The sequence below is a fragment of the Paenibacillus sp. R14(2021) genome, from assembly GCF_019431355.1.
GTDB lineage: Bacteria > Bacillota > Bacilli > Paenibacillales > Paenibacillaceae > Paenibacillus_Z.
Genome location: NZ_CP080269.1, coordinates 5,256,520 through 5,371,862, shown reverse-complemented (window position 1 = coordinate 5,371,862; position 115,343 = coordinate 5,256,520). Strand labels below are relative to the sequence as shown.

Here is a 115,343-nt window from a genome sequence, read left to right as displayed (position 1 = left end):
GAACGGCCAAAACACGGCCATTGTCCATACCTGTCATCCATACCCGAGGGCCATTGTCCATCCGAGACAGTCATACAGACAACTTCCTCCTCTGCTACATAAACTGTAGAGAACTGAATGAGAGAAAGGAGTGAACACAAATGAGCGACTCCTATTTCTGTCCTGACTGCCCTACACAAAACGTCTATGATCCTCCGATCACCCTCTATGAAAACTACTATCATCCGCAGCTGGTCAACGTCATCCAACAAGTCGAAGTCGTTAAACAACATCACTGCTGCCCTGTATACCAGCACTCTTATGTGTATAGCGAGAAAGACGTTATGTGCCGCGTCTCCAGCAAACAAAGAGCTAAAACATCCGCTAAAAAATCCACTTCCAAAAAACGCACAACGAAACGTTAATCCGCTGCACCTGCGCTCCCGCTATAGAAGAAGCCGGCAAGCCTCTTGGCTGCCGGCTTCTTCCTGCGTGATGTTCGTCCCTGGCCATTCCCGTCTTATCGTTTGATCCACATGAACTGATACGGAAGCAGCTCGATCGATTGGCCGACCGCCTTGCCTGTAATGAGCTCTTGTCCCGCGTAATCGATGCGGAGCTGCACGTTCTCGTCAGATACGTTGACAAGCGCCAGAATCGAATCTCCGGACTCCGCATTTTCCCTTACCACCGAGAATATGCGTTCATCGAACGTTACCACCTTCTGAGCTGCTTGCGGACTGAAAGCATTCTGACGGCGTCGCAGTTGAATTAATGCCGAGAAACGGGCGAACACTGCGCTTCGTAACGATTCGGATTCCAGCTCCTCGCATACGTCCGCCTTACTCAGCTTCTCGCGATTGATACGCCGGTTGATGCCGCTTTGTTCCAGTCCCGCGTAGTCGTTCCTCGAACCGAACAAGCTGTGGATGTAGATTCCGGGTACGCCGGCCATGGATAGCAGGATGGCATGCGCCGCTAGAAACTTCTTAATCCGGACATCGTCGGGATCATTCGGATGGGATAGGGCATCCAGGTAATTCACATTCAATTCGTATGCGCTGGTCGTGCCGTCCCCGTTATCCTTATAGGAGACTCGGCCGCCGTGCTCTACGGCCTTATCGACCATTAATTGCTTCTCGGCGGAAGTCAGTCGATCCTCGACCGGCCTCATGCCGATCCCGTCATGTGAAGATAAGAAGTTAAAGAAAGTCGTACCTGCCGACGTCGGCTCTAGCTGCTCCGCCCACTGCATAAGCTTGACGGCGCTCTTCGTATGAAAGGAAAACAAGGTCAACGGCGGCAAGGGAAACTGGTAAACCATCTGCGCTTCGTCAAAGCCGTTGCCGAAATAACTGATATTATCTTTATGAGGCACATTCGTCTCGGTAATAAGGATTGTACCCGGAGCCGTGATATCCAGGACTTCCCGAATCAGCTTGACCAACGTGTGCAATTCGTCAAGATGCATGCATGTGGTGCCCAGCCTTTTCCATGAGAACCCGATGGCATCCAGGCGAATGAAGCGTGCCCCGTTGTTAACATAGAGAAGCAGCACCTTCAGAATATCCAGCAGCACCTTCGGATTCTGAAAGTTGATGTCAATCTGATCCTCGCTGAACGTCGTCCAAATATATTTCTCCCCGTTCTTGGTCGTAAAGCGGGTCAGCAGCGGCAAATTCCTTGGACGGGTCACCTTGCTGTAATCCAAGCTCGGATCCGCCTCCGTGAAATAATCGGCGTACCTGGCATCCCCGTTTAAGTAGCCTTGAAACCATTCGCTGCTCTTGGAAATATGGTTTATGACCCCATCGAACATGAGATCGAAATCTTCGGACAAGCGCTGAACGTCTTCCCAATCCCCAAGCTCCGGATTGACCTTCGCATAATCGACCACCGAGAAACCGTCGTCGGATGTATAAGGATAGAAAGGTAAGATGTGCACGCCCGTAATCGTATCTTTCGCATATTGCCGTAAAAATTCCTTCAAGGTAGCAAGCGGCGCAAGCCCGTCTTCTTTAATGGAATCGCCATAAGTAATGAGTAACACGTCATTTTCGGACACCCATGGTTTAGCCGGCAACCGGCCGAACTCATGAAGCAGGCTTTCGATTTCCGCCAGCGTTGCCGCGCTTTGGGTTCCGTATAATACATGGAGTTTATCTAACAGGCTGCCCTTCGCGGCTTGCGGGATCATCGGCATCGTATTCATCATGCAAGTCCCTTCTCTACAAAATGACGTTTCATGAATGCTAGACTCGGTGCGAACTCGCCGATTTCGTTGACCGTACACTCGGCCGAGATCATGCCGTCATATCCGGTTTTGCGCAAATCGGCAGCGAATTCCGCGTAGGGGTACCGGCCGGTTCCCGGCGACAGGCGTCCCGTATCCGCTAGATGAATATGGGCGAGCCACGCTTTATGATCAATTAACGTCTGGAAGGGCTCGTTTTCTTCGTCCATATGGTAGAAATCCGCCAGCGCCCGAATCGGGGCGCGATTAATCGATTGGACGAACCGGCATGCATCTTCGACGCTGTTGACTAAATTGCATTCTCTGCGATTTAACGGCTCCAGAGCCAGAACGACTCCCGTACCCGTGAACTCGTCCGCTATCCGCTCTAGCAATCTAGCGAACTGCTCTTCTGCCCTCGCCTTCTCCCACTCTTCCGGAACTCTCCTGGAACGGCCGCTTCCGAGAACGGAGATCCTGGCGCCGACAAGGTGAAGCGCCTCTGCGGCTTTGGCTACATAACGGTGAATGCGTTGCTCATCGACGTCCGGACCGACCACCTTCAGGTCGGAAGGAAAAAACAAATTAAACGCGCTTGCCGGCAGCGGGCTGTCCAGATAACGGGGCAGCAATTCCCGATAAGCTAGATCATCTTCTAGCTTTAATGCCGTCAGGGCGCATTCGATATAATCGAAGCCGGCAGACCGCAGAATCTCGGCTTCTTCGATGCCTCTACACCAACCGAATGTATACATAAACAAGATTCAGCTCCTTAATCTCTAATCCCACTGGATAAGCGTTCCAATCATAGCTGCGTTCGAGGTCAGCATTTCACGGTAGAGTTTCTCAGCTTCCTGCCAGTGAACCCGATCCGTAATCAGATGCTCAAGCGACAATCTTCCGTATTTCAAGAGATTCAGAAACGCGGCCGCATCATCCCGCCACGACCAGAAGCCCGGTCTGGAATCCGCGATCGGATTGCCCGAAATATGAGCTCCTATGACCGTTAACGCCTTCTTGTGAACGTCCCGGTAGAAGTTAATCGTGCTGTTGCCGCGGGTGCTGCTTAGAATAACAACGCGTCCGAAATCCCTGGCTGTCTCGAAAGCGGTGCTGATGACTTCAGGGACTCCCGTCCCTTCAATGACGACATGGGGGCCTTTGCCTTCGGTTTCCTTAAGCAGCCGCTCCCTCCAATCGGCTTCGGCATTGTTAAGGGTCAGATCTGCGCCGGAGCGCTTGGCAAGCTCGATTCGGTTGTCCGCGCGGTCAACGCCGATTACCGGTATGGCTCCGTTAAGCTTCGCCAATTGAACCGCCAGCTGTCCGATAATTCCGAGTCCGATAACCATCGCTGATTCTCCCAGCTCGATTCTCGCTTTGCGAATGCCTTGCGTTGCAATAACGCCAAGCGAAGTAAAGGCAGCCATCTCGAACGATACCCCGTCCGGTATTCTCGCTGCGCGCGCTTGACGGATGTTGCCGTAAGAGCGATGGGTAATTCCGTGACAAGCGATACGGTCGCCGATCTTGAAATCGGTGACCGCTTTTCCGATTTTTGTAACGACGCCTGCCGAGCTGTAGCCGGGATACATCGGGTACTCCCCCGACGTATTCTCCATATTCAGCACGAAGGCTCTTTCCGTTCCGGGGCTGATTAAGGAGGCATGAATTTTCACTTGTATTTCACTATCTCCGGGCTCCGCAAGTTCGAGCTCCTTAAGTGCGATCGCTCCTGGTTCTTCACTCGTCAGCACATGATATTTCATCAGCCTTCACCTGTCCTTATTTGATTTGAATCGGCTTACCCGTTCTAGCCGACTCATAGAGGGATAATACGATTTGCAGCGTCTTCCTGCCTTCCAATCCGTTCACCAATGGCTCTTGACGGGTTCTGATGGCCTTCATAAAGTCGGCGATCTGCAGCTTATGGGAATGATGCGAGATGTCCGCGCGGGATGCCCCGACTATCGATTCCACCTTCGTCTTCGGAGGCTCGTACAAGCCTTCGTTTCGCAGCTTCCACTCTTTTACTTCATCGTTCTCAATAATGACACCGCCGTCGCTGCCGTAAATATCCAACCGCGTTGAGAACCCTGGGTAGGCTGACGTGTTCCCTTCTATCAGCCCGATGGCGCCGGATTTGAATTTAACCGTGGCCGCTCCGACATCTTCCACTTCAATTCCCGCATGCGCTCTTGTTGCGCAGTACGCAAAAACTTCGTCCACGGGACCCATGATATATTGAAGCAAGTCAATATAATGAACCGACTGGTTCATTAATGCGCCGCCGCCGTCCAATGCCCATGTGCCGCGCCATTCGTTATTGTCATAATACGCTTGGGTGCGGTACCACTTCGTATGCGACGCGCCGAAGTTCAATTGCCCTAGCTGTCCCGAATCTACCGCATTCTTTAATGCGATAATGGCATGATCGTAACGATGCTGGGAAATGCAGCACAGCTTTACGTTGTTAACCTTACAGCTCTCGATCAACCGGTCGGCGCTTTCCAGGGTAATCGCGATCGGTTTCTCGACGATGACGTGTTTGCCGGCCTTGGCCGCCGCGATACCGAGTTCCGCATGGCTCCCGCTAGGCGTAAGGATGCAGACGATATCGATATCCGCGTTTTCCAGCATCCGCTCATAATCGTCGTAAGCGGCCGCTCCATAATTAGCGGCGAAGGCCTGCGCTCTTTCCCTGTTATGCCCATAGACCGCGATTAAATTGGCTCCAGGCAGCTCTTGAATACTCCTCGCGTGAATAGCGGAGATCATGCCGTACCCGACGATCGCGAAGTTCATGGTCGTTGTCATGATGGCTGTCCTCCTCCGCTACCCTTTTAACCCCGTAGTCGATATCCCTTCTACGAAATGCTTTTGGGCGAAGAAGAAAATAAGCAAAAGCGGCAGAATGGAGAGGAAGGACATGGAGAACATCGCACCCCAGTTCGTTTTGCCCGTATTGTCCAAAAACATGTTCAAAGCAAGTGTTACCGGATATTTACTCACGGAATTGATATACAGCAGGTGGGAGAAGAAATCGTCCCAGGACCACATAAAGGCAAAGATCGAGATCGTAAACAGCGCCGGTTTAAGCAGCGGCAGTAGAATAAGAAAGAAAAACCTGACTCTCCCGGAACCGTCAACGATGGCCGCCTCATCGAGCTCCAGCGGAATCCCGCGAATGAATTGGATTAACAGGAAAATAAAAAACGCGCCGTTAAATTCGCCTAGCCAAGCCGGAATCGTCATCGGCAAATAAGAATTGAGCCAGCCCAGATTAGCGAACATAAGAAATTGCGGAATGATAATGATTTGTTTCGGAAACATGATCGTAATCATCAGAACGCCGAACCATACTTTCTTGAGCGGAAAGCTGATTCTGGCAAATCCGTATGCCGCGAACGAACAGGAAAAGATAGAGCCGAACAAAATCGTAAACGAGAGGATGAACGAATTGGCGAAGAATACATGAAAGGGCGTTTCATTGATGGCAAACCAACCGTCATGATAATTCGACCATTGCAGCCCTTTGGGAAATAGAGATACATTCCCGAAGATCTCGTCGTTATTTTTGAAGCTTCCGAAGAAGAGCCATAAGATCGGATATACCATCATCAGGCCGAATACGGAGAGCAGAATATGCTTGGGTATTTGCTTTACTCGTGAAATCATAGCGTTATCCTTTCTTTCCGCCGGAATCTTCGTAGTGCACCCAATAACGGGAAGCAGCGAAATTAATGATCGTCGCAACTCCGATAATGCCGAGCAGCACCCACGATATGGCCTGCGCGTAGCCCATGTTCAGCGAACTGAAGGCTTGCTGATAAATGTAGATCACCATGAACAGCGTTTCATCCACCGGACCGCCCTTAGTAATCACATAACCCTGCGTGAACGTTTGGAAGGTTTGAATCGTCTGCATGACCAGGTTGAAGAAAATGACGGGTGAGATTAACGGCAGGGTAATGCGCAAAAAGGTTTTCCATCGTCCCGCCCCATCGATCGAGACGGCCTCATACATTTCTTTGGGCACCTGTTTCAATCCGGCCAAGAAAATAAGCATAGAAGAACCGAACTGCCAGACCATTAAGATAACAATCGTATACAATGCAGAATCCGGATTGAATATCCAGTCTTTTCCCTTAATACCGAATAACTGAAGGAATACGTTAATCAATCCTTCCCGCCCGAATATTTGCATCCACATGATCGCTACGGCTACGCTGCCGCCGATGATGGATGGCAAATAATATACGGTGAATTGCTTAATCTGTTTCTCCGAAATCTCCTTCGACTCGAGTTCATTCATGATTTCCGACAGCTGTTCCTCCACTCTGCCGGGATTCAGCGCGTTCAGGCGATTGGACAAGAGGATGATTTTCTTGAGAATATCGGATAGTACCTGCCATTCGTTTCCTTCCCCGGAATGCTCGTCATAATGAAATATCCGTTCGTCGGGCGACAGGAATTTGTGCTGTAAGGCTTTATTCGCTTCTATGAAGGCACCGGAAATCTCGCCGTTATTGGTTTTGAGCGAACTGATCCCGATGCTGATCGAGTGCTCGCGTTCGGTCAACGTTTGCAAGATGGATTCGATGGCTTCCTGCGGGCTTAAGGACACCCATTCTCTCTTGCTGATTCGTACGAAATTCCAATGACCGAACCATTCATGAGCGCTCAAGCTGGAGCTCTCCTCTACCAGGCAAGCTAAGAGGAGCCGGAAAGGCTGCTCTTGCCGCAGCGAAAGCTGCCGCTGAACAAGCTGCCAGGTTTCATCGGACAAATGCGTTTCGTCCTGTTGACGGCTTAATAAGAAATGATGGGAAAGGACATGGAGAAGCTCCTTGCTTCTTTCCCTTTCCCGCAGCGCTTCAGTGCACTTGGCCAGCACGTTCTCGAATTCGGAGTCTTCCGCCGGCTTCAGTAAATAATCGAACACGCCCGATTTAATCGCACGCTGGGCATACGAGAATTCGTTATAGCCGGTTAATAAGACGACAAGAATATCGGGGTATCTTTCCTGAATATGACCGCTCAGCTCAACCCCGTCGATTCCCGGCATCTTGATATCCGTCAGCACGACATCTACCGCATTGCAGTTCAACCACTCCAGCGCTTCTCTGCCGTTGCCGCATGCGCCGACGCACTCGAATCCAAAGGTTTCCCAAGCGAAGTTGACCAAGCCGTTCCGAACGATCGGTTCATCATCTACGATTAGGATATGATACGTCATCCGTAGGTGCCTCCCTTAGCATATGTTTCTTCAGCCACACTTCCACGATGGTGCCTTCTCCTTCTATACTGTCGATCTTCAGGCCCCATTGTTGGCCGTAAAGGAGCTTTATTCTTTCATCCACGTTCGATAAGCCCAAATGGTTATGGTCCTTCCCGTTCATCGATAGAAGCGTTTTCAATTTCGGTTCGGGGATGCCTACGCCGTTATCCTGGATAATGAAAAAGAGTTTATCCCCATTTTCCGCGCCTTTAATATGCACCTGCCCTTGTCCTTCTTTGCGTTCCAGCCCATGGACGATCGAATTCTCGACCAAAGGCTGCAAAATAAACCGGGGAATCCGATACTGCATGACCGAGTCGGGCACATCCACGATGATGCTGATTCTGTCCGAGAACCGGGTCTCTTGAATTTGAGAGTAATACCTGATGTACGACAGCTCCTCCGCCACCGTAATCAGTTTATCCGTTTTCGACAGCGAAAGTTTGAAGAGCTTGGATAAAGCGGTAACCATCTTCACGATTTCGGTTATTTTATGCGATCTTGCAATCCAATTGATAGAGTCGAGCGTATTATATAGAAAATGGGGATTAATCTGCGTCTGCAGCGCGTTCCATTCCGCTTCGTTCTTTAGGATTTGCTGCTCGTAGACCTCTTTGATCAAGCTGTCTACGCGCTGCGCCATCCTATTGTAGCTGACAGCCAGCTGACCGATTTCATCTTTTGTCGTGACTTCCATCCTCGACTTGAAATTGTTTTTCTCTACGTCCTTCATTAACCGGATAAATTGCTTGAACGGTCTGGTAAATCGCTGGGTTGTCCATATTGCGATCGTGATCGTAACTAGTAAAATGATAATGACCGTATTGAGAAAATACTGGCGTATTTGCGCTGTGCCCTGCAAAATATCGTTCATGGGAACGGCGGATACGAACATCCAATCGGTTTTATCCACCTCATATCGCGTAATAAGCATCCGATTGCCGCGGAATGCGAGATACCCATTCTTCTCCGAATCCTCGAAAGTCAGCGAACGCGTCAGCTCCTTCGCATCTTGGCTTCTCCCGATGATCGGGTTCAGGTGATGGTCGATTAATAACAAGAAGCCCTTGTCCATCGCTTGAAACTTATTCAATACGGACTCCAGCCGGTAACTGGGTACGATAATACGGACAAAGCCCAACGTTTCGTTGAATTTATTGCTTGTGATCAGCCTGGAATAGACCATAAACTCACCATCGTTGATTGCATACCAGTAGGGCTTCCCGTTTCGTTTGGTCACTTCCTTCACCCAGGTCTCCGACAGATCGAGGCGCTTATTGGAATACCCGCCTGCATAGCTGAAACCGTTGAAGCCCAGGATTTCCATTCTTTCTATATCCGACCGCGTTTTTAAGTATTGCTTCATTTCGTTGCTTACTTCATTCGCGTCTGCAACCTTTTCGTAGGTGGAAGCAAACTTGTCCTTTTTTAATATGCTCACGATTTGGTCGTTCGTCGAAGCGAAGATGCCGATTTGCTCGATTTCCGAGAAGTACATGCTCAGATAGCCCTCGCTTTGCTGCAAGGCCTTGCGTGTAATTTCATGCGCTTGGTTTTCCAGAAGATGATTAAATTTGATGCTTGCCAATAGTCCGGTTACCGAGATGGGCACAACTCCAATGAATAAGATAATCAGCAGAATTTTGTTGCGAAAGCTAAACAAAAAAGTTCTGAACATCGCGTCCACCCTTTTATGAAGCATAGGCGAGCAAGGCTGTCTCTGCTCCTTAATACCCGTGAGTATAACATGCCGCCGTCCTGGCTGTCCTTCATGACATCCGATATATCATTACCGATGATGGAATTATTGCGAGCGAGCAGAAACGTCCAATGATCGTCCCACGTTACCTCCGTCCCGTAATAGGACGGCTCCATCGCCTTGGAACGCAAGCCCTTGAGCGAAATGCCGTAGCGCGGCATGCCGCTGATGACGTTGCGCGAGACGGTGCACACCCCGCTCTGATAGAGCTGGATACCCGTGCCATGGCCGATGAGCTCTCCCCCTAAGCGCACGGTATTGCCCGCGATAACATGGCCGCAATTGACGTCGGATTCCGCCGTGCTGCCGATTGGCCCCTCTCCCGGCACATAGCCGATGGCGTAGATGCCGTTAAAGCCGAGCTGCTCGATGACATTGTTCTCGATACGAATCTCCTTGCAGCGGCCGTTCAAGACGATGCCGCTCAGTCCGGAATGGCGCAGGGTGCAATCCGCGATCGTGATCCCTTCCGCATTTTCGATCCTGATCAAGCCTTCGCGCGCCTCGTCGCATTCCCGATTGGAGACCGGCATCCGGTAAGACGGCAGCATATCCGACATCTCTACGGTTAGTCCGCGAAACTCGAGATGACGTACGATGCCTTCCGCCGCCTCGTGCCCGTCGGCCCCCGGCTCCGAGCCTGCGATGTCAATCACCCGCAGCATATGCGGCAGAACGATGGTCTGCGCTTCGACGGGCAGCGACCTCGGGATATAGTACAGATAACCCTCCCGCTCGTCCCGGTAAAGCCAACGAAACGTTAATCCGCTGCACCTGCGCTCCCGCTATAGAAGAAGCCGGCAAGCCTCTTGGCTGCCGGCTTCTTCCTGCGTGATGACTGTCACTTCTTGACCGCTGAAGGCGAGACGCCGAAGCGCTCCTTGAACACCTTGGAGAAATGTGCGACGTTCTCGAAGCCCGTGGTAAAGCATACATCCGTGACTGACATGGACGTATGCGTCAGCATATCCCTTGCCATGTCCAGTCGTTTGCCGCGAATCCACTGCAAGGGCGAGGTGTTGTAGAGCGCTTGAAATTCCCGTTTGAACGTGGACAAGCTTCTTCCCGAGAGATAAGCCAAATCCTGCAGCGTCACCGGGCTCGTCACGTTCTCCTCCATCACTTCCGCGATGCTTCGGCGCTCCTTATGCTTAAGCTGGAAAAACTGAAGCAGGAATTACTCGTTCGCATCCGCCACGTCAAATAATAGCTCCAGCAGCTTCATCTTCATCAAGTTGTCGCCAATCCGGTCCGATTCCTTGAAATACGGCTTAAGCGATTCGATAAAGCTGATCAGCCGGTCGTTCACCGCATTCACCGAAATCGGCACAAGCGCGGCAGGCCGGGATGACTTCAGGTCCGCCATCTGAATAAATGCGGCAAGCAGCTCGTCCTTCAAGAAGAACATCATATAATCGAGTAAATTGCCGGCAGCGGGCTCGCCCGATTTCTCGTAATCGACGACGATGGCTTTCTGCAGCAGCACCATCTCGTTCTTATGAATGACATGCTCCTCGGCGCCGAAACGCACCGTATAGTTGCCCTCAAGGACAAACAGCAGCATATGGTCCTCCAAATACATCGAGCCGCGAAGCGTATCCGCATGCGAGCAGGATTCCACCACATTTATGCCGTTCATTTGTAAAATGCCGTGATGATAAGGCGCATGAATTAGATCATTCGGCACTTTAGCCAGCTTCTCCGTTCGAACAGCCACGCCCGCACGCTCCTTTATGGATGCCGGCTGTTCAGCCGCATTCCCAATGTGCCTCTAGATTACTCCGTTCGGATGGCGTCTGCAAGTCCTACGCAAGTCCAGTGCTCCGTTCACAAGCTTTCTATCGCCAGAGACGCAAAAATCCGCCCTCGCGGACGGGCTTGCCGGCCGAGAAAGCGGAGCTTTGTCCTGCGTTTCCTTAATCAGACTGCCCGGGCGCCCCAAGCGGCTGCCAACCAAGCAGCCACACCGGCGATTCCGGCCCAAACCGGAATTGCCCGCGCTCCCTTTCTTCCATGAGCGGCGGCGCGGATAAGGTATGGGCATCGAACCGTCCTCCGAGAAATGCGCGCCACGCCTCCCACGGAATCGGAATTTTCCCGTAGGTGTCCCCGCCGTAAAAGCCGCTGACCGTGGGTACACCGCCGTCCGAACGATAAAACAGATTGTAGTCCGCCTCCGCCAGCCGGGCGTCACTCCAATTGATGAAATGATAGAGCTGTTCGCCCGAATCGATCACGACATTGCGCAGCACCGTCAGATTATGATTCGGCTCGCCGGCCATCTCCTGCGTGCCGATCGCCGCTTTGGCTGCGTTGCGCACAAGCAGATTGTTTTCGATGACGTTGTCGATTCCTTTCGCAAAGATCACAAACCACAAGGAGCCCGAGCCGGCGCTGTACAAATCATGAATGACGTTGCGCGCGACGAGAAAACCGTCCGCGGCGTCGTCCAAGTAAACGCAGTAGCCCACCGAGAAATAGATCCCGCTGTCGTGGAAGCGATTGCCCACGATCCGATTGCCGAGTCCAGCCCCCCAAGCTTCGAACATGCCGCCGTCCTGGCTGTCCTTCATGACATCCGATATATCATTGCCGATGATGGTATTATTGCGAGCGTGCAGAAACGTCCAATGATTGTCCCACGTTACCTCCGTCCCGTAATAGGACGGCTCCATCGCCTTGGAACGCAAGCCCTTGAGCGAAATGCCGTAGCGCGGCATGCCGCTGATGACGTTGCGCGAGACGGTGCACACCCCGCTCTGATAGAGTTGGATACCTGTGCCATGACCAATGAGCTCTCCCCCCGAACGCACGGTATTGCCCGCGATAACTTGGCCGCAATTGACATCCGATTCTGCCGCGCTGCCGAACGGCCCCTCTCCCGGTGCATAGCCGATGGCGTAAATACCGTTATAGCCAACGTGCTCAATGACGTTATTCTCGATCCGTATTTCCTTGCAGCAGCCGTTCAAGACGATGCCGCTCAGCCCGGCATGGCGCAGAGTGCAATCCGCGATCGTGATCTCTTCCGCATTTTCGATCCTGACCAAGCCTTCGCGCGCCTCGTCGCGTTCCCGATTGGAAACCGGCATCCGGTAAGACGGCAGCATATCCGACATTTCCACGGTGAGCCCGCGAAATTCGAGATGACGCACGATGCCGTCCGATGCATCGCGCCCGCCGACAGCCGGCCCGGCTCCCGCAATGTCGATCACCCGCATCATCTGCGGAAGCACGATATCCTGCGCTTCAATAGGAAGCGCCCTCGGGATATAGTACAGATAACCCTCCCGCTCGTCCCGGTAAAATTCACCTGGCTCCGTGAGCAGCTCCCGCGCACCTTGCAGCCGATAGCGCGAGCCCTTATCAATTCCCCACGGCGCCGGATCCCGGAAGGTAATGATGTCCTGCTCCCAATCCACGGAGGCGACGGGCTTCGTCTCCGAAAACCAGTTCCACTCACCCTCGCCCGGCCAGATAAACACCTTGAGTCCGTCCTGATCGCCATCCGCAATAGGAGGCACATCGCCCCGCTTGAAACGAAACCCCAGGCCGCTGCCGCCGTCCCGCTTTCCCTCGACGACATGGTAGCCCTGCTTGGGACTGCGGGCTTCTACCGCTCTTACGCCGTTCTCGAACAACGTATGCCCGAATTGCCGCAGTGCATCGCAGCCGATCAAACAGCGGTAGACGCCGTCGCCGGCATCTTCCCAGCCGGTAAGCGCGCGTCCACCGGAAATGACGGGACGAGCGCCGGGCGCTGCCCGGTAGCTAACCTTGCAGGATGTCCCAGTGCCGGAATCTCCCGCATCGAAGCGCAGCGGCTTCTCCAGCCGGTACGTGCCCGCTCCGATCCAGACATTCACAGGCCCGGTGAAACCCGCTGCCAGTTTCTCGCGGACGGCTTCTTGCGCCTGTGTCAATTCAAGCCATGGCCGCTGCACTGAGCCGTCACCTTGTTCATGTCGATGGACAGCGTCTACATAATAATCAAGCGCATTCGTCGTTTGTCCCATCCTACATCCATCCCCTTTCACATAGGCTAAGCATGACAAACGCGGTGTTTCGCGCCAACTGCGCTTTTTGCTCGCTGCTGCGCGTGCGGCTGTGAATTTAATCATTCGCTGCGCGGAGCGATTCGCAAAATTCATAGTGGCAATACGCCTCCGCGTATGCAATGCTGAAAGCATATGAGGCTTGCCGTCAAAGGAGGTCATTTCCGGATGCGAATGCTCCAATCTTATAAGTCCAAGCGCTACCTGCTGCGCATGCTGCTCTCCATCACGATCCTGCTGGTGATTCTGCTGTCGCTGTCGTCGGCGGTGCTTCATTACAGCGCGGAGCGCCGCGTCCTGCAGATGCAGGAGGAAGCAAACCGAAAGGTCATGAACCAGATCAACCACAACCTTACCTTCATGCAGGAGATCGTCAACAATATTGCCCTGTCGCTCTATAATGACGAGCGGTTTTATTTCCCGCTGATGTCAAACTCCGAGCAGGAAGATATCGATATCATCTATTCCGTTAATCAATTGAATAAAGCAATGGATTCGCAGTCCTTCCTGCACTCCATATTCGTATACAACGGACATAACAATAAGAGCTACGCGCTTGGACCGCTTGCGGACCAGATGGAAGCTCACTATATGGCGGACCGGCTCGCCGAACGAATCAAGCGTCCGGAGAAGCTGCCGCAGCTGCAGCTCATACCGATGAATTTCAGCGGACGACCGAATGCCGTCGACTTCTTCTCCGTCATTATCTATGAATCGTTCACGAGCATGAACAACCGCGAAAGCGCGCTCGTGCTTAACGTCAAGCCGGAGTGGGTGTTCGATAACCTGAAGGTCGTCAACGGCTTCTCGGCCCCCGACGAATCCAGCGTCTTCCTCATGGATAAAGACGGCAGCTTCATCCTCTCCGGCGAAGAGCAGAATCTGCCGGAATTGAACGATCTGCGTTATGCGCTCGGTAAAGACCAGACGAACCGGGCAGAAACCTTCGGCTTCTTCTCGCATAACTTTCAGGAGCAAGGCAAATCGATCGTCAGCTATCTGCAGATGGGCGTGGCCGGATGGAAGGTGATCAGCGTGCAGCCTTACAATGCCGTGCTTGGCGGCGTGTCCCAAATGCGGGAAACCTTCGTCATCGTCATTATCAGCTTCCTGCTGCTTGCGATCATCGTATCCTTCGCGCTCGCCCATAAGCTCTACCGTCCGATTGAAGCGCTGCTCTCCCGCGTCACCAGACACGGCGGCGTTACTGAAACTTCACCTCAGCCGATTCGCGACGAGCTTGCCTACGTCGGCAATGTTTACGGGGAAATGGCAGAGAAGCTCCTTGTCGTCACCGATGAGAAGGAGAAGCAGAAGACGATCGTGCGCCACTCGTATTTGCGCAGCATCCTAACCGGAAGCGCCTCGTTCAGTCGCCATCAATTGGAGTCCTGCATCGACAAATACGGCCTTAATCTGGATCCAGCCGGGCCGTTCGTCGTGGTCGTCCTGAAGATCGACGATTATACGGCCGTGCTCGCCCGCACGACCGAAACCGAGCGGCAGCTGTACGCTTTCGCCATCGCGAATATTGCCGGGGAAATAATGGCGCCCCTTCGGATTGCCTGCGAAATGGTCGATGCGCGAAGCGACCACCTCGTTCTGCTGCTGAGCGGCGGAGCGCTGGGCTCGGAGCTGCCGGATTTGCCGGAGCTGCTGGCCCGCCTGCAGGAGATTGTCATGGACTACTACAAGCTGTCTCTGTCGGCTGCTTACAGCGACATCTCCCGTTCCCATGAATCCATTACCGATCTGTACGCCGAGGCGCTTCACTTCTCGATGTATAAGCTGCTATTCGGCAGACGTTCCTTAATTGCGCCGGATCTTGTGAGGGCTAATGTATCCCGCACCGAGTACGCCATGTCCGCCGACCAGGAGAAGAAGCTCGCCGAAGCAGTCAAAACAAACGACCTTGCCGGCATGGAAGCAGCTGTCATACAGCTTCTCAGCCCGCTGCACGGCTACCATTACGATCATATCGTCCACGGCGTGCTTCATATCGTCGACGTCATCAAGACGACCATTCGGGAAATCAACGGAAACCGGATATCCTCGCTGCCGATCGATCTCAGTGCCCTAAGTCGACAAGTATTGGAGAAAGAAACATTATCCGACATTACCGACCTGCTTCGGCTTACTTTGCACGACATTCACGAGAAGCGCCGTGGGTCGGAGCAGGATACGAATGCCGCGCTCATCGAAGCCATCAAGGATGTTGTCGCCAATCATTATGCCGACATGAACCTCAGCCTGCAGGGCATCTCCTCCATGCTCCGGATGACCTCCGCGTATGTAGGCCGGATCTTCAAGCAAAGCGAGCTGGTCTCCGTCGGCGAATACATCAATGAAATCAGGCTGACACGCGCACGCGAGTACCTGGAGACGAAGAACTTCAGCATCAAGGAAATTATGGAATTGGTCGGCTACGTCAACGAAAGCACCTTCTTCAAGCTGTTCAAGAAGAAGTACGGCGTAACGCCGAAGGAATACCGCTTGAAGAGCAACATCGGCTGAAGCGAATAACGCGGACAAGTCGAATCAAGATAATAGGGGCTGCCCTCCGGTCATCTTAATGACTTGCAGGCAGCCCCTTTTCATGTTTTAAACCCTATTTGAAACCACGCTCATGTCCTCATAGTCACTGCGCAGGCGAATGTTCTTCCGATCGCTGTTGTTTCCAGATGCCTTGAACAATGGGTTAAGGTTGGCATCTGGAAACAAAGGCGAACGCTGACGCTTCTCCAGAATCATTCGCCCTGCTCCGTTTTTGGTATCATGGCTTGTTAACAAACCAAACTGCATCTGCCAATTTCCGGCCCTTGCCCGTTTCATAGAGAAAACATCTCCGAACGCCTCGATATACCCTCGCCTTCCCCCGCTCTATCCCATACATTTCCGATGACATCCCGCAATTTACGGCCTTTTCCCCTTATGCACAGCAGTCAATCGCAAAAAACATAGTCCTCGGCAAATGAAATGAACGATTGCACAGTTTCGCTCCCCTGGTTCGAATGCCATGATGGGGAAGCGGATCAGTTCATCATTTTCCCGGAGGTAACGGCATGATCAAATCAAGCAAACGATCGGAATGGCACTACTTGAAGAAGAACTCGGAGCTGCTCCTCCTGCTGCTGCCCGGCGCGCTGCTCATCCTCGTCTTCGCATACCTGCCGATGTTCGGGGTCGTCCTGGCGTTCAAGGACTTTCATTACGACCTGGGATTCTGGAAGAGCCCTTGGGTCGGCCTTCAGAACTTCAAGTTCTTCTTCGTCTCGGACACCGCCGCCTTAATTACGCGCAATACGGTCGGCTACGGACTCACGTACATGATTCTGACGACGGTGATCTCGCTCGGCCTCGCCATCCTCATGAACGAGATGGGCAAACGCTGGCTGCGCATTCATCAAACAGCCATGTTCATCCCTTACTGCCTCTCCTGGGTCGTCGTCAGCTACTTGGCGCTCGCGCTGCTGGATACCCAGAACGGCTACCTGAACAAAGTGCTTGAAACGCTGGGGCTGCCCACGCACATGTGGTACCTCGAGACGGCGCCTTGGCCGTACATTCTCATCTCGGCCTACTTATGGAAGAACGTCGGCTTCTCCACCCTCGTCTACTTCGCCGGCATCATGGGCATTAACCAGGAATATTACGAAGCGGCCAAAATCGACGGCGCATCGCGCTGGCAGACGGCGACCCGCATTACGCTTCCTATGCTCTCCACCCTGATTACGGTGCTGCTCATCCTCTCCATCGGCCATATTTTCGTCGGAGACTTCGGGCTGCATTACTTCATCCCGAACGATGCCGGCATGACCTATCCAACGACCGACATCATCGACACGTACGTCTACCGGGCACTGCGAGTGAATGGCGACATCGGCATGTCCACCGCCATCGGCCTATATCAATCCATCGTTGGTCTCGTGCTCGTCGTTACGGCGAATTTCGTTGTACGCAAGATCAATGATGAGAATTCGCTTTTCTAGAAAGGAGCCGTCTGCCTCATGAATACGTCGCCGCAAGCGGTCGCAGCCAAATCCGTGACCGTCCGGGAAACCGGCGCCCGTAAGGAACCCTTCTCTATCGTAATTCTGTTGTCGCATCTGCTCTTCATTGCCATTACGCTTGCGATGATCGTCCCGTTCATCCTCGTGATTTCCATCTCCTTCACCGAGGAGACGGCGATTGTGGAGCACGGATACCAATTTATTCCTAGCGACTTTACGGCCAAAGCGTACCGGTACATCTTCGAGGCGCCGCTCGTCCTGTTCCGCGCGTACGGCATAACCATTCTGACGACGGTCATCGGAACTGCCTTGTCCTTGCTGATCACGGCCATGCTGGGCTATGTCACCTCGCGCAGGGATTTCCGGTACCGGACGCCGGCCTCGTTCTTCATTTATTTCACGATGCTGTTCGGCGGCGGACTCGTCCCTTCCTATATTCTGATCAAACAATACCTGCATTTGGACAACACGATCTGGGCGCTGATCCTGCCTTCGCTCGTGTCCCCCTTCTACATCATGGTCATGAAGGGCTTCCTGTCCAAAATGCCGTTTGAAATTATCGAATCCGCCAAAATCGACGGTGCACGGGAGCTGCGCATCTTCTTCACCATCGTCATCCCGCTGTCGACGCCCGCGCTGGCCACCTTGGGCTTGTTTCTCTCCTTCGGCTTCTGGAACTCCTGGTTCTCGGCCTTGCTCTATATCGATAACGAGAAGCTCATTCCTATTCAGCTGCTGCTTGTCCGCATGATGCAGAAGCTCGAATTCCTGACGAGCAACAGCGACTTCATCAACCAGTTCGGGGTGGATACGAGCAAGTTCCCGACGCTGTCCGCTCGTATGGCGATGGCGATTCTGGCCGGCGGGCCTATGGTCTGCATCTTCCCGTTCTTCCAGAAATATTTCGTCAAAGGGCTGACCGTCGGTTCATTGAAAGGCTGATTATCAGCGAATCAAACCGTTTTCATACCTAATGCCGGCTGATAGAATAAAGGGGGGGGTAATCGGAAGGATTACGAGGCCGGCAGCAGCGTTGAAATAATAGATAACCATTATACCAAGGAGGTCTACCTATGAAAGTCTGGAAACGTTCTATGGCCCATCTCGCGCTCGCCAGCCTGATTCTTGTTCTCATGTTAAGCGCTTGCAGCAGCAACAATAACACGAGTTCAAATGCCGACAAAAACACGGATACGCCCGCAGCGACGAACAATAAAGCGGCGAACGACAAGACGGCGAATGCAGCGACGACAGACGATACGACGAAGAACGAGCCGGCGCCTGCCGAAGAGCCCGTCGAGCTGACCTACTATTACATCGTCTATGATATGCCTGCAGACCAACAGGAAGTCGAAGATGCGATCAATGCGTACATCAAGCCGAAAATCAACGCCACGATTAAGCTGAAGCCTGTTATGGAAGCCGGCTACAAAGACAAAATCAATACGATGCTGGCAGCGAACGAGAGCTTCGACCTCTTGTGGACATCCAACTGGGGCGGCGGGGACTACGACAATAAAGTTGCGAAAGGCGCGCTTCTGCCGCTTGACGACCTGCTGGCCAAAACGCCTGATCTGAAAGCAGCAATCCCGGATGTTGCTTGGGACGACACGCGTGTAGACGGCAAAATCTACGGTGTGCCGAACATGCAAATCGCGGCGAAAGCCGAAGGCTTCGCGATTCAAAAACGTTTTATCGACAAATACGGCATCGACGTCAATTCCATTAAAACGCAATTGGATATCGAGCCTGTCCTGAAAACCATTCATGAGAACGAGCCCGACATCATTCCGATTGCTTCCACGAGCAACTTGTTCGACTTCGGCCGCCAATACGGCTATGCGGCGCAAGGCTACAAGCTCGGCGATCCGAACTTCAAAATCGTCGATACGATCGACAAACCGGAATACAAAACGTTCCTCGATACGATGCGTAGATGGTACACGTCCGGTTACATTTACAAAGATGCAGCGACCATGAAGGACGACCAGCTCGTTGCCCTGCTCAATACAGGTAAAGTGGCTGTTGAGTGGAACACGACGATGAAACCGGGCGGCGAAGCCGACGACAAGAAACGCTTTGGCAACAACGATGTCGTCTACGTCCGCGTATCCGAGCCTGAATTCACGGGTGTCCGCCCGACGATGAACTCCGTCAGCCACACCTCCAAGCACCCGGAGAAAGCGCTGGAATTCCTGCAGCTTACTTCGACAGACCCAACCCTCTTCAACCTGCTGACATTCGGTATCAAAGATAAACACTACACGGTGATCGGTGACAACACAATCAAGATTAACCAAGACGGCGGCTATAAAACCGACCAAGGCTGGGTCTTTGGAAACGTGCTCATCGGCTACTTGAAGGAAGGCCAAGCGCCGGATACGTGGGAACGCACAAAGCAGCTGAACGAAACAGCCAAACGTCCGGAAGTGTCCGGCTTCAACTTCAACACGGAGCCTTACAAAACAGAATCCGTCAACATCGCGGCCGTCGGCGAGCAGTACGCCAAGGCGCTGAATAATGGCGCGGTCGATCCCGCCAAGGTGCTGCCGAAATACCAATCGGCGCTTAAGAAAGCCGGCGTTGACAAGCAAACGGCGGAAATGCAGAAGCAGCTCGACGAGTGGCTGAAAGCAAACGGCAAGAAATAAAGAAGCTTAGCGAAATAGAAACAAGAAAAAGACGCCGTTCAGATGGCGTCTTTTTCTTCGTATTCGGTCTGTATCCGTCACGTATCAGAACCATTTCCGGTGGATTGCGGCTCGTGATGTTCCTTCAGCCGATAGCTGACAAAAGCCAGCTGACGGCTGTCCGGCGACCACGAATTGACGTTAATCGTGCCTTGACCGCCGAAAAGCTGTACCAGCGTCCGCGCCTCCCCGCCTTCGCTTGCCATCAGCCGAATTTCGACATGCTTGTTTGCCGGGTGATCTTCCGGCGCCACATCCTCCTTGCGGTACGCAAGAAACGCGACTGCGCTCCCGTCGGGCGATACATGCGGAAACCAATTATTGCTGCCGTCGAACGTCATCTGCTGCTGCTCGCTGCCGTCCGCGTTCATGCGCCAAACCTGCATCAGCCCGCTCCGCGTCGAATTGAACCAGATATGACGGCCGTCCGGCGAATATTCTGGTCCGTCGTCAAGCCCCGGCGTATCGGTCAGCTGCGCTTCGATTCCGCCGGCTACCGGTATCGTATAGATGTCATATTGACCGTTCCGTTCTGCGCAATAAGCCAGCGTCAGCCCGTCCGGCGACCAGCCGTGGAGATAGCTTGGAGCCATGGCCGTAATGAGCGTCGGCGCGCCGCCTGCAAGCGGGAAGATATAGATACGGGACTGTGCATCCTCTCTCGTATGATGACTGACCGCGACAAGCGAATTGTCCGGCGACAGCACATGGTCGTTATTACAGTGATCGGCATAGCCCGAATCGATCACGGTTGACTCGCACGCGGCGAGATCGAAGGCATAGAGGCGTCCGCCGCTGTTATAGATCAGCCGTTTGCCGTCGCTTGTCCAATTCGGCGCTTCGATCAGCCGATCGAACTCGGCCAGCGTTCTGCGTTCGCCGGTCGCTGTGTCGACCGTCTCTAGGATACTGATGACATTCCTTGTTTCCGGCTTGCCTGCTTCTTTAATCGTATTCATAAGTGCCTCCCGCGAATATAGATTTGAGGTGCGTGACAAGTGAAGCATGGATAACAACTCTATTCGATTCTTGCCTTCCTATTCCTCTCGCGATTAACCATATCTTAGCCGTCTGAACTGCTCCGGCGTGATCTTCTCCGCAAGCCGGAAGCGCTGGATGAAATACGCGCTGCTCGCAAAGCCGACTTGCTCGGCTACTTCCTTAACGGGCAGCTTCGTCGTCACGAGCAAATACTTAGCCTGCACGATCCGGCATTCCGTCAGGAATTGCACCGGTGTTTTCCCGATGAGGCCGTGGAACTGCCTGCTGAAATGCGACACGCTGTAGTCCGCTGCTGCAGCCATCTCCTCAAGCGTCAGCGGCTGGCTGCTGTGCGAGCGGATCCATTCGGCAGCCTCGATGATTTTGCCGCGCTGCTCCAAGGCGGTTATGCCCTCCAGCCCCTCCGCGTTCTGGACGAGCTCGGCCAGCATTTCATACAGTACAGCCGACAGCCGCGCCTCGCCGCCTTGCAGCGAAGGAATGCCGAACGTCAGCAGCTTCCCCCAGAGCTTATCCAGCCGTTCGCAGCCGACCCACGAGAACAGCCAGGGCTCTCCCATTCCCCTGTCCTGCAGCAGCCCGCCGATGCCCGGTCCGTTGAAATGCACCCACCGCACATCCCACGGATCCTTGTCGTCGGCGTAATAGGACTGTTTCGTGCCCGGACCGTAAAGAAACCCGGACCCCGCCTGCAGCTCTACGTTCTCGCCGCCGATTCTCACGCAGCCCTTGCCGCTTCGAACGATATGCCAATTGTAGGCCGTCAGCTGCCCGGCGGCACGGTTCTCCCGATGCGCAGGGTCCTCATAATAGTGGCCGAACGATTCCGGATAGCAAACGAATCGGTCGAAGCGAGGCGCCGCCAGAAAATGGTTGATTCTCATTCCATCCACCCTTGCTAAAATAGCATAATTTTAATATAAGGCTCAAAATAATCTCATTTACCGCTTACATGACAATAACTATACTGAACTCAAAGCGATATTTACAGCAAAATAATTATACACTTTGACTTGTAGAGGAGGCAGTCCGATGTATTTCGGAGTCGATTATTATCCAGAGCACTGGCCGGAGGAACGATGGCCAATCGATGCGGAAATGATGAAGCAGGCGAATATCAATATCGTCAGACTGGCGGAGTTCGCCTGGGCGAAGATGGAACCGGAAGAAGGCGTGTACGACTTCGCATGGCTGGACAGAGCCATCGAGGTTCTCGCTGGCGCAGGCATTAAGATCGTCCTCGGCACCCCGACCGCGACGGCCCCCAAGTGGCTGATGGATAAATATCCGGATATGTATCCCGTGGACGTATACGGCCTAAGCAAGGGCTTCGGCACCCGAAGACATTACTGCGTCAACCACCCCGTATACCGTGATTACTCCAAGCAAATCGCCCGCGTCATGGCCGAGCATTACCGGGATCATCCGCATGTCGTCGCATGGCAAATCGACAATGAATTCGGCGGCGCCTGCTACTGCCAAAGCGACCTGCATGCCTTCCGCATCTGGCTTCGCAAGAAGTATGGAACGATCGACCGGCTTAACGCGGAGTGGGGCACGGTTTTCTGGAGCCAGACGTACCGGAGCTGGGAAGAAATCATACTGCCCGTCTATTCGGCAAGCGACGGCTTCAGTCAGAACGGCGGCGCCAGCAGCCTGCTGTCCACGCCTTACAACCACAATCCGGGCCTGCTGCTGGATTATCAGCGGTTCTTCTCCGACGCTACGGCGGAGTACCAGCGCTTGCAAATCGAAGAGATCCGCGCCTGCAGCGAGCTGCCGATCACCCATAATCTAATGGGGCATTTCAGCGAGCTGGATTATTTCGATCTGGGCAAGGATCTGGATTTCGTCTGCTGGGATAACTACCCGAACACGATGTGGGGCAAATCCTCGCCGGCCAGCGTCTCCATGGCGCATGATCTCATGCGCGGGATCAAGAACCAAAACTTCTGGATGATGGAGCAGCAGAGCGGCCCTTGCGGCTGGCACTCCATGGGCGACACGCCCGAACCGGGACAAATCCGGCTCTGGACATACCAAGCGATCGCGCACGGCGCGGAGGGCATGGTCTATTTCCGCTGGCGCGCCTGTACCGTCGGCATCGAGCAGTATTGGCACGGCATCTTGGATCATGACGGCATCGGACGCCGGCGCTACCGGGAAATTACGGCCATCGGCAGCGAGATTGCCAAGCTGTCGCCGCTCTATCTCCATGCGAAGAACGACAATGCCGTCGCGCTCGTCAAAAGCTACGATAACGTGTGGAGCCATCGCGCGCAGCCGCATAATCTGAAATTCAGCTACGATACCTTGCTTAAAGGCTATTACACCGCTGTCGCAGGCCATCATGTCGGCGTAGACGTCACGAGCGCGGAGACCGATTTCTCCCCCTACAAACTCGTGCTCATGCCGGCGTTCAACCTGATGACCGAAGTCATCGCCGCGAAATGCGAAGCTTACGTTGCGAGCGGCGGCGCCCTGCTGGTTACGTTCCGCTCGGGAACGCGCACTTGGAACAACCAAATGACGACGCTGACCTTCCCGGGTCTATTCCGGGAACTTGCGGGCGTCGAGCTTGAAGAATTCGATTCCGTTAATTTCGGCCGCACCGTCGGCGTGAACGGCTCGTTCGGCGAAGGGACCGCCTCTATCTGGTGCGACGTCTTGAAGAGCAACGGCGCGGAAACGCTCGCGGAATACAGCAGCCATTACTACAATGGAACGCCTGCCGTAACGGTCAATACGTACGGCAAAGGCCGCGTATACTACGTCGGCTGCGATCTGGATGCCGACGCGCTGGCGCGGCTCGCCGGAATTATCTTGGAGCGAGAAGGCATTGCCGCCAGTCTGCCCAAGGCATACGAAGGCGTTGAAGCCATCGAACGCATCGCCGAAGACGGCCGTGCCTACCTCATGCTGCTCAACCATAACAGCGAGCCGGTCGAGGTCGAGCTGAACGGCGTGTACACAGATGCTTTAAGCGGGGAAGCCGTTGAGGGAGAGCTATCCTTGGAGCCTTATGCCGTTCATGTGTTACTGAACTCGTAATACGTAACTGAATCCGTACAGCAAGAAAAGGGCATGCCGGCGATAAGCCTGCATGCCCTTCTTGCTTGTCCTCCTGAAGTCAAGCCTGAAGGAGGCTCTCCCAATTGTTGTCGAGCGCCTCGGCCTCGTGCATGCTTACTTGGAACTGCAGCTTGCTGAGCTGCTGCCGTCCGATGACGCCCTGCCGGTACTGCTGCTGAAGCGCTTCTCGTTCTGCCTGGATGGAGAGCAGCTTCAGCACGTGCACCTTTTCTTCTACAACTTCTTCGGCATCCGGCGCTTCCAGCTGATGATTAAGCACACTAATGATGTGCCTATAATGTCCGCATACCCGGCTGACAGAAGAATTGGAGCAGGTTTCGTTCGCCTTCAGCTCCTCGAGTGCGTAAGTGGCCGTTGCAATGCGCAGCCGAATGAACGTTTTACGGTCTTTCAGCTTCAAACCGGCGTGCGCTTTGCGCCTGTCCGGCATAAACGCCGAGAACACTTTATAGACAAGCGAATAGAGCAGCAGGTACACAATATGAAACCGGTTGGAGACGGCCATCTCAATGCGCCGGAATATGTTCTGGAGCACAACCGCCTCCTGCGGTTTGATCTCTCCTTTCCTCGCGAGCAGCATCATGCACTTCTTCTCCTCCGCGATGCCGAGCTGCCGAAGAAACATTTCCTCTTCCCTTGCTTTCCTGGGCAGGATCTCGTAATTGGTTCGTCTCAGGTCCGACAGCCGCTGGTCATTGTCCGAGATGACGATCGCCGCAGCGAAATGGTTCGTCTCGTCCGTCGCCAATCGCACGGCTTGATTCGCCGCTTTGATGGATTCCAGCTGCGCTTTAACCTCCGCCTTCCGATTATGCGAATCACCTGCCGTGCCTTCGGCCCGGTCGGCGAGCAGCGGCAGCGCGATGCTCGCCAGCACCATCGAGAACAGGATGACACCGCCGGACAAGAAGAGCATCAAATCCCGCTCCGGGAACGGACTCCCGTTCCCAATAAAGAGCGGAATCGTGAACGCGCCCGCCAGCGTGACAGCACCGCGGATGCCGGACAGCGCGGTAAGCACCAGCACCCGCCATTCGGTCCCGTGCCGGCCAAGAAAGCCGGAGAGACGCCCGTAAACGATCAGCCATATGAATCGCAGCGCGATGAGCAGCATGTAGATCAGCAGCACATACCCGACGGCTTTGAAATTACTGTAGGCCGCGTTATTGAAGATGTCTGCCGCAATATCGGGAAGCTGAAGACCAAGCAGCACGAACACAAGCCCGTTCATGATGAACAGAATGACGTTCCATGTAATCTCCGACACGAATTTCTGCTCGATCGTCGTGAACCCGGAGCGATCCTGCTCGATCGCATGAAGAATGCCCCCGGCGACTGCGGCGAGAATGCCGGACAACCCGAGATGCTCCGCCGTATAGAACAGAATGAACGGCGTCACTATCCGAATGAGCACATGGACCGAGACGTCTTCGATACCGAATCGGCGCATGGCCATCCTTGCCCAGATGACCCCAAGCGAAATAACGCCGCCGACAAGCAGGCCCCCTAGTGAAATGACGACGAAGCTCCACGACGCGTGCCAGAACGAGAACGTGCCTGTCACAGCCGCTGCAACCGCGAACTTGAAGGCGACGAGGCCGGAAGCATCATTCATGAGCGACTCGCCTTCCAGCAGGCGATGAATATTCGCCGGCAGCAGCACCCTGGATGCAATCGCCGATACGGCCACCGCATCGGTAGGCGATAGAATCGCGGCGAGCGCGAATGCCGCCGCAAGCGGGATCGACGGAATCAAGTTGTGTATGAACAAGCCGCCTACGAGAACGGTTAAGAACACGAGTCCGACCGCCATGAGCAGGATCGGCGTTCTCAGCTTCCACAGCTCGTCCCGCGGCGTTCGTTTGCCGTCGTTGAACAGCAGCGGCGCGATGAACAGCATGAAGAACAGATCCGGCTCCAAGGAGATATGGACATGCCAAGGCAAGTATACGATGGCGCTCCCCAGCGCGATTTGGATAATCGGCAGCGGAATAAACGGCAAGAGCCGCTGGCCGATCTGCGAAACCGCGAGCAGCAATAATAGGACAAGTACGACGCGAAATAAATCCATGACCTTCACTCCGACGTTCTAGTTTTGGGTGCTGCGTCAGCGGCAGCGGCAGCTTTCCGTTTACAGGATACCCCGTTATTGGAAACTCATAACGTAGACATGCGTCTTTCTCTCCAAGTCAACGCGGACGGCACTTCGCCCTAACGAGCCGCGAAGCGCAAAAAACCTCCATTGCGGCATGTCGTCGAATGCCATCGCAATGGAGGTTTGTCTACACGAACAAGGATTATTATACGCTGCTTGCCGCTTCGGCGTATTTCGCCCGGGCCAGTTCGGTCGCCTCGACCATGTTGCGAAGCGCGGCGATGGTCTCCTCGTACTTACGCGTCTTCAAGCCGCAGTCGGGGTTGATCCAGAATTGATCGGGAGCCAGCACCCGAAGGGCGCGGTCGATCATGGCGGTCATCTCCGAGACGAGCGGCACACGCGGACTATGGATGTCGTAGACGCCGAGGCCAATGCCCTTGTCGTAGGTTTTGTCTTCGAAGCTCGCAATCAGCTCGCCGTGGCTGCGGGACGTCTCGATCGAGATGACGTCGGCGTCCAAATCACTGATCGCGTCGATGATTTCGTTAAATTCGCTGTAGCACATATGCGTATGGATTTGCGTCTCGTCCTGCACGGTCGCCGTGGACAGGCGGAAGGCGCGCACGGCCCAGTTCAGGTAATGCGGCCACTGCTCGCGCTTGAGCGGAAGGCCTTCGCGGATGGCAGGCTCGTCGACCTGGATCATGCCGATGCCGGATGACTCCAGCGCCTCCACTTCCTTGCGCAGCGCAAGCGCGATCTGGTACGCAACCTCCTCGCGGGAGAGATCGTCCCGGACGAACGACCAGTTGAGAATCGTAATCGGTCCCGTCAGCATGCCCTTGACCGGTACGTCCGTCAGCGACTGCGCATAGACGGTTTCCGCGACGGTCATCGGCGCCTCAAGCGCCACGTCGCCGTAGATGATCGGCGGCTTCACGCAGCGGGAGCCGTACGATTGCACCCAGCCGTTCGCCGTGAACGCGAAGCCGGCCAGCTTCTCGCCGAAGAACTCGACCATGTCGTTGCGCTCGAACTCGCCGTGCACGAAGACGTCCAGCCCGAGCTCCGTTTGCACGTCGATCCAGATCTTGATCTGCTCCTGCACGAACGATTCGTACCGTTCCGCGCTCCACTCGCCCTTGCGCCATTTGGAACGGGCGCTCCGGACCTCCGGCGTCTGCGGGAAGCTGCCGATCGTCGTCGTCGGCATCAGGGGCAGCTGCCAGCGCTGCCGCTGCGTTTCGCGGCGCGCCGCGAAACGGCTTGGCCGCTCGAACGGTTCCGACGCCAGCCCCGCGATCTGCCGGTGCACGTCGCTGCGGGCGCGGGAAGGCGACTGCTGCAGCGCGGCACGGTTCTGAATCGCCAGCGCAAGCTCGTCCTTAACTGCCTGCAGGCCAAGCTGGTTTGCTTTCACGAGGAGCACGATCTCTTCGAGCTTCTCGTCCGCGAAAGCCAGCGCGCCGCGCAGCACGGCATCGAGACCGGTCTCCTGCTTGGCGCTGACCGGCACATGCAGCAGGCTGCTTGAAGGCTGGACGAGAATGCGGTTCTCGGATACGGCGCCGCGAATCGCGTTCAGCTTATCCAGCTTGCCCTGCAGGTCGGCGCGCCATATGCCGCGTCCGTCGATCAGACCGGCGCCCAGCACTTTGTCCGCCGGGAAGCCTTGATCGAGAACGGCCCGCAGGTTCTTGCCGCCGTCATGGACGAAGTCCAGTCCGATACCGTGAACCGGCAGCTCGGTGACGGCTTTATACGCATCTACGGCTTCGAAATACGTCTGCAGCAGGATGCGAATGCCCGGCGCCGACTGCCGCAGCTCCGCGTAGATACGGGCGATAAGGGCAAGATCGCTTTCGCCGAGCGTCGTTGCGAGAATCGGCTCGTCGATCTGAACCCACGCCGCTCCTGCTTCGGCGAGCTCGCGAAGCACCTGTCCGTAGAGCGGCAGCAGCGCGTCGATCCAGCCGCCGAGCTCCTCTTGCCGGTATCCCTTGGACAGCTTTAGGAAGGTGAACAAGCCAAGCAGCACGGGCCTTCCGTCAATGCCGAGCTCCTGCTTCGCTTCCCGGTATGTATCGACCAGCCGGTTGCGGGTCAGCTTCGGCGTCAGTCCGTTCAGCTCAGGAACGATATAATGATAGTTCGTATTGAACCATTTCGTCATCTCCAGCGCCGTGGCGTCCTTATTGCCTCGGGCCATCGCATAGTAAAGGCCGAGATCCGGCGTGCCGCCCTCATAGGCGAACCGCTCCGGAATAAGGCCGAACATGCAGGCCGTATCCAGGACATGATCGTAATACGTGAAATCGCCAACCGGGATGATGTCGACTCCGAGCGTTTGCTGCACCTTCAAGCGATCAAGGCGAATCGCCTTCAATTCCTCGTGCAGCTGCTCTTCGGGCAGCTTTCCCGCCCAGTGCTGCTCCAACGCTTTCTTCCATTCCCGATCCCGTCCGATGCGGGGATAACCCAGGTTCGCGCTCTTCATCGTGTCTCTCTCCTCTTCCTACCCTGTAGGTGATAAGGAAAAGATACCACGGCCCCGGCGATATAACGTAACTCCCATTTTCTATTACCGGATATAGTTTCAAGCTATAGCAATTGATATTATTCGGCGATCGTCAGCCGCAAAGCCTCCACGTATTCAAGCGCCAGCTTGGAGAGAGCCGCGTTGCGGTGGCAGATCCAGCCGACGTGAATCGTCTCGTCGCTGGCCAGCGGAACGGGTATGATCTCGTTGCCGTTCAGATCTGCGCTCAGCACGCCGGTCGAGATCGTATAGCCGTTCAAGCCGATGAGCAGGTTGAACAAGGTGGCGCGGTCATTCACTCGGATGCTCTTCTGATGCGACAAGGTGCTCAAGATTTCCTCGGCAAAATGAAACGAGTTAAATTCCCCCTGCTCGAAATGCAGGTACGGATATTGCTGCAGCTCGTCAAGCGTCACCATGTCCTGCTTGGCGAGCGGATTGCGGATACTGACGAAGACATGCGCCTTCGCCGTGAACAGGCTCGTGAACATAAGATTCGCGTTATTCAGCAGCCGGTTAATCACCTGCTTGTTGAACTCGTTCACATACAGGATGCCGATCTCGCTGCGCTGGTTTTTGACGTCCTCGATAATTTCGTGCGTCTTCGTCTCCCGCAGCGCGAACTCGTATTCCTCCTGCCCGAACTGCTGCACCAGCTTGACGAATGCATTCACCGCGAACGCGTAATGCTGCGTCGATACCGAAAAATGCTGCGGGGCGGGCTTCGTGTTCATGTACCGGCTCTCCAGCAGCTCTGCCTGTTCGACGACCTGGCGCGCATAGCCGAGAAACTCCGCGCCTTCCTTGGAGAGCAGGATGCCCTTGTTCGTCCGTTCGAAGATCGTAATCCCGAGCTCCGCTTCCAGTTCCTTGATCGCATTGGACAAGCTCGGCTGCGAGATGAACAACCGTTTGGCGGCCTCGTTGATGGAGTTCCGGTTCGCCACCTCGATTACATATCGTAATTGCTGCAGAGTCAGTTAGACCCCTCCTTCGATGTTAGCATCGTACAAATAGTAATCCTGCGCATGCACCGCTTTGAATCCGACAGACTCGTATAAACCCAAGGCATGATCGTTTTTCGTTTCGACCTCTAAGTGGATGGAATGACCGGCTGCATGCTCGCCTCGAATGATACGGCGAAGCACGTTTCTGCCGATTCCTTTGCCTCGATATTCCGGCAAAACAGCAAAGCCGTAGATCCATGATTGCCCTTTTTCCCGATTCACGCGAACTTTGCCCACCGTTTCTCCATTCGAAACGACCATAAGGATCGCGGTGTCCGGGTCCTTCTTCTCGTCGTGCTTGCGTTCCATCTCCGTCGCATCCGCTTCGCTTACGCCGAATCCTTCCCGATCCAGCCGCACGCGCATGGCAAAGTCTCCAGGCTCTGCCGGCCTCACCGCAACGTCGTCAGCGACCTCTTCAAGCGGTCCTTCTTGCCACGCCATTTGATGCTCAGAGAAGGCATATACAGCACCTTGCTTCTTCAGAAAAGCTTTCGCCGATGCCGAGCCTGCGGGTGCATTCAATAGAATTTTATGAAATCCAATGCGCCGCACGGCTTCCATGCCTTGCTGAAACAAGCGCTGGAAATGCCCCTTCCGCCGCTCGCTTGGCGCCGTCAACCCGCATACTTCGACTGTGGAGCCGAAGGCATATAAAGCCAAGAACGATACGAGTTCGCCGTTTTCATAGTGAAAAAAGTCCGTTTGCTCGAATTCCCGCGTTCTCAGCATGTCCCAATTCAGCTTCAGCTGTACGTGATCCTGCGCTTCACACTTCTGCTGCAGCCGTTCAATGGCTTGTAGTTGTTGATTGGTTAGCATCGTGATCACCTCTATGAATAAGATTGGCACTTGGAAATACTACCATAATTATATATCGGCGGATATACGATTCGTTGATCGGCGATTATTTGAGAAACCGAGATGAATTGATTACACTGAAGCTATTAAAGGAGGTTCAGCACAATGGTCGATTCAGCGTTCAAAATGGAATTAGGCATCAGCACGTTTTTGGAAACGACGCCGGACCCGGCGACAGGCGCCGTCGTCAGCCATGCCGAGCGGCTGCGCCGCGCCGTTGAGGAAATCGTCCTGGCCGATGAGGTCGGGCTTGACGTATACGGGATCGGGGAGCATCACCGCGCCGATTATGCAGGCACTGCGCCTGCGGTCGTACTCGCCGCAGCCGCCTCGAAGACCAAGCGAATCCGACTGACAAGCGCCGTTACGGTGCTTTCCTCGGACGATCCCGTTCGCGTCTACCAGCAGTTCTCCACGCTGGACGGCCTCTCGAACGGCCGGGCGGAGATCATGGCCGGACGCGGATCGTTCATCGAATCGTTCCCGCTGTTCGGCTACAGCCTCGACGATTACGACGAGCTCTTCGAGGAGAAGCTCGATCTGCTGCTCCAAATCACGGCCTCCGAGCGGGTTACATGGACAGGCAAACACCGCCCGGCAATCAACGATTTGCCGGTATATCCCCGCTCCGAGCAGCATCCGCTGCCTGTGTGGATCGCAACCGGCGGGAATCCGGAGTCCGCCGTGCGGGCCGGAATTCTGGGCCTGCCCGTCGCCTTCGCCATTATCGGGGGCATGCCCGAGAGCTTCGCGCCGCTCGTCAACCTGTACAGGCAGGCTGCGGCCAAGGCCGGTCATGATCCGAGCAAGCTGCAGATTGCGACGCATTCGCACGGCTTCATCGCCGATACGACGGAGCAGGCCGCGGACATGTTCTTCGCGCCGACGCAGGCGCAGATGAATGTTATCGGAAGCGAGCGGGGCTGGGGTCAGAACTACAATCGTGCTACATTCGACGCCGCGCGCTCTTTACGCGGGGCCCTCTACGTCGGCGATCCCGAATACGTCGCGGAGAAGATCGTCCTGCTGCGCAAGAACCTGGGCTTGACCCGCTTCTTCCTGCACGTCAATGTCGGCACGATGCCGCACCGCGACGTGCTGCGTGCCATCGAGCTGCTGGGCACGAAGGTCGCCCCGATCGTGCACAAGGAGCTTGCGCGTATCGGGGGGAATTAAGCAGCCTGACGCAGGGCTAGCCGTTCTAAGCGCTTCCGCTCGCTGTCATCCTTATCCGCCGATGCGGCGCATAACATCAAGAGAGCTCATCAGCCGATCCGGCTTGGAGACAGCTCTCTTTTTTGCGCAGCTCGGCGCTTTGCCCGCTGCCTTGGTCCTCTCTACGCCGCAAGCGGAAATCCGATCGAAATGACCGCGCCGCCGCCTTGGCGGTTGCCGGCTCCGATCTCGCCCTTGCAGCGCTCGACGATCGCGCGGGATATCGCGAGGCCAAGCCCGGTCTCCCCGTCCTTGCCTTTCACGAAGCGATGGAACAGATGCGGCAGCAGCTCCTGCGGGAAGCCTGCTCCGTCGTCCTGCACGGCGATCGACAGCCGCTCCCGGCGGACCTGAACCGTGATGACGATTTGTTTCCTCGCATACCGGATTGCGTTCGACGCGACGTTCAGCAGCGCCTGCGCCAGCTTGTCCCGGTCCGCGCGGATTATCAACCGTTCAGGTATACCCGCTCCGAAGTCAATCTCCAGCGATACGCCACTGCGCGCTAGCTGCGGATTCAGCCGTTCCTTCGTCTCCGTCAGCAGTTCCCGCACGTCGACCTCCTTCATTCGGAAGACGTCCTCCTCGCTGTCCAGCTTCGCAAGCAGCGTCATCTCGGTGACGATGTTCGTCAGCCGCGCGCTTTCGCTCATGATGATAGCAAGCCCCTTGCTTGCGCTTTCCCCTTCGAAGACCCCGTCCCGAATGCCCTCCGCATACCCGGAGATCGACATCAGCGGCGTCTTCAGCTCATGCGAAGCATTCTGGAAAAACTGCTTCTGCGCCTGGTTGTACCGTTCCAGCTCGCCGGCCAGCTCATACACGGTCTGCGCCACCGCGCCGATTTCACCTCCGGCCTGCACAAGCCGCACCTCCGAGAAGCGTCTGCTCTCTACCTTCTTCAGCTCCGCGCGCAGCTTCGCCAGCGGATGAATTAACCGCCGCGTCAGCAACAGGCTGAGCAAATAAACGACCGCGCCGGAGACGCACAAGACCAGCAGCAGCCGCCCAAGCAGCGCCTGCTCGACGGCTTTGATTTTGCTGAGCGGCGTGTACAGCGTCAGCGTTCCCTGAGGAATCGCCATAGCCGAGACGACGAAACGGCTGTCCTTGCCGTCCGCGATGGCCTGCATCGTCGTTAATTGACTTACGCTTGCCGGCGCCGCCGGCTGGGTGAAGAACGCAGAGCCAGCCGTAGTCAAGCTCGGCACCAAGCTGGAGACCACTTTGCCCTCCGTATTCGTGATGACGGCTTCGACATTCGGCAGCACCGATTCGGTAATCGTCAGGGGGACCGCCTCTGGGGACGGCCCAAACCCGATTCCCGCCCCGGGCACGACCTGAAGCTTGTCGGACAAGCTGGCTCCGAGCGACTGCATGCCGTCCTTCTGCGTCCCGATAAAATGCTCCATGAGCACGTAGTGATTCATGACCGCCGTCACCGTAATGACAAGTACGATCAGCACGCCGAACGCCAAATTGAGCTGATGCATCATTTTCATACCTATTCGCCTCCCTCGGTTCTCATCCGATAGCCATGCCCCCATACGGCCTCGATCGGCAGCATGTCCATCTTCTTGCGCAGCCGCTTCACGAGATGATCGACGGCGCGGTCGCTGCCGTAATAGTCCTCGCCCCATACGAGCGTCAGCACCTCGTCGCGGGTGAAGGCACGGTTCGGATGCTCCGCGAACACTTGAAGCAGCGCGAACTCCTTCATCGTCACATCCACCTCTTCGCCCCGCCACAGCACGCGCCGCTCCTCCAGCAGCAGCTGCAGTCTTCCAACGGCAAGCCGCGCGGCTTCCAGCCTCGGCTGTGCCGCTTGCTCTTCGATCCGGTTCGCGCTGTACCAGCGCTTCAGCAGCCGCTTGACCCGGGCGACCAGCTCCCGCGGGCTGAACGGCTTCACCATATAATCGTCGCTGCCAAGCTCAAGGCCCATTATTTTGTCGACCTCATTATCCCGCGCGGAGATCATGATGATCGGTACTTCCGCCTCCATGCGAATCCTTCTGCAAAATTCATAGCCGTCCATGCCGGGCAGCATCACGTCCAGCACCCACATGTCCGGCGGCGCGGATTGCCACAACGCCAGTGCCTCCTCGGCGCTTGCGACCCCGACCGTTCGAAAGCTGTCCTTCTTCAAATAAGCTTCCACCAGCTCGCGGATATGCTGATCATCGTCGACAACGGCGATTATATACTCTTTCATCGTTCGTCCTCCCGTTTGCTCTTCCTCCGCATTATAACAAGGTTACGCCGCGAACGGGCTTCTGCCATCGTTTTTCCATGATTGGGCCAACGTTATGCCATGATTGTCCGGTAAAGTGGGTTCTGCAAGCCAAAATTAACCGAAATAAGGAGATGTTCACCTTGAACAAAATGCTCGGCTTCAAACGAATCGCCATGTCTACGCTGCTGTTGTCCTCCGTCGCGGTGCCGGCTTACGCCGCAAACGCCGCCACTGAACCTGCGGCAGCCAAGATCGTAACCGCAAGACAAGCGGAAGAACTGCCCCCCTTGCCCGCTTTGTCCGCCGCCCCGATGGCAGCCGTGAAGCTTCCCGACCCGCTGGCCCTTGCCGGGAAGTACGCGCCGGATACCGTTAACGACTGGATGCAGACGCTGGACAAGCTGAAGCAGCTCGTTCCGGCGAACGTCACGATCACGAAGACGGCGGACGGCAAAACCGTCAAGATCGCCGCAGCCGGCGTATTGCCCGGACCATTCAAGATCGTTGATGGCAAAGCCGTCCCGGCGGAACAAGCAGCCGGCGGCAAGCCGGTTCTCTTCTGGAGCGCGAAGCCGCTGAATGCCGAAGAGGTCAAGCCGGGTGAAGCCGTGAAACTGGAGACGAAAGGCACGCCCGTGAGCATCAGCGGCACGACGGTTACGACCCTAAGCGGTACGAGCGGCCCGCTAGCAGACACCGTCTTCATCGCGGGCGAAGCGAAGCCTGTGGACGTCAACATCGCCGCTCCTGCCGGAACGCCGGAAGATGGTTCGATGATGGTGACCGCATTTTCGAATCCGGGCGATACTGGCCCGATCCTGACCGTCGCGCCGGGCGGCGACAAGTTTATTACAAGCATTGTGGCACTGAATGAAGCCGTGAAAGCAGAGGATGCCGATGCGATCAAAGCCGCGCTGGCCGACTTGTTGAAGGTGTACAAGGCGCAGATCGCCGAGCTTGAGAAGAAATAACGATGGAAGTATGCAGCAAGCGGAATCCCGTTTGGCCGAGAGGCCGAACGGGATTTTTTTTGCATCCGCATGTTGGCCCGGAGGGATCGTGGAGCGAACGGCAGCAATGAAAAAAGCCGCGTTGGCCGCGGCTTGGCATCAGGCATATAGAGGATGGGAATTCGGCGGGAAGCGATCAATCGGCCTTTCCTTAACCGCCCGATCTGGCACTCTCGAACGCACGGACGTACTGCCGCGCTTTCTCGGTTACGAGGTCATCGTTTCCTTGGCTGACCGCATCCTTCGTCAGGTCCGATCCGATGCCGACCGCGAAAGCGCCGGCTTTCACCCAATCCTTCAGATTGTCGAGGTTAACGCCTCCCGTCGGCATTAGATTGGCCTGCGGCAGCGGACCTTTGACCGTGGGGATCATCGAAGGCGCGTACAGATTACCCGGGAAGAGCTTCATGACATCAACGCCGAGCTCCAGTGCAGTCGTCATTTCCTGAATGGTCATCACCCCAGGCATAACAGGAATCCGGTAACGGTTGCACAGCGTCACGGTAGCCGGCTGCAGCGACGGGGACACGATAAACTCGGCGCCCGCCAGAATGGCGGCACGCGCCGTTTCGGGATCAAGCACCGTGCCCGCGCCAATGAGCGCATAGTTGTCTCCCTGCGGATTTTCCCATTGGTATTCAGCCGCAAGCGTCTCGATTGCACGCAGCGCGCCTGGCACCGTCAGCGTAATTTCAATGACACGGATGCCGCCTTCGATTGCTTTGCGGGACAAGCGGACTGCTTCCTCGGGGGAAGCGCCGCGGATAACGGCAACGACGCCGGATTGCTGGATAAGCTGAAGCAATTTGTATTTTTTCATTATACATTTCTCCCTTTGTGTTCATGTTCGTATATTCAGGTTCATTTTATATCAAATACGCACTATTCGAAAGAGGGGCGCAGTTGAATTTGTGAAAAACGCCGAGCAGTCACAGTATGATGCTGTACCTCGCGTACCGGGTCTTTCATACATCACAACGCGGCGATTCATTGGTTTATGCATACGATCACCATAATTTGGGGATTCTCATGAATACGATTGGAGGATGATAGATCCCATGTCTGTAGCCAGTCTCGAAATGAATGTGGTGCAGGAGATAACGCAGCGGCTTGGCCATTCGTCGGATATGATTTGCCAAAGACTCAAGATGTACAACCATTTCGAAGTCTACTGCCTCTATCTTGAATCCCTGATTACCGCCAATCGGGTAAACGAACTCCTAATTAAGCCGATTGTTGAGACCAATCATGCGGCCGTTACCGAACCGAAGGACCCGCTGGACTGGCTGAAGCAGAACATTCCTTATATTCGTAAAAGCGATTTGACTGAGCTTAACGAATGCATTGACTCGCTATTGGAAGGTCACTGCCTGTTAATTCTGCCGGGTAGCGGGATCGCTTTGGCCTACGACGTATATAACGCGCAATCGCGAACGATTTCAGAACCCAATTCCGAATCGGTCATCCGGGGCTCGCGAGAGGGTTTTATTGAAGATATCAACAGCAATGTCGCTTTGATCCGAAAAAGATTGAAAAGCGATCAACTCGTGTTTGAAAGCTGGACGCTCGGTACGGTTACAAAAACGAAGATCTATCTGGTATATATGAAGCAGATCGCCTCTGCGTCAGTCGTCGACGAATTCAGGCGGCGGCTTCATGCGATTCGTGCTGACAGCATTTTGGAGAGCGCGTACATTGAAGAATGGATCCAGGATCGAACCTATACTCCGTTCCCTCAGCTGCTTAGCACGGAGCGTCCAGACGTTACGGCAGCGAAGCTGCTAGAAGGCAGTATAGCCATAATGACGGACGGAACGCCGGTTGTCATCTTGGGCCCGATTACCTTGTTTCAGCTGTTTATTTCGCCAGAGGATTACTATCAACGGGCGGATATTGCAACGCTCCTCCGCTGGCTCCGCATGTTCGCCTTCTTATTGGCGATTTTCGTACCTGCACTTTATATCTCTGGGTTCCATTTACACTCTTTCTCAAAGAATGGGACTGGCTCCGCTTCCATATGTCTTCGAAAATTGATTTCTGGCATGCCCTGCTGGAGACCAAGTATTCGCTAGGATTTCCTTATATGGAAACCATTTCGCTGCTCATGATACTACCTTATGCCGGGAACAAAGCTAAAAAGGGCTTCATCATCGGTATTGCCGCTGCTGGACTAATGTTCGCGATTTCGATTTTTTTCACCATAGGCATTCTAGGTGTATACCGAAGCGCTCACCTGACATACCCGATTTACGTGATTTTTCGGGAAATGCAGCTCTCGAAATTCATTCAACACGTAGAGGCTGTCCTGTCAATCAATATGCTGCTCCTCGTATTTTTGAAGCTAAGTATTCTCTTTTACTGTGCCGTACTTGGTATTTGTCAGCTGTTTCAAATAAAAAATCGGACCTGCATCGCATATCCGACGATCTGGTTGATCTCTGCCTATTCGCTCTTATTTAAGAACATCACTGAAAATGTGGAATGGGTTCAGAACTATCTATTTCCATATTACACGCTGTATGGTGTTATTCTGCCGGCAGTATTGGTTGGCGTAAATTGGATACGTGCAGCTAGAGAACGACAAACGGGGGAGATTATGCGTGGGTAAGCATTTTTTTGCTTGACCCTAGCATTAATGTCAGGGTTTAGAATGGAATCATGTCGGCTAAAAGGGAGGAGATAACGGTTGAGAATCGGGGAATTAGCGGAACGCACGGGGGTCAGCATGCGCTCGCTTCGTTATTACGAACAACAGGGACTGATTACACCCATGCGGCAGGACAACGGTTACCGAACCTATTCGCAATGTGCAGAAGACCAAGTGCGGACCATCCAACTGTACTTGAATCTCGGCCTTTCTACGGAAGAGATTAAGGGGATTCTACATTGCGTCCTTAAGAACAAGGAAGCCTTCTGTGAGGAAGTGCTGCCAATCTACCAGCAGAAGCTTAAGGAAATCGACGAACAAATTCAGTTACTTAGCGGAATCCGAAGGAACTTGATTGACCGCATCAACTCCATTTCGCTCGAACGAACCCAACTTTGCCAGGAAGAACGAGTATGAATCGCGGTTGAATAGTATGAACCAAATCTATGAATGAGGTGAACAGGATAGATGGCTTCAAACGTTACGATTGGCGAAGAACTCCTCACGGAGCTTTGGAACAAAGTCTATAACGCTGCGCAGGACTTCGACGCCATTGATCGACTTTGCACGGAAGATGTTATCCTCTCGAACCCTGACGGCGACATCGTAGGTCGAGCGGCTTTCAAAGAGTGGGCACGCTCATTTGCCTCGAAAATCCGCGATATAAAACTGACTAGCCTTGACATGTTCAGCAGCGCGGACGGCACACGTACCGTTTCGCGCTGGGTGGTAACAGGCTTCAACCAAGGTATAATGGGGTCCCCGCCCGACGACCGTCCGGTCCAATTTTCCGGCATCGCGATTTGGGAGGTGCGCGACGGAAAGCTCGCCCACAACTGGGTCGAGCGCAGCTCCTTTGAGCTCTCGAAGCAGCTCGCCAAGCCTCTGGAATAACAGACAGAGTCCGCGTACACCGCGGACTCTGTCTTTTTTATTGGTTTCGTTATTCGCTCGGAGCTATTATTGTTCCCTCAAAAACCGGATAAATGCCGTAGATGCCATCGATATCTCCTCGAAAGAAAGAGCGATAACCCCAATATTGCGAGTCATCTGGGGTTCAATATTTTTCACAATAAGATGGTGGTCGACTGAAGAAAGCGAGAATTCAGAAACAAGACCAATGCCAAGATTATTATTCACCATGTGGATTAACGTTTCGGTACTTTGCACCGTAAGATTCGCTTGAAGAGAGAGGTTGTACGTTTGAAGCACATTGGAGATAGCAGCTTCATGCCCGCCTGTGCAATAAATGAACTCATGATGATATTCCCTGAAATGAATGGTCTCTTCATCTCTCAATGCATGATGCTCGGGAAGAATGACAACCATATGGTCGGATAGCAGACTTTCATATTCAAAATCCTCAAAGGGGGACGACACCAGGCCGATCTCGATCGTCCGATCCCTTACCCACTCCTTAATCTGGCTGGATACTCCCTCAATGAGCTCTATGGTTACATGCGGATACTGGACTCGGAACTTCGCGATCGTCTTAGGCAGCAATACGGTCGAGGCGGCCGGAAAGGAGCCGATCCTTACTTTCCCGGTCAGCATTTGGCTTTCACGGGAGGCAGCTTGATGAATTTTATTTTCGATAGATTTCATCTGTCTAGCCAAAATGAGAATTTCTTTGCCCACGTCGGTTAGAATGAGCCCTTGATGTTTGTCCCGCAGGAACAGCTTAACATGAAGAGACTCTTCCAGACTTTTAACGGCCTTGCTTACTGCCGGCTGGGAAATAAATAACGCCTTCGCAGCTTCGGTGATATTCATTTTCTCAGAAACCATCATGAAGACATTTAAATTGTTCATGTTTAATCTCATACTGTTATCATAACCATTTGGTTATTCCTCTTATTCCGAATATGTATTTCAGTTATAGGGTAAATTAACTTATCATAAAAGGCAAGCATAAAACAGATTCTAAAATAATGTTGAAAGAGAGGGAATATATCATGAGCAATCATGTCGACAAAATTCCGTTAGCATATGCCAAACCCGCCGCTTCTTCTTCCATACGTCGGATTTGGACGACCGCGTGGATGATTACCGCGGTATTTATTTTATCCAATTCCCCTACACCGCTCTACGTCCATTGGCAAGCAAATATGGGCTTTAGTAATGGCATGCTTACTGTTATCTTTGCAGCTTACATTATAGGTCTGCTGGGAACCCTATTGGTTGCCGGTCAGTTATCGGATCACTACGGACGTAAACCTGTGTTATATCCAGGACTAATCGCCGCTGTGATCGCTTGCATCTTATTTGCTTCGGCTGCTTCCGTTATCATGTTGGTCCTTGCGCGTTTCTTGTCGGGCATTGCCGTCGGCGTTATTGTCTCCGCGGGAATGGCTGCGGTTGTCGATGCGGGCGGGACGTCAAACAAACCATTATCCTCACTGGCAGCCTCCGTTGCCATGGTGCTCGGAGCCGGAATTGGCCCATTATTCGCTGGCATACTGGCTCAAGCACTTGAGCAGCCTGTTTTGCCGATTTTTATCGTTGAATTGATTGTTTTGGCTTCCGTCTTCCTTGTTATTCGCACGCTTCCGCAGAAGCGTCGTTCCGCTCAAATGGGCTGGAGACTGCGGTTTCCGGGCGTCCCCGTCGATAATCGCATCCATTTGGCGTTGGGAATTGTCGCATTCGCGCCGGGCATAACCTCGACTTCCTTTGTTCTGTCTCTTGGTCCGTCGCTGCTTTCAAATCTTTTTCATATCACAAGCCCGCTTGTTGCCGGCGTGATGACCTTTATCATGTTTATAACGGCAACCGGCGTACAATTTGCAGCCAAAAAACGTTCGATTCGAACGATCCTCCTGCTTGGCATCCTTGCGATCTTCTTAGCTATGATCGGCACGGCGGTTGCCGTAAATTATTCAATTGCAATTCTGCTGATCGTTGCAGCTGTTCTGGCAGGCGCAGGACAGGGACTCGGACAATTAGGAGGCCTTACGCTCATCAGCTTGCATGTTCCTGAAGAACGACGAGCGGAGGCAAACGCGGTCCTTAACATGGGAGGGTACATTCCAGCGGCTTTACTTCCGGTAGGAACTGGGTACCTCATCGATTTCACCGGCTTGGCGCTTGGCACGACTTTGTTTACAATCGTACTGCTAATTGCTGCAATTGCTGGAGCTCTTTTTGTAGGAATCAAATTGAAACAGGCATAAATGAAAACTGATAAGGCCTTGCCCTCAAACAAAGGAACCGCCATAACAGCAAACCAAAAAGCCCGGCATCGCTGCCGGGCTAAGGTACCACGTCATCCTTTGTTTATTCGTGAATCTGAACGAGCAGCGCGCCCAGCGCCTGCATCGCTTGCTCTTCCTGCTCGCCGTCGATTTCCAGCGTCACTTCATCCTGGGCGGCAATGCCGAGGGTCAGCATGCTGAGGGAGCTCTTGCCGTTTACTTTCTTGCCCTTGGCCAGCACGCTCACCTTGCATGGGAATTGGCTTGCTGCCTGAACGAAGGTTTTAATCGGACGGACATGGAAGCCCGCCGGGTTGGCTACCGTGAATGATTGCGTGATCATCGGGTAACGCTCCTTTCTAATTGGTCTTGAACGAAGTTCTGTACTTCCTTATGGCCGCGCAGCGCCAGCGCCTGCTTGGACAGCGACTGCCACTCGCCGTGCGACAAGGCGCCGATTCGCTCGCGCGCTGGAAGTATGGAGCCTGCGCTCATGCTGAATTCATGTAAGCCGAGGCCGAGCAGCAGCGGAACAGCAGTCAGATCGCCTGCCATTTCGCCGCAAACTCCGACCCATTTGCCCTCCGCGCGGGCCGCATCGATGACGAGGCGAATCAAGCGCAGAATGGACGGATGATACGGCTGGTACAGATAGGACACTGTCTCGTTCATGCGGTCCGCCGCCATGGTATATTGAATCAGATCGTTCGTGCCGATGCTGAAGAAGTCCGCTTCCTTCGCGAACAAATCCGCCGACACGGCGGCTGAGGGAATTTCGATCATCATGCCGACTTCGATGGTATCCGCCATCTCCACGCCGGCTGCTGCAAGCTTTGCCCGCTCTTCGGCAAGAATCGACTTCGCTTCCGTCAACTCCTCCAATACGGCAATCATCGGGAACATAATCTTCAAATTACCGTACCGGCTTGCCCGCAGCAGCGCGCGAAGCTGGGTGCGGAACACATCCTGCTGCTCCAGGCAGAGGCGAATCGCCCGTTGGCCGAGGAAAGGATTACTCTCCTTCGGCAGATTCATATATGGAAGCTCCTTGTCTCCGCCGATGTCCAGGGTGCGGATGACAACCGGCCTGCCGGCCATTTTCTCGAGTACATATTTATAGCTCTGGAACTGCTCTTCTTCGGTCGGAAGCTCGCTACGGCCCATGTACAGAAACTCCGTGCGGAATAGGCCGACCGCTTCAGCGCCGTTGTCGAGCGCCTTCTGCACGTCTTCCAGCTTGCCGATGTTCGCCGCGATCTCCACGCGGTGCCCGTCAGCCGATACCGACGGCCGCTTCGCCCACTGCCGAAGCTCCGCGCGGCGCTTGTCGTACGCCTGCTTCTTCGCTTCGTAAGCGGCCAGCTCTTCCGGACTCGGATCGATCAGCAGCACGCCCTCGATCGCATCCATGACCACCATCGTGCCTGCAGGAATGCTGCGCACGCCTGTTCCTGCTCCTACGATCGCAGGCACGTCCAGCGAACGAGCCATGATCGCCGAATGAGAGGTTCGGCTGCCGATTTCCGTCACGAAGCCGCGGACGACGTCCAAGTTCAGCTGGGCTGTATCGGACGGCGTCAGATCCGTCGCGACGATGACGCATGCCTCGGCGAGCTGCGACAGATCGCCGCCCTGCACGCCGCGCAGCGCGTTAATGACGCGTCCGCTGACATCGCGGACATCCGCCGCCCGGGCCCGCAGCGTCTCGTCATCCAGCTGCTGCAAGGCTTCGACGAACGTATTCGCTACCCCGTGAAGCGCATATTCGGCATTGACAGCTTCATCCGTTATTTGGGCCTCGACCGATTCAATCAGATCCGGATCCTCCAGAATGAGCAGGTGGCCTTCGAAAATCGCGGCCTTCTCCGCGCCGAGCTTGGCTTCAGCGGTGTCCCGAATCTGCTCGATTTCTGCCTGCGCCTGCTTCAGCGCGCCGCGAAACCTTTCAACCTCAAGCTCCGGCTTCGCAATGGTGACGCGTTCCGGCACGTAGGCTTCCGCGTTCAGCACGAATGCGCGGGCAATGGCGATCCCCGGCGAAGCCGCAATGCCTTGCAATTGCTTTGTCATTTCGATGTCCCTCCTTGCCGGCCATCCGCCTTAGGCAGGTCTGCCAGCGATTCGTATGCAGACAGCGCCGCCATATGAACGGGGTGGTCGGCCGACAATCCCGTATACTTCGTCAGCGCCCAGCTTGGCCCCGATTCCCGGATTGCTTGCTGTAATTCGACTGCCTCGGGATCGCCTTCATGGTCGAAACGCAAAGCCGCGGCCATCGCGCCCGATAAGTTGGCCGTATCCATGCCAAGCTCGAAAGCCATCATAGCGGGACGCACGAGCCTGTCGTTCGGCGCCAGCTTGCGGATCGGCGAGCGGCCGACGCGTACGACTTCATCTGTCAGAAACGGATTGAGGAAGCGCCCGATAATCTTCTCGATATAGCTGCGATGCTCTGTCTCATCGAAGCCGTATCGCGTGACCAATACGGCGCCTGTCTCGCCAAGCACGCCGCGCACCCGGGCGACGATCTCCTCGTCTTGCATCGCTTCCTGAATGGTAGCATAGCCCTTGAGAAAGCCGTAATACGCCGCGACGCAGTGGCCGGTATTCACCGTAAACAGCTTCCGCTCGATGTAAGGCCCGAGCTGATCGACGTAATGAACGCCTTCGATGAACGGGCAGCCTGCCGGCAGGGCGGAACGGTCGACGACCCATTCATAGAACGGCTCCACCGTCACCTGCAATTTATCCTCATGCTGTTGAAGCGGCACGATCCGATCGACGGCCGCGTTCGGGAACGCGATGACGCCTGCCGCAAGCGACTGCGTCTCTTCGGATAAGAAGCGGGCAACATGCTTCTTCAGCTCGTCGCTGCCTCCGATCGCGTTCTCGCAGGCAATGACGGCAAGCGGCTTCGCTTTGGCGGAATCCGCGGATGCCTGCAGGCGCAGCGCTATGCCCTTCGCGATATCTTCAGCGATATAAGGCAGAATCGTCAGTCCGACAGCCGTCGTAACCAGATCCGCCTCGGAGACGGCCTTGGCAACAGCCGCTTTGTCTTTGCCGTTAATGGCCGCGACACCCCGGACCTCAGTCGTTTCCGATGCGTCGTTCGCCAGCGTTACTTTATAGGCGCCGCGCTCGTTCATCAGCGATACCCGCTCTTCATTGACATCGACGAATTGTATCTCGTAGCCGGAACGGGAGAGCAGCAGCCCGATGAAGCCGAGCCCAATGTTCCCCGCGCCGAAATGGACCGCCTTCATTCGCCCATCCCCTCTTCGAAAATCGCGATCAGCTCTTCCTCCGCCGACGACTTCAGAATGCGCTGCATGTCGTCCTCGTCCGATACCAGCACCGCGACGCTCGACAGCACCTCCAGATGCTCCTCGCCGACTGCCGCTAGACCAATTACGAGGTAAGCTTTCTCTTCGCCGAAGTCGACGCCTTCCGGGACGACGAGCACGGACATGCCCGTCGAGCGGATGAGCGGCTTGGAATCATTCGTGCCGTGCGGCATCGCAAGTCCGCCTCCAACGTAGGTAGACGATACGCCCTCGCGCTCGATCATTTTATCCACGTACTCGGATGGAACATGACCCGCATCGACGAGCAGCTGGCCAGCCATGCGGATCGCCTCGAATTTGTCGCTAAGCGTTACGTTTAATTTCACTTTGTCTTTAGATAAGATACTCATACGGATTCTCCCCATTCCCATTTTGTCTCATATAATCTTCCAGCTCCTGCGACATGAACGCTTTAATCGCGTCCACGCCGTCTTCTTCCAGCAAACGCACCATTTCGGGCAGCAGCAGCATGGCGCTGATCTCGCTCAGCACTTCTAGTCCCGGCCGGCTGAGATCATGCGGCGCCAGCATCAGCAGAAACTGACGAACAATGCCCGTGTCGTCCGCCCCGAGCTGCAGCGGGACGGTCAATCGGAACAGCGATAAGACCGGCTTCGACACCCACTCGCTTCGCGTATGGAACAACGCGAGATGCGTGTCGGCAATGAGCTGCGTGCCGCTGTTTTCCCGGTCGATCAGCTGCTGCACGATGGCCTCCGGCTGCTTAACGCAGCCCGCCGGCGCGACAATTGCGACTGCCGCCGACAGCACGCCGCGCAGCTCCATTCCGTGCGCGCCCGTCTCCAGCACATGCACGTCAAACTGATCCAGCACCCCAACGATTTCGGACGTGTAGGCGTTAACCCGCTTCAGCCGGTCCAGCGCACCCTCCTCATCCTTTCTCGTATCGGCCGCTGCCGGCGATGTCGAAATCGGATCTGTCGTCAGCTTCCAAATATAACCGCGCAGCTTCTCCAATTCCTCGCGGGTCAGCAGCGGACTGAGCTTGACGTAACGGTCCTGCTCCATCGGCAGATCGACCGTCGACACGATGAAATCGTACCGGTCCGGCGGAATGCGCGCCGCCTCGTACCAGGAATAGTGCCCGATCAGCTCGATCTGCGGAATCTCCTTGCTGATCCGAACAGCCAGCAGCTTGGAGGAGCCGATGCCGCTCGTGCAGACCAGCAGCGCCCGAAGGCTGCGCGGGAACATCTTCCACCGTTCGATCGAAGCGCCGAAATGCATGACCAGATAGCCGATCTCCTCATCCGGCACGCTGATCCCCTGAAGCGCTTCTTCCACTCCCGATCGGACAGCGGCGAACAGCGGCGCGTAATCCTTCTTGATCTGCTGCAGCAGCGGATTGCGAATCGTCTCGCTTGCCCGGATATGCTCAAGCGCAGGGCCGAGATGCTTCACCAAGCCATCCAGCAGCGAGCGGTCCTTGTCGAAAGGCACGTCCAGCTTCTTGCCTACGGTTCGAATCAAGCCAACGGCCGCTTCCGCTACGGTCAGCCCGTATCGATCGAGCACCGATGCGGAATCCGCTTCCGCCGCTGCTGCCGCATCGTCAAGCAGCTGGCCGATATAAGCCTTCTCTGCCGCCGGCCATGCTAAATCGAAGCCTTCGAGGAACCGGTCAAGCTTCTGATGCCCCGAATTCACTGCATCTGCCATGTCCGGCATCGTGCTTTCTTCGATTTCATGCTTCTCCCTCATGCGAGCGATCGCGACGGAGAGACGGATCAATAGACGCGTATACGCCATCTCCGACAGCCGCCGGGGCCAGCTCTCCTCCAGCTTCCACAGCTGCTGCTCGATGACTAGAAACTCCGACTTCCCTGTCATGCGGTGCAATTCTCGGATGACCGGATTCGGCGGCACCGCGTCGGGCAACGAGCCGAACAGCTCGGAATCGTCGAGGTATTTCTGTGCCAGCAGCGCGATCAGACTGCGCTTCGCCGCTTCTTTACCGGCAATCTCCACGCCGTAGCCTCTGCGCCGGATTAGCTCAAGCTCCAGCCTGCGCAGCAGGGGCTCGAGCTCATCCAGATCACGGGTCACAGTCGGGATGGCCGCATGGTACGCATGCGCGAGCGCATACAGTTTCACGGGCTCTTCTTCCTCCAGCAGCTGGCATAAGATCAGCACCTTGCGTTCTTCAGAGGCGAACGTGTCGCTGACCGAGGTGCCGAGCCTCTCCTTGAACCCGGCGATATCCGCATCGCTGCCTTGCAGCGTGATGCCGATGCCCGACTTGCGGATCAGCTGCAAGCCGCTGCCGGCCAGCACGTTTTCCAGCTCCTGAATTTCCCGGTGGACCGTGCGCGCACTGATTTGGAGCTCTTCCGCAAGCTCGCCCGCAGTCACTTCTTCCTGCTTCTTGAGCAGCACTTCCAGCAAACGTCGTTGTCGATTGGAGACGATCAAGACCGCTATCGCTCCCTTCCGAGAAATAGACGAAACGCCGACGTATCAATCGTCAGCGCTGCGCCACAGCCAATGGATTCTTATTAATCGCTTCCGAGCCGCTTGACGAGGACGTCATACTCGGCTGCTTTAAGGAAGTCGTCGATAGAGATATGTTCCGCGCCCGGCGCTTTTAATTTTGCGCGATCGGTCAGCGATTTATGAGTAATAACGATGTCGGCGTCGGACGGAATGTCGCTGATCGCCGTATTCGTGACTTTCACCGGAATCTCGGCTTTCGTCAGCTTCTTCCGCATAATCGATGCGCCCATCGCGCTCGAGCCCATGCCGGCGTCGCAGGCAAAGACGATTTTGTTCACGTCGGCGTTCGCTTTCACAACCGCGTTCGCGGCTGGAACATCTACAACCGCAGAAGCCGCAGCGGCTTGGCCTTTGGATTGAGCTTTCATTGCTTGCATTTTCTCCGTTGCTGCATCCAGATCGCCATTCGCTGCTTTACGGGATGTTTTCAGCAGCAGCGCCGCGATAACGAACGATACGATTGTCGCCGTCAGAACGCCGGCAAGAACCGGCATCAATCCGCCTTTCGGCGCAAAGGTGATGAAGGCGAAAATACTGCCTGGCGAAGGTGCGGATACCAAGCCGGCTCCCAGGGCCGAGAAGGTCAGCGTACCTGTCATGCCGCCGCCGATAACCGCAAGCAGAAGACGCGGGTTCATCAGGATGTACGGGAAGTAGATTTCATGAATCCCACCCAAGAAGTGAATGATAATTGCTCCGGGAGCCGATTGCTTCGTCGTGCCGCGGCTGAATGCCCAGTACGCAAGCAGAACGCCAAGACCTGGGCCTGGGTTCGATTCCAGCATGAACAGGAGCGATTTACCGGTTTGCGCTGCCTGCTCAAGGGCAATCGGGCTGAGCACCCCGTGGTTGATCGCGTTGTTCAGGAACAAAATTTTGGCGGGTTCGATCAAAATGTTCGCAAGCAGAATCAAGTGATGATTAACGAGGTAATCCACGCCGCTTGCAAGGATTTTGCTGAACCATTCCACGACCGGGCCGACGCCGGCGAATGCGCCGATCGCGAGCAAGCCGCCGATGATACCGGCCGAGAAGTTGTTGACAAGCATTTCAAAGCCAGAGCGGATCCTGCCTTCGATTGAACGATCGAAGCTTCTAAGAATCCAGGCCGCCAGCGGCCCCATAATCATCGCGCCCAGGAACATTGGAATGTCCGTGCCGACGATAACGCCCATCGTTGCGATGGCGCCGATTACGCCGCCCCGCGTGCCGTGAATCATTGTGCCGCCCGTATAACCGATCAAGAGGGGCAATAAATAGGTAATCATCGGGCCTACCAGCGTAGCCAGATGTGCGTTAGGAATCCACCCCGTCGGAATGAATAAAGCCGTAATAAGACCCCATGCGATAAATGCGCCGATATTCGGCATGACCATACCGCTGAGGAATCGGCCGAACCGTTGTACCGCGACTTTCGTGCCGCCTTCGGCTGAGCCCGATCCAGCTTGAGCGCGTACGCTTTGACTCATGTGTAACTTCCTCCCTTTATTTGGTTCACATGACTGTGAGTGTTTTTGTTTCTGGCTCTACTATAATGGCGAAGCGCTTTCATGTTCAATCAAAGGAAAAACAGCTTTCGTCATGATGGCTGTTGACAGGTTTTATTGTTCTATATTTCAAGCGCATTTATGCGGGAATTCCGCAGTGTTTCGGCTTAATAGGCGGACCGAAGAGGAATAGGCAACCCGGTTTAAGGAATACTATCTATGAAGAAACACCTTGTTAATTCCGTTCCGTGAAGCAGTTTGAAGTGACCTTTAGTCTCCAAAAAATGTGCATTGTGTTCTGCCGCCGATCCGATTAAAATGACCTCACGGATGAACTATGAAAGCGCATCCTTTTCTTCTTATCGTCTTTTGCCAGCCATACAATATGAATAAGCTAAACCAATCTTTTAATAGATAGAGGAGATGTGAAGCAAATGAAGAAAGCCGTAGACACTTTATTCGTCAATACCTTCACAGATGGCGTATTGGATCCTGCCAAACCGATGCTCGGTCCCGTGAGAGACGGCGGATATATCGTCGCCAATACCGCGCCAGGCTGCTGGGGGCCGATGATTACACCCGGACTTAAAGGCGGACACGAGGTTACGACGCCGATATTCGTGGAAGGCGCGGAAGTGGGCGATGCGATCGTCATCAAAATCAAATCGATCCAAGTCACCTCAATCGCGACTGCTTCGGGAAATGACAAGCCTGTCGAAGGCCGTTTCCTCGGTGATCCGTTCGTAGCCGGCAAATGCGCGTCTTGCGGGACGTTGAACCCCGCTACGGTACTGGAAGGCATCGGCCAAGAAGCGGTCCGCTGCGCGCAATGCGGCGCCGACATGACGCCGTTTCACTTTACGAACGCCTATACGATGACGTTCGACGGCGATAGCCAAGTCGGTGTCACCGTGCCGAAGGAAGCCGCGGAACGCATCGCGCGCGACGGGCATCACTACATGCAAATCCCGGACAGCTCGGTCCAAAATCCGATCGTGACGTTCGCGCCGCACGACCTGGTCGGCGTCGTCGCTCGCATGCGGCCGTTTATCGGCCAACTGGGCACGACGCCTTCCAAAGCTATTCCCGATTCGCATAATGCCGGCGATTTCGGCTCGTTCCTGATCGGAGCGCCGCATGCGTATGCCGTCACCCAAGAGGAGCTCGACGAGCACCGTACGGACGGTCATCTGGATAACAGCCGCGTTCGCGCGGGCGCAACGATAATTTGCCCGGTCAAAGTGCCCGGCGGCGGCGTCTACTTGGGTGACGTCCATGCGATGCAGGGCGACGGCGAAATCGCGGGCCATACGGCTGACGTATCCGCGATCGTTCACCTGCAGGTGCAGGTACTGAAGAATGCGCAGCTTGAAGGGCCGATTCTGCTGCCGAACGTGGATGATCTGCCATACACGGCCAAACCGCTCTCCGCGGCGGAGAAGCGCACGGCTAAGGCGCTTGCGGCGGAATGGGGCTTGCCTGAAATCGAAACGACGCTGCCGCTGTCCGTTGTCGGATCCGGCGCGAACTTAAACACGGCGACGGATAACGGGCTCGCACGCGCCGCGAAGCTGTTCGACGTGACGGTGCCCGAAATCATGAACCGCGCCACGATTTCCGGCTCGATCGAGATCGCCCGCCATCCGGGCGTCGTCACCGTCACCTTCCAAGCGCCGAAGCATTATCTCAAGAAAGCCAAGCTGCTTAACATCGTTCAAGCGCATTACGGCGAGGAGGCCTGAATTGGCGAGGGACACGGCGCTATTTTGAAGAAGCTAATGAAATGAAGCGGAGGTTAGCCGGTTCTGTCCGGCTAACCTCCTTTTCGTGCTGCAGGGCCCGTTCGCGCGCGCCGCGTTCGCTTAGCGAACGGCGGTCCGGCAACGGCAAAAAGACCGACCCGGGAGGCTGCTGCCATCCGGGTCGGTCCTATTGTTGATGCTGCTCACGATTGCAGCGTCGCGATGCGCGAGGCCGCAACCGGCTCAAATCGGTTTGTTACAAGCGCCTATTGCAGCACTTGCTCGCCTCCGGCAGCCTTCGGTTCGTACTTATGGCTGACCGAAGCTTCCTCGATATCCGCTGCCGCCCAATGATTGTCCGCCACGTCCTTCCATGGGGAATGCTCGAGACCGTAGAGCGGGCCTCTGCCCAGCACGCGGTTCATGACCGTTACCGCTTCGGCGCGCGTGAGCGTGCTGCCCGGATGGAACGTACCGTCCGCATAGCCTTTCAAATAGCCTGCGCTTTGGGCGGTCTTGATGGCCGCTTCGGCCCAGTGGCCGACCGTATCGGAATAACCTGCTCCTGCAAGCTGGTCTTTCGGAGCGAAGCTCGCCGCGAGCGCAGCCATCTCAGCACGAGTTACCGGCTGCTCCGGCTTGAAGCTGCCGTCCGTATAGCCGTGCATCAAGCCCATACGGGTAACTTTGGCAATGGCATCGGAAGCCCAGTAGCCCGACTTGACGTCTTTATAGACGTGGCTGCTTTCCGTCTCGGAGCGCGTGGAGACACGGGACAGAATCGTCGCCATCTCGGCACGGGTGATGCTGCCGTTCGGCTTGAACAAACCGCCGTCGTAGCCCTTCACGTAAGGTGCGTGTGCGAAGACAGCTGAATCGCCTGCGATCTTCATCAGCGCAAACGTGCTGAATTTGTTCGTCGTAAATTGGATGCTGCGTACGCCGTTAATCGTCGTCAGCGTGCCTTTCTTGAACTCGGTGGTGCCGTCGCTGTGTTCAATGTACACACCAAGCCGCTCCAGATCTGCTTCGCTAATGGCTGCGTCCTCGATCGGAAGGACAAGCGTGACCTCGCGATTTTGTAAATTCGTCTCGATTTCAACTGGATGACCAATCAGCGTCACTTGGTCGCCGCCGGCCGCAGCGAGCACGACCTTAGCGCCGTTCGCGCGTTTCTCGAGCTCCTTGCCCTTATCCGCTGCCTTCACGGGAACGAGGTTAAAGTAAGCATCTTCTTTGAAGTCCTTCAGCGACGCGTTCGGAATTTGAACCGTTACGCCATTCGCCTGCAGCTTCACGTCGAGTCCGCTCTCCGCGAGCAGGCCAAGCGTTTCTTTCGGCAGCGAGACACTAGTGTAGGATACTTCGTCCTTCGAATCCGGAACCGAGACGATGACCGATTTGTCACCTGCGGCTTTGGATTTGTCGATCAACGCTTTCACGCTGTCGCTTGTTAATTTCACCTCGTCCTTCATCGTACCGTCAGGCTGCTTCGTATGCACGATGTTGATTGCGCCTGGATCTGTGTATCCGCCGCCGCCCCCGATAATGACCGGACCGGGAGAACCTGTATTCGCGGACACATTGAATTTGAGCGCATCGACCAGCATGAGCGGGCCTGATTTCTTGACGACTTTAAGCGTGTGCGCGCCGTCTGTCAGCGACGAGATGCTGAACAAGCTGATCATCGCGTTCCGGGTTGCGGAATTCGCGCTCACCGTTTCCTTCAGTTCGCCGTCTATATAGATATCCATATCGCCTTGCTCCGGTCCGGTCGGCGATAACAGCTCGACTCCCGTGCCCTTGAACTGATATTGGAAGTAATCGTCGTTTGCAGCTGTCGCGTGCACATCATTGGCGTTGTCTCCATTGAATGCGAACGTCAGCTTCGTCGTACCGACCGGCTGAGCCGCCAGGTACGCCTTATTAATCGTGACTGCATTGCCTGCAATACTATAATCGGTGCCGTTAACGAGCGTGTAAGCACCGTTCGAAATTTCCTTGAGGCTGCCGATGCTGCCAAGCACATTCACGCTCACGTCGGCTTGCGCGGAAGCGTTCTTGTCGAAATCAGCTGCGGATACATCGATCAGATCGGTCAAACGCACTTTCAGTGCATCCAGCAGCATGAACTGGCCGGACTTCTTGACCGCCTTCAGCGTATGAATGCCAGGCGTCAAATCCGAGACTTTATAGACGGCCTGCTGCGGCTTGTTGCTCGCATTGGCTTCATACGTGCTGACCGTTTTGTCGAAAGCGCCATCGATGTAAATATCCACATCGCCTTGGCCTTTATCAACCTCGGTAATGTACGAAATGCCCGTGCCGTTGAACGTATAGGTGAAGAAGCCGCCGTTCGTTTCGAGATAATGTACGTCTTTGTTGTAATCGTCAAACGGACGACCGGTGCTGCGGTTCCAAGAGCCCGTAAATTTAATATCCGGGTTGTCGTCGTTAATCATCGCATAGCGTCCCGGCGAAGATGAATTGATGACGTTGATGGCCAGCGTCTGCGGACTGCTTACGCTGAATTCGAAGGTCAGGTTCGTCATGCCGACCGGCTGCTGCTGCAAATACGATTTTTTGATCGTGACGAGACCGTTCGCGATCGTGTAATCCGTATTCGCCGTCAATGCTGCCGACCCGTTCTTGATCGCGGTCAGACTGTTCCCGCCGCCAAGCGTCAGCGTTGTCGTGACGTCGGCTTGAGCCGATGTTTTCAGATCGAAGGTCGCGGATAACGTGCTAAGCGAGGTACCTGTAACCGCAATCGATATCGACTGCGTATCGCCGCCGGCAAAGCCGAAATTCAGCACGGTCGATTGACCGGAAGGCTGCTGCATGAGGTAGCTTTGCTTGATCGTCACGTCGCTGCCGCTAATCGAATAATCGGTATTTGCCGCAAGCGAAGCTGCTCCGTTCTTGATGCCCGTCAGTGAGCTTGCTCCATACGGCAGAGTAACCTTAATATCCGCCGGCACGTCCTTGCTGAAGCTGGACGCGGAAGGCTGGTCAAGGAGCGAGTCCGTCGTGACCTTCAGCGCATCGAGGATAAAGTAATTTTGACCGCCGCTGTTGCGCACGACGTGAATCGTATGAGCGCCCGGTGCCAGGTCGGTCTTACTGAAGACGGAGTATTGGCCGACCCGATCTGGGCCTTGGCTATCGACGGTTTTCACAAAATTATTGTCGATATATACGTCCAGCTTGCCGTTGTCATCGCCCTCCTCGGACCACAGCTCAATGCCAGTGCCGTTGAAGTTATACGTGAATTCTGGCTCCGTTCCGTTATTGGACTCGCCGTAATGGACGTCGTCCATGTAGTCGGACCGACCATTCCTGCCGCTGCTGTAGCCCCACTTGTTGGCGTAGGTAATCGCTGCATCATTATCGTTGATCAAGACCGTATGCGAGACGGCTGCGATGCCAGGATCCGAACCGGATGGCTGCGAGTTGTCGCCGTTATCCGCACTTTGCGTAACGTTCGGAGTCGGAGCGACAGTCGAATCCGTCACCGCGATGGACAGATCCTCAGCATCGCCTGCCAGCTCTTTGCCGCCATTGCGGGTCCATGCGCCTGTATAACGCATGCCCGTGTCGTCATCGTTGACGAGCGACGTTCCGGCTTGCGCCGTTACCTTAAGCAATCGCGAAGCATGCGGTTCGAGCGTAACCGGACCGAAGCCCGTTGCAAAATCGCCCAAATCCTTGTGCGACCACAGATCGCGGACGGAAGCAGAGCCGCTGATGCCGATATCCTTCCAGTTCGCATTCACAGTGGCTGCCTTATTGCCGAGATTGTACAAGGCGACCGTATATGTGCCGTCGCCGTTATTGGCATACCATACCTGCTGATTGGTAGACATGGATACCGGATGCGCCGGATGGCCCGCCTGATTGACGGCGATGACTTCGTCGTTCGTCAATAATTCAAGGCCGTAATCATCCAGATTGCTGAGGTCGTCGCCGGTATACAGCTGCGCGGAAGAGGACGCCCATAACGTCGTAGCTGTTTGCCGCTCATCCTTCGTCAATCCGGAGGTCATGCCGTTGCCGACATTCAGTGAGTCAAAATCGTTCCAGCCGCCCGGGCCTGCATCCCGCCACCATAGCGCGGCATCCGGGAACAAGCGGGCAATGTTGGCCCATTGCGTCATACCGACTTCACGGTCGTAGGATTCAACATCCCAGTCTACCCGCCAGCCGTTCGCGTATTTCTTCCAGAAATCGACGTAGTTATGATCCAGCGCCCAAGAAAGCTCGAACCAAATATGACGTTTGCTAAGCGCTTCGGACCACGCTTTGACGTCGTCCCGCGCGTCAATCGACGTGTCGTTATGGCCGGAGCCCGGCGTAACGCTGTCGAACTTGACGAAGTCCACGCCCCACGCAACGAGCTGGTCCGCTACGGAATCGACGTATTTCTGCGCGCACGGATTGCTGAAATCGATTTTATAGCCGATGTTCCAATAATCCGCCGTCTTGTGCGGCGTTACGGCAATATCGTTAACAAAACAGTCCGTCGTGCCGTATACCGGAATCCGCGTCGGCGAATCAATGACGCCAGGCGAGATACCCGGGATCATGTAAATCCCGACTTTCTGCCCATTGGCATGGATATATTTGGTGAGATTCTCGAATCCGCCCGGATAGTTCGTCGTGCTCGGAATCGGACGCCCGTATTCGTCATTGTCGCCGTTCCAGCCGGCATCGATATTAATATAGTTATAACCGTGCGACTGCAGCTTCTCGTGCATCGCATCGGACATTTGCTTGATCTTGGCCTCGGAAACCCACTTTCCCGACGGACCGTCATATACCTGCATGCTGTAGCTGCTCCAGCCCATATATGGCTTCAACGCCAATCCGTTGTCGGCCGCTTCCGCTACGTTAGTGTGCGGAGGTACATAGCCGATCTGCGCCATTGCGATAACGGCTAAGAGAAGGCCCAGCCAGATTTTTCTTCGGCGCTGCGATTTGTTTTTCATTTCCTTCAGTCCCCTTTGTCATTTAGAAAATAGCCTCTTGCTGCACCGACGGCATTCATCCGCGGTTATGTACGGCGAGCGGACGCTGCCATTCCCCCTTTCTTCCGTATTGACACCCTGCATGAACGACGACAACCTTAAACAACGATCCATTCCTGAAAGCGCTTTTATTGACGCGATAAAAAAATCGCTGCCAAGCTTCCAGCAGCAGATGACTATCGGCGCGAATTGTATGATAGCGCTTTCCACACGACCGATTATATAAGAACGGTTTAGGCCGGAGATAGGTACACTTCCGTCCGAAACCGTACGAATTGTCCGATTACAGGGGTACAAATCGTCCCCCGCAGGGCCTCATTGGCTGTTTTTGCGGTGTTTTACCCCTGCCAATCCTTATTTCCTCCCTGTCCCCGCCAGCCGATGTTTCACGAGACGAACGAGGACGATCGCATACGTTCAGACATTCGCTGCGCCGTCGCGATTTCGATACTCGGAAGGGGTGCACTGGTATACGGTGCGGAATAATTTGCAAAAATAACTAAAGTTGTCGAAGCCGGATTCCAGGGCTGCTTCTCCGACCGTCGTCTTCTGATCCGAAAGGAGCGCTGCCGCGATTCGAATCCGCAGCAGATTGATATATTCAACAGGCGTCTTGCGCATGAACGATTTGAATACCCGCGTAAAATGGCCTTCGCTCATCCCCGCTTCGGCTGCGAGCTCCTTGATCGTCAGCTTACGGGAATAGTGCAGATCGATATACGTAAGGACCGACTTCAGCCGCTCCTGCGTATGCGTGTCGATCGGCGAACGCGGCTCTCTGCGCACGAACGAATCATGCGAGACATACTCGGCGAACAGTTGAAACAAGCCGGCCTTCAGCCGCAGCGGCTTTGCCGGATCCTGCGCGTGCTCGAGCTCGATCAGCGGGCTCAAATGGCGGAATAACGCCTGGGCGAGGTTTCCTCCCGCATCCGCATGGGGCTGCAGCGACAGCTGGCCGCGCTGCATGGGCTCGAAATATCGAAGCGTCGCGCCGTCACCCGGCCCTGTCAGCCAGTCTAAATTAAACACCAGCGCGGCATAGGTGCAAGCCGAGTCGTTAACTGCATATCCGCCGTGCAGCTCTCCTCCCGGTATATACAACACCTCGCCTGCTTGCACATGATAAGTCGACAAGCCGATTTGGAAGATGGCTTCCCCGCTTTCGACCGCCAGAAATTCGGCCTCCTCATGCCAGTGATTATCCAGAATCGGCTCCCCAGCCGCCTGCACCATGCGATAAATGCCGACGGGAAAATCAGGACTGCCGTGCCTACGGTTCTCGCGCAAATGACGAATATCCACTTTCACACCTCAATTATCATGATTGTGTTAATATACAGCATGATAATGCAAGAAAATAAATTTTTCAATCAGTATACTGTTATTGAAAGCATTCGTTATGATGAGAGGATGAACCCCCGATGAAATTCAGCGACGGCTATTGGATGACCCGCGAAGGGTACCAAGTGCTCACGCCTTACGAGGTACATGACGTTAGAGTCGGCGAGAACGGCATTACGGTCTACGCGACGCATCGCCATTTGGAGAACCGCGGGAATACACTGAACGAGCCATTGATGACGATGGAGTTTTCTTCTCCGATGAAGGACGTCATCCGCGCGAAATTCTTTCACCATAAAGGAACGCGTCGTCTGGGCCCTTCTTCGTTCCCGCTTCTGGCCGCAGGCCGCGCTTCTGTTGATATCGAGAATACGGATGAGTACGTGAAGCTGACAAGCGGAGATACGGCCGTAACGATCACGAAAGTGCATCCGATCGCCATCCGCTATACCTATAAAGGCAGAAAGCTGACGCAAAGCGGATCTCGCTCGACCGGCTACGTGAAAGCCGACAACGGCAATCACCACTTCCGCGAACAGCTTGATCTCGCAATCGGCGAGACCGTCTACGGCCTCGGCGAACGCTTCACGCCTTTCGTCAAGAACGGCCAATCCGTCGATATCTGGAACCAAGACGGCGGAACGGCTACCGAGCAATCCTATAAGAACATTCCGTTCTACGTGACCAACCGCGGCTATGGCGTCTTCGTTAATCACCCTGAGCTTGTTTCTTACGAGGTCGCGTCGGAGAAAGTATCCAAGGCGCAGTTCAGCGTTCCGGGCGAATCGCTGGAATATTACATCGTCGGCGGCGAAACGCTGAAGGATGTGCTCTCGAACTACACGTCCTTGACCGGCAAGCCTGCGCTTCCTCCGGCTTGGTCCTTCGGCCTGTGGCTGACGACGTCTTTCACGACGAACTACGACGAAGCAACCGTAACGAGCTTCGTTAACGGCATGGCTGAACGCGATCTTCCGCTTGCGGTATTCCACTTCGACTGTTTCTGGATGAAGGAGTACGAGTGGTGCAACTTCGAATGGGACGAGCGCGTATTCCCGGATCCGAAGGGCATGCTGGATCGCTTGAAAGCGAAAGGACTGCACATCTGCGTCTGGATCAACAGCTACATCGCTCAGAAATCTCCGCTCTTCGATGAAGCGATGGAGCTCGGCTACCTCGTGAAACGCGCGGACGGCAGCGTATGGCAGTGGGATCTGTGGCAATATGGCATGGGCCTTGTCGATTTCACGAACCCTGCAGCCTGCGATTGGTTCAAGAGCAAGCTTGCGGCGCTGATCGACATGGGCGTGGACAGCTTCAAAACCGATTTCGGCGAGCGCATTCCGACGGATGTCGTCTGGTTCGACGGTTCCGATCCGCACCAAATGCACAACTACTACACACAGCTGTACAACAAAGTCGTGTTCGAGCTGCTGGAAGAGAAACGCGGCAAAGGCGAGGCAGCCCTGTTCGCACGTTCAGCAACGGCCGGCGGGCAGCAATTCCCAGTTCACTGGGGCGGTGACTGCGAAGCAACGTACGAGTCGATGGCGGAGAGTCTTCGCGGCGGCTTGTCGCTCGGCTTGTCCGGCTTCAGCTTCTGGAGCCACGACATTGGCGGCTTCGAGCAAAGCGCTCCGCCGGATCTGTACAAGCGCTGGGTGGCGTTCGGCCTCTTGTCGAGCCACAGCCGTCTGCACGGCAGCACGTCGTACCGCGTGCCTTGGCTGTTCGACGAGGAAGCAGTCGACGTGCTTCGCCACTACACGAAGCTTAAGCTGCGCCTGATGCCTTACCTGTTCGGTCAGTCCGTGCAATCCGTGCAGATCGGCCTGCCGGTCATGCGCGCGATGGTGCTCGAATTCAATGAAGATCCAACCTGCGATTACGTGGACCGCCAGTACATGCTCGGCGAATCCCTCCTCGTCGCGCCGATCTTTAATGCCGAAGGCGAATCGACCTACTACTTGCCGAAAGGCACATGGACGCATTACCTGACCGGCGAGCAAATCGAAGGCGGCGTATGGCGCACGGAAAGCTACGATTACTTCAGCCTGCCGCTGTTCGTTCGCGAGAACTCGCTGATTCCTGTCGGCGCAGAAGACAGCCGTCCGGACTATGACTATGCGGCGAACGTGACGCTTGAGCTGTACGCGCTCCAAGACGGCGCCTCCGCTTCCGCGGTCGTGCCGACGGTAACGGGCGAGACAGCCTTCACCGCGGCAGCAAGCCGCAGCGGATCGACGATCACGGTGGATACGGAAGGCACTGCCGAAGGCTGGAACGTGCTCCTTCGCGGCGTAAACGCCGCCGCTTCCGTTCAAGGCGGCACAGCCGATGCAGGCGCTGAAGGCGTACGGATCATCCCGGCTGCCGGCGCAGCCCAATTGGTAATTCAGCTGTAAAATACGCACTGAAACGCACCCTACTTCGTTCATGACATGACAAAACAGGACGCCGCAGATTCGATCTGCAGCGTCCTGTTTTCATTCCTCCCCCGCCAAAGAGCATGAAATCATGGCATTCCACCATTATTAAGTTGACACTTAATTAAGTACATGGTACATTACCACCATGATCGATAAAGCCATCCAAGCCATAACGGAGCCAAGGCGCAGAGATATTTTACATCTCGTCCGTACGGGGGAGCTGACCTCCAGCGTCATCGCGTCGCATTTCGACGTTTCAGCGCCAGCTATATCGCAGCATCTTAAAATTTTGGAGGAAGCCGGCCTCGTTACCGTAAGACGATCCGGGACCAAACGATTTTATGGCATTAGGAGGGAAGGTTTCGCCGAATTGATGCAGTATATCGAGAGCTTCTGGGATGACAGCTTGCTGCGTCTGAAGGAAGCCGCCGAAGAGGAAGAAAGGAGAAAACATGAATTCAACAAGCAGTGACACGATCCGAAAAGAACTATTTATCGCATGCTCGCCCGAAACCTTATTCTCGTTTTTTACCCAGCCGGACAAATTGGTCCGCTGGATGGGACGTCACGTGTTGCTCGATCCAAGCATCGGCGGCAAATACCGCATCGACGTGAACGGAAGCGACGTTGCGATGGGCGAATACAAGGAGATTGTTCCAAACGAGAAAATCGTCATGTCGTGGGGTTGGGAGAAATCGAAGACGGTGCCTCCCGGCTCTAGTACCGTCGAGTTCAGGCTCACTCCCCAAGATAACGGCACGCTCTTGGTTTTGACGCATTACGGGCTGCCGGCAACGGACATTGCCTCGCATGTACAAGGCTGGACGCACTACATGCCGCGCGTACAAGCGGCAGCGCAGGGCCAAGATCCCGGCATCGATCCGTGGTCCGAGCAAGCCATGCATGAATGACCAAGAAATGACCATGAAATGAAACCATCAATAAAGGAGTCGAATACGATGACTGTATTAACTTGCGCATGCGGATTTGAAGCAAAGGGCGACAGTCCTTATCAAGTAGAGGCAGCCATGTGGCATCACGCCATTCAGGATCATGCGGATATGCTGAAAAGCATGACGGTCGACATGCTCGAACAGTGGCTCGTCAACAAGGATAAGCAGTTAAAGGCAGGTGCGTAACGATGAGCGCAGGCATTCGCCAAGAAGTATCGTTTAAAGCCAGCCCGGATCGCGTTTATGGCGTCCTTCTCAGCAGCGATCAATTCAGCAAAGCCGTCGGCGGAGCACCAACCGAGATCCATGCGGAGGAAGGCGGGAGCTTCTCTTGTTTTGGAGGCATGATCGCGGGACGCAACATCGAGCTCGTGCCGAACAAACGCATCGTACAGGCTTGGCGCGTCGCGAATTGGGAGGAAGGCGTTTACTCCATCGTCAAAATCGAGCTTGAGGCGCAGGGTTCCGAGACGGTCCTCCACTTCGATCACACCGGTTTTCCGGAGGATCAAGGCGAGCATCTCGCCAGCGGATGGCACGAGAACTACTGGGTGCCTATCGAGAAGCTGTTGGCATAACCGTTCGAAAGGCTGCGAGAGAAGAGCCAGTAACAAGGACTTTGAGCAACATCAAGTCGCTGCTTGAACGTTCATGCGGCATAAACGACAAACAAGCCCGCTCCGGCCGATGTTCGGCCAAAGCGGGCTATTTGCGCGAAGCTTATCCTTTCACGGCGCCTGCAACCATGCCTTTAATAATGTACTTCTGCAGGAACAGGAACACCGCAATCGGCGGAATCGACGTGTAGACGACGGCCGTGAGCGCATACTGCCATTCGCTCTTGTACTGGCCGAAGAATTTGTACGATGCCAGCTGCAGCGTCGACTGCTCGCCGTTCAGCATAAGCAGCGGCAGCAGGAAGTCGTTCCATATCCACATGACGTTCAGGATAATTACCGTGCTGATGACCGGCACCATGACCGGGAATACGATGCGCACGAAGATGCCGTAAGGCGATGCGCCGTCAATGGCGCCGCTTTCCTCAAGCTCCAGCGGAAGCGATTTGACGAATCCGTGAAACATAAACACGGCAAGCGGCGCGCTAAGTCCCCAGTATTCAAGCGTAAAGACGAGCGCCTTCAACGCATTCGTGTCCGAAGTCAGAAGTTCTTTGAAATTTTTGAGTCCGATAAATTTATTATGCTTGCCTACGCCGTTCCACTTGGTCATGGAATAGTATGCGTCCAATCAACCGCTGCCACCATCTTGCGATCACGGGATGCCCTCCATAGACAGAATAGGTTCATTATAGCGCTTCCTCATAATTATACAAACGAACAATTCACCATTATTCGCTTGCGCCATGCAATGAAGCAGTATTCAAACAACGCAAAAACGGCCGCTTCCCGGCGATATTCACCGGAAAGCGGCCGCAGCTGCATTCTTACCCTAAACCCCTGTCACCCTTATGTTCCGGAACGCCGCGTTGCCCTGCGCGATCAGCCCCGGCGCTCCTGCCATTACCGGAACTTCCCCGGCAAACAGCATGATCCGGTCCAAGCGGACCGTTAGCTTACCGGGACGGAACGTCACGTCGACCGTGTGACTGCGGCTCCAATTGAAGTCTGCCGGAACCGGCACCTTGCCGAGCAGGCTAGCAGCGCCTTCGCGGATCAAGGTCAGCTTCAAGAGGGCCGAAGCTCGGTCTGCAAGCATCTCGACCGCGCCCGTCGCGCCGCCATGAACGGCATAGCCGCCAATACCGGTGCCGCCGGCATCCAGGTTGAAATCGAAAGCGAAGCGGTAGCCGCCGGACCAGCCAATCGGCTCGTCAATAAGCCATGCCGAGCGTTCCCGCGCCGAGCGGACCGTCACCGCACCGCCGCGAACTTCGGCCGCGCCCTGCCCTTCGATTCGCTTCACGCGGCTCGCGAAGCCCTCGGGCATGCGCTCCTCAAGCGCGATATGACGCGTAATCTCGACGCCCGCGAAGGCGGCCGACGTCTGCAGCGTCACGAGTCCGGCGCGGCCTTCCGAGAGCGGAAAGTCGGCTTCAACCCGTGTTACGCCGTCCAATTGAATGACGTAACGCGTCCCTGTCCGCTCGACGCGGAGCAGGTGGAAGACATCGAACCGGAAGTCCCGCGGCAGCCGGACTTCCTTCACCGCGTGCTTCACGCCGCCGCTGACCGCGTAGGTGACAAGCAGCCGCTGGCCGACGTCAAGCAGGGTAATGACGTAATCGTCAGCACTCGCGTAGCACGGATAGAGACCATAGAGGCCGCCGCGATGGTCATGCTGCCAGTTGAGGCTCACTTCCATGACGATGCTGCCGAAGGTTTCCTTCGTGACAGCCGCGCGCACGGCCGATCGCTCCGTCTGCAGCGCTTCGCCGTTTGCTGCCTGCCAAGTACCGGACAGCACTTCCCACGCCGTGGACAACGCCTGCTCCCCGCCGGGGCTTTCGAACAAATCGCGGAACGCCGGCAGCGCGGGCGCGTCCTGCAGGGCATAGCTTGGGCCCGCCACATACATGTCGTCTCCGCTCCATAGCAGCGGATCAGTGCGCATCGTGCGCTGCTCGCGGTTAAAGTCCAGCTCGTCCTCGGCATTGCGGCCGTGGTAGTAGACCCACTCGTCCACATTGTTCGGGCCGCGGACGACGGAATTATGGCCTACGCCCTCCACGCCCTCATTCTTGCTGAGCAGCGGCTCGAACGTATCGTCGGACGGATATTTGCGCCAGCTGAGCTCGGATTGCGGCTTGCCTTCCGAAGCGTCAGCGACGGAATAACCGAGAAAATAGTTCGGACGTACGTAAGCATTACCGCTGTACATCATGTAATGCTTGCTTCCGCGCCGCAAATAGAAGGCACCTTCGATCGTATGCCAATTGCGGCCGTCGCCGAACCGATTCTCTTCGTAGATCTCTTCGTCGATCGTCGGGGCGACGACAAGCTGCGGATTCCCTTCCAGCGTCAGCGGATCTGTCATGCGGTCGACCAGAATAACCGTCCCCGGCCGCTCGCCGTCTACGCCCATATACTCATTATTGGAGTAGTACATGAAATAGTCGCCCTGCTCGTCCTTGACGACATGCGCATCGAGCGAGAAGGTGTCGAAGAACGTCTTGACGTACAAGAACGGGCCCTCCGCAGCCGGCGAAGAAGCAACGAGCAGCCGCTCTTCGTGCACATCGTCTTCGCCTTCCGGCATCGCGGACACGTACATGTAGAACATACCGTTATCGTAGATGACAGCAGGCGCCCAGTATTCCTTGCTGCCTTCGCGGCTGTAGGCATACCCGCGATGCTCCCAGTCGATTCCGTCCCTCGAGAACAGCACGGAGACGCCCCGCTGGCCTGTCGCATACGCGTAATAGACGCCCTTATGCTTCAGCACGTAGGGATCCGGAAGGACGCCCGCGGTCGGCGCTGAGCCGTTCGGCCCCTTGACCGGAAGCGGATTCTTATAGGTTTTCTCGCCCATGACAGGCAGTGATGCGGATGAACGCTGTTCTGGCATCGATTGTTTCTCCTCCTAGCTTTTGACCGCGCCGGCCGTCAGTCCGGCCTGCATGAAGCGCTGGCCGAACATATAGATGGCCACCGACGGAATTGTCATCAGAATCAGTGCGGCATATAATTGCGCAACCATCTCCGGCGTCTGGCTCGTCGTCCCCGTGAAGTACTGCGTGGCCAGCGTGACCGTATACATGGCTTCCTTGCGGACGAACAAGAGCGGAATAATGTAATCGTTCCATGAATAAATGAAGGTCAGCACCATGATGTTAATAATAGCCGGCATGCCAAGCGGAAGCATGATCTGGCGGTACATCCGGAAGGACGAGCTGCCATCGATCATCCCTGCTTCCAGAATGGCGTTCGGAATGCCGTCGAAATAATTCTTGAGAATGAGCAGCATGAATGGCGCGTTGAATGCCGCAAGCGGCAGAATCAGCGACCAATAGGTGTTCATCAGGTGAATCGATTTCATCGTAAAGAAGAGCGGCGACATGACCGCCGTAGCCGGGATGGCGAGGCAGGCCACGAGCGAATAGAACAGTACGTTCTTGAGCTTAAACTGCATCTTCGAGAACGCGTAGGCGCCGAGCGTCGCGAACAGGCCGACGATGATCATCGTTGCGAATGCAACGAGCAGGCTGTTGAATACGACCCGGAAATAATTTACCTTCGGATGATGCATGACCGCCGCGTAGTTGCCGAAGCCGTGGATTTTGAGCGACTGCACGACGGCAACGACAAGCGGATACAACCAGCAGACTGCAAACACCACGAGAACGGCTTGTATGATTATTTTATGCGTTTTGCTTAGATTGGTAAACATGCCCGTTCCTCCCTATAAATCGCGCTGCTGCCGGTTGCCGAGCTGCAGCTGGACGAGTGCCATGACGAGCGCGATCACCAGTATCGTAACTCCGGCAGCGGCAGACATGCCGCCGTTGAATTCGTCGATCGCTTTCTTGTACACGTACGTCGTTAGAAATTCCGTCGATCGTCCCGGACCGCCGCCCGTCATAAGCGATACGATGTCGAAGGTTTTCAATGAGCCGACGATACCGAGCACGGCAAGCGTCGAGGTGGTGCCGCCGACAAGCGGAATCGTAATTTGGAACAGCGTCCGCCAGAAGCCGGAGCCGTCCATTTTGGCCGATTCGTATATTTCATCCGGGATGGCAAGCAGGCCGCTGTAATAGAGCGTCATGCTGAAGCCCATCCATTCGAATATATTCACGATAATGATGGACATAAGCGCGTATTTGGGGTCGCCGAGCCAGGATACGGCCAGGAAATCCAGATGCAGCGCACGCAGCGTTGCGTTCAAATCGCCGAAATTCGTGTCCATGATGATGCGGAAAATCGCCGCGATAATGATCGGAGCCATAATGACCGGAATAAAGTAAATCGATTTGAATATGTTGCTGCCTGCTAATTTCGCGCGAAGCAGCACGGCAAGCAGCAAACCAAGCGCCGCTTGAATCGTGACCGTGAACACAAAGAAAAGCAAATTGTTGCGGAGTGCAGTCAGATACGCTTTGTCCGCGAACAGCTTCTTGTAATTATCGAAGCCGATGTATTTCATATGCGAATCGATGCCGTTCCACTGATGGAAGCTCGTGTAGAACGTAAAGCCGATGCTGTAGTACAAGAACAAGCCTGACAGCAGCAGAATCGGTAAAATGTACAGATAGGCCTTGCCTCCGGAAAGCACGGATCGTTTACCGGACATGCTCATCACTCCTTGTTATCCCTGTTCCTATCCGGTCGTTTCTGTACGAGCCGGTAATAAACGGCAGGGCAATAATGGATTACTGCCCCGCCTTCGTTCCGTTATTCGTTATCTCGTTATGCCTTCAGAAGCCTTCTGAACTTCTGCGAGCGCGTCTTCGATTTTCTGGCCTGCAGCCACGTTTTGCAGCGCTACGCCGAGGGCGTTGTTCAGCTCCGGGTAGTTCAAGAGGCGTTTGCCGACTGCGTTCGCGATCGCTTCGTTGACCGTTTTGACCGCTTCCTTCTCGGAATCGAATTTGAATTGATCCAGCGTCTTCACTTCGATGCCTTTCTTCGCCGGGGAGCCTTGAATGAAGTCGGCCATGATTTGCTGACCGTCGCCCTTCGTCATGAACTCAAGCAGCTTCCAAGCCGCATCCTTGTGCTTCGATTCTTTGCTGATCGCAAGCGCCGTATCTACGCTCGCCGCCGCTCTCGACGGGTTTGGACCGATTTGCGGCAGCAGGAACATGCCCGTTGCGTCGTTCTCGATCTTCGAGCCGGCTTTCTCGCCGCCTGGCAGCGCATAGCCGACATGCCAAGAGCCGGTCAGGAACATCGCGGCTTTGCCGGAGTAGAAGTATTGGTCGCGCGCATCCGGATATGTCGACAAGCCAAGCGCACCGTCTTGGAACACTTCATCGAACATCTTCTTCCAAGCTTTCATCGTGTCCACGAACGCTTGATCCGTGAATTTCGCTTTACCTTGCTCAGCTTCGTAGATTTTGCCAGGCGCGAACTGGTTGCTCAGCGCGACGAACATGTCGACGTCATGCCATGTATCCTTGGCACCCATCGCCACTGGCACGATGCCGGCCGCTTTGATTGTCGCATTGACTTTCGTCCACTCATCGTACGTTTTCGGTACGTCCTTGATGCCAAGCTTGTCGAAGATCGCTTTGTTGTAGAGCACGAACTCTTGTCCCGTCAAGTTGAGCGGCAGTGCTACCATCGTGCCGTCAGTGGCTTTCACTTGATCGATCGCAGACGACACGAATTGGTCTTCCCATCCCGCGCCCCATTTATCGTCAGCCATTGGCTTGATCGGTTCGAGCGTGTTCGCGTATTGGTTCAGCATCCCTCCGACCTGCATCCCCATCAAATCGGGACCTTCGCCGGCCGCAATCGCCACCTGCAGCTTCTTCTGGAAGTCGGACTGCTCGCCGCGCCAGTAGTCAACCTTGATGTTCGGATTCTGTTTCTCGAACTCCTCGATGACTTTCTTGGATTGAATGTCCGTCGGCACCCACGACCAGAACGTGACGGTCTCTTGCTGCTGTCCGCCGTTATTCGCTCCGCCGCCGGATGCATTGCCCGCCGTGTTGTTGCCGCCGTTTGAACTGTTGTCCGAGCTGCCGCATGCCGTTGCCGATATAATCAGCGCGCCTGCAAGCGCCCCGGTCACTGCCATTTTCCATTTTGCTGCCATTTGTTTGAAACCTCCCTATGTGTGTGCCAAGCTGTTTGTATCTGTACTCATCATAGAAAAAAGAAGCCCGCGCGCGGACTCCATTATTTTTACTTTTACTCTATCTTTTTGACATGCTTCTCGTATTCGAGCGGCGTCATACCTGTAATCTTCTTGAACACCGTGAAGAAATAATTGTAGCTGCTGAAGCCGGTCTGCGGCACGATCTCCTTCAAATCGGCTTCGCCTGAGCGGATCAGCTCCTTCGCCTGACCGACGCGGTAACGGCTGACGTAGTCGGCGAAGCCCTGCTTGACCTCTTCCTTGAACAGCCGGCTCAGGTACGAGGCATTGACGCCGATTTCGTCGGCTGCCTGCTGCATCGTCACGGCTTCGGCATAATGTCTGCGGATCCAATCCAAGGCGCGGCGCACAGGTTCCGAGTAACCGGCACCAATCTGGTTGGCCTTCAGTCCGCGGATTAGGCTGTCGAACACACCTGTCATCCACTCCCGCATCGCCCCGATCGTATCGAACCGAAGAATGGTCTCATATGGATTATGATCTCCGCCGAAAATAACGCCGCTCGAGAGGCCCGCTTCCTTGGCGATTTTGTGCACGATATGAAGCAGCTCCACGCACGCCATCTGCGCGGTTTTGGAAGCGGCTCGCACCGCGACCATACGCTCGAACAGCTCGCCCAGCAGCGCCATGCACCCGCTCTCGTTCAGCTTGAGCACCTGCTGCGACAGCTGCTGCGACAGCTTGACGTCGACCGTTATCGCGGAGCCGTTCTGCCCTCGCTTCGGAATGTCCGGCCAAATCACCGTATCGTTGCCGGCATAGAACCGTTCGCTGAGCGCTTTCTCCGCAGCCGAATAGGCTTCCTTCACACGACCGATGCCGTTGAACGACGAGCTGACGCTGCAGCTGACCGTCAAGTTCAGCTGTCGCTTGATGCTGGTGCGCATGCGGCTCAGCGTCTCATGAATGAGCGCATGCCAGGCCAGCTGGCTGTTGGTGCTGAGGCAGAAGAGCACCGCGAAGCGGCCTTCCTCCAGCTGGGTGACATAAGCGCGATCCGCGTCCGACGCAATATTGACGACGATATCCTCCAGCGCGCTCGCCAGCTGCGCGAGCTCGGCCTTGCTCCGGGTATCCCGAAGCATAAGAATATGATCGCATTCCATCACCACAACGGTCAGAATGCTATCGTACACGTCCATATGCATCCGCTCGAGCTCTGCATTCATTTCTTCCTCGGATGCGTAAGCGCCTTGCACGAGCTTGCGCACGGCGCTGCGCTGCAGCACCGATTGGCCGAGCGCAAGCTGACGCTCAATGTCCATCGTACGCTGCTGCTCCTGCTTGCGGGCAGCCAGCTGCTCGGAGGCCGCTCGCAGCGATTGCAGCATGACCTCGGCCGTCAATTCATGCTTCAGAATATAATCGACAGCGCCGCTCTTCATACTGCCCCGGATATAGTGGACATCGCTGTAGCCGCTCAAAGCAATCACCTTGGCATCCGGCAAATGTTCCGCCAAATAAGCGATCAGCGCCGTGCCGTCCATGCCCGGCATGCTCATATCGGTGACGACGATCTCGGGTCTCCTTGCCATAGCGATTTCGATGGCGGCTTTGCCGTTCGTCGCTTCGCCGCAGATCGCGAAGCCGAAGCTCGTCCAATCCATCAGATGCTTTAAGGCACTCAGCATCGGCAGGTCGTCGTCGACCAATAATACGTTAAGCATGGCTATTCCTCCTCTCGATGCGGAATGCGAACCGTCACCGTCGTATATAAATCAGGTACGCTCGTTACCGAGAGCCCATATTTGGGGCCGTAATGCAGCTTGATTCGCTCCTGTACGTTGCGCAGACCGATGCCGCTGAAGCGCAGCTTGTTCTTCTCGAACGGCGAGCCCGCTTCGAACAGCGATTCGAGCTTGTCCTGCGGCATGCCGACACCGTTGTCGGACACTTGGATCAGGATATCATCGCCGTCCCGCGCTGCCTTCACCGTAATCATGCCTCTGCCCCTCAGCGGCTCGATGCCGTGGATCAGCGCGTTCTCGATAATGGGCTGAAGCGTGAACTTTAGAATCGTGCTCGCCGCAATGCTTTCATCGATATCGAACACCGCTTCGAATTTATCGTAATACCGGAACTCTTGAATGTTCAAATAATGCCTCAAATAGAGCGTTTCTTCGTGAAGCGTCTGAATTTCACCGCCCTTGCCCATGCTGTTGTGCAGGAGAACGAGCAGCGAGGAGACGAGATCCTTAATATTATCGGCCTTCTGAATGTCGGCCAACCGCTTAACCTGATTCAGCGTGTTGAACAGAAAATGCGGATTGATCTGCGCCTGAAGCGCCTTGAATTCCATATCGTGCCGGTTCTTCTCCGTGCGCTTCACATCTTCCACGAGCAGCTTGATGCTCTCGACCATCTGGTTGAACCCGCGGCTGAGCTCTTCTACCTCGTCGCCCGAGCGGATGGCAATCGTCTCGCTCAAGTTGCCGGTGCCGACCCGTTTCATGGCCGTATGCAGTCTGCCGATTCCGCGCGTAATCGTCCTCGCCAGTATCGTCGCGACGAGCAGGGCCGCAACCATGGTGAGCAACGGTACAAGCATGGAGGCATTGGCCGTCTTCTTGCTGCTCGCGAGCAGCGCCGACTTCGATACGAGTGCAGCCGTCGTCCAGTTCGTATAGTCGGATTTGTAATAAACGATATACATCGGCTCCCCGGCGACCGTCATCATGAGGCGTCCCGACGAGCCGGACAGCTTCGGCATGATAGCCGCGTATTCGGTCTGTCCAATGTTCCGGTTAATGTCCAGGTTATGTGCCGCAAATACGAAGCTGCCCTTGTCGTCCATCAGGAACAGCCGTCCGTCCTCGGTGATGGGCGAGCTGAACATCTTCTGCACGACCTCGTAGTTGAAATCGATCTGCACATAGCCGACTGGGCGACCGCCGTCCATAATCGACCTTGCGATCGAAACCACGTTCTGATTCGGAATCGCGGACACTTTGTTCAAATCGGAGCCCGCGTGCGTCGTCACGAATACGGGCTTGCCCTTGCGCTCCACCATTCGCTTATACCAAGGGGACGCCCTAAACTGCTCTGCGGTCAGCGTGCTGCCCTGCGAATACGACCTCCCGTTCTCGCTGACGACACTGATGCCGGAAATATAGTATTTGTAGCCGTAGAAGCTGGCAATGTAGTTGTCCAGCTTGCGGTCCTTCTGGAGCCGGTCGTATACGGAATCGCCCGCATCGCCAATTAGGACATCGATGACGTTCGGTCGGTTCAGCGCAATCGTCGTGCTGATGAAGTCGATGTCCTTCATCGTCAATTCGAACGTCTTGTTCGCTTCCGTAATGGAACGGTACATGAAATCCTCCGACGATTCCCGCAGGCTGGACGAGTATTGCCTGTACCACAGCAGCGTGACCACGCTGAGGGACGCAATCAACAGAACCGAGAAGCTGATAAAAATTTTAGTGCGAATACTATAACGCATCCTATACCTCCGCTGGCGCCGAACAGAAGCACTCCCGCGATTCACGGTCGCGAAGATGCCCCTTCCAAATATATTCTCCTATCATAGAGGCAACTATGTTCAGGTGACAATAGCTCTTCTATTCAAGGAGCAGTCAGACGCGAACTTGAATTACAGCGAATTTTCTGACAAGATGAGCTAGAGACGCGGCTTAGTCAGTATTCTTAACCAATGAGGAGTGTGTTCGCTGTGAAAATCAATTACCATGGCCATGCCTGTATTCAAATCCATACCGGAGGCAAATCGCTCATCATCGATCCCTTTCTAAGCGGCAACCCCGCTGCCAAGATCAAGCCGGAAGATGTACAGGCAGATGCCGTGCTGCTGACCCATGCCCATCAGGATCATATCCTCGATGCGGCGCCGATCGCGAAGGCCAGCGGTGCTCCGGTCGTATCGATCGCCGAGCTCGCAGCCTACATGTCCTGGCAGGGCGTATCCAATACGATCGGAATGAACATCGGCGGAACAGTCGATCTCGGCTTCGCCAAAGCCAAAATGGTCCAAGCCTTCCACAGCTCGGGCATCGTCATTGAAGAAACGAAGCAGATTCTGTACGCGGGCATGCCTGCCGGCTTCCTCATCTTCGCCGAAGGCTTAACGATTCTGCATGCAGGCGATACGTCGTTGTTCAGCGATATGAAGCTGATTGGCGAACGCCATCCGATCGACGTCGTTTTCCTGCCGATCGGCGACTATTATACGATGGGACCCGAGGACGCGCTCCAAGCGGCGCAATGGTACAACGCGAAGCTGACCGTTCCGGTTCATCACAGCACCTTCCCTGCGATCAAGCAGGATGCCGAGCAGTTCGTACGGCAGCTGGAAGAGCTTGGCCTGAAAGGACAAGCAGTGGCTCCCGGCGACGAGCTTCACGTCGAAGGACGCTAGAACCTAATCAATCAGGACAGGCCGGCACACCCGCATCGTGGTGTTCCGGCCTGTATTTGTTAGGGCAGTTTACTCAATTACTTGAGCATGCTCACTTGGTAAGAGGGGATTCTATCAACGTTGCAAACTTGAATGGATGCACGTGACCGTCTTCTAACGTCGTTCGTCCATGAACAAAATGAACATGTTTGCCCTTTCCTACTCGGACCGCAGGACCGGATGTGATCTTCTTCAAATTATGAAAATGACCAAAGAAATCGGTGTGGGTCAAGTCAATTTCATGGACATGACTCTTTCCTTTTCTCTTCGCTTGCCCCGTGACGCCCGCAAACCGGTGATTATGCCGATCGTTGCCTTCTTCGGCCAACCGGGTGCTGCCTGCGAATTCATGAACATGCCGTTGTTTTCTTGAATTACCATAAGCGCTTCCCGTTATCTTCTTGATGGCTGCTTGCTTCTTCTTCACTTGGTTTGCCCCTCCCCGGGATACAATGGTCCCACCTCATCTTATTGAGGCAACCGTTCCGGCGTGCTGGGCAGCTGCCGCCCCCCAGGGAAACCATGCGCCGTCCAAAGCAAACAGCCTGCATCCGGCAAAATGCAGGACGCAGGCTGTTTACGGCCGGACTCAATTACTAGCTAAACGGAAAGCGGGAAATGACAAGCAACCTCTCTGTCAAACCCGATCGACTGCGGGAGCGGCTCTTCGGTCCGGCAGCGATCCTGCGCGTACGGACAGCGCGGATGAAACCTGCAGCCCGAAGGGGGATTGACCGGAGAAGGCACTTCGCCTTGCAGCATGATGCGGTCTCGCTTCTGACCTGGTGACGGCTGCGGGATAGCCGACATCAGCGCTTTCGTATACGGATGGCCCGGACGGGCGAACAGCTCGTCCGCAGGCGCAACCTCCACGAGCTTACCCAAGTACATGACGCCGACCCGATTCGAGATATGCCTTACGACATTAAGACCATGCGCGATGAACAGATACGTCAGACCGAGGTCCTTCTGCAGCTTCATCATGAGATTTAATACTTGAGATTGAACGGATACGTCAAGCGCGGATACCGATTCGTCCGCAACGATGAATTTCGGGTTCAATGCAATAGCGCGCGCAATGCCGATCCGCTGACGCTGACCGCCGGAGAACTCATGCGGGTACCGATTGCGCCGGCTCGTATCCAGACCAACCATATCCATCAGCTCGACGACCCGGTCGTCGATGTCGAGCGCCGACATGCGGCGGTGAAGACGAAGCGGCTCGCCAATGAGATCCCGAATCAGGAAACGCGGGTTTAACGAGCCCATCGGATCCTGGAAAATAATTTGCATTTCCTCACGGAGTGCTCGCAGTTCTTTCGGGCCGGCCTGTTGAATATCCCGCCCTTCGAACAGCACTTCGCCTCCTGTCGCCTTCTGCAGGTGCAGCATGACACGGCCGAGCGTCGACTTGCCGCAGCCCGATTCGCCTACAAGACCAAACGTTTCGCCGGGGCGAACGCCAAAATTGACGTTATCGACTGCCTTTACGTGGCCCGCAACGCGTCCAAGCAGCCCTTTCTTGATCGGAAAATATTTTTTTAACTGCTTGGCCTCTACCAAATACTCATTCGTCATCGTGCCGCCACCTCCGGAATTCCGTCTAACCAGCAAGCCGCCCGATGGCCTTCATTCGCTTTCGCCGCAAGCAGCGGCGGCTCTTCGTTCAAACAGCGTTCCGTCGTGTGGGGACAACGGTTATTGAACCTGCAGCCCTTAGGAATTTCACCGATTCCCGGTATGCTGCCCTGAATCGTATAGAGTTCTTTTCCCGGCTCTTCCTCAATCCGGGGAATAGAACGAAGCAGCCCAACAGTATAGGGATGACGAGGCGTATTGAAAATATCATCAACCGTTCCCTCTTCAACGATTGCGCCTGCGTACATAACGGCAATTCGGTCAGCCATCTCCGCAGCTACGCCCATATCGTGCGTAATGAGCAGCGTGGCGGTTTTGTGCTCGCGCTTCAAGCGGCGGAGCAAGTCGAGAATTTGAGCTTGAATGGTTACATCGAGCGCAGTCGTCGGCTCATCGGCGATAATCAGCTCAGGCTCGCACGCCAGCGCCATCGAGATCACAACCCGCTGGCACATGCCGCCCGACATTTCGAACGGATATTGCTTCGCGCGGATTTCCGCTTCCGGGATTCCTACCAGCTTAAGAAGCTCTACGGCTCTTTTCCATGCGTCCTTCTTGTTCATGCCTTTGTGCGTCCGCAGGCTTTCGGCGATTTGCTCGCCGACCGAGAAGACGGGATTGAGCGCAGACATCGGATCTTGGAAAATCATCGCCATCCGTTCGCCGCGAATTCGGTTCATCTCGCTTTGGCGCTTCTTCGTCAGCTCCTCGCCGTCGAAGCGGATCTCGCCGCCAGCGACGATACCGCCGGCGTAATCGATCAGCCGCATGATCGCGAGCGACGTCACGCTCTTGCCGCTGCCCGACTCCCCGACGACGCACAGCGTCTGCCCCTCCTCGATCGAGAAGGAAACGCGGTCGGTCGCCTTCAGCAGCCCGTCCTCCCTTGGGAAGCCGACCGTCAAGTTGTTTACTTCAAGAATCTTTTTCGCCACCGGTCTAACCTCCTTGGGGAGAGCATCGCGCGCTGCCGCGGATCAAGCACGTCGCGCAGCCCGTCTCCGATAAAATTGACCGCCAGCACGACGATCAGGATGCAGAAGCCCGGGTATACCGCCTGCATCGGGTCAACCAGCATGTATTCCTGCGAGTTTGACAGCATTTGCCCCCAGCTCGTCTGCGGAATTTGAATGCCGAGGCCGAGGTAGGACAACGCCGACTCGGTCAGAATGGCGCCGCCGACCATCAAGGTCGCGTTAACGATAATCGGCGCGGACGCATTGCGAAGCAAATGGCGGAAAATAATGCCCCAATCCGACACGCCGATCGCCTTCGCTGCTTCGACGTACTGCATCTCCCGCAGCTGCAGGAACGAGCCGCGCACGAGCCGCGCCACGCCCATCCAGCTTGTAAGCGACAGCACGAGAATCATATAGTAGAACTTATTTCCGAAGATTGCCAATACTAGAATGTTCAAGAACAACAGCGGAATGGAGTTCATCACGTCAACGAGACGCATGAAGCACGTATCGACGAACCCGCCGAAGTAGCCGGAGATAGCCCCGATCAACGTCCCGATAAGCACTGCCGCGAACGCGACGGCGAAACCGACGAGCAGCGAAACCTGGCTGCTGTAGACCAAGCGCGAGAAGATGTCGCGTCCCAGTACATCCGTGCCGAGCAGGTGATTGCCCGAGCCCGCCGGAAGGTTCGGGAACATCATATCAATTTTCGTTGGACTGAACGGCGCGATGAGCGGCGCCGCGAAGGCGACAATCAGGAAAAAAATCATCACGTAAAGGCCAACCAGCGCGAAGCGGTTCGCTGAAAACTTCTTCCAACCCGTACGCCATGCGCTCGCCGGGCGGCCCGGCTTCGAAATTGCGGGGGTTTCGTTCAAGGTTACGCTTGCTTCACTCATGCCGAGCCTCCTTTCCGGTCCAGCCGAACTCGCGGATCGACAAGCGCGTACAGAATGTCCGCGAACAAATTGCCGATGATGACGAATACCGCGACAATCAGCGTGATCGCCATCAGCACGGAATATTCCCGCGAGATAGCCATCTGCACGAACAGCCGGCCCATGCCCGGCCAGTTGAACACACTCTCCGTCAGCGCAGCCCCTGCCACCAGAATCGGCAGATCAAGGCCAAGCAGCGTCACGATCGGAATAAGCGCATTGCGCAGGCCGTGGCGGAAGATGACGCGCCGCTCCGGCAACCCTTTCGCCCGAGCCGTCCGGATATAATCTCGGTCCATGACCTCAATCATACTCGAGCGCGCATACTTGGAATAACCCGCAAGGAAACCGAGCGTCAGCACGCTGACCGGCAGGACGAGATGAAGCAGCAAGTTGGGCAAATTGCCTTCCTTGCCCATTGTATACATATCGGATAAGGGCAACAGATCCCACTTAAGCGAGAATAGTTCCTGAAGTATAATGCCGAACCAGAACGTCGGCATCGCGAAGCCGATGTAGGCGACGAAGGACGCCGTCTGATCGGATAAGCTGTACTCGACCGTACTGTTGTAGATGCCCCAAGGAATAGCAATCAGGAGCGACAGCACCCAGGCGGTGCCCATCAGAATCATGGTATGACCGATTGTCGGCCACACGATCTTGCCTACAGGAACATGGTTCTTGAACGTATAGCCGAGGTCGCCCTTCAGCAAATTTCCGAGCCAACTAAAGAATTGGACTGGAAGCGGACGGTCAAGTCCGAGATTATGCGCTTGAATCTTAGCTGCTTCGTTGGACAGACCCGGCGACAAATAAATCGTCTTCGGACCGCCCGGGGCCGCGTGAATCAGCAAAAAGCTTAAAATGGCGATAAGCAGCAGCACGAGCGCCGATTGCAGAACGCGCTTTATGAAATATTCCGTCACGTCACATACCCCCTTAATAAGGAAGAAGAGAAGGACCGGATGGACCTTCCCTTCTTATCCATAGAATGTCGTTTCTAAAGTTGTACAGGCTTGGCGTTCCGCGTTATTTCACGGTCCACCATTTGATGGCGTGGTAGAAGTATCCATAGCCGAGCGTCGCTTCCGGCTTATCTGCTTCGTCAAATTTAACTTTGTTTTTGTCGAACGCTTCCGGCGCGCCGTATTGATACAGGAATACGTAAGGCAGGTCGGTCGAAATTTCTTTGGCGGCTTCGGCATAAGCCGCTTTGCGCGCATTCTGATCGACGGTGGAGTAGCCTTTCACCCACAGCTCGTCGAGCTTCGTGTTTTTGTACCAACCGGAGTTTTGGCCGGCAGGCGGGAAGTACTTCGAGGAGAAGATGCTCTCTCCGTCCGGATCCGGGTTGCTGAGCGACCAAGCAAGCAGCAGCGCCTCGAATTTGCCCGGCGTGACGTTCTGATCGATCCAAGCCGAGAATTCAATCGCTTTCGGAACAACTTCGATGCCAACGTCCTTCAGGTTTTGTTGAACGACGGCTGCGACTTGCTCGCGGCGGGCGTTACCTGCGTTGTATTGCAGTTCGAAGGAGAAGCGGTGGCCGTCCTTCTCGAGGATGCCGTCTTTGCCCGGTTTCCAGCCATCGTCCGCCAGCAGCTTCTTCGCTTGCTCCGTATCGTAAGCGTAGTTGGTCGCTGCGCTCGCGTCATAAGCCCACGAAGTCGAAAGGAACGGTGCGTTCAAGAGCGTGCCCGTGCCCTTCAGGATGTTGTCGACCATACCTTGGCGGTTAACCGCTGTTGCGATCGCTTGGCGTGTCTTCTGGCTTTGGAACAGCACGTATTTGTCAGGGAAGTTATCCCCTTTGAAGTTGAACTGAATAAATTCGTATTGAGGGCCAGGCTGAGATACGACATTGATATTGTCTTTCGCTTTGACCGTATCCAAGATCGTCAGAGGCACCGACGACACAAGGTCGATATCGCCCTTGATCAGCGCTTGGGTTTGCGTGTTTTGGTCGGCGTAGATTTTGATCGTAACCGTTTTAATATGCGGTTTCACGCTGCCCCAGTAGTTCGGGTCGGCTTCAACCGTATTGTATTGGCCTGCTTCCCATTTCGTCCATTTCCAAGGTCCGTTCGTGATCGTTTTAGCTGGATCTTTTCCGTATGGGTTTTTTTCCAGCTCTTTCACCGGTACGTCCTTCAGAATATGGTAAGGCACGATCGAGGAAGCCAGCGTGTACAGGAACGGTGCGTAGATCTGCTTCAGTTTGATTTCAACCGTGTGCTCGTCGATTTTCGTAATCTTATCGATCTTGTCGACTGTGCTGATGCCAGGCGCGCCGGCATCAGGATTTCTGATCGTATCATACGTATATTTAACGTCGTCTGCCGTAACCGGCTGACCGTCGCTCCATTTTGCTTCAGGCTTCAGCTTGATCGTGTAGGTCAAGCCGTCCGCGCTGATTACTGGGAGCTCCGATGCAAGGGACCATGGCTCGACAACCAAATTGTTGGAACGGTCGATGTCGTACACATTCGCGTTGACGAATGTTCCCAAATCACCTGAGGAAGTATCTCCAATATAGATCGGATTGACGGTGTTGATGTCCGAGAACGTGCCGACTACGAGGCTTCCGCCGTCAACAGGGGCATCCGGAGCTGGTGTAGTGCTTTCATTTGCCGCTGGCGTTTCATTCGTTGCTGCTGGCGTTTCATTTTTGGTGGTGTTATTGGCGGCCGCTTGGTTGTTCGATTCTGTGTTGGAATCGTTACAAGCAGCAAGTAAAGATGCCGTCAAAGTAAGCGTGGACAACAGTACAGTAGCTTTTTTTATTTTCCTCATTTTCCCACATCCCCGTCATTATTTAACAAAATCACAGTTCTCCTCATGCATCGTCTTGCCAAAAAATTAAATCTTATATGTAATTAAAACTAACAAGACTATTACATTCTAACCTTTAAATTTCGAGATTGTAAATAGGAATTTGTAATTTTTATTTAAAAAAATATATAATTAGAGAATTATGCGCTGTTTTTGACGAAATTTGTTGATCTATGTAACATGATAGTTACACGGCAATTTCTGTAATCCAACTTCTATACAAGCTGCAAAATCTCGACCGCAGCTGGTTTGGAAGCACAAAAAGCCCATACCAAAATAAAAGGTATCGGCTTCTAAATTCACTATCGACTAAATAGCCTATTTATCTTTAAAAACTGTTTTAGCTTTAATCATAACGTTCATGCAAGACTAGATATGATTAAAACCAAATCCAATGGCCTCATGCTCGAAGCCTTTCTTAGGAGCACCTATGGTGCCGTATACGCAAACCGCAATCCATTCTCCCTCATGCGCGATCGCTCCAGTCATCTCGCCCCTCACAATCGTAAAGGTCAACCCTACCGTCCGCAAAATATCGCCAAACTGTACGACGCCTCTGCCGATGCTCTGGATAGCTTCGATGATCGCATGATATAAAGCATGGACCTCGCGGTAATTCTCGCTGTCAATGATGCGGTTATTCTTGCCCGCGGTTTCGATGGCTGCCACCACTTTAATCATATCCATCGCGCCAACACGACCGATCGTATACTTAAAGCCTTGCGAAATCAGCATTTGTTCGACCGTTTGCTTCCATTCATGATTCTGAAGAACGGCCAGTAGAATCGATAGCTTGCCGATCGGAAAGGCTGCGTCCTCTGAAAAGTTTTGCATCATCTCAATCTCGTCTCCTGACTTGACTTGGTGCCGGCATCTTCTTGTAAATTGCTGAAGCAGTCAGAACAATGGCTATAAAAAAAGCCTGAAAAAACGAGATGAAATCCCTTTTCTTCAAAGCATCTTCCGCCTACTAAAAACTAATCGAACCTAGCTCTAATTTACTACCAATTCATAAAAACTGTCAATATTTATTTGTCATAAAACATAACATCTTGTAAACGCTTCCGAAATTCCGGTATAAACCAAGATGAAGCGATACGTCAATCGTGTATTCCCTCTATGTTCCAGCTTATGAGGCTTAATGTCTCCAAGATCACTGTACGCATTCGCCGCTAGCATGCCGAGCGCATAGTCGTCGGGGCCACGTCGTGCTGGCGGAATAGACTAGGCAAACGCGTCCGTGTCGAATGAGGAAGCAGGGACCTTCGTTCATGGCCATACCACCCTGCTTCTCCCCCTTATATTCCGGCTTCGTCAGCAGCACCTCCGGGCCGGTAAGCATCCAAGGATTCGCCATGAGCGCCGCGTAAAACGGATCCGTATTCAGGAAATGACCGTAACCGGCAGCATCTCCGCCTCCATCTATGCAGGAATGGAGATCGGTACAATTCGAGGCGGTCGCTTACTGCGACAGTTCCCATAGATCGAATTGAATGAGCGGCGAATGTGCCGGTTCCCCATACAGCAGGACGCCCGTACTATGCGCAAGCGTAGGATAGACTCTAGCAGATAGGCACATGGTCTCGTTGCAGAACGCTTCGACTGTCGAATGGTCGACGAATATGTTAAGCTTCAGCCGTCCGTCCGTCGTCTCGTAATTGCCGGATATCGGCGTGCTGTGCGGCAAAGGCGACAAGCTCGACCGGCTTCGGTCGATCGTAATTTGCTGCGCGGCCCGATCGATCACGATGCACGTCTCTTCTTGGCCGTCCGCAGAGCGCAGGACACTGATACGAAACGGCGATTCGGCACCGGCAAGATCGAGCTCAAGGCTCAGCTCAAGCGCTCTGCCTTCGATACCTGCAATTCGGTCAGCACCAGCTGGAACGAGCTCTTCCTGTCCGGAGTGACGCCCGCGCAGCTTCTGCAGCTCGGGGACAGGTTTTATGGCAAGCTTGCCCGAATCGGTCAGCGTAAGCTCCCGCGGCAGCGCCTGAACGCCGGACCAGCCGGAGATGCCTTCGAACTTCCCTCTCGCCTCATCAGGCATCCAGCCGAACAGAATACATCTGTTTCGGTCATCGATAAGCAGGTTCGGCGCATAGTAGCCTTCCCAGCTCCCAGGGTCGACGACGCCTCTCGCTTCAGGAACCAATTGATACGAATCCGATAGCGTCCCCGTTATATATTGCACGACGCCACCCGGCGAGTAGATGAGCACATACCGGTCACCTTCACGGTAGATCAGCGGACATTCGCACGAGAATTCACCTTCATCCTTATAGAGAAAGTTCAGGAATGTCCAGCTTGTGAGATCCTCCGATTTGTAAATCGTGACGCAGCCCTTGCCTTCAGACGATCCACCGATGACCATAAACCAGTCCTCGCCTTCCCGCCATACGAATGGATCCCTCCAATCCCTGACATCCGCATCGCCGTGAACCGCGGACGTGATGACAGGATTGCCCGGATGCTTCTGCCAGGTCAGCAGGCCGTCGGTGCTTGCCGCCATCCACTGCTCGGCGCCCGTCGCCGGATTACGCTCGCCATCGCCGATGCTCGTGTAGAAGATTCTAGCTTCCGTCCCGTCATGCACGGCACAGCCGGAGAAACAATGCACTTCGCCAAGCTCTCCGGACGGGTAAAGGGCGATCGGAAGATGCTCCCAGTGCACGAGATCCAAGCTGCGTGCATGCCCCCAATGAATGGTTCCCCACTTGTCGCCATACGGGTTATATTGGTAGAACAAATGATAATACCCCTCGAAAAAGATCGTGCCGTTCGGATCATTCATCCAGTTCTGCTCTGGCATAAAATGATAGGTCGGTCTGTACAAATTTTGATTCACTTGAATTCCGCCTCTCCTGGCTCTACAGCCCAAAATTCGATCATGTGCTTGCCGCTTATATCGGCTGGCATATGCGTTACCGTTTCTCCGTTACATTTCATGATGAATGCCGTCCCCCAGCCATGGACGACGATTTCCAGCTGCGCAGCCCGGTAGCGAAGGTTCTCTACGTGAAGATCACGCAGCATTTCGGGCACTGCCGGGGCAAAAATAAGACCCTGCTCCTCATATTCCATCCCCAAAACGCCCAAGTAAAAGTAAGAGATGAAGCCTGCGGCATGCCACAGCTGGCCCGGCCAGCGCCATGCTTTACCGGTCTCAAAATCAATGACTTCATAGAACGTCTTATTCATGACGCCGTTACGCACCTGCTGCGCAATGAAAGTCGTTAAGAGATCCAAGCGTCCTTCCCTTCCCGCGGCAGCCGCCATCCCGCTTGTCCAGACAACCCAAGCCGAGTTGCAGAAGTGGTTCGTTTCTTGGCGGTAAGGGAACACATTGACGCCGAACTCATTCATCGCAACTTCCGGAAGCCGGTCCAATATGCTTTTCCGCTGCGCCTTCGTGGCAATTCCGTAACGCGGCCACATGGCCATCTCTTGTCCGGAGGATTCCCAATAGCCGTGAACATAGCTATCGCTGCCAATCGGGCCGCTTGTATAATAACCCGCTTCTTCGTTCCAATATTGACTTTGAATATTGCGCAACAGAAGCTCTCCCATGTCCGTCCAAGCCTTCACTTGATGCTCTGGTTCTTCCATGTATGCGCCCATTCGCGCCATAGCCCGGAAGGCCTCCATGAAATAAATTTCAGTGGCAAGGCTGAAGCCGCCGCATTCAGGCTCGGGGAAAGCATCATTGGATGTGGATTGCTCGGCACGAACCAGTCCTTGGTCCGTATCGAAGCTCTCTTCCAGCTTGGCGATACGACGCTTGAGATTGAACCAGGTTTCTTGTACCAAAGACAGGTCGCCAGTCGCCAAATAATAATCCCAGATGCCGACAATAGGCATAGCCGTGCCGTCGACGCCATTATCGAAGCCGCCCGTTGTCGTTCGGAGCAGCGATCTTCTCGCGCCTTCCGGGTCCAATATATTACCCGAACGCAGGGCCACGTGCATCGTATCCCGCACCCACACGCCGAAGCCTTCGCCCGGTCCTTGGAACTGCCCCGCCGTCCACATGCCCACCTCACCCTGAAGCGCAAATTCGGCCGAACCGCACCGATAGAAGATGTCAGAGGCTAAGCGATACGCCGCATCGATCGTCGCATGTCCGGTATGAAGGTCCGGGAGGCTCGCTATCTCTGCGCGGGGATGCCATACCGAATCGCGGTCGATGACCCGGGTCATATCATTCCATTCCGTATCGCGCCACACAAAATCTTCAATAACGCGCGTCGGCGAAACGATGGTATTACGGTCAGGCACGTAAGCCGGCGGTTCTCCGTAAACGGCGTCTTCGATGCGATGATTGAAGATCGTGTAGCTGTTCGACCGGTAGACCACCGTATCGTCCTCGGCTGCGTCCTGAATGAGCTGCCTTGCTTCCGGCTTCGGCCAAATGCCGCGAAGCCCGAATACTTCAATAGCTGCCGCGCTTACCCTTCCTCTAGGACATTGCAGCTGAATCGTACGTTTGGCATAGTCCGGCCTAGCCGCAACGGACATGATAGCCTCGCCCTCGCAGGCGAATAGCTCAAGCGATGCCGTATCCAGCAGCATGCGAAGCGTTAAGGTCCCTCTTACGGCCGGCAACGGCACGGTTACGCCCTGGCATTGAAGCTGCTGCCGACTCATATCCACCGTAATACCGATCCCGTACAGCTCAATGTCGAGCAGCGTATCCGCCTCGGCTTCAAGCGCCAGCTCGACATCAAGCAGATCCGAAGTGATCGCATCCGGATAATTGTCGGCTGGTAAGATTCGTATATCCGGCCATTCACCCGGAGCGATTCGAAATTGCAATTCCTGCGCAAATCGCTGCTCATGATGCACGTCAACGCCTGACCATCTTCTATGCCAGATGCGCAGACGCTCTAGTTCATGAACAGGCATCGCTTGCAGCCGGATTCCCTGCTCCGTCGTACGCAGCTTCAGCTCAGTCGGAATAAGCAGCAGCTGTTCAGACGGTGATTCCGAAGCCGGGTTCCCATGACCGGTGCCGACCAAGATACAACGTTTATCGGCTTCCTTCAACGTCCATGCATTAGCCAACCACCCTGTACCGAACGGCATTCGGGCCGTTTCAGCGATGAATCGCTGCTCGATGAATTGACCAAGCTCATAGGTCTGGTTGTCATAGAGTCGAAGCCATTTCAGCTGATGCCGATTGCCGTCCACCGGCAGCTCAATGAGCTGGGATTCCAATGGGCGCTTAGCATTCGTGTACGCCATATGCCGACCATCGGAATTCGCTTCGGCCTCATGCCAGTGGATGAGATCCTTGCTGGTCGCGTATCCTGCCCTTTTAGCCGGCTCGCCGCTGCCCAACTCCCGATGTTCATACCTGAGATGCCACTGTCCCGCTTGCCAATCCAGGCCGATCACTCCGCCGATCCAGCCCTTCTCCGTCGTAAAATGAAACTGCGGGCGAACGTTCTCTCGGTACAACTCTTTCTCTTCCACTATGTTTACCTCCTTAACCAGAATGATAGAACCGTTTGCGAGAACAGGATGAGTCCTATTAACAATTCGCTCTACGAAGTCAATTTCATCCTTCGCCGCCGAAAATGCCCAGCCGTCTGGAAAATGAAAGTCTTTGTCCGGTACTCGTAATAGAAAGGAATGATATGCAGATGTGTCAGTTGAATATTCAATTACGGAAAAGGGAGCAGCCTTTTCGAGCGTGTTTACTGAAATAAATCGTTGGAAAACCGAATGGGAATCTCTAGTTCAAAATCACCATCTCGTTGAAGGTATAGCAGGTATTCATTTTCTTCATAAGGAGGCTATTTTTTTAATATGCTTTAGAAAAATAAAGTCATGCGCCTCGAGTTTATAGATAAAAAAATAAGTACACACAAACAGAGCTTTAAAGGGGTAAATTGCCATGTATGGATTATAGCTGCAGAAAACTCAAAAAGGCCGCCGATTACCGGCGGCCAGTTATCCTATTTATCTGTTAGCTTGCTGGGAAATTTGTACTGCGAGATGTACTTTCCCATGCGCTGAACTCTGTTTAAGGCTTGTCCTCCTGCTCAATCATCTTGATTATGACCGGTGCTATTGACGATTTTTTGCATGATTCCAGTTTTCATGCCGCCCGGTTCTAAGAGTAGAACCTTAATGCCAAGCGGCTCTACTTCTTGCCAGAATGCTTCTGTCAGGCCTACAAGAGCGAATTTACTTGCACTGTAATAGCCAAGCGATGGCATCCCAATTACTCCGTTGAGAGAAGAGACATTAACAATCGTGCCTTGCTTTCTTTCACGCGTGCCGGGAAGGACGGCTCTAAGTTAAAGTGATTTTCGTAATAGGTTACGAACATCCTCAGCCTTTAACGGCACATAACTACCAATCGTCGGAGTGATCATGGCGCTTTCCACCATTTTCTCGATTTCCGTCTCATCAATGTCGTAATACGAAAGCGTTGCCGGCGCGCCAATTGAAGTCCAAAATGCCCTCAGACTTGCGATTGTTTCTGCGGCCAACTGTGCATCGGACTTGCCTTCCTTCGCAAGATTGAATACCCGTTCGCCTAACTGCGCAATTTTCTCAGGTCTAGTCTTCGCGACGTGTTCCATCCAATGCGGGAATAGAATCGCCAATCCGCCGCCATGCGGAATATCGTGAACGGCCGAAACGGCGTGTTCGATATTGTGCGTCGCCCAATCGGTACGTACACCCATCGCCAATAGTCCGTTTAATGCAAGCGTACCGTTTAGCATCATAATTGCACGGTAATCGTAATTGTTCAGCTCTTTCACCAGCTTCGGCGCTGTCTCAATAACCGTTCGCAGGATAGCTTCGCCAATTTGTTCCTGTATGGGTGCGCTTTCGGTGGCATGGAAATATTGTTCAAACACATGCGACATGATGTCCACAATTCCGTAGATCGTTTGATCAAGCGGAACGGAATACGTTAATTCCGGATCCAGAATGCTGAATTTGGGATAAACAAGGATTGAACCAAAGTAACGCTTGCTTTTTAATTCCCAATTCGTAATGACCGAGTTGCCGTTCATTTCGCTGCCGGTAGCTGCCAATGTCAAGACAACGCCGATCGGCGTAGCAGCTACCGGCACGGCCTTATTGATTACGATATCCCACACATCGCCTTCATAGTGCGTTCCTGCTGCAATGGATTTCGCGCAGTCGATAACGCTGCCTCCTCCTACAGCCAGAATGAAATCCAGCTTGTTTTCTCTAATCAGGCTGATCCCTTTATTAACCGTAGTAAGCCGGGGATTTGGCTCAACCCCGCCTAGCTCAACGACAAATGCATCAAGTTCTTTTAGTTGATCCATCACTTGATCGTATAAACCGCTTCGTTTGATGCTCCCTCCGCCATATAGAAGAAGTACGCGCTTGCCGTATGCCGGGATTTCGGACTGTAAATTTTTCAGCGTACCTTTTCCAAAAATAAGCTTCGTCGGATTTTGAAATTGAAAGTTATCCATGTCTCATGTCCTCCAGTTCGAATATTTTTTTATTTTAGAAGCCTATTCCGTATACACAACGATTTTGGCAGTGAAACCGACTATCGAGTCCTATTGTTTGTCTCGATCATGCTTATTACACCTAATAAAAACCGAAAATGGTCATAAATTTGACGTGCGGAAAATCACGCAAGCTTCTTGCACTATGAAGCTGCGAATGACCGGCCTCTAATAAGACTAACAAGAAGAAAAATAACCGGTAAACCGACGATGAAAATAGGGAAAATGTATGGAATCCAAACAAAGTTCGCATAATCCATCACACCATAGATGTTTGTAGGCAGTAAGGAAATAGCGAATATGACGGGTGCAGTGAATCCAATCATTCCCCGCCATTTCTTGCTACCAAACAATTGTGCTGTTCCATAACTGTTGATGAACAAGTAAATGGACAGCTTTACTAATACGCTGAAAATCCAGATGAACACAATCCAGACATCCATATTTTGAACGAACTCCAGATAATTAATAAAGCGAACCATAGCAAAATACGGAAAATACATGGTCGATCCGATTGATGTTCCGAATGTTGCAATGACCATAATTGTCGCTACAATTGCGATTAGGGATGGAATACAAATGGCCAATAGAATCGGCTTAAGCAGCTTTTCAGGCTTCGCGATAAAAGGCGTTAACATCATAATCATCATGGATTCTCCAAGGAAGGACGCATTCACGAACGACCCCTTGATAATGGGTACGACTCCAGAATCCGCGTACATCGGCAGCAGAAGCGATAGGTGCAAATTGGGTATATTTAATGCAAATGTAATGACAATGCCGATGAGAATTAAGGGCCCTGCTATTTCACTGAAACGTGCAATAGCCTCGACACTGCCGGCGATGTTGATATAAACCATTGCCGATACCATCAAAGCTGAGATCACCCATACCGGCGTATCGTGGAATAGAACCTGCTTAATAAATAATGAAAATATTCGTAATATATCGGAACAAACGGAATACCATACCGCAATATACATCAGACTAATTAACTTTCCGGCCCACTTCCCAAACAGCTTTTGAGTAAACTCTACCAGCGTATGGGAAGAATGCCGCTGGCTGACTCGAACTAAAATCAACGTTTCGACCAGACCAATTAAACCTGCCACGGCAAAAGAGATCCACGCGTCTTGGTTGGCGTTTTCAACCGTTGGTGATATCGTTAGCCAGATCGACATCGAGATCTCTAACGTTGTAAATATCCAAAACAACTGCCAAGTTGAAATTTTCATTCTCGTTCTCCTTTTCCTATGATCCGCCTGCGTATATCTCCCGTACTCTGAATATTCATTTTGACGCTAACCGACACTTCAACCGTCGGAAATAATTGATCCCATCTATTCCGAAGTTCTTTCCAGCGATAAGGATGCTCTCGGTGAAACTCCTCACCGATTCCGATTACATCCTGTCCATACTTAAGCTGCAGCTTCTTTATGGTTTCTTCCACTTGCTTTGCTTTTATTGCGTTTAACCTGCGTTCGACCCGATTGCGTTCGCTGGATACAGAAAGATCAATGTCCATATTGTTTTCAAGCACCCTTCCGGTTCCCGCTAGTATTATATGCGCCTTCAGCTTATTGCCATCAAATGCAGTTCGGATCGATTGTTTTAGATTGGATTCATATAAAGCTATGCTCCCTTCTTCCAACTCTTCCGTAACGAATTGATTTTTCAATACACCTTTGGCCCAGAATAAATCCAACGATTCTCTCCCGCTCACCTCCCCGACCATCTGCAAATGTTTATTAAAGATGGCAACGGATCTGACATCGAATATTTTGCTTTTCTCCTGCTGATTCTTCGGCGAAATCTCGACCATCGGCATGGAAGGGCGAATGCCATCCCGCCCTGCATCGATTAAGACATCTCGTAAGGCCGTGTCTCCTAAGCGGCAAAACCGGTCTTGTTCAACAGCCACGATCGCAGAGAATTGGTTGAACGGACTGTTAATATTCAATAGTTCCTTTCCTTCTCCGTTATTCACAACGAAAATATCCGTCCGCAGACGCGTATCGGTATTTCGCGTAAATTGATCCATTACGTCGATTAATCCTTTCCGTGCCAGCTTCTCTCCGATAAAAATGGATCTGCGATGCCCAAGAAAGACTCTGCGAGGCAGCTTGTCTTGAATCTGCTGCGTCAAATCTCCGATGGACGATCCGGTCGCCGTTAATACAATGTTCGCCCTTTGATTGTTTCCCCCGCCGCCCTTGACACTCTTGTAATCGGCGGGAACCGCGATTTGGGCGCTTTTTTGAAGTTTGCCGTTCTCCGATAAGTCCAAGGCAGTTCCAATCCAGAATGCGTAATCATTAATCTCATTTCTGTCCCAGCATCCGGAGAGCATCAATGCCTGTGTCAATAGAAGGAATAGACATCCGATTTTCTTCATTGTTTTCGCTGAGCTGCCGAGATGTATCGTTTATTCATTCGCATCAGCGTATCCTTCCAGAAATTCCGCCCAATAGGCGCTGCCGGTTTTAAGTAAGGCATACCGAATGACTTGAGTGTCACAAGATGAATCATAATGAACATAATCCCGATCGCAACGCCGTACAGGCCAAGGACTCCGCCTGCTACCAGCAGCGGAAAGCGTAGAATTCGAAAAGGCAAGGCCAAACTATAGCTAGGAAAAGCGAACGAAGCAATTCCGGTACCAGCGACGATCATTACGATGGGAGCAGAGATAAATCCAGCTTGGACGGCTGCTTCCCCAATAACAAGCGCACCTACGATGCTCACAGCAGATCCGATGGCTTTAGGCAGTCGAAGACCGGCTTCCCGTAATCCTTCGAACATAAGCTCCATGAGCAGCGTTTCAATAACGGTCGGAAACGGAATTCCTTCTCTAGATGCTGAAATACTAAGCATCAGCGCAAGTGGGATCATCTGTGGATGGAACGTCGTAAGCGCAACATAGATGGATGGAAGCAGACAAGACATGAGGGCCAGCAGGAACCGTATAAGTCTGACTGCCGAGACGTATAAGAAGCGTTCATAATGGTCTTCTGCTGCTTGAAAGCCTGCCCAGAATGTCATTGGCAGCACCAGTGCGTTCGGCGAGCCGTCAACGATAATGGCTACTCTTCCTGCCAACAAACCTGCGGAAACGGTATCTGGACGTTCTGTATTTTGGATTTGCGGGAAAAGGGATAAGGACTTGTCCTCAATAAATTCTTCAATATAACCTGAATCGAGCAGTTGATTCGTGTGGAACGATTGAAGTCTTGCCCTGACTTCTTGAAGCAATTCCGGTTTGACTTTATCTTCGATGTACGCAACGACAAACGAAGTATTGGTTAATTCTCCTGCTTGATGATTTTCGAACTTGAGTTTCGAATTGCTTATTATTCTTCGAATCAAGCTTAAATTTGTTTTTAGGTCTTCGGTGAATCCCTCGCGCGGACCGCGAATAGATGCCTCGTTCGAAGGTTCATTGATTGCGCGCTGTTTGAAAGCGGCCAGCTCCGCTACATAAGCAAACGGCTTACCATCTAGAAAGATGGCCGTACTTCCTTTCAGGACTTTCGCCACGATTTCCGAAAAGTGAATGGCGATTTTATATTGCGCCAGTCGATCGAAATCACGACTTATCATACATGCCGATATAATCTGTTCCAATTTGTTCGAATCCGTTAATTCTTCAATATAAACGAGAAGAATGTTCGCGTGATCAGATAGCTTTAACGGTCTAAATACGACATCGGCGCAATTATGAAAAATGGCTTGCAGCGCGTCATGATTAATGTTCATGCTTTCGCTCACATCCACAGGAATGCTTGGCTCCACGCTGTTTCCACTCCTTTCCATAATTTTCATCGCCTATTATGCGCAGAGAATCGCTGCTTTATTCGATATTAAATAAGAAGAGAGGCACTGCTCGCAGCAGTGCCTCTCTATGTTCTTGGGACTTATGGTTGGAATAGACGCAAAACGATCCCCTAATAGGGTTAGCTTTGCGTCTTCGGCTCGATAAATAGGATTGAGAATGTCCTGAACTCGCTACGGTATCGCTTATCCCTGCCTTTACGCGGTTATATCGGGCATAGTCTCCTCGACAACCGATAGAGTTGGCATCATGTCCTTCATATGGATGACTCTCTTCTCAAGACGCGATTGCTCCGCGGCGAACGCCATCATATGACTTTGAACCGATGTGGAGGCCGAGGTCAATATTTCGGTATGCCCGTTGCTGCGGATGACGTTCAGAAAATCCTTCATCAGTCCGTAATCTCCGCCACCATGACCGACATGCCCTCCCGGATCTCCGAGCGTTATCACTTCGCGTTTGCCCGTGCCGAAATGGAGAATTTCAATTTCGTTCTTCTCCATCGCCCCGCGAATTTCTCCCGTCGTCCCCATCAATTTGATCGTCCGGGTGCACTCTTCCGTAAAAGCACTCATCGAAAACATGGCCGTCACTTCGTTCGCGAATTCGAAATTCACGACTTGATGGTCGACGACGTCATTGTCGCAATGATAGACGCATCGGCCGTAAGGCCCTTCCTGTAACGCCTTATACCTGGCTTCGTAGCTCAAGTCATCGCTCATCGCTTGGGCGAGCCAGCCCGGTTCTGAAGTCAAATACCATTTTGGCGCATAATAGGGGCATTCGTCGGCAACCGGGCAGCCGTCAAGGCAACGCTCGGGTGCGCCCTTCGGGGCTTGGTCGGCTCGAAAGTGGGACAGCCCGCCGAAGGAGGAAATGCTTACGCAATCGTCGCCTGCGAGCCAGAGCAGTACATCCATATCGTGACACGATTTTGCCAGTATCATCGGGCTGGACGTTTTGGAGCTGCGCCAATTCCCTCTTACGAAGCTGTGCGCTTGATGCCAGTACCCCACATTCTCGTTATGCTGGATCGACATCAGACGGCCAATTGCTCCGATGTCAAGCAGATGCTTAAGCGTGCTGAAGAACGGCGTATACCGCAGCACGTGGCAGATCGTCAGCACACGGCCGTACTTGTCCGCTTGCGCTTTCATCTGGAAGCATTCTTCAAGGCTCGGGGACATCGGCTTTTCGAGCAGCACGTGATACCCAGCCTCCAGCGCGCGCATCGTCGGCTCGTAATGCATATGGTCTTGCGTGCAAATGATGACCGCATCGGCGAGCTTCGGGCGGGATAGCAAATCCCGCCAGTCGCCGAAGCACTGCTCTTCCGTCAATCCGTGCAGCCGCCTGAATCCGTCTACCCGGTCCATATTCGGATCGGCAACTGCGACCACCTTCATCTCATGACTGTTCTTCAGCCCGTAACCCGTATACACGCCACCGCGGAGACCCGCTCCGATTAAAGCGACCGTTACCTGATTCATGTCAATCTCCCTTCCCCTTATTCTCCGTAAAATTGAATTTCCGCTATGTTCGTATAGCCGTTTGCCGGGCTTACATAACGGATCCAGCGATATGTTCCTGGCTGATCGACTTTGATATCGTTCCATGTTGACAATGGTACCTTGTCGACGGTTGCCAGATCGACAAAACCCTTATCCGGCCCCTCGTTCGAGCCCTGGAACTTACCCCCAAGCATGCGGCCTTCATAATACATTCGCGGATGGAACCGGATATACGTTACGCGGTGCTCGTTCCCCTCGCCGAGGTCAAGCCCGACGTAGCCATCGCTGGCTCCCAGGTAGTCGTAATACGTGCTGACATCACCGTCGAACACTTTATCAAACGTGCTGTTCGGATCATAGACGGGTTCCAGCCCGTATGCTTCTCCGAGAAGAGGCGTTCCCGGAATCTCCTGCGGAATACCGTCCACTTCGACCACGATAACGGAATCGAATGCGTCCGGCGCTTCCAGCGGGATTTCGATTACCGTCTCTTTGCCATTCACCCGGTAAGCGTAGGGGGAAGACGAATCCGCGATCGGATGGACGCCGTTGATGCCGTTCAACAGAGACGGGATGACCAGCTTGCCGTCATCCGGCCATTGCTGTACATGCAAGAAAAGCTTGCCTGGCTTCGACGTCACAGCGCCCCATGCCGTCTCTTCCTTATAGATGCTTGCCTCGGCGTCATAAATACTATCTCCGCTTGCACCCATCCACTCGCCGATCTGACTCAGAATCGGTGTACTTTCCTCCGGCAGCGTCCCGTCCGGCTTGGGACCAACGCCAAGCAGCAGGTTGCCGCCTTTAGATACGGCTTTGGATAGGACACTTACAGCAGTATCCGCCGTTTTCCACTCACCGTTCTGCTCCACATAACCGAAGCTGCTGCCTAGCGGAATACGGAACTCATTCGGCAATTCCCCGGCTTCGTTATTACCTTCCTCTTCCTCGAAAGTATGGAAGTCACCGTAGCTGCTGCCAATTCCACTGCTTACGATAATGCCCGATTTCAAGGTGCGCACATAGGTGTACAGCGCCTTGGCGTCCTCCGCTGTCCACCACTCGCTGTCCGAGCCGTCGAACCAAATCAGGTCGGGATTCGCACCTTCGATCAATTCGCGCAGCTGCTCTTTCATTTCCGACACGTATAATGCCTTCGCGCCTTCTTCCATCGTCGTCGTACCGTCGGCATTACGCGTTTGCGCAGGATGGAACCAGTCGGAGATCGAGTAATAGATGCCGAATTTCACCCCCTGCTCCTTTGCTGCAGCCGCAAGTGCGGCAACCGGATCTTCATTGTTCTTCTTGCGGCCGTATTCACTCGTCTTCATCATGCTGAAATCCCGGAAATCGTTGACCGTCGTATCGTACATGCTGAAGCCGTCGCGATCCTTCGCGGTGACGACGATATACTTCTCACCTGCTTCTTTGGCTGCAGCAACCCAAGCTTTCGCGTTGAACCCGGACGGGTTGAACGGCTTCGCTGCCTGCTTCAAATAATCTTCCTTCGGGATATTCGCCCAGTTCATGATCAGCTCTCCCGGCCCCTGTGCCGGGGTCTGTCCGTTATACGAGCCAGCCAGCTGCGTGAACGCTCCGAAACGGTACATGCCGCCGAACCGGGCATTCGTAAACCATTGCGTACGCAGCTCCTTCGCCTCTGCCGACTCGTTGTCCGGGTTCGTGCCAAAGGTAAACCAGTTCAACTGCAGCCTGGTAGCGGACGGGAACACCAGATAGACGTCATGAACACCGGATACGTACGAAATAGCCGCATATTGCTCCTTGAATAGATGATCACTGCCGGTCGGATTCGGCTTAAGAACGCCGATCCGGCGGCCATCCTCCGCATCGAGCCGGATTTCAACAGGCTGACCTTCTGACGCAGCATTGTCAAGCGCGGCCATGGCCATAAACGTATCGTAGACGCCGCCGCCGAAATCGATGTGATCATATTTCAGCCAATTTCCTGCCTTCATGCCCCCAATTGACGAATTGTCGGGAGCAAGATCTTTAGAGACTTTCATGCTGCCTTTCTTCTTGCTGAACAAATGTGCCTGAATCGCGTCATTCGCGGAAGCGAAGTCATTCGGTTCTGCCGTATAGAACTCCACCTCCGCCATATTGGTGTAGCCGTTGTCCGGTCCGACATACCTCAGCCACCGGTATGGCGTTTCATCGGTTACCGGCACCTCCGTCCAGCCGTTATCTGCCGTCCACTTGATGGTAAACAGATCGACGAAGCCTTTGTCCGGCCCTTCATTCGAGCCTTGGAACTTGCCGTATGTCACGCGGGCCGTATAGTTGAGCCTTGGCAGAAAGCGAATTTTGTTCACCTTCTTGGCGTTGCCGGCGCCCATATCGATCCCCGCGTAGCCGCCGTTTGGAAGGTTGTAATCGAAATAGGTGGAAGAGCTGCCATCGAACATGCTGGCGTAACCGCTGGCGTCATCGTAGGAGGGTGACGTTCCATACGGCGTACCCGTCAATTTCTCGCCGCCGTGCGGCGCGTATTCCGGCACGCCCGGCGCCGTACCGATCCGGTCCACGCGAGATTCGAATTCGGCTGTCGTCTCGGACAACGGTCCTCCCCAGATCCGTTCGGCCATTGCCTCCCTCGTTCTGCGGTTGAACCATTCGAAGTAATCGTCTGCCGGCTGCGGCCGGGCTGCACTCGCAAAGCCCCCTGTCCAGTTCGACATGCTGAAGCCGAGCAGCTTCGGATCCTGCGGAACGGTCCACGTTTTATACACGCGGTTCGAGTCCATCGGATAGCCAGGCGGGTCCGTAGGCCCGGTATAGAGCACGACCTCATCGGAGTTGACCACGTCATATCCTTGGGCCGTGTATTTAAGAGGATCTCCGCGCCATGCCTCGACAATGATGTCTTTCGAAGGCGAAATCGTCGGCGTTTGGTCGATATCCCACCAGTTCCAAATCATCGTTCGTTTGCCGAAGGATTTGACCCACTCGTTCATCTCGTTCGTAAAATCGACAAAGACATCTGCCGTCGATCCGAATCCATGATCGTCTCTGTATTGCACGATATCCGAGCAGCTTTCCTGGGATGTTTGAGTCGCATACTCATCCGTGCCGATATGGAAGATCGGACCGTCAAACCACTGGATAAACTCGGCCAGCATGTCTTTGACCCACTGGCGGTTTTGTTCTTTCGTAATGTCGATCAACCCGTAAGCGTTCTTCAATCCAGCGCACGTAAAGCGCAAATTCTTGTTAAATTCGGTCATCACGGGCGCATGGGCCGGTACATCGATCTCCGGAATAATGTTGATGTGGTATTTCTTGGCCAGATCCTCCATGTGGCGGATCTGCTCCTTGGTGTAGGAGGCGTCATTATCCGCCAGCCCCGGATATTTGTCGCTGTTCAGGCGGAAGCCGCCGCCGTCAGTTGGCCAGCCGTCCGTTAAATGCAAGTGAAGCGTATTCATCTTGTGCCATGCGATCTGGCGAATCATGTCTTCAATATATTCCTGTGTCGCAAACGTATGCCCCGAATCGATCATGAACGAACGGAACGATGCATCCGGATAATCGGAAGCAGTGCCTCGAGGCAGAACCCCGTGTGCTGGGTCTTGCTTCAGAATTTGGAGTATCGTTTGCAGCCCGTAGAAGATGCCCGTGTCGGTTTTGCCCCGGATCGTCACCGTGTCGGCAATTTCAAGCGTGTAGCCTTCTTCCTTCGTCAGCGAGGCGTCCAGCGTTAGGAATACGTCGCCTTTTTTCGGCTTACCCGAGACGTCCACCGCAAGCCTTGTTCCTGACAGCGTTGCATAGTCCTCAGCGAAAACTTCCGCATCGTCCTTCAGCTCGCCTGCTGCGTTAGGATCGACGATGATCATGGATTTCGCCCCTAACGAGAACGCGCCCGTCCCCCCCATCCATTCCCGCATCGAAGGCACGACGCTCGGAGCCGGATTTATACCGGTTGATGAAATCTCCGCACTTTCCAGTCCTCCTTCCACCGCAGAAGCTTGAGACCGAGTCGGAACCGGTATCAGGCATAGCGATAAAGCGAACAGGGAGATGAAGCTCTTGCGCGCAAGCGCCTTACTTTTCCTATCGATCGGACTGACAATGCTGCTTCTGAACGAATTCCACATGGTTTCCCCTCCACAAGATCAGAATGCGATGCCTATTCACTTTCACTCTTTTACAGAGCCGAGCATAATGCCGTGGATAAAATATTTTTGCAGAAAAGGATAGACAACCAGAATCGGCAGCATGGAAATGACGATCTTCGACGCATTCAGCGTCTTGTTGGACAGCTTGCTGATCATTTCGAGCTTGTTCGGATCGCCGGTTAAGTCCTGCATATTGACCTGTACGACCAGCTGCTGAATATACGTCTGCAGCGGGTACTTATCGACGCTGCGCATGTAGATCATCCCATCGAAAAACGCGTTCCAATGGCTCACGACGCTGAACAAGGTCACGGTAGCGATCGCCGGCATCGAGAGCGGCAGGAACACCTTAACCAGCATGTACCACGGACCGGCCCCATCGATCTCGCCCGCTTCACCGAGCTCCTTCGGGATGCTGCGGAAAAAATTGAGCAGCAGCAGCACGTTGAACACCGGCACCGCCGTCGGCAGGACAAGCGACCAGATCGAGTTAAACAGCCCCAGCTCCTTGACGACGATATAGAGCGGAATCGTCCCCCCGCTGAAGAGCATCGTAAACACGAGAAACCACATATAGACAGAGCGGAACCGGAACTCCCGATTTTCCTTCGACAACGGGTATGCCATCAGCACCGTCACGGCGAAATTGATCGCGCCTCCGAAGAGCACCCGCTTGATGGAAATCCAGAATGCACCCAGAAATGTCGGGTCGCCCAATATCGTTTTGTATGAAATGATGGTGAAATCGATCGGCCAGAACGTAATCCTTCCGGCGGATGCCGCTGCCTTGTCGCTGAACGATACGGCGACCGTATACCAGATCGGAGCGAGCGACAGGAGCGCAATGCAGGCCATCACCGTATATAACACCCCGGTTGAAACGGTACTTCCGACCGTTCTGCTGCGAATCATAAATAACCACTTCCCCTAATCAAAATCAAAAAATGCGATAGTTCGCGAAGCGGCTGGCAAGATGATACGACATCATGATCAGCACGAAGGCGATTGCCGATTTCAACAAGCCGACCGCCGTGGCGAGACCGTATTGGCCGTCCAGAATGCCGGCCCTGTAAACGTACGTGTCGATAACGTCGCCCGATTCATAGACGAGCGGACTATACATGTTCAGAATCTGATCGAAGCCCGCATTCAGCACGTTGCCGATGGCAAGCGTCGCGAGCAGAACGATCGTAGGGCGAAGCGACGGGAGCGTCACATGCCAGATTTGCTGAATCCGCGTTGCGCCATCCATCTCGGCCGCTTCGAACAGCGATGGATTGACTCCGGCAAGCGCAGCCAAATAAATAATCGCGTTAAAACCGAATTCCTTCCATACATCAGTTGAAATAATGATAGAAGGAAACCACTTGTTGCTTACCAAGAACATGACCGGCTCGTATCCGAGCGCCGTGGCTAATCGGTTGACAGGACCATCCAGCAGCAGTAAATCGCTGATGACACCGGCTAGAATGACCCAGGACAAAAAGTGCGGCAAATAGACGATGGTCTGTATGATCCGTTTGAACTTCTGCTTGCGCAGCTCGTTCAGCATAATGGCAAACACGAGCGGTATAACAAGGTTCGCCGCGATCTTGGAAGTCGCCAGAATGAGCGTATTGATGAATATGCGTTTGCTGTCCGGGAGCTCGAACATGTACTTGAAGTTGTCGAGTCCAACCCATGGAGACTTCCATATGCCAAGGCCGATCTTGAAATCCTGGAAGGCAATGAGCGCCCCGAACATCGGGATGATACTAAATAGGATGAGCAGCGCAATGCCTGGAATGAGCATGACGTGATAGTGTTTCTGGATGGAACGATAGCGCAAGCTAGCCCCCCTCCTTTCCCCTTAAAATGCGTCAAAGCAGCGCTCCTTGCATTTAGGAGGCGCCGCTTTGACGTTCGGCACCACGGTTATTTGCTTAATTCCGCTTCGATTTCTTGCGTGATTTCATCGCCGCCCTGCGCCTTCCAATCGGCAACGTATTGGTCGAACGCCTCGATCGGCTTCTCTCCAAGGACAATCTGGAAAAACGTTTCGTCCTCGAGCTTCTGCAGGTTGGACCATTTTTTATCCATCGCCGGAGTCGTTGCAGTAAAAGCAGGATCGACAGCGTTCTCATCTGCTTTCTGCGGAATGGCCCCCGCTCCGTAAATATACGAGTATGGAGCGCCCCAATCGGCTGGATCGGGATGACCTTTCGATGCAAGCACCCGCTGCCATCGTTCGTAATGACCCTTCATCTCCGGCGTCAGCTTGTCTTGGGAAATTTCGCCTTTCAACGCTTTCGTGATCATGTCATGCTTCTGCGACACGGTATCGATGTAATCGATGTTGAGCGATAGTGGAAGGACGGAGACATAAAGCGTATGGTCGATTTTCTTGTCCTCCTCGGTTGGCGATTTGCCAAAGCGCGTCTGGAAGTTCAAATATTTCACAAGCGCTTCCGGATGCTTGAAGCCTTTCTTCACGACGAGAAATCCGTTGCTCGTTGCGATGTGCGTTACATTGACCTTACCGTTAACGCCAGGAATCGCATAAGCTTTCCAGTCTGCTTCCGGATGGGACTTCATCATATCTGCCAGGGAGAACGGCACCCACCACGCTTGGAAGAATACGCCGACTTTCCCGTCCTTGACCGGTTCCATCGGATCTTTACGCACCGCGAACTCCTTGTCGACGAGACCGTTCTTATAAAGCTCCTGCGCCTTCAATAGCGCCTTCTTCGCTTCCGGCGTCGTCGAGCCATATACGAGCTTGCCGGAGTCGTTCTTGTACCAAGTGCCCGGATGGGCATTGTAATAGTTGAAGATGGCCCTGAAATCATTGCCGTACCATTGCGTGATCGAGGTATTATTGCCCGTCAATCCGATCGTATCGGGTTTGCCGTTTCCATCAGGATCCCGTTCGATAAATGCTTTGGTGATCGCTTCTACGTCCTCAAGCGTCTTCGGCTCGGGGAGACCGAGCTTATCGAGCCAATCCTTGCGCATCCATGTCAGGACGTAAGTATCGGCTTGCGGAACGATGTTCGGAAGCGCCATGAGTTTACCGCCGATCGTAGCTTGCTGCAGCGCACGTCCGTCCGTCGAATTATAGTACGCTTTGAGCTGGTCGGACCCGAATTTGCTGTATACCTCACTCAAGTCCTCAAGCTGTCCCCCTTCGGCCATTGCCCGGTACTGCTTCTCGTCGACAACCATCGCATCGGGCAGGTCGTTGCTCGCGATCGACAGCTTCGACTTCTGGTCATAATCCGTATTGGAGGCATACCAGAGCAGCTTGAAATGAATGTTGGTCTGCTCGGCAATGTAGCGGGTAAATACGTTATTCTCGACCGTATCCCCCTCCGGCAGCTTCAAATCCGGATTTACCCTCAGCACGAAGGATACATCCGTCGCTTCCGGCATTTTGTACGGATCGGTATCCGCCGCTGCGCCTTTGTCGGTATCCGTCGCCGCATCTTTGTCGGTAACCGCCGCCGCGTCCTTGTTGCTCGTCTGTACGTTTCCCTTACCTTCATTCCCGTTGCTGCCGTTTGCCGTCTCGTTACTGTTCGAACATGCGGACAAAATGAGTGCGCATGCAAGCAGAAACAGCAGGCTCTTCCGTTTCTTCATTCAAAGCCCTCCCTATCTATTTACGAATTCGAAATATTTCGTAGCTTCATCATAAAGCATCATGCATCATGCAAAGTCACAGATAGACCTGCAAATCGTATACGAACGTCTCCAGTTGCTCCTCGTTAATAGACTAAATTTCACTTTAGTAGACAATTGGAGACTTTTCAGATAGAGGCGTTCGTCCATGCACGCGCAACTTACACCCCGATAACAATACAGCCTGGCGCATCAATGGACGCGCCAGGCTGTTTGCTATTCGTTGATTTCCATAATATTCACTTGAAACAGAGAAGCCGGAGCGCTCTGGGAGCTGTGCGAGTTGCGGAATTCGCGCGGCAGCATGCCCGTCAGCATGCGAAAAACTTTAAAAAAATATTTTTCATTCGGAAATCCAGATTGTACAGCAATCCACTGTACCGGCTTGTTCGTACGAACCAGCAGCTCCTTCGAGTGCTCGATGCGGGTCTCTCTTACGAAATCGTTAAATGTCTTCCCCGCGACATCGCGAAAGCAACGGCTGAAGTAGCTGCGGCTCATGTTCACGCGGCGGGCGACGTCGGTCAAATAAATTTCGTTTTGAAACTCGCTCCGGATGAACGATATAGCATTGCGGATGCATGTCAGCACCTCCTTGGAGTAAGGAGCATCGTCCTCCCCTGCAGCTGCGAGCTTCGGTTCGGACGCTGCTTCCGGGGCCGGTTGAGACTGCTGGGCCTGTTGATCCATCCGGGCCGCAATTCGCTTCAGGATGCCGTCCATCTGCTCATGCTCCAGCTCAACCTTCGTAATGTAATCAATCGCACCTAGCCGGAGCGCCTCTTGGATCAGCTCAAAATCATGGTGAAACGTTAGAACGACCATCGCTGTACGCGGGTAAAGCTCCGTCACCTTTTTCATCAGCTCGATCCCGGACATGACCGGCATCGCCAGATCCGTAATGATCAGATCAACAGGTGCAAGCTCAAGACTGCTCAGCGCCTTCTCCCCATTGTTCGACTCCGCTATGACCTCAAACCCGTGCCTGCTCCACGGCATCATGCCGATAAACCCTCTTCTCACTAGATGATCGTCATCCACCACTAGCACTTTTCTCATCGGCAGCATCTCCTATGATCCGGAGCGGAAGCTCCAGTGTTACGGTCGTATGTTGTCCAAGCTGACTGGCTATCCGGAATGAAGCCTGCTCTTCATATTTCGCCTTCAACATACGGACGACATACTGCAGACCAATCCCCATGCCGAGCTTTCCGTGTCCGTCAGGTTTCCCTTGCATGAGACGCTCTATTTGTTCCTCGCTCATCCCGCGCCCGTTATCCCGCACCGCTATGAGCAGATTGGCCGTCCCATGCTGGATGATTTCCACCTCGATTACGCCATCGCTGTCCAGCCCATGGTGCAAGGCGTTCTCCACAAGCGGCTGCAAAATAAACCTCGGGATACTGACATCGAGGACACGGGAATCCACCTGTACATTCACCTGGAAGCGGACATGGTAACGAACCTCCTGCAGCTGCACATAGTTGCGGACGGCCTCCAGCTCATCATTGATGCTGGCCTCACCGTCTTTGCCCAAATTGTAATGAAGCAGCTTGTTCAACATCGAGATCAGCCTGTCGATTTCAAGCTGACCTTCGCTTCTGGCCATCCACCGGATCGTATCGAGCGTATTTAGGAGGAAATGGGGGTTGATCTGATTCATCAGCTTCTCGACTTCAAGCTCTGCTTTCTGCTTCTCATTGCTGGCGACTTCATCAATCAGCCTCACGATGCGCCCCCGCATATGATCCAGCTCGCTGTGTATGAGATCAAATTCCAGGTTATTCGACCTTCTGACCGGGGCGGTTAGCTTACGATCGTTCACGTCTCGGATATCCAACATTAAATTTCGCAGCGGACGATAGAGAGTACGCCAGAGCAAGCCAGCTAACAAGCAGCTGAGGGCAATGGACACAAAGCCAATGAAGGAATACTGCCCAATCCAGCGGTTAATTTCGAACTTATAGGTTCTCTTATCGATCAACGTGACGACTTTCCAAGACTGATTGCCCGTCTCTTCAAAAGCGTAGTACCCCTTCAGCACGTTATCCTCTCCGGGATCAAGCGCAGGGAATTCATCCCCGACGGAAAAAGCATCCGTCTGCTCGCTGTAAGCGATTCTCCCGTGGTCGTCCACGATCAGATGGATAAATCCCGTGTGAACGTCGTCGCTCCTAAGTATGCTGTCGATCCGCTTATAGCTTGTCTCCATGTATACATAGATGTCGTCTCTTTCATCAAGCTTCACCTGCCGGATCGCAGAGAAGACAAGCCGTCCGTCAAGCAAATTTAGCGATTTGTGAGGACCGTAATAGGTAATCTGATTCGCTTTCATTAATCGGGGAAGGTCGTTAACCGGAACCGACGCATTCACGGAATAATTTTGAAAGTAGCGTCTCCCATCTACGGCAGAATAATAAAAGACAAGCCCCAGATCGGGATTCGTGAAGCCGATCATGCTGATTTCCTTCTCGATCTCCTCCTCCAGTTTCTTCTTCCTGTATGATTCCGCGGTTAAATATTTCTCCATGTTCTGCCCGACTACACCATCGTAGGCCAGCTGCTGAGAGACGTGGTTTAATTGATTCAAGGTATTGTCGAGCGATACTTTTACCTCGTGAAGGTGACTAATAATGCCGGCTTTCGTTTTGTTTTCCAATATGGATTGCATGGAATAGTACGATATGCCGCCGATGAGAATAAGCGGAGTAAGTGCAGTGAGGGGCAAAATGACAAGCAGCCGGTTTCGAAGGGAATACGGCCGCCTCTTATCTGGTTTAACATGTGCCAACTGTCTGATCAAACCGACCTCTCCCTTCCTGGGATGAGCGCAACTTGTATTATAAGTTTAGCGGTTGACCGTATTGCTGTCCATATTCTTCCTGTCCGAGTTGGAATCTGCCGGCAGCTTCCCCTTCCACCAGCGCTGCTGAGTAAAATCCCCTAAAAATGTAAAGAACTTTATTTTTCCTCATCAATTTGGTGAGGTAAAATAAAGTTCTTTGGATCGGCTACAGTAAGTTGGACAAATAAATTGAGGGCGAGTAGAATGAGCAAAACAGACAAGGAGCAAAACTACCATGCAGCAAGCAAGACGCACGTTTACAGCTGAATTTAAGCGTCAGATGGTTCAACTTTACGAAGGCGATAAAGCACGAGGCGACATCGTTCGGGAATACGACTTAACTGCATCCGCTATTGACCGCTGGATCCAACAAAGCGAGCGGTCTGGTTCGTTTTCCGAGAAAGCCAATCGTACCCCCGAAGATTAATCAGCGTGATTCGCAACAATGCTCACAAATACTCAGTATCAGCAATGTGCAGCGTCCTACAAATCCCGAGGAGCTCTAACGCTGCCTAGTATTACTTCAATAGTCCTATTCAGTCTCGAAGATAGACCTACTATAATTTTTTTCCTCCTCGCCGGCTGAACATGTGATCGGAATTACAAGATATGATAACACGTTATTAATTGCGTCTAACCTCTGTTTTCTTTTCTTTGCATATTTTCATAAAGTTTAATTATTTTTTGAATGGAAAATCGCCTTACGGTGTCGTGTCGCAAGGCGATTAAAGTTTTCTAAAACTATTCATTTAAGTGTTTTGTAATGTTTTGTATTCAAAAAAATCTGGATTTTAGCTGTTGTGGCATATACCCTCCACGATACGCTTGCGGCGCCATCTCCACGATAAATGCTTCCGGGTCTATTTCTTGAATCTTGTCAAGCAGACGCACCGCCCACTTACGGCGAATGACAATCATCAGCATTAACCGTTCTTGTTCCTTGCCCAGAACCGTCCATTCAGTAACCCCGATACCACCAAGATCACGAAGTTTTTGAGCTAAATTTGTAGAAATTGATGTGATGATTTGAAGTTGAGTGTATCCTAATGCGAGTCGTTCCTCAATCACACTACCGGCTATGGATCCGATTGCATACCCCAATGCGAAGACAATGATCCTCAGAGGATCGTCAAATTGAGTTACCACCATGCTGAGAGCAACGATATTTAAGGATTGCTCTAAAATACAAATTGCCGCTGACAGGTACTTACTGCCCTTTACGAGAATAATCCATCTAAATGTCATTACAGTTACAAATAGAAATTCAAAAACAAAGATACTGATTAAATCCCAACTCATTAATTCAACCATCCCCTATCAGCTATTTGTAATTCTTTCACGAGCCGAGCATGAAATATTTCTGTAAGCATGGATATAGAATGAGAATGAGCAGCATGGACTACTAAATAAGATTGAGTTGTTTTCCAGCATGATGTAACGCATTCAGCGCAAAATCAAGATCCTCTCGTGTATGCTGAGCTGTAATAATAAAGCGTACACGTCCTTTATCCATCGCCACGGTCGGATAGACAATCCCTTGAGCAAAGACGCCTTCCTGCAGCAGCAAATCAGAGAATTGCATCGTCATCGCAGGATTCCCTACGATAATTGGTATTATCGGTGTCTCACTCATACCGGTATCAAACCCAAGCGCTTGTACTTTTGAACGAAAGTACGTTGCATTTTCCCAAAGTTTTGCGATGAGGTCTCCACTTTGCTGCAGCACTTGAATGGCCGCAAGGCAAGTAGCTGTTACCGCAGGCGTATGGGAGGTGCTGAACAAAAAAGGACGCGCTTTATGGATAAGGTAATCTTTAAGAACTTGATCACAAGCCACGTAGCCCCCGACAGCGCCAATTGCCTTCGAAAGAGTGCCGATCTGGATGTGTACACGTCCATGCAGGCCGAAATGGTCCGTCGAACCTTTCCCGTTCTTACCGAGCACTCCGCTCGCATGGGCATCATCTACGTACACAAACGCATCGTATTTCTCAGCAAGCTCTACTATGGTCGGCAGCGGTGCTATGTCGCCATCCATGCTGAATACACCGTCTGTCACAACAATACGCTTCTGAAACCCAGCGCTAGCTTGTAAGGCTGCTTCCAACTGATCCATGTTTTTATGAGCAAAAACCTTCCGCTGCGCTTTCGTCAATCGAATTCCGTCAATTATACTTGCGTGATTCAACTCGTCACTAATGACGACATCCTCAGGTCCAAGCAGCGATCCTAGAATGCCTTGATTGGCAGTAAAGCCTGATTGAAACACAAGGGCTGCTTCAGTTCCCTTAAATTGCGCAAGCTCAAGCTCAAGTTGATGCTGAATATCAAGCGTCCCTGTAATGGTGCGAACGGAACCGCTACCAACTCCATATTTATCTACAGCCTGGATGGCCGCTTTTTTCATTCCGGGATGATCCGTGAGCCCCAAATAATTGTTAGACGACATTTGCAGAACAGAGCGTCCCTTCAATGTCATCCATGCATTTGAACCGCTTTCCCACACGGTTAGAGGACGATAGCGCCCTTCCTTTTTCAATTGCTCCAATTCCTGCACTAATGTATTCCAATTAGCCATGGATCACACACTCCTTTAATGTTGACAATGCCTCATCTGTGTCATGTAAAAAAACGATTTTTCCACATTGCCCGGATATCATCAGTTCAAATGCTTTTTCATAATCTTTTAGCGAGAAGGTATGGGTAATTAGCGGTTTCAAATCGATACGATCTTGATCTAATAAGCCTTTCAATTGATACCAGGTCTGATACATACGTCGTCCCGTAATCCCTTCCACTCGTAAGCCTTTGAAAATTATATGCCGCGATAAATCAATAGCCACCTCCTGCGTAGGGATACCAAGTAACGATACGCGGGCAGCTGAAGCTGAAGCCTCAAACCCGTCGCGAATGGCATCGGGGTAGCCTGACATTTCTAGCACGACTTCAGCCCCTTCGCCTCTCGTGTAGGAGCGAATCGCATCGACCATGGATTCTTCTCGGCTGTTGATGGTATAGTCTGCGCCCATTTGCTTCGCAAGCGACAACCGATACGCATTCACATCCACAGCTATCACTCCCCCTGCCCCACTCGCTTTGGCAACGGCAACTGCCATTAAACCAATCGGCCCTGTCCCGATAATCACGACGGATTTCCCCACGATGTCGCCTGCCAAAACCGTCTGTACAGCATTTCCGAGAGGATCCTGCAGACAAGCGAGCTCAAAAGGCATGTCTCGTTTATTGATAATGACATTCGACGCCTTAACGACTGCATATTCCGTAAAGCAGCCAGGCGCAGTGATACCGAAGCTTACAGTATTCGGGCATACGTGCGCGTTACCTGTCCGACAAGCCTTACAAACTCCACAAACCATATGTCCTTCTGCGGATACGTGATCTCCAATTTTCACATTGGTCACTTGATTGCCAATCTCTTCGACCACACCAGCGAATTCATGTCCAAATACATTCGGCGTAACGACGACGCTTTCCGCCCATTTATCCCATTTGTAGATATGGACATCAGTCCCACAAATGGAGGTTGCTTTTACCTTTACAAGCACCTCGTCTGGACCACACAGTGGAATCGGTATTTCCCGTAAAACGGCTCCCGGTGCCCGCACCTCTTTAACTAAACCGATCATTGTTCCTTTCATCTATACATACCTCCTTATCAGCAAGACGGTTTATATAATACCCTTTTGTGCGTTATAACGTATACAATATATTATACATATGGATTTGATATTGTACATATGTATTTGAAAATATTTTGAAGCTATGCTAAATTTGCTTTATACTTGATGTACTTTAAAAGAGGAGAAAATCCATGGCTCAGGAACAAATTCATAAAAAAATCGGAAAGAACCTTCAAAATATTCGTAAAGCCAGATCCCTCAGCCTGGATCAGGTCGCAGAGCTGACAGGCGTCAGCAAAGCGATGCTCGGGCAAATAGAGCGCGGCGACTCAAATCCCACCATTTCGATTCTTTGGAAAATCGTGAATGGACTTCATATTTCCTTTACTTCGCTAATTGAGGATAATGTCCCAAAGGTAACCCATATCCGTCTCGATGAGATTGAACCCTTCTTAGAAGCAGATGGAAATTATCGGGCGTTTCCCATCGTTCCCTTTGAACAGAAAAAGCAGTTTGAGATTTATACCGTTGAGATTGATGTCGGATGTACATATGCCTCAGAAGCCCATTATGAAGGCGTCGAGGAATATATATTGATGATCAGCGGTGAGCTTCAACTCCGTATCCAGGATGATGCATACGCATTAAAGGCTGGGGACGCCATCCATTTTTCCGCGGATCAGCCGCATGTCTATGTGAACATTGCTGATGAGAAAACGAAGTTTAACACCATAATTTGTTATCCTCTATAATTTCACTCTAGGATAATGCCCAATAAAAGAGGAGCTGCCATATGGTAAGCTCCTCAAATGTTATTAGTCTTGAAGTAGAAAGCTACTCTCTTCATCTTCGGAGCAAACGACCGTTTATTTATAGGGAAGAGGAGTTGCAAAAAGCAAGCCCCGAGACATTAATAAGTACAAAGGGGCTAAAGAGATAAAGCCAGGCAACATTAGAGTCAAAAAGCGGAAATAACTTTATTGTAATTACATGCTTTGTGCTTTATTTTCACTTTAACGGAATAACCATGTTCCATGTTACACCATCAAATTCCCATGGTTTATTGCCATTTCCTGTTGCGAGAAACAGGTGTGTTGGCTTCCCATCATGGAATAATAGATTAGGTCTCTCCAAATTGCATTGTTGGCCTATTGTCCCATCATCCCACGAAACATTGCGCGTATATGACAATGGATCAGGGTGCACATCCCAATGGATACAATCCTTGCTTGTGGCGTATACCCCAGATCCCCATTCTCCGGTAAGTCCTCCGCTGTCATTTTTATAATCGTCTTTCATCAGAACATGAAACGAACCATCCTCAAACCACAGATAAGGATCCTCAACGTGGAAATCCTCGTTGTCAAACTGGAATATCGGTGAATCACTCAGTCGTTCAAACGGTCCGTCGGGCTGAGGTGCTTTAACAATTCCAAGCTGTAAAGTCGCGTTCGCGTATTCGCGGGATTTGTAAATCATGTAGGTTGTTCCATCCGGCAAAATAGCTGCTGATGGATTCGTCGTAATGGTACAGTCCCAATGCCCAGGTTGCCTTGGCTCCAAAAGCGGTGTATCTCTCCGTTTCCAAGGTCCATAAATGGACTTACTAGTGGCAAGACCAATCCTTTTGCGATTCCAAACCTCGAGCGCTCGAGCTGAGGATACCTTATCACCTACTGAAGGAATGGGACCACCATATGTGGTTCCGAAATAATAAAGATAATAAGTACCATTCCAATATTTTATGGAAGGGTTATGCTGGTTAAGTCCATCAAAGTAAAAGCGATCACGTCGTTCGAGCACGACCTCTTCAAATTGATAGGGACCTTCCGGTGAGTCGCTCACGGCTCTAACAATTTCACAATTAAATAACCAATGCGGATCAAATCCAAGTTCTTTACGCCACCTCGAGGCAAACATGTGATACTTGTTATCTTCGCCTTGTATTACAGAACCACACCAAATGTAATAATCCTCCATGCGAAATCCTCCGTTTTTCGGAGCTAGGGACAGTCTATAAAAGATAGGGTTTTTCATAATAGATCCTCCTCGATTGTAGAAAGTTAGCTGTATATCATAAACCCAGACGTTTACATGATTAAACTGATAACCAACGTCAACGACTTCGCCAAGCATCGCCGTAGTCAAAGCACCAGCCCCGGCTCCGTCGCCTCTCCACTAGGATGTATATTCGAAGGCCTGAATCTTCAGCAAAAGAAAAAGCACGATTAATCCATGAGTGAGCGGATTGATCGTACTTCTTATTGCCGAACCCATTAGCACATCGAACACTGTTGGGTTAGCTGCTCCGGTGGCTTCGCTAGTCCTATTCGATTCATTGCTATATCTACTATTTACTTTTCAACTGCTGCTTTTGCGTCTAACCAAGCTTGTTGCCACCATGCAAATGATTGATCAGCGCCTGCTTTTTTTAGACTGTCAATTAACTCTTGCTTTTTAGCTGCAAACTCACTATCGTTGTTCGAGTTTAATACAACCTTTGGTATTCCTTTTATTAGGATATCATCCAACTGCGCGTTAAGACGCTTCATATTATCATCCGGTTGGGCAATCGCTGACAACCAAGCATTGTTAAAACTGCTTTGATCCTTCAATTTCCCTTCTTCAACCGACTTTTTAAAAATTTCTGCAGGATAGGTAACCTTATAGTGACTACTATAATCTTTTTGCAACGCATTCAACCTCGACTGAAAGAATTCCGGTGTATTAAACAAACCGACGATTCCACCATCTTTGGTAGGTGCAAATTTACTAAGTCCCTGTTGGTTGTTAGATCCACCGATTCCAATCTTTGTCCATGCATCTCCACCTTGACTATATAGTTCTAAAGTTTCTTGTTTTAACTGCGGCTTGCCGTTTGTCACTTCCCAATGTACACCTTCAATGCCGCTAGCCATTAAGCGCGAACCTTTTTCCGAGTTTAGAAAATTAATTAAGTCCATTGCACGTTCTGGATTTTTGGAATTCTTCGATATTGCGTACGCTCGTCCATCCCATCCAGTTGGATTGCTAGCTCCTTGCCAGACATAACCAAAATTCAACGGAATCGCCATAAAGCCTTTATCCGGTCCTTCCTTAGCCAAATGAGTGTTAGCATCACCAGAACCCATTGGACTAAATAATATTTGGCCATTCGTAATTTTGGTCTCAAAGTCGCTTACTTTGTTCGTGAATGCGTCAGGATCGAGGAATCCCTTTTGTTTCGCCTTGTAGAAGAAAGCAGCTGTTTTCCAAAGTGGGCTATCTGGGTTTGTGTAGTTATCGATCAATTCCCCCGATGCATTAGGAATAACGCTCCAAGTTGACAAGTTTATATACCCGTATGGAATCGCCATTGGCATCGTCAGCCCCCAAGGCCCCCAATCATTCCAGGTAGTTACACCATAAACAGGTTTACCATCAGCCGTTTTCGGATGCTTTTTCACCATTTGCTCGAGCACATTCAACATATCGTCTTCGCTCTTGATTTCTGGAAAGCCCAGTTCTTTAAAATAGTCCCAACGTATGGTCCACCCAATTGATTGCTCCATTCCATAACCGGCTGGACCAACATGGCCGCTAGGAATGAAATAAAGCTTGCCGGTGCCGTTGCTCCAGAATTTACGGCTAAAATCAAGCCCCGGCTGGAAAGTTGGCGTCATAAGATCCTTCCCATTTGTCTTGACCAATTCATCCAAAGGAAGAAGCAGATTCCCCTCAATCATTTGTTTGTAATTGCTGCTATCCACTTGAATGACATCAGGCAAGTCTCCCCCTGCCAACTGCACTTTAAATTTATTCGGGTCATAGGCTTCGATTTTAAATGTAACACCGGTTTGCTTTACGATTTCTTTATACACATCCGTTTGTTCGAATTCTTTATTTGCATCTTTTAAAACTGTTTTAATCGTAACTGGTTTTGGAACTGAGTCAATTTCATTGTTCGTTTGGTCCGCCCCTACGGGCTTTTGCTCATTCCCTGGTGCTTCGTTATTGCTTGCACACCCACTCAACAGCATTGTTGTCGCCAGTGCCATGCTAATTACTCCATACCAACCCTTATTGTACGACAAAATGACTACCCCCTTTAAAAGATTTCAAATGATCTATGATGAACATCCTTCCATGGTAAGGATGCAGCATCTAACGTTACAGATTCATTTAACCTTTTATAGCACCAAGCATAAGGCCTTTTACAAAATATCTTTGTAAAAATGGATATACCAGCATGATCGGCACAGTTACAATCATTGTAATGGTCATCTTAATGGATTCTGGGGTTAATCTTTTCATGCTTGAGCCCACATCGTTCAAGTTAATATTGTTGCTACTTGCCAAGATCTGAGCTTCATTCAAGTAATTATATAGAATCATTTGTAACGTTTGCAGACGCTCATCCGAGACCAAGAAATAGTTATCCGTCCAAGAATTCCACTGGGACACAGCTGAAAACACAGCAATAGTTGCAATAATAGGCATCGATAAAGGGAATATGATCTTACGGAAAATAGTAAAGTAACTAGCACCGTCGAGCATAGCCGACTCTTCCAAGCTAGCTGGAAGTTGCTCGATAAAAGTTTTAAGCAGAACGATATAAAAGGCTCCCACCGCAGAAGGTAATATATAGAGCAAGAAATTGTTCTGTAAGCCAAACATTTTCATCGTAATGTACCAAGGTATTAAGCCCGCGTTAAAGTACATGGTGATAACGATGTATCGATAAATGATTTTACGAAAATACAGTTCTTGCTTGGTGACGATATACGCACATAAGGCGCAGCAAAAGACGGTGACCAGCGTTCCAATAATCGTTCGCAGCACTGAAACCATAAATGACCACGAAATGTTGTTCAATTGCATAATTTGACTATAGTTGCTTATAGTAAGATTAGTTGGCAATAGGTAAACGCCTTTTATTGCTTCTTGGGGAGAACTGATGGAATAAATGAAAATATAATAGAACGGATATAAGCATACGAGTACAAAAACGATTTGAATCAAATAATTCAATACTTCAAAGAAGGGATTGTTTACTTTAATCATCGTTGCTCACCTCACATGAAAAACAATTTAGATAATGGATTGGCCGCGCATTTTTTTGGACAGATAGTTTACTGAAAACAGTAAGGTAATGCTGACGATCGATTTCGCGATGCTAATGGCCGTACCAAAGGAAACATCATTCGTTGCGATTCCGATCCGGTATACATAGTAATCGAGCGTTTCAATTCTGTCGGCAATAAGCGGATTATAAAAAACAAAATATTGTTCAAAGCCGACTGATAAGATGTTCGAAATACTCAGGATCAGCAGTACAAAAAACGTAGGGATTATTCCTGGAAGCGTAATATGAAAAATCGACCGATATCGCCCTGCCCCATCCACTTTGGCGGCATCATATAGTTCTGCATCAATGCCTGCAATAGCAGCCAAGAAAATAATAGAACTCCATCCAAGCGATTTCCACACACCAAGCGCCGTTTGGAACAACCATGTTCCTTGAGAATTACTCAACATCTGGGTAGGCTCACTAATCCAATGCAGCTTCATCAATAGCTGATTTACAACACCATCCGTAGAAAAAAAAGCAACGACGATGGAGTAGACGATAATCCAGCTCACGAAGTTGGGCAGCGTTGTAACCGTTTGCACTAACTTTCGAAATGATTTGCTGCGAAGCTCATTAAGAAGTATTGCGAACACGACAGGAAGCGGTGATAATAAGATGCCAAGGAAGCTCAAGGCAAACGTATTACGAAGCACCCTCACCAACTCGCTTCCTTGTTCAAAAACCATCAAATGAAAGTATTTTAGTCCTGCAAAGGGTGAATGAAGCAGTCCGAGTCCTGGTTTATAGTCAAAAAATGCGTACGACCAACCAAACAGCGGAATGTAACTAAAGATAAAAAGTAAAATCAGAAATGGTAAAATCATTAACAATAACGATAGACGGTTCCAATTAATTCCCTTGGTTGTGTTATTGAACATTCCCTTAGCCCCCTTCTGTACCCCTTCTTCCATTCTATAGATTTATCTTATAAGGAAATGAGGAAGTGATACATGAACAATTCTACGATTTTTGGACTGTTTTATACGTGAGCGATTAAGACCTCAGTTCCTTCTCCTCGTGTACTATTGAGATGCAAGTAGCCTTCAACGAAGCATCGCAATGCCTAACCCAACCTGACGGATCGTATTACCCAGGCTGAAGGGCGAACGCCAACTCTAGTGCCGAGCACACGGTAGAGCCGCCAACCCAGTAGAGGAAGGCATGCGATGAGATCTTTATGATTTAAATATTGAATATGCAGTACATGTGCATAGGAAACGGGTAGTCAAAATTCGTGTATTGTGGCTTCCCATACCCTTGTGCATCTGCCAATTGCCGGATATTTATGATAAAGCGGCCCAGTTGAAATAACCGGGCCGCTTTACTATCGCTTACTAGGTGAAGACAGTTTTCTCGCAGAATTCGTGATTGTTCATCTATTCTAAACCTAGCATTTTCGTATTAGAAATAACCTCAAGCTTTTAGCAATAATATGCTTCGAAATTCCGTATGACCGCTGTATCCACGCTAGTTGTGACCCGTAGGCGAATTTGTTTTGTACAAATCGTTTCAAATTTATCGATTTTTTTGTGATCAATCGCACTACCCTGAACCAGCTCGATCCACTGGCCCTCCTGTTCCGCTTCAAGGACATAACTGCGAACGCGTTCTCCCTCTGTGATCGCTTCCATGAGGACGACGTGATTAACCTCGATCGCCGTTTCGAATGTCAGGAGTATTGCATCACCTTCTCCGCTCGTGCTAGCAATCGGATTCGAGAATCTCCTCTTTATTTCATTCATGAACTCGTTTAAACGATTCACATCTATGTCATCCAGACGCCCACGATCATTTGGAGCCAAGTTAAGAAGTAAATTGCACCCATGTCCGACAGAGCGGTAGTAAATATCAATGAGGTTATCTAGCGTTCGAAGGGTATGCTCATCATTCGGATGCCAAAACCAGCGATTTGTGCGGATCGGTACATCGCACTCGGCTGGCACCCATTTCGGAGTCTCTGGCAGCCAAGTTGCCATATCATTGGTGTACATGCTTAGTTTGGCAGACTCTGCCGTGTTCCAACATGGATACGGTGCAACGCCATCCTCGTTACCTACCCATCGAATGGTAGGAATGCCCATGTTAAAGACCATGGCATCCGGTTGATATTGCTTCACCAAGCCAATGATTCGCCTCCAGTCATATTCTCTTCCATGAGACCCTGCGCCGTCGAACCATACTTCCACTAATGGTCCATACTGTGTCAGCAGCTCTGTAAGCTGTTCCGTATAAAAGTTGTCATAAGCTTCCTTGTCCGGGTAACACGGCTCATGTAAATCCCACGGCGATAAGTAAACTCCAAACCGGATACCCTCCTGCTCACAAGCATCCGCCACCTCACGAACTACATCGCCTTGCCCGTTCTTCCAAGGGCTCGACTTTACGGAATAGTCGGTAGTTTTGGTCGGCCATAAGCAAAATCCATCATGATGTTTTGCTGTTAAAATCACATAGGCAAATCCCGCATGCTTTGCTGTTCTAACCCACTCTCGCGCATTGAATTCTGTAGGGTTAAACAACTGCGGTGAATCTTGACCCTTCCCCCACTCCTGATCGCAGAAGGTGTTGATGCCAAAGTGGAAAAACATCCCAAGCTCCATATCCTGCCAATTCAACTGTGCTAATGTTGGTGTCGCTAGTGTAGTCTCGCTCACTAATGATTTCCCCTCTCCGTGTTAACGATCTATCTAATTTCCTACCGCGGCTTTTGAGTCTAACCAAGCTTGATGCCACCAAGCAAAGGATTTATCCACGCCCGCTTTTTTTAGTTTGCCGATTAATTCCTGTTTCGCCGCTTCAAATTCACTATCGTTTTTCGATTCCAATATTATTTGGGGAATCCCTTTGACGATGATGTCGTCAAGCTGCGCATCCAACCGTTTCATATCATCATCCGGTTGAGCGATTGCGGACAACCACGCATTATTGAAGCTGCTTTGGTCTTTCACGCTACCGTCCGCTACCTGTTTTTTAAAGATTTCGGACGGATAGGTTACACCGTAATGGCTTGAATAATCTTTTTGCAAAGGAGTCATCTGTGAAATGAAAACTTCCGGCGTATTAAATAGATTGACCACTCCCCCATCCTTGGTAGGGAGGAATTCACTAATCCCTTGTTGGTTATTGGAGCCTCCGATCCCGGTTTTGGTCCATACATCTCCACCCTGGGTCTTTAATATTAACGTTTCTTCTTTAAGTTTTGGTTTTCCGTTGACCATATCCCAGTGGATGCCCTCAATGCCGCTGGACAGTAAACGCGAACCCTTTTCCGAGTTTAGGAAGTTGATCAAATCCATAGCTTCCTTAGGATGTTTGGAGTTCTTCGAAATCGCATAGGCCCTTCCGTCCCAACCTGTCGGATTCCCAGCACCCTCCCAAACATACCCAAAATCTAGGGGGATCGTCATAAATCCTTTATCCGGGCCTTCCTTTCTAAATTGTGTATTGTCAAACCCACCCATAGGGGAAAACAGGATTTGTCCGTTGTTGCCTTTCGCTTGGAAGTCACTTGACTTATTCGTGAATGCATCCGGATCTAAAATCCCTTTCTGTTTGGCTTTGAAGAAGAAGGCCGCAGTTTTCCACAGCGGGCTATCCGGGTTCGCGTAATTATCAATCAGCTCTCCAGAGACATTAGGTATGACGCCCCAATATGACATATTCACGTATCCATAAGGAATGGCCATAGGCATGGTCACTCCCCAAGCTCCCCAATCGTTCCAGGTACTCACACCGTAGACCGGTTTACCGTCGGAAGTAGTGGAATGTTTTTTTACCATTTGTTCCAGAACATTCAACATGTCGTCTTCGTTGCGGATTTTGGGATAACCAAGCTCCTTGTAGTAGTCCCAACGCGTGGACCAACCTACATCCAAGCTTTGATTGAATCCAATCGGCCCCACATGACCACTTGGTATAAAATATAGTTTGCCTGTCCCATTACTCCAGAATTTACGACTGAAGTCTAGTCCATCTTTAAACGTCGGGGTCAATATATCTTTACCGTTGGTCTTTACCAGCTCATCCAGAGGCAGCAGCAAATTTCCATCGATCATTTGCTTGTAATTAGTGCTGTCAACTTGGATGATATCGGGCAAATCTCCGCCAGCCATTTGAACTTTAAATTTATTGGGGTCATAGGCTTCAATGCTGAAGTTGATTCCGGTTTCTTTTATGATTTCTTTGTACACATCCGTTTGTTCGAACGTTTTATTGGCGTCTTTCAACACGGTTTCTAGCATCACGGACTTGGTACCGGATATATTCCCATCCGTTGCTTCTCCGGAAGCTCCTCCCCCGTTATTGCCCGAACAGCCTGCAAGGAGCATGAGAGCTATGACTCCAGTACTGATCGTTTTCCAGCTCTTTTTGATTGGCAAAACAATTCCCCCTTATATAAAACTTTTATCTATGATGAACACTCTTTAGAGAGTGCAACACCTAACGTGACTTTCTTTAACCTTTGATCGGTCTGAGCATAAGAAACAATTATTGCGAAATTCGGTAGCCTTGTAACCGTTTGCACAAATATTCTGAATATTTTACCAAGAAGCTTAGAGCAAATTGCTTTTTTACTTTTATCATGTAACAAACACCACCTTTCGCTTTGATTTAAGGTTGTACATTTATCTTATAAGGAGCGACGTTCCCCTAACATGAACAATTCTACGATTTTTGGACTCGTTCATACGGCAGCGACACCAAAATTTCGGTGCCTTTTCCCCGTTCGCTTTTAAGCTGTAAGCCGTATCTTTCCCCGAAATGAAGTTGGACCCGTTTGTTTACATTAAACAAACCTACCGACTGTTTTTCACCGTCATCCGTTCGAAATCCGGTCCGAATACCAGCGTTAATTCTCTTTACTTCTGACTCTTCCAGGCCTATACCGTTGTCCTGAATTGACAATTGCATAATCCCGTTCACTTGGGCAGCGTTAACGCTAATCACGCCTTGTTTCATTTTTCCGTGCATAAGAGCATTCTCAATGATAGGCTGAAGGATCAACCTTGGTATTTTGCATTCGAGAAAGTCTTCACTTACGTCAAGGACAAAGTTAATCTCTCCACCAAAACGGTAATTCATAATGTTGATATAGTCCTGTACATAGGAAATCTCCTCTTCAATAGTGCAAATCGGTGTTGTTTCCGAATAAATGGGTCGCAGAAGCTTGCCCAAGCTCGTGACACATTGCCGAATATTCTCCGCTTGAATCACAACAGCCATCCATTTAATCGTGTTCAGTGTGTTATACAAAAAATGTGGATTGATTTGCGCCCGCAGCATTTCAAGTTCTAAGCGGCGCTTCTCCAACTCATCCTGTTCACTCTTGTTCTTAAAGAAAAGGATGTTGTCCGACATCGTATTGAACTGATCTATGACGTAACCAATTTCCTGATCTGCGACGGGTTTTAACTTTAGTCCAAGATGCCCTCTTCCCACCAGTTTCATTCCTTTTACCAGTTCGTTTAATGGTCTCATAATCCGGTGAATCCACAAGGAAGTGAATATGGTCATAAGAATGATGGAGAGTACGAACATCAGAATAAAAAACTGCCTCATGGCACCAATATCCTGTAAATATTCGGCTTCAGGCACTTCACTGTATAAGTACCAACCTGTTGTTTCCATTCGGTAATAGATAACCAATTCCTTATGTTTGTTTTTCTTAACCGAAAAGCTGCCAAGGTCTCCTTTTCCCTGATATTGACTAAAATAGGTTTGTGGTTTACCGATGTTCGATAAATCTGTACTGGAAATAATTTGACCGGACTCATTCAC

At 52.7% G+C, this 115,343-nt stretch carries 89 protein-coding genes and 1 pseudogene (1 of these 90 running past the window's edge); 22 read left to right on the top strand and 68 right to left on the bottom strand.

The genetic code is table 11. From position 1 onward, the window contains the following. Positions 1-140 precede the first annotated feature (140 nt). Positions 141-404, top strand: coding sequence for a hypothetical protein (locus tag KXU80_RS24835; RefSeq protein ID WP_219835777.1), 264 nt, complete (start codon positions 141-143; stop codon positions 402-404). A 95-nt stretch (positions 405-499) separates the two neighbouring features. Here KXU80_RS24835 and KXU80_RS24830 read toward each other — a convergent pair whose 3' ends face one another. From KXU80_RS24830 to KXU80_RS24780, 11 genes are all read right to left on the bottom strand, one after another. Continuing rightward, positions 500-2,194, bottom strand: a complete 1,695-nt coding sequence (locus KXU80_RS24830) for a sugar phosphorylase (protein WP_258171144.1) — start codon at positions 2,192-2,194, stop codon at positions 500-502. Beyond that, positions 2,191-2,967 (bottom strand): sugar phosphate isomerase/epimerase family protein, encoded by a 777-nt coding sequence (locus KXU80_RS24825; RefSeq protein ID WP_258171493.1) that lies wholly within the window; start codon positions 2,965-2,967, stop codon positions 2,191-2,193. Before KXU80_RS24825 ends, KXU80_RS24830 begins: the two co-directional genes overlap by 4 nt. A gap of 24 nt (positions 2,968-2,991) precedes the next feature. Next, a complete protein-coding gene (locus KXU80_RS24820) occupies positions 2,992-3,981 on the bottom strand; it encodes a zinc-dependent alcohol dehydrogenase (RefSeq protein ID WP_219835775.1) in 990 nt (329 codons plus the stop codon). Between the two features lie 16 nt (positions 3,982-3,997). After that, positions 3,998-5,029 (bottom strand): Gfo/Idh/MocA family protein, encoded by a 1,032-nt coding sequence (locus KXU80_RS24815; RefSeq protein WP_219835774.1) that lies wholly within the window; start codon positions 5,027-5,029, stop codon positions 3,998-4,000. An 18-nt stretch (positions 5,030-5,047) separates the two neighbouring features. Continuing rightward, the gene (locus KXU80_RS24810) at positions 5,048-5,890 is read right to left on the bottom strand and encodes a carbohydrate ABC transporter permease (protein ID WP_258171143.1); all 843 of its coding nucleotides are present in this window, start codon (positions 5,888-5,890) and stop codon (positions 5,048-5,050) included. 4 nt (positions 5,891-5,894) lie between these two features. Next, a complete protein-coding gene (locus KXU80_RS24805; RefSeq protein WP_219835773.1) occupies positions 5,895-7,451 on the bottom strand; it encodes a response regulator in 1,557 nt (518 codons plus the stop codon). After that, positions 7,423-9,171, bottom strand: coding sequence for a sensor histidine kinase (locus KXU80_RS24800; protein ID WP_219835772.1), 1,749 nt, complete (start codon positions 9,169-9,171; stop codon positions 7,423-7,425). The genes KXU80_RS24805 and KXU80_RS24800 overlap by 29 nt, the downstream gene beginning before the upstream one ends. Beyond that, positions 9,126-9,908 (bottom strand): right-handed parallel beta-helix repeat-containing protein, encoded by a 783-nt coding sequence (locus KXU80_RS24795; RefSeq protein WP_219835771.1) that lies wholly within the window; start codon positions 9,906-9,908, stop codon positions 9,126-9,128. Before KXU80_RS24795 ends, KXU80_RS24800 begins: the two co-directional genes overlap by 46 nt. 185 nt (positions 9,909-10,093) lie before the next feature. Continuing rightward, the gene (locus tag KXU80_RS24790) at positions 10,094-10,360 is read right to left on the bottom strand and encodes a helix-turn-helix domain-containing protein (protein ID WP_219835770.1); all 267 of its coding nucleotides are present in this window, start codon (positions 10,358-10,360) and stop codon (positions 10,094-10,096) included. Positions 10,361-10,429: 69 nt separating this feature from the next. Next, positions 10,430-10,969, bottom strand: coding sequence for a hypothetical protein (locus tag KXU80_RS24785; RefSeq protein WP_219835769.1), 540 nt, complete (start codon positions 10,967-10,969; stop codon positions 10,430-10,432). A 199-nt stretch (positions 10,970-11,168) separates the two neighbouring features. Beyond that, entirely contained in the window at positions 11,169-13,268 is a 2,100-nt protein-coding gene (locus KXU80_RS24780; protein WP_219835768.1) for a right-handed parallel beta-helix repeat-containing protein, read from the bottom strand. A gap of 207 nt (positions 13,269-13,475) precedes the next feature. On the opposite strand from KXU80_RS24780, the gene KXU80_RS24775 reads away from it, so the two are divergent. Beyond that, complete coding sequence (locus tag KXU80_RS24775) at positions 13,476-15,821, top strand: helix-turn-helix domain-containing protein (RefSeq protein WP_219835767.1); 2,346 nt, start codon at positions 13,476-13,478, stop codon at positions 15,819-15,821. Between the two features lie 87 nt (positions 15,822-15,908). Here KXU80_RS24775 and KXU80_RS24770 read toward each other — a convergent pair whose 3' ends face one another. Then, the gene (locus tag KXU80_RS24770) at positions 15,909-16,139 is read right to left on the bottom strand and encodes a hypothetical protein (RefSeq protein ID WP_219835766.1); all 231 of its coding nucleotides are present in this window, start codon (positions 16,137-16,139) and stop codon (positions 15,909-15,911) included. Positions 16,140-16,369: 230 nt separating this feature from the next. Here KXU80_RS24770 and KXU80_RS24765 point away from each other — a divergent pair, with 230 nt between their 5' ends. The 3 genes from KXU80_RS24765 to KXU80_RS24755 all read left to right on the top strand — a co-directional run bounded on the left by KXU80_RS24765 (position 16,370) and on the right by KXU80_RS24755 (position 19,968). Then, entirely contained in the window at positions 16,370-17,296 is a 927-nt protein-coding gene (locus KXU80_RS24765; RefSeq protein ID WP_219835765.1) for an ABC transporter permease, read from the top strand. An 18-nt stretch (positions 17,297-17,314) separates the two neighbouring features. Continuing rightward, the gene (locus KXU80_RS24760; RefSeq protein WP_219835764.1) at positions 17,315-18,259 is read left to right on the top strand and encodes a carbohydrate ABC transporter permease; all 945 of its coding nucleotides are present in this window, start codon (positions 17,315-17,317) and stop codon (positions 18,257-18,259) included. A gap of 131 nt (positions 18,260-18,390) precedes the next feature. Next, the gene (locus KXU80_RS24755; protein WP_219835763.1) at positions 18,391-19,968 is read left to right on the top strand and encodes an ABC transporter substrate-binding protein; all 1,578 of its coding nucleotides are present in this window, start codon (positions 18,391-18,393) and stop codon (positions 19,966-19,968) included. 77 nt (positions 19,969-20,045) lie between these two features. On the opposite strand, the gene KXU80_RS24750 is transcribed toward KXU80_RS24755, so the two are convergent. Continuing rightward, positions 20,046-20,966, bottom strand: coding sequence for a TolB family protein (locus KXU80_RS24750; RefSeq protein WP_219835762.1), 921 nt, complete (start codon positions 20,964-20,966; stop codon positions 20,046-20,048). A gap of 93 nt (positions 20,967-21,059) precedes the next feature. Further along, positions 21,060-21,893 carry an AraC family transcriptional regulator gene (locus KXU80_RS24745; protein ID WP_219835761.1) on the bottom strand — a complete coding sequence of 278 codons (834 nt, stop codon included), beginning with the start codon at positions 21,891-21,893 and terminating at the stop codon, positions 21,060-21,062. A gap of 148 nt (positions 21,894-22,041) precedes the next feature. Here KXU80_RS24745 and KXU80_RS24740 point away from each other — a divergent pair, with 148 nt between their 5' ends. Further along, a complete protein-coding gene (locus KXU80_RS24740; protein WP_219835760.1) occupies positions 22,042-24,060 on the top strand; it encodes a beta-galactosidase in 2,019 nt (672 codons plus the stop codon). A gap of 79 nt (positions 24,061-24,139) precedes the next feature. Here the strand turns inward: KXU80_RS24740 and KXU80_RS24735 are convergent, their stop codons facing one another. The 4 genes from KXU80_RS24735 to KXU80_RS24720 all read right to left on the bottom strand — a co-directional run bounded on the left by KXU80_RS24735 (position 24,140) and on the right by KXU80_RS24720 (position 30,568). After that, complete coding sequence (locus KXU80_RS24735) at positions 24,140-26,173, bottom strand: Na+/H+ antiporter (RefSeq protein WP_219835759.1); 2,034 nt, start codon at positions 26,171-26,173, stop codon at positions 24,140-24,142. 229 nt (positions 26,174-26,402) lie between these two features. Continuing rightward, positions 26,403-28,697: a 5-methyltetrahydropteroyltriglutamate--homocysteine S-methyltransferase gene (gene metE / locus KXU80_RS24730; RefSeq protein ID WP_219835758.1), complete on the bottom strand. Its 2,295-nt coding sequence runs from the start codon at positions 28,695-28,697 to the stop codon at positions 26,403-26,405. A 119-nt stretch (positions 28,698-28,816) separates the two neighbouring features. Continuing rightward, a complete protein-coding gene (locus KXU80_RS24725) occupies positions 28,817-29,719 on the bottom strand; it encodes a LysR family transcriptional regulator (protein ID WP_219839232.1) in 903 nt (300 codons plus the stop codon). Next, entirely contained in the window at positions 29,720-30,568 is an 849-nt protein-coding gene (locus KXU80_RS24720; RefSeq protein ID WP_219835757.1) for a GNAT family N-acetyltransferase, read from the bottom strand. Between the two features lie 144 nt (positions 30,569-30,712). On the opposite strand from KXU80_RS24720, the gene KXU80_RS24715 reads away from it, so the two are divergent. Next, positions 30,713-31,783 carry an LLM class flavin-dependent oxidoreductase gene (locus KXU80_RS24715; RefSeq protein WP_258171142.1) on the top strand — a complete coding sequence of 357 codons (1,071 nt, stop codon included), beginning with the start codon at positions 30,713-30,715 and terminating at the stop codon, positions 31,781-31,783. 161 nt (positions 31,784-31,944) lie between these two features. On the opposite strand, the gene KXU80_RS24710 is transcribed toward KXU80_RS24715, so the two are convergent. Continuing rightward, complete coding sequence (locus tag KXU80_RS24710; protein WP_219835756.1) at positions 31,945-33,324, bottom strand: sensor histidine kinase; 1,380 nt, start codon at positions 33,322-33,324, stop codon at positions 31,945-31,947. A 2-nt stretch (positions 33,325-33,326) separates the two neighbouring features. Next, positions 33,327-34,037: a response regulator transcription factor gene (locus KXU80_RS24705; RefSeq protein ID WP_219835755.1), complete on the bottom strand. Its 711-nt coding sequence runs from the start codon at positions 34,035-34,037 to the stop codon at positions 33,327-33,329. A 161-nt stretch (positions 34,038-34,198) separates the two neighbouring features. Here KXU80_RS24705 and KXU80_RS24700 point away from each other — a divergent pair, with 161 nt between their 5' ends. Then, complete coding sequence (locus KXU80_RS24700) at positions 34,199-35,029, top strand: hypothetical protein (protein WP_219835754.1); 831 nt, start codon at positions 34,199-34,201, stop codon at positions 35,027-35,029. Between the two features lie 190 nt (positions 35,030-35,219). Here KXU80_RS24700 and KXU80_RS24695 read toward each other — a convergent pair whose 3' ends face one another. Then, entirely contained in the window at positions 35,220-35,888 is a 669-nt protein-coding gene (locus KXU80_RS24695) for a bifunctional 2-keto-4-hydroxyglutarate aldolase/2-keto-3-deoxy-6-phosphogluconate aldolase (protein WP_219835753.1), read from the bottom strand. A gap of 238 nt (positions 35,889-36,126) precedes the next feature. Here KXU80_RS24695 and KXU80_RS24690 point away from each other — a divergent pair, with 238 nt between their 5' ends. From KXU80_RS24690 to KXU80_RS24675, 4 genes are all read left to right on the top strand, one after another. Then, the gene (locus KXU80_RS24690) at positions 36,127-37,140 is read left to right on the top strand and encodes a spore germination protein (RefSeq protein WP_219835752.1); all 1,014 of its coding nucleotides are present in this window, start codon (positions 36,127-36,129) and stop codon (positions 37,138-37,140) included. A gap of 11 nt (positions 37,141-37,151) precedes the next feature. Beyond that, the gene (locus tag KXU80_RS24685) at positions 37,152-37,676 is read left to right on the top strand and encodes a GerAB/ArcD/ProY family transporter (RefSeq protein ID WP_219835751.1); all 525 of its coding nucleotides are present in this window, start codon (positions 37,152-37,154) and stop codon (positions 37,674-37,676) included. Positions 37,677-37,754: 78 nt separating this feature from the next. Then, positions 37,755-38,132, top strand: coding sequence for a MerR family transcriptional regulator (locus KXU80_RS24680; protein WP_219835750.1), 378 nt, complete (start codon positions 37,755-37,757; stop codon positions 38,130-38,132). Between the two features lie 51 nt (positions 38,133-38,183). After that, the gene (locus KXU80_RS24675; protein WP_219835749.1) at positions 38,184-38,609 is read left to right on the top strand and encodes an ester cyclase; all 426 of its coding nucleotides are present in this window, start codon (positions 38,184-38,186) and stop codon (positions 38,607-38,609) included. 66 nt (positions 38,610-38,675) lie between these two features. Here the strand turns inward: KXU80_RS24675 and KXU80_RS24670 are convergent, their stop codons facing one another. After that, on the bottom strand, positions 38,676-39,539 hold the full coding sequence (locus tag KXU80_RS24670; protein WP_219835748.1) for a LysR family transcriptional regulator: 864 nt from the start codon (positions 39,537-39,539) through the stop codon (positions 38,676-38,678). 131 nt (positions 39,540-39,670) lie between these two features. Here KXU80_RS24670 and KXU80_RS24665 point away from each other — a divergent pair, with 131 nt between their 5' ends. Then, positions 39,671-40,888, top strand: coding sequence for an MFS transporter (locus KXU80_RS24665; RefSeq protein WP_219835747.1), 1,218 nt, complete (start codon positions 39,671-39,673; stop codon positions 40,886-40,888). A gap of 103 nt (positions 40,889-40,991) precedes the next feature. On the opposite strand, the gene KXU80_RS24660 is transcribed toward KXU80_RS24665, so the two are convergent. The 6 genes from KXU80_RS24660 to KXU80_RS24635 form a co-directional block, all read right to left on the bottom strand. Continuing rightward, complete coding sequence (locus KXU80_RS24660) at positions 40,992-41,252, bottom strand: HPr family phosphocarrier protein (RefSeq protein WP_219835746.1); 261 nt, start codon at positions 41,250-41,252, stop codon at positions 40,992-40,994. Then, positions 41,249-42,979: a phosphoenolpyruvate--protein phosphotransferase gene (gene ptsP / locus KXU80_RS24655; protein WP_219835745.1), complete on the bottom strand. Its 1,731-nt coding sequence runs from the start codon at positions 42,977-42,979 to the stop codon at positions 41,249-41,251. Before ptsP ends, KXU80_RS24660 begins: the two co-directional genes overlap by 4 nt. After that, positions 42,976-44,175, bottom strand: coding sequence for a mannitol-1-phosphate 5-dehydrogenase (locus KXU80_RS24650; protein ID WP_219835744.1), 1,200 nt, complete (start codon positions 44,173-44,175; stop codon positions 42,976-42,978). The genes ptsP and KXU80_RS24650 overlap by 4 nt, the downstream gene beginning before the upstream one ends. Continuing rightward, positions 44,172-44,606 carry a PTS mannitol transporter subunit IIA gene (locus KXU80_RS24645; RefSeq protein WP_219835743.1) on the bottom strand — a complete coding sequence of 145 codons (435 nt, stop codon included), beginning with the start codon at positions 44,604-44,606 and terminating at the stop codon, positions 44,172-44,174. The genes KXU80_RS24650 and KXU80_RS24645 overlap by 4 nt, the downstream gene beginning before the upstream one ends. Beyond that, positions 44,590-46,689 (bottom strand): BglG family transcription antiterminator, encoded by a 2,100-nt coding sequence (locus KXU80_RS24640; RefSeq protein WP_219835742.1) that lies wholly within the window; start codon positions 46,687-46,689, stop codon positions 44,590-44,592. The genes KXU80_RS24645 and KXU80_RS24640 overlap by 17 nt, the downstream gene beginning before the upstream one ends. An 83-nt stretch (positions 46,690-46,772) precedes the next feature. Then, the gene (locus KXU80_RS24635; protein ID WP_219835741.1) at positions 46,773-48,239 is read right to left on the bottom strand and encodes a PTS mannitol transporter subunit IIBC; all 1,467 of its coding nucleotides are present in this window, start codon (positions 48,237-48,239) and stop codon (positions 46,773-46,775) included. 452 nt (positions 48,240-48,691) lie between these two features. On the opposite strand from KXU80_RS24635, the gene KXU80_RS24630 reads away from it, so the two are divergent. Further along, on the top strand, positions 48,692-49,999 hold the full coding sequence (locus tag KXU80_RS24630) for an acetamidase/formamidase family protein (RefSeq protein WP_219835740.1): 1,308 nt from the start codon (positions 48,692-48,694) through the stop codon (positions 49,997-49,999). 266 nt (positions 50,000-50,265) lie between these two features. On the opposite strand, the gene KXU80_RS24625 is transcribed toward KXU80_RS24630, so the two are convergent. Then, complete coding sequence (locus KXU80_RS24625; protein WP_219835739.1) at positions 50,266-54,987, bottom strand: X2-like carbohydrate binding domain-containing protein; 4,722 nt, start codon at positions 54,985-54,987, stop codon at positions 50,266-50,268. Between the two features lie 456 nt (positions 54,988-55,443). Beyond that, entirely contained in the window at positions 55,444-56,331 is an 888-nt protein-coding gene (locus KXU80_RS24620) for an AraC family transcriptional regulator (protein ID WP_219835738.1), read from the bottom strand. Between the two features lie 119 nt (positions 56,332-56,450). On the opposite strand from KXU80_RS24620, the gene yicI reads away from it, so the two are divergent. From yicI to KXU80_RS24595, 5 genes are all read left to right on the top strand, one after another. Next, complete coding sequence (gene yicI, locus KXU80_RS24615) at positions 56,451-58,775, top strand: alpha-xylosidase (RefSeq protein WP_219835737.1); 2,325 nt, start codon at positions 56,451-56,453, stop codon at positions 58,773-58,775. A gap of 169 nt (positions 58,776-58,944) precedes the next feature. Then, a complete protein-coding gene (locus KXU80_RS24610) occupies positions 58,945-59,271 on the top strand; it encodes an ArsR/SmtB family transcription factor (protein WP_219835736.1) in 327 nt (108 codons plus the stop codon). Next, entirely contained in the window at positions 59,252-59,710 is a 459-nt protein-coding gene (locus KXU80_RS24605; protein WP_219835735.1) for an SRPBCC family protein, read from the top strand. Before KXU80_RS24610 ends, KXU80_RS24605 begins: the two co-directional genes overlap by 20 nt. 48 nt (positions 59,711-59,758) lie before the next feature. Then, positions 59,759-59,938: a hypothetical protein gene (locus KXU80_RS24600; protein ID WP_219835734.1), complete on the top strand. Its 180-nt coding sequence runs from the start codon at positions 59,759-59,761 to the stop codon at positions 59,936-59,938. 2 nt (positions 59,939-59,940) lie between these two features. After that, the gene (locus KXU80_RS24595; RefSeq protein WP_219835733.1) at positions 59,941-60,330 is read left to right on the top strand and encodes an SRPBCC domain-containing protein; all 390 of its coding nucleotides are present in this window, start codon (positions 59,941-59,943) and stop codon (positions 60,328-60,330) included. A 142-nt stretch (positions 60,331-60,472) separates the two neighbouring features. On the opposite strand, the pseudogene KXU80_RS24590 reads toward KXU80_RS24595, so the two are convergent. The 7 genes and pseudogenes from KXU80_RS24590 to KXU80_RS24560 form a co-directional block, all read right to left on the bottom strand. After that, positions 60,473-60,874, bottom strand: a pseudogene (locus tag KXU80_RS24590) (carbohydrate ABC transporter permease); the annotation flags it as partial. Positions 60,875-61,201: 327 nt separating this feature from the next. Next, positions 61,202-63,277: a glycoside hydrolase family 43 protein gene (locus tag KXU80_RS24585; RefSeq protein WP_219835732.1), complete on the bottom strand. Its 2,076-nt coding sequence runs from the start codon at positions 63,275-63,277 to the stop codon at positions 61,202-61,204. Between the two features lie 15 nt (positions 63,278-63,292). Next, positions 63,293-64,099: a carbohydrate ABC transporter permease gene (locus KXU80_RS24580; protein WP_219835731.1), complete on the bottom strand. Its 807-nt coding sequence runs from the start codon at positions 64,097-64,099 to the stop codon at positions 63,293-63,295. 12 nt (positions 64,100-64,111) lie between these two features. Beyond that, a complete protein-coding gene (locus KXU80_RS24575; RefSeq protein ID WP_219835730.1) occupies positions 64,112-65,002 on the bottom strand; it encodes a carbohydrate ABC transporter permease in 891 nt (296 codons plus the stop codon). A 108-nt stretch (positions 65,003-65,110) separates the two neighbouring features. Further along, positions 65,111-66,472, bottom strand: a complete 1,362-nt coding sequence (locus KXU80_RS24570) for an ABC transporter substrate-binding protein (protein WP_219835729.1) — start codon at positions 66,470-66,472, stop codon at positions 65,111-65,113. A gap of 95 nt (positions 66,473-66,567) precedes the next feature. After that, positions 66,568-68,202, bottom strand: a complete 1,635-nt coding sequence (locus KXU80_RS24565) for a response regulator transcription factor (protein WP_219835728.1) — start codon at positions 68,200-68,202, stop codon at positions 66,568-66,570. Positions 68,203-68,204: 2 nt separating this feature from the next. After that, a complete protein-coding gene (locus KXU80_RS24560; protein WP_219835727.1) occupies positions 68,205-69,977 on the bottom strand; it encodes a cache domain-containing sensor histidine kinase in 1,773 nt (590 codons plus the stop codon). A gap of 228 nt (positions 69,978-70,205) precedes the next feature. Between KXU80_RS24560 and KXU80_RS24555 the strand changes: the two genes are divergently transcribed. After that, positions 70,206-70,907 (top strand): metal-dependent hydrolase, encoded by a 702-nt coding sequence (locus KXU80_RS24555; protein WP_219835726.1) that lies wholly within the window; start codon positions 70,206-70,208, stop codon positions 70,905-70,907. Positions 70,908-70,998: 91 nt separating this feature from the next. Here the strand turns inward: KXU80_RS24555 and KXU80_RS24550 are convergent, their stop codons facing one another. The 21 genes from KXU80_RS24550 to KXU80_RS24450 all read right to left on the bottom strand — a co-directional run bounded on the left by KXU80_RS24550 (position 70,999) and on the right by KXU80_RS24450 (position 100,772). Next, on the bottom strand, positions 70,999-71,373 hold the full coding sequence (locus KXU80_RS24550; protein WP_219835725.1) for a YmaF family protein: 375 nt from the start codon (positions 71,371-71,373) through the stop codon (positions 70,999-71,001). Between the two features lie 173 nt (positions 71,374-71,546). Then, positions 71,547-72,524: an ABC transporter ATP-binding protein gene (locus tag KXU80_RS24545; RefSeq protein ID WP_219835724.1), complete on the bottom strand. Its 978-nt coding sequence runs from the start codon at positions 72,522-72,524 to the stop codon at positions 71,547-71,549. Further along, complete coding sequence (locus KXU80_RS24540; RefSeq protein ID WP_219835723.1) at positions 72,521-73,519, bottom strand: ABC transporter ATP-binding protein; 999 nt, start codon at positions 73,517-73,519, stop codon at positions 72,521-72,523. Before KXU80_RS24540 ends, KXU80_RS24545 begins: the two co-directional genes overlap by 4 nt. Next, positions 73,495-74,445 carry an ABC transporter permease gene (locus KXU80_RS24535; RefSeq protein WP_219835722.1) on the bottom strand — a complete coding sequence of 317 codons (951 nt, stop codon included), beginning with the start codon at positions 74,443-74,445 and terminating at the stop codon, positions 73,495-73,497. Before KXU80_RS24535 ends, KXU80_RS24540 begins: the two co-directional genes overlap by 25 nt. Next, on the bottom strand, positions 74,442-75,410 hold the full coding sequence (locus tag KXU80_RS24530) for an ABC transporter permease (RefSeq protein ID WP_219835721.1): 969 nt from the start codon (positions 75,408-75,410) through the stop codon (positions 74,442-74,444). The genes KXU80_RS24535 and KXU80_RS24530 overlap by 4 nt, the downstream gene beginning before the upstream one ends. Before the next feature lie 103 nt (positions 75,411-75,513). Then, on the bottom strand, positions 75,514-77,277 hold the full coding sequence (locus tag KXU80_RS24525; RefSeq protein WP_219835720.1) for an ABC transporter substrate-binding protein: 1,764 nt from the start codon (positions 77,275-77,277) through the stop codon (positions 75,514-75,516). Positions 77,278-77,685: 408 nt separating this feature from the next. Further along, a complete protein-coding gene (hutP, locus tag KXU80_RS24520) occupies positions 77,686-78,153 on the bottom strand; it encodes a histidine utilization transcription antiterminator HutP (RefSeq protein ID WP_374987724.1) in 468 nt (155 codons plus the stop codon). Between the two features lie 625 nt (positions 78,154-78,778). Next, positions 78,779-80,164, bottom strand: a complete 1,386-nt coding sequence (locus tag KXU80_RS24515) for a glycoside hydrolase family 32 protein (RefSeq protein WP_219835719.1) — start codon at positions 80,162-80,164, stop codon at positions 78,779-78,781. Continuing rightward, positions 80,161-82,791, bottom strand: coding sequence for an alpha-L-rhamnosidase-related protein (locus tag KXU80_RS24510; RefSeq protein ID WP_219835718.1), 2,631 nt, complete (start codon positions 82,789-82,791; stop codon positions 80,161-80,163). Before KXU80_RS24510 ends, KXU80_RS24515 begins: the two co-directional genes overlap by 4 nt. 572 nt (positions 82,792-83,363) lie before the next feature. After that, on the bottom strand, positions 83,364-83,576 hold the full coding sequence (locus tag KXU80_RS24505) for an SDR family NAD(P)-dependent oxidoreductase (RefSeq protein ID WP_219839228.1): 213 nt from the start codon (positions 83,574-83,576) through the stop codon (positions 83,364-83,366). A 45-nt stretch (positions 83,577-83,621) separates the two neighbouring features. Continuing rightward, positions 83,622-84,785 (bottom strand): iron-containing alcohol dehydrogenase, encoded by a 1,164-nt coding sequence (locus KXU80_RS24500; RefSeq protein ID WP_219835717.1) that lies wholly within the window; start codon positions 84,783-84,785, stop codon positions 83,622-83,624. Positions 84,786-84,967: 182 nt separating this feature from the next. Next, entirely contained in the window at positions 84,968-86,059 is a 1,092-nt protein-coding gene (locus KXU80_RS24495) for a GerAB/ArcD/ProY family transporter (RefSeq protein WP_219835716.1), read from the bottom strand. Continuing rightward, complete coding sequence (locus KXU80_RS24490) at positions 86,056-87,189, bottom strand: Ger(x)C family spore germination protein (RefSeq protein ID WP_219835715.1); 1,134 nt, start codon at positions 87,187-87,189, stop codon at positions 86,056-86,058. Before KXU80_RS24490 ends, KXU80_RS24495 begins: the two co-directional genes overlap by 4 nt. Positions 87,190-87,215: 26 nt before the next feature. Beyond that, complete coding sequence (locus KXU80_RS24485; protein WP_219835714.1) at positions 87,216-88,616, bottom strand: spore germination protein; 1,401 nt, start codon at positions 88,614-88,616, stop codon at positions 87,216-87,218. 237 nt (positions 88,617-88,853) lie between these two features. Then, on the bottom strand, positions 88,854-90,146 hold the full coding sequence (locus KXU80_RS24480) for a Gfo/Idh/MocA family protein (RefSeq protein WP_219835713.1): 1,293 nt from the start codon (positions 90,144-90,146) through the stop codon (positions 88,854-88,856). 17 nt (positions 90,147-90,163) lie between these two features. Beyond that, positions 90,164-94,288 carry an alpha-L-fucosidase gene (locus KXU80_RS24475; protein ID WP_219835712.1) on the bottom strand — a complete coding sequence of 1,375 codons (4,125 nt, stop codon included), beginning with the start codon at positions 94,286-94,288 and terminating at the stop codon, positions 90,164-90,166. Between the two features lie 42 nt (positions 94,289-94,330). Then, the gene (locus tag KXU80_RS24470; RefSeq protein ID WP_219835711.1) at positions 94,331-95,221 is read right to left on the bottom strand and encodes a carbohydrate ABC transporter permease; all 891 of its coding nucleotides are present in this window, start codon (positions 95,219-95,221) and stop codon (positions 94,331-94,333) included. A gap of 25 nt (positions 95,222-95,246) precedes the next feature. Further along, positions 95,247-96,137 (bottom strand): ABC transporter permease, encoded by an 891-nt coding sequence (locus tag KXU80_RS24465; RefSeq protein ID WP_374987723.1) that lies wholly within the window; start codon positions 96,135-96,137, stop codon positions 95,247-95,249. Positions 96,138-96,223: 86 nt separating this feature from the next. Further along, the gene (locus KXU80_RS24460) at positions 96,224-97,930 is read right to left on the bottom strand and encodes a type 2 periplasmic-binding domain-containing protein (protein WP_219835710.1); all 1,707 of its coding nucleotides are present in this window, start codon (positions 97,928-97,930) and stop codon (positions 96,224-96,226) included. A gap of 255 nt (positions 97,931-98,185) precedes the next feature. Beyond that, positions 98,186-99,028: a response regulator transcription factor gene (locus tag KXU80_RS24455; protein WP_219835709.1), complete on the bottom strand. Its 843-nt coding sequence runs from the start codon at positions 99,026-99,028 to the stop codon at positions 98,186-98,188. Beyond that, positions 99,003-100,772, bottom strand: coding sequence for a sensor histidine kinase (locus KXU80_RS24450; protein ID WP_219835708.1), 1,770 nt, complete (start codon positions 100,770-100,772; stop codon positions 99,003-99,005). Before KXU80_RS24450 ends, KXU80_RS24455 begins: the two co-directional genes overlap by 26 nt. Positions 100,773-101,049: 277 nt before the next feature. Between KXU80_RS24450 and KXU80_RS24445 the strand changes: the two genes are divergently transcribed. Beyond that, entirely contained in the window at positions 101,050-101,241 is a 192-nt protein-coding gene (locus KXU80_RS24445) for a transposase (RefSeq protein WP_219835707.1), read from the top strand. A gap of 347 nt (positions 101,242-101,588) precedes the next feature. Here KXU80_RS24445 and KXU80_RS24440 read toward each other — a convergent pair whose 3' ends face one another. The 3 genes from KXU80_RS24440 to tdh form a co-directional block, all read right to left on the bottom strand. Continuing rightward, positions 101,589-102,113 (bottom strand): DUF2179 domain-containing protein, encoded by a 525-nt coding sequence (locus KXU80_RS24440; RefSeq protein WP_219835706.1) that lies wholly within the window; start codon positions 102,111-102,113, stop codon positions 101,589-101,591. A gap of 103 nt (positions 102,114-102,216) precedes the next feature. Then, a complete protein-coding gene (locus tag KXU80_RS24435; protein WP_219835705.1) occupies positions 102,217-103,392 on the bottom strand; it encodes a glycine C-acetyltransferase in 1,176 nt (391 codons plus the stop codon). Continuing rightward, positions 103,385-104,473, bottom strand: coding sequence for an L-threonine 3-dehydrogenase (tdh, locus tag KXU80_RS24430; protein ID WP_219835704.1), 1,089 nt, complete (start codon positions 104,471-104,473; stop codon positions 103,385-103,387). The genes KXU80_RS24435 and tdh overlap by 8 nt, the downstream gene beginning before the upstream one ends. 173 nt (positions 104,474-104,646) lie before the next feature. Between tdh and KXU80_RS24425 the strand changes: the two genes are divergently transcribed. Next, positions 104,647-105,207: a helix-turn-helix domain-containing protein gene (locus tag KXU80_RS24425; protein WP_219835703.1), complete on the top strand. Its 561-nt coding sequence runs from the start codon at positions 104,647-104,649 to the stop codon at positions 105,205-105,207. A 256-nt stretch (positions 105,208-105,463) separates the two neighbouring features. Here KXU80_RS24425 and KXU80_RS24420 read toward each other — a convergent pair whose 3' ends face one another. From KXU80_RS24420 to KXU80_RS24390, 7 genes are all read right to left on the bottom strand, one after another. Then, positions 105,464-106,492, bottom strand: a complete 1,029-nt coding sequence (locus KXU80_RS24420; protein ID WP_219835702.1) for a glycoside hydrolase family protein — start codon at positions 106,490-106,492, stop codon at positions 105,464-105,466. 317 nt (positions 106,493-106,809) lie between these two features. Then, positions 106,810-108,492 (bottom strand): extracellular solute-binding protein, encoded by a 1,683-nt coding sequence (locus KXU80_RS24415; protein ID WP_219835701.1) that lies wholly within the window; start codon positions 108,490-108,492, stop codon positions 106,810-106,812. A 124-nt stretch (positions 108,493-108,616) separates the two neighbouring features. Continuing rightward, entirely contained in the window at positions 108,617-109,498 is an 882-nt protein-coding gene (locus tag KXU80_RS24410; RefSeq protein WP_219835700.1) for a carbohydrate ABC transporter permease, read from the bottom strand. A 27-nt stretch (positions 109,499-109,525) separates the two neighbouring features. Next, the gene (locus KXU80_RS24405; protein ID WP_258171141.1) at positions 109,526-110,443 is read right to left on the bottom strand and encodes an ABC transporter permease; all 918 of its coding nucleotides are present in this window, start codon (positions 110,441-110,443) and stop codon (positions 109,526-109,528) included. 543 nt (positions 110,444-110,986) lie between these two features. Further along, positions 110,987-112,165, bottom strand: a complete 1,179-nt coding sequence (locus tag KXU80_RS24400) for an alpha-L-fucosidase (RefSeq protein WP_219839225.1) — start codon at positions 112,163-112,165, stop codon at positions 110,987-110,989. A gap of 87 nt (positions 112,166-112,252) precedes the next feature. Continuing rightward, positions 112,253-113,944, bottom strand: coding sequence for an extracellular solute-binding protein (locus KXU80_RS24395; RefSeq protein ID WP_219835699.1), 1,692 nt, complete (start codon positions 113,942-113,944; stop codon positions 112,253-112,255). Between the two features lie 286 nt (positions 113,945-114,230). Next, a protein-coding gene (locus KXU80_RS24390) for a cache domain-containing sensor histidine kinase (RefSeq protein ID WP_219835698.1) crosses the window boundary here: on the bottom strand, positions 114,231-115,343 show its 3' portion. It continues 771 nt past the right edge of the window; the window shows 1,113 of its 1,884 coding nt (coding positions 772-1,884); its start codon lies off the right edge, out of view; its stop codon occupies positions 114,231-114,233.

Bases quoted from the DNA above. Each gene is read 5' to 3' on its own strand.
- KXU80_RS24705 (WP_219835755.1), bottom strand. From the start codon at position 34,037: ATGAAAGAGTATATAATCGCCGTTGTCGACGATGATCAGCATATCCGC.
- KXU80_RS24435 (WP_219835705.1), bottom strand. From the start codon at position 103,392: ATGGCTAATTGGAATACATTAGTGCAGGAATTGGAGCAATTGAAAAAG.
- KXU80_RS24670 (WP_219835748.1), bottom strand. From the start codon at position 39,539: ATGAGATTAAACATGAACAATTTAAATGTCTTCATGATGGTTTCTGAG.
- KXU80_RS24675 (WP_219835749.1), top strand. From the start codon at position 38,184: ATGGCTTCAAACGTTACGATTGGCGAAGAACTCCTCACGGAGCTTTGG.
- KXU80_RS24830 (WP_258171144.1), bottom strand. From the start codon at position 2,194: ATGATGAATACGATGCCGATGATCCCGCAAGCCGCGAAGGGCAGCCTG.
- KXU80_RS24605 (WP_219835735.1), top strand. From the start codon at position 59,252: ATGAATTCAACAAGCAGTGACACGATCCGAAAAGAACTATTTATCGCA.
- KXU80_RS24445 (WP_219835707.1), top strand. From the start codon at position 101,050: ATGCAGCAAGCAAGACGCACGTTTACAGCTGAATTTAAGCGTCAGATG.
- KXU80_RS24750 (WP_219835762.1), bottom strand. From the start codon at position 20,966: ATGAATACGATTAAAGAAGCAGGCAAGCCGGAAACAAGGAATGTCATC.
- KXU80_RS24575 (WP_219835730.1), bottom strand. From the start codon at position 65,002: ATGTCCGGTAAACGATCCGTGCTTTCCGGAGGCAAGGCCTATCTGTAC.
- KXU80_RS24755 (WP_219835763.1), top strand. From the start codon at position 18,391: ATGAAAGTCTGGAAACGTTCTATGGCCCATCTCGCGCTCGCCAGCCTG.
- KXU80_RS24415 (WP_219835701.1), bottom strand. From the start codon at position 108,492: ATGGCACTGGCGACAACAATGCTGTTGAGTGGGTGTGCAAGCAATAAC.
- KXU80_RS24425 (WP_219835703.1), top strand. From the start codon at position 104,647: ATGGCTCAGGAACAAATTCATAAAAAAATCGGAAAGAACCTTCAAAAT.
- KXU80_RS24760 (WP_219835764.1), top strand. From the start codon at position 17,315: ATGAATACGTCGCCGCAAGCGGTCGCAGCCAAATCCGTGACCGTCCGG.
- KXU80_RS24825 (WP_258171493.1), bottom strand. From the start codon at position 2,967: ATGTATACATTCGGTTGGTGTAGAGGCATCGAAGAAGCCGAGATTCTG.
- KXU80_RS24545 (WP_219835724.1), bottom strand. From the start codon at position 72,524: ATGACGAATGAGTATTTGGTAGAGGCCAAGCAGTTAAAAAAATATTTT.
- tdh (WP_219835704.1), bottom strand. From the start codon at position 104,473: ATGAAAGGAACAATGATCGGTTTAGTTAAAGAGGTGCGGGCACCGGGA.
- KXU80_RS24805 (WP_219835773.1), bottom strand. From the start codon at position 7,451: ATGACGTATCATATCCTAATCGTAGATGATGAACCGATCGTTCGGAAC.
- KXU80_RS24720 (WP_219835757.1), bottom strand. From the start codon at position 30,568: ATGCTAACCAATCAACAACTACAAGCCATTGAACGGCTGCAGCAGAAG.
- KXU80_RS24405 (WP_258171141.1), bottom strand. From the start codon at position 110,443: ATGTTCAATAACACAACCAAGGGAATTAATTGGAACCGTCTATCGTTA.
- KXU80_RS24815 (WP_219835774.1), bottom strand. From the start codon at position 5,029: ATGACAACGACCATGAACTTCGCGATCGTCGGGTACGGCATGATCTCC.
- KXU80_RS24440 (WP_219835706.1), bottom strand. From the start codon at position 102,113: ATGAGTTGGGATTTAATCAGTATCTTTGTTTTTGAATTTCTATTTGTA.
- KXU80_RS24560 (WP_219835727.1), bottom strand. From the start codon at position 69,977: ATGCGTTATAGTATTCGCACTAAAATTTTTATCAGCTTCTCGGTTCTG.
- yicI (WP_219835737.1), top strand. From the start codon at position 56,451: ATGAAATTCAGCGACGGCTATTGGATGACCCGCGAAGGGTACCAAGTG.
- KXU80_RS24745 (WP_219835761.1), bottom strand. From the start codon at position 21,893: ATGAGAATCAACCATTTTCTGGCGGCGCCTCGCTTCGACCGATTCGTT.
- KXU80_RS24695 (WP_219835753.1), bottom strand. From the start codon at position 35,888: ATGAAAAAATACAAATTGCTTCAGCTTATCCAGCAATCCGGCGTCGTT.
- KXU80_RS24630 (WP_219835740.1), top strand. From the start codon at position 48,692: ATGAAGAAAGCCGTAGACACTTTATTCGTCAATACCTTCACAGATGGC.
- KXU80_RS24740 (WP_219835760.1), top strand. From the start codon at position 22,042: ATGTATTTCGGAGTCGATTATTATCCAGAGCACTGGCCGGAGGAACGA.
- KXU80_RS24635 (WP_219835741.1), bottom strand. From the start codon at position 48,239: ATGAGTCAAAGCGTACGCGCTCAAGCTGGATCGGGCTCAGCCGAAGGC.
- KXU80_RS24820 (WP_219835775.1), bottom strand. From the start codon at position 3,981: ATGAAATATCATGTGCTGACGAGTGAAGAACCAGGAGCGATCGCACTT.
- KXU80_RS24500 (WP_219835717.1), bottom strand. From the start codon at position 84,785: ATGGATAACTTTCAATTTCAAAATCCGACGAAGCTTATTTTTGGAAAA.
- KXU80_RS24665 (WP_219835747.1), top strand. From the start codon at position 39,671: ATGAGCAATCATGTCGACAAAATTCCGTTAGCATATGCCAAACCCGCC.
- KXU80_RS24780 (WP_219835768.1), bottom strand. From the start codon at position 13,268: ATGGGACAAACGACGAATGCGCTTGATTATTATGTAGACGCTGTCCAT.
- KXU80_RS24685 (WP_219835751.1), top strand. From the start codon at position 37,152: ATGGAAACCATTTCGCTGCTCATGATACTACCTTATGCCGGGAACAAA.
- KXU80_RS24535 (WP_219835722.1), bottom strand. From the start codon at position 74,445: ATGAGTGAAGCAAGCGTAACCTTGAACGAAACCCCCGCAATTTCGAAG.
- KXU80_RS24690 (WP_219835752.1), top strand. From the start codon at position 36,127: ATGTCTGTAGCCAGTCTCGAAATGAATGTGGTGCAGGAGATAACGCAG.
- KXU80_RS24650 (WP_219835744.1), bottom strand. From the start codon at position 44,175: ATGAAGGCGGTCCATTTCGGCGCGGGGAACATTGGGCTCGGCTTCATC.
- KXU80_RS24660 (WP_219835746.1), bottom strand. From the start codon at position 41,252: ATGATCACGCAATCATTCACGGTAGCCAACCCGGCGGGCTTCCATGTC.
- KXU80_RS24645 (WP_219835743.1), bottom strand. From the start codon at position 44,606: ATGAGTATCTTATCTAAAGACAAAGTGAAATTAAACGTAACGCTTAGC.
- KXU80_RS24775 (WP_219835767.1), top strand. From the start codon at position 13,476: ATGCGAATGCTCCAATCTTATAAGTCCAAGCGCTACCTGCTGCGCATG.
- KXU80_RS24525 (WP_219835720.1), bottom strand. From the start codon at position 77,277: ATGAGGAAAATAAAAAAAGCTACTGTACTGTTGTCCACGCTTACTTTG.
- KXU80_RS24610 (WP_219835736.1), top strand. From the start codon at position 58,945: ATGATCGATAAAGCCATCCAAGCCATAACGGAGCCAAGGCGCAGAGAT.
- KXU80_RS24585 (WP_219835732.1), bottom strand. From the start codon at position 63,277: ATGCCAGAACAGCGTTCATCCGCATCACTGCCTGTCATGGGCGAGAAA.
- KXU80_RS24495 (WP_219835716.1), bottom strand. From the start codon at position 86,059: ATGAAAATTTCAACTTGGCAGTTGTTTTGGATATTTACAACGTTAGAG.
- KXU80_RS24625 (WP_219835739.1), bottom strand. From the start codon at position 54,987: ATGAAAAACAAATCGCAGCGCCGAAGAAAAATCTGGCTGGGCCTTCTC.
- KXU80_RS24710 (WP_219835756.1), bottom strand. From the start codon at position 33,324: ATGAAAATGATGCATCAGCTCAATTTGGCGTTCGGCGTGCTGATCGTA.
- KXU80_RS24570 (WP_219835729.1), bottom strand. From the start codon at position 66,472: ATGGCAGCAAAATGGAAAATGGCAGTGACCGGGGCGCTTGCAGGCGCG.
- KXU80_RS24475 (WP_219835712.1), bottom strand. From the start codon at position 94,288: ATGTGGAATTCGTTCAGAAGCAGCATTGTCAGTCCGATCGATAGGAAA.
- KXU80_RS24565 (WP_219835728.1), bottom strand. From the start codon at position 68,202: ATGCTTAACGTATTATTGGTCGACGACGACCTGCCGATGCTGAGTGCC.
- KXU80_RS24455 (WP_219835709.1), bottom strand. From the start codon at position 99,028: ATGAGAAAAGTGCTAGTGGTGGATGACGATCATCTAGTGAGAAGAGGG.
- KXU80_RS24810 (WP_258171143.1), bottom strand. From the start codon at position 5,890: ATGATTTCACGAGTAAAGCAAATACCCAAGCATATTCTGCTCTCCGTA.
- KXU80_RS24460 (WP_219835710.1), bottom strand. From the start codon at position 97,930: ATGAAGAAACGGAAGAGCCTGCTGTTTCTGCTTGCATGCGCACTCATT.
- KXU80_RS24800 (WP_219835772.1), bottom strand. From the start codon at position 9,171: ATGTTCAGAACTTTTTTGTTTAGCTTTCGCAACAAAATTCTGCTGATT.
- hutP (WP_374987724.1), bottom strand. From the start codon at position 78,153: ATGATGCAAAACTTTTCAGAGGACGCAGCCTTTCCGATCGGCAAGCTA.
- KXU80_RS24410 (WP_219835700.1), bottom strand. From the start codon at position 109,498: ATGATTAAAGTAAACAATCCCTTCTTTGAAGTATTGAATTATTTGATT.
- KXU80_RS24735 (WP_219835759.1), bottom strand. From the start codon at position 26,173: ATGGATTTATTTCGCGTCGTACTTGTCCTATTATTGCTGCTCGCGGTT.
- KXU80_RS24835 (WP_219835777.1), top strand. From the start codon at position 141: ATGAGCGACTCCTATTTCTGTCCTGACTGCCCTACACAAAACGTCTAT.
- ptsP (WP_219835745.1), bottom strand. From the start codon at position 42,979: ATGACAAAGCAATTGCAAGGCATTGCGGCTTCGCCGGGGATCGCCATT.
- KXU80_RS24580 (WP_219835731.1), bottom strand. From the start codon at position 64,099: ATGTTTACCAATCTAAGCAAAACGCATAAAATAATCATACAAGCCGTT.
- KXU80_RS24420 (WP_219835702.1), bottom strand. From the start codon at position 106,492: ATGAAAAACCCTATCTTTTATAGACTGTCCCTAGCTCCGAAAAACGGA.
- KXU80_RS24400 (WP_219839225.1), bottom strand. From the start codon at position 112,165: ATGGAGCTTGGGATGTTTTTCCACTTTGGCATCAACACCTTCTGCGAT.
- KXU80_RS24595 (WP_219835733.1), top strand. From the start codon at position 59,941: ATGAGCGCAGGCATTCGCCAAGAAGTATCGTTTAAAGCCAGCCCGGAT.
- KXU80_RS24770 (WP_219835766.1), bottom strand. From the start codon at position 16,139: ATGAAACGGGCAAGGGCCGGAAATTGGCAGATGCAGTTTGGTTTGTTA.
- KXU80_RS24470 (WP_219835711.1), bottom strand. From the start codon at position 95,221: ATGATTCGCAGCAGAACGGTCGGAAGTACCGTTTCAACCGGGGTGTTA.
- KXU80_RS24765 (WP_219835765.1), top strand. From the start codon at position 16,370: ATGATCAAATCAAGCAAACGATCGGAATGGCACTACTTGAAGAAGAAC.
- metE (WP_219835758.1), bottom strand. From the start codon at position 28,697: ATGAAGAGCGCGAACCTGGGTTATCCCCGCATCGGACGGGATCGGGAA.
- KXU80_RS24480 (WP_219835713.1), bottom strand. From the start codon at position 90,146: ATGAATCAGGTAACGGTCGCTTTAATCGGAGCGGGTCTCCGCGGTGGC.
- KXU80_RS24715 (WP_258171142.1), top strand. From the start codon at position 30,713: ATGGTCGATTCAGCGTTCAAAATGGAATTAGGCATCAGCACGTTTTTG.
- KXU80_RS24600 (WP_219835734.1), top strand. From the start codon at position 59,759: ATGACTGTATTAACTTGCGCATGCGGATTTGAAGCAAAGGGCGACAGT.